The sequence below is a fragment of the Desulfothermus naphthae genome, assembly GCF_054657475.1.
Genome location: NZ_BAAHYQ010000001.1, coordinates 1 through 115343 on the forward strand (window position 1 = coordinate 1; position 115343 = coordinate 115343).

105 protein-coding genes, 2 tRNA genes, 1 other RNA gene, 1 pseudogene and 1 riboswitch are annotated in these 115343 nt (G+C 35.3%); of the genes and pseudogenes, 32 read left to right on the plus strand and 77 right to left on the minus strand.

From position 1 onward, the window contains the following. The 9 genes and pseudogenes from ACYQ1E_RS00005 to ACYQ1E_RS00035 form a co-directional block, all read right to left on the minus strand. A partial coding sequence (locus ACYQ1E_RS00005) for a 4Fe-4S dicluster domain-containing protein (RefSeq protein ID WP_459874604.1) occupies positions 1–832 on the minus strand: 832 nt, incomplete at its 3' end. A gap of 14 nt (positions 833–846) precedes the next feature. Further along, positions 847–1803, minus strand: a complete 957-nt coding sequence (locus ACYQ1E_RS00010; RefSeq protein ID WP_459874606.1) for a (Fe-S)-binding protein — start codon at positions 1801–1803, stop codon at positions 847–849. Between the two features lie 28 nt (positions 1804–1831). Next, the gene (locus ACYQ1E_RS00015) at positions 1832–2281 is read right to left on the minus strand and encodes a hydrogenase iron-sulfur subunit (protein ID WP_459874609.1); all 450 of its coding nucleotides are present in this window, start codon (positions 2279–2281) and stop codon (positions 1832–1834) included. 94 nt (positions 2282–2375) lie between these two features. Further along, positions 2376–6437: an NAD(P)-binding protein gene (locus ACYQ1E_RS00020; RefSeq protein ID WP_488193111.1), complete on the minus strand. Its 4062-nt coding sequence runs from the start codon at positions 6435–6437 to the stop codon at positions 2376–2378. A gap of 27 nt (positions 6438–6464) precedes the next feature. Then, positions 6465–6647, minus strand: a pseudogene (locus tag ACYQ1E_RS16270) (4Fe-4S binding protein); the annotation flags it as partial. Beyond that, positions 6648–6842 (minus strand): FAD-dependent oxidoreductase, encoded by a 195-nt coding sequence (locus ACYQ1E_RS16275; protein ID WP_488193112.1) that lies wholly within the window; start codon positions 6840–6842, stop codon positions 6648–6650. 507 nt (positions 6843–7349) lie between these two features. After that, positions 7350–8522, minus strand: coding sequence for a tetratricopeptide repeat protein (locus ACYQ1E_RS00025; protein ID WP_459874612.1), 1173 nt, complete (start codon positions 8520–8522; stop codon positions 7350–7352). Next, entirely contained in the window at positions 8491–9813 is a 1323-nt protein-coding gene (locus ACYQ1E_RS00030) for a GAF domain-containing sensor histidine kinase (protein WP_459874613.1), read from the minus strand. Before ACYQ1E_RS00030 ends, ACYQ1E_RS00025 begins: the two co-directional genes overlap by 32 nt. Before the next feature lie 194 nt (positions 9814–10007). Continuing rightward, on the minus strand, positions 10008–10481 hold the full coding sequence (locus tag ACYQ1E_RS00035; RefSeq protein WP_459874614.1) for an NUDIX hydrolase: 474 nt from the start codon (positions 10479–10481) through the stop codon (positions 10008–10010). Positions 10482–10643: 162 nt separating this feature from the next. Here ACYQ1E_RS00035 and ACYQ1E_RS00040 point away from each other — a divergent pair, with 162 nt between their 5' ends. The 6 genes from ACYQ1E_RS00040 (at position 10644) to ACYQ1E_RS00065 (ending at position 16896) form a co-directional block, all read left to right on the plus strand. Beyond that, positions 10644–12692: a peptide-binding protein gene (locus ACYQ1E_RS00040; protein WP_459874615.1), complete on the plus strand. Its 2049-nt coding sequence runs from the start codon at positions 10644–10646 to the stop codon at positions 12690–12692. A 39-nt stretch (positions 12693–12731) separates the two neighbouring features. Next, the gene (locus ACYQ1E_RS00045; RefSeq protein WP_459874616.1) at positions 12732–13556 is read left to right on the plus strand and encodes an electron transfer flavoprotein subunit beta/FixA family protein; all 825 of its coding nucleotides are present in this window, start codon (positions 12732–12734) and stop codon (positions 13554–13556) included. A gap of 9 nt (positions 13557–13565) precedes the next feature. Further along, positions 13566–14579 carry an electron transfer flavoprotein subunit alpha/FixB family protein gene (locus ACYQ1E_RS00050; protein WP_459874617.1) on the plus strand — a complete coding sequence of 338 codons (1014 nt, stop codon included), beginning with the start codon at positions 13566–13568 and terminating at the stop codon, positions 14577–14579. A gap of 22 nt (positions 14580–14601) precedes the next feature. Beyond that, a complete protein-coding gene (locus ACYQ1E_RS00055; RefSeq protein ID WP_459874618.1) occupies positions 14602–16302 on the plus strand; it encodes an acyl-CoA dehydrogenase family protein in 1701 nt (566 codons plus the stop codon). A 40-nt stretch (positions 16303–16342) separates the two neighbouring features. Then, positions 16343–16672: a phasin family protein gene (locus tag ACYQ1E_RS00060; protein ID WP_459874619.1), complete on the plus strand. Its 330-nt coding sequence runs from the start codon at positions 16343–16345 to the stop codon at positions 16670–16672. Positions 16673–16804: 132 nt separating this feature from the next. Beyond that, positions 16805–16896: transfer RNA gene (locus tag ACYQ1E_RS00065), tRNA-Ser, on the plus strand. A 99-nt stretch (positions 16897–16995) separates the two neighbouring features. Here the strand turns inward: ACYQ1E_RS00065 and ACYQ1E_RS00070 are convergent. Then, positions 16996–17397, minus strand: coding sequence for a Ros/MucR family transcriptional regulator (locus ACYQ1E_RS00070; protein ID WP_459874620.1), 402 nt, complete (start codon positions 17395–17397; stop codon positions 16996–16998). Positions 17398–17732: 335 nt separating this feature from the next. Further along, on the minus strand, positions 17733–18728 hold the full coding sequence (galE, locus tag ACYQ1E_RS00075; RefSeq protein ID WP_459874621.1) for a UDP-glucose 4-epimerase GalE: 996 nt from the start codon (positions 18726–18728) through the stop codon (positions 17733–17735). 181 nt (positions 18729–18909) lie between these two features. Between galE and pyrR the strand changes: the two genes are divergently transcribed. The 6 genes from pyrR (at position 18910) to ACYQ1E_RS00105 (ending at position 26495) form a co-directional block, all read left to right on the plus strand. Next, positions 18910–19446: a bifunctional pyr operon transcriptional regulator/uracil phosphoribosyltransferase PyrR gene (pyrR, locus tag ACYQ1E_RS00080; protein ID WP_459874623.1), complete on the plus strand. Its 537-nt coding sequence runs from the start codon at positions 18910–18912 to the stop codon at positions 19444–19446. Positions 19447–19466: 20 nt separating this feature from the next. Then, positions 19467–20900: an acetyl-CoA carboxylase biotin carboxylase subunit gene (locus ACYQ1E_RS00085; protein ID WP_459874624.1), complete on the plus strand. Its 1434-nt coding sequence runs from the start codon at positions 19467–19469 to the stop codon at positions 20898–20900. Positions 20901–20927: 27 nt separating this feature from the next. Then, the gene (locus ACYQ1E_RS00090; RefSeq protein ID WP_459874625.1) at positions 20928–22550 is read left to right on the plus strand and encodes a hypothetical protein; all 1623 of its coding nucleotides are present in this window, start codon (positions 20928–20930) and stop codon (positions 22548–22550) included. 60 nt (positions 22551–22610) lie between these two features. After that, on the plus strand, positions 22611–23492 hold the full coding sequence (gene dapA / locus ACYQ1E_RS00095; RefSeq protein ID WP_459874626.1) for a 4-hydroxy-tetrahydrodipicolinate synthase: 882 nt from the start codon (positions 22611–22613) through the stop codon (positions 23490–23492). A gap of 98 nt (positions 23493–23590) precedes the next feature. Then, positions 23591–24832, plus strand: a complete 1242-nt coding sequence (gene fabF / locus ACYQ1E_RS00100; protein WP_459874627.1) for a beta-ketoacyl-ACP synthase II — start codon at positions 23591–23593, stop codon at positions 24830–24832. Between the two features lie 10 nt (positions 24833–24842). Then, on the plus strand, positions 24843–26495 hold the full coding sequence (locus tag ACYQ1E_RS00105; RefSeq protein ID WP_459874628.1) for a class I adenylate-forming enzyme family protein: 1653 nt from the start codon (positions 24843–24845) through the stop codon (positions 26493–26495). Between the two features lie 92 nt (positions 26496–26587). Here the strand turns inward: ACYQ1E_RS00105 and ACYQ1E_RS00110 are convergent, their stop codons facing one another. From ACYQ1E_RS00110 to ACYQ1E_RS00205, 20 genes are all read right to left on the minus strand, one after another. Further along, a complete protein-coding gene (locus tag ACYQ1E_RS00110; protein WP_459874629.1) occupies positions 26588–26779 on the minus strand; it encodes a CooT family nickel-binding protein in 192 nt (63 codons plus the stop codon). Between the two features lie 10 nt (positions 26780–26789). Beyond that, positions 26790–26987 (minus strand): DUF8180 domain-containing protein, encoded by a 198-nt coding sequence (locus tag ACYQ1E_RS00115; protein WP_459874630.1) that lies wholly within the window; start codon positions 26985–26987, stop codon positions 26790–26792. Between the two features lie 19 nt (positions 26988–27006). Continuing rightward, entirely contained in the window at positions 27007–28200 is a 1194-nt protein-coding gene (larC, locus tag ACYQ1E_RS00120; protein ID WP_459874631.1) for a nickel pincer cofactor biosynthesis protein LarC, read from the minus strand. Positions 28201–28215: 15 nt separating this feature from the next. Beyond that, the gene (gene cobO / locus ACYQ1E_RS00125; protein WP_459874632.1) at positions 28216–28731 is read right to left on the minus strand and encodes a cob(I)yrinic acid a,c-diamide adenosyltransferase; all 516 of its coding nucleotides are present in this window, start codon (positions 28729–28731) and stop codon (positions 28216–28218) included. A 236-nt stretch (positions 28732–28967) separates the two neighbouring features. After that, positions 28968–29723 carry a precorrin-3B C(17)-methyltransferase gene (gene cobJ / locus ACYQ1E_RS00130; RefSeq protein WP_459874633.1) on the minus strand — a complete coding sequence of 252 codons (756 nt, stop codon included), beginning with the start codon at positions 29721–29723 and terminating at the stop codon, positions 28968–28970. A 13-nt stretch (positions 29724–29736) separates the two neighbouring features. Then, positions 29737–30795 (minus strand): cobalt-precorrin 5A hydrolase, encoded by a 1059-nt coding sequence (locus ACYQ1E_RS00135; RefSeq protein WP_459874634.1) that lies wholly within the window; start codon positions 30793–30795, stop codon positions 29737–29739. Beyond that, positions 30779–31534 (minus strand): precorrin-4 C(11)-methyltransferase, encoded by a 756-nt coding sequence (cobM, locus tag ACYQ1E_RS00140; RefSeq protein ID WP_459874635.1) that lies wholly within the window; start codon positions 31532–31534, stop codon positions 30779–30781. Before cobM ends, ACYQ1E_RS00135 begins: the two co-directional genes overlap by 17 nt. Next, entirely contained in the window at positions 31535–32776 is a 1242-nt protein-coding gene (cbiE, locus tag ACYQ1E_RS00145; protein ID WP_459874636.1) for a precorrin-6y C5,15-methyltransferase (decarboxylating) subunit CbiE, read from the minus strand. After that, on the minus strand, positions 32752–33066 hold the full coding sequence (locus ACYQ1E_RS00150) for a J domain-containing protein (RefSeq protein ID WP_459874637.1): 315 nt from the start codon (positions 33064–33066) through the stop codon (positions 32752–32754). Before ACYQ1E_RS00150 ends, cbiE begins: the two co-directional genes overlap by 25 nt. Positions 33067–33071: 5 nt before the next feature. After that, the gene (locus ACYQ1E_RS00155; protein WP_459874638.1) at positions 33072–34166 is read right to left on the minus strand and encodes a cobalt-precorrin-5B (C(1))-methyltransferase; all 1095 of its coding nucleotides are present in this window, start codon (positions 34164–34166) and stop codon (positions 33072–33074) included. Positions 34167–34173: 7 nt separating this feature from the next. Further along, entirely contained in the window at positions 34174–35109 is a 936-nt protein-coding gene (locus tag ACYQ1E_RS00160; protein WP_459874639.1) for a zinc ribbon domain-containing protein, read from the minus strand. 93 nt (positions 35110–35202) lie between these two features. Continuing rightward, positions 35203–35835: a precorrin-8X methylmutase gene (locus ACYQ1E_RS00165; RefSeq protein ID WP_459874640.1), complete on the minus strand. Its 633-nt coding sequence runs from the start codon at positions 35833–35835 to the stop codon at positions 35203–35205. A gap of 48 nt (positions 35836–35883) precedes the next feature. Beyond that, positions 35884–36597 (minus strand): precorrin-2 C(20)-methyltransferase, encoded by a 714-nt coding sequence (gene cobI / locus ACYQ1E_RS00170; protein WP_459874641.1) that lies wholly within the window; start codon positions 36595–36597, stop codon positions 35884–35886. A gap of 25 nt (positions 36598–36622) precedes the next feature. Beyond that, positions 36623–37609 (minus strand): ABC transporter substrate-binding protein, encoded by a 987-nt coding sequence (locus ACYQ1E_RS00175; RefSeq protein WP_459874642.1) that lies wholly within the window; start codon positions 37607–37609, stop codon positions 36623–36625. Beyond that, the gene (locus ACYQ1E_RS00180) at positions 37596–38402 is read right to left on the minus strand and encodes an ABC transporter ATP-binding protein (protein ID WP_459874643.1); all 807 of its coding nucleotides are present in this window, start codon (positions 38400–38402) and stop codon (positions 37596–37598) included. Before ACYQ1E_RS00180 ends, ACYQ1E_RS00175 begins: the two co-directional genes overlap by 14 nt. 2 nt (positions 38403–38404) lie before the next feature. Then, positions 38405–39418: a FecCD family ABC transporter permease gene (locus ACYQ1E_RS00185; RefSeq protein ID WP_459874644.1), complete on the minus strand. Its 1014-nt coding sequence runs from the start codon at positions 39416–39418 to the stop codon at positions 38405–38407. Between the two features lie 85 nt (positions 39419–39503). Continuing rightward, positions 39504–39740, minus strand: a riboswitch (cobalamin riboswitch). A gap of 298 nt (positions 39741–40038) precedes the next feature. Continuing rightward, positions 40039–40509, minus strand: a complete 471-nt coding sequence (locus ACYQ1E_RS00190) for an ATP-binding protein (RefSeq protein ID WP_459874645.1) — start codon at positions 40507–40509, stop codon at positions 40039–40041. Beyond that, positions 40502–41821, minus strand: a complete 1320-nt coding sequence (locus tag ACYQ1E_RS00195; RefSeq protein ID WP_459874646.1) for an ATP-dependent 6-phosphofructokinase — start codon at positions 41819–41821, stop codon at positions 40502–40504. Before ACYQ1E_RS00195 ends, ACYQ1E_RS00190 begins: the two co-directional genes overlap by 8 nt. Positions 41822–42094: 273 nt before the next feature. Then, positions 42095–42994: a hypothetical protein gene (locus ACYQ1E_RS00200; RefSeq protein WP_459874647.1), complete on the minus strand. Its 900-nt coding sequence runs from the start codon at positions 42992–42994 to the stop codon at positions 42095–42097. A gap of 68 nt (positions 42995–43062) precedes the next feature. Continuing rightward, positions 43063–44931, minus strand: coding sequence for a GNAT family N-acetyltransferase (locus ACYQ1E_RS00205; RefSeq protein ID WP_459874648.1), 1869 nt, complete (start codon positions 44929–44931; stop codon positions 43063–43065). Between the two features lie 130 nt (positions 44932–45061). On the opposite strand from ACYQ1E_RS00205, the gene ACYQ1E_RS00210 reads away from it, so the two are divergent. The 13 genes from ACYQ1E_RS00210 (at position 45062) to rny (ending at position 55939) form a co-directional block, all read left to right on the plus strand. Beyond that, a complete protein-coding gene (locus ACYQ1E_RS00210; RefSeq protein ID WP_459874649.1) occupies positions 45062–45955 on the plus strand; it encodes a radical SAM protein in 894 nt (297 codons plus the stop codon). Between the two features lie 250 nt (positions 45956–46205). Further along, positions 46206–46622, plus strand: coding sequence for a F0F1 ATP synthase subunit B (locus ACYQ1E_RS00215; protein ID WP_459874650.1), 417 nt, complete (start codon positions 46206–46208; stop codon positions 46620–46622). A 42-nt stretch (positions 46623–46664) separates the two neighbouring features. Beyond that, positions 46665–47243: a F0F1 ATP synthase subunit B gene (atpF, locus tag ACYQ1E_RS00220; protein WP_459874651.1), complete on the plus strand. Its 579-nt coding sequence runs from the start codon at positions 46665–46667 to the stop codon at positions 47241–47243. Beyond that, positions 47240–47791, plus strand: coding sequence for an ATP synthase F1 subunit delta (gene atpH / locus ACYQ1E_RS00225; RefSeq protein ID WP_459874652.1), 552 nt, complete (start codon positions 47240–47242; stop codon positions 47789–47791). The genes atpF and atpH overlap by 4 nt, the downstream gene beginning before the upstream one ends. Before the next feature lie 5 nt (positions 47792–47796). Beyond that, positions 47797–49305, plus strand: a complete 1509-nt coding sequence (gene atpA / locus ACYQ1E_RS00230) for a F0F1 ATP synthase subunit alpha (RefSeq protein ID WP_459874653.1) — start codon at positions 47797–47799, stop codon at positions 49303–49305. 28 nt (positions 49306–49333) lie between these two features. Then, complete coding sequence (locus tag ACYQ1E_RS00235; RefSeq protein WP_459874654.1) at positions 49334–50215, plus strand: F0F1 ATP synthase subunit gamma; 882 nt, start codon at positions 49334–49336, stop codon at positions 50213–50215. Between the two features lie 14 nt (positions 50216–50229). Further along, complete coding sequence (atpD, locus tag ACYQ1E_RS00240; protein ID WP_459874655.1) at positions 50230–51633, plus strand: F0F1 ATP synthase subunit beta; 1404 nt, start codon at positions 50230–50232, stop codon at positions 51631–51633. An 18-nt stretch (positions 51634–51651) separates the two neighbouring features. Continuing rightward, on the plus strand, positions 51652–52062 hold the full coding sequence (locus tag ACYQ1E_RS00245) for a F0F1 ATP synthase subunit epsilon (RefSeq protein WP_459874656.1): 411 nt from the start codon (positions 51652–51654) through the stop codon (positions 52060–52062). A 154-nt stretch (positions 52063–52216) separates the two neighbouring features. Further along, complete coding sequence (gene glmU / locus ACYQ1E_RS00250; protein ID WP_459874657.1) at positions 52217–53602, plus strand: bifunctional UDP-N-acetylglucosamine diphosphorylase/glucosamine-1-phosphate N-acetyltransferase GlmU; 1386 nt, start codon at positions 52217–52219, stop codon at positions 53600–53602. A 1-nt stretch (position 53603) separates the two neighbouring features. Beyond that, on the plus strand, positions 53604–53783 hold the full coding sequence (locus ACYQ1E_RS00255; protein WP_459874658.1) for a hypothetical protein: 180 nt from the start codon (positions 53604–53606) through the stop codon (positions 53781–53783). A gap of 4 nt (positions 53784–53787) precedes the next feature. Beyond that, complete coding sequence (locus ACYQ1E_RS00260; RefSeq protein ID WP_459874659.1) at positions 53788–54054, plus strand: cell division protein ZapA; 267 nt, start codon at positions 53788–53790, stop codon at positions 54052–54054. An 8-nt stretch (positions 54055–54062) separates the two neighbouring features. Then, positions 54063–54258: non-coding RNA, 6S RNA (gene ssrS, locus ACYQ1E_RS00265), on the plus strand. 124 nt (positions 54259–54382) lie between these two features. Continuing rightward, complete coding sequence (gene rny, locus ACYQ1E_RS00270; RefSeq protein ID WP_459874660.1) at positions 54383–55939, plus strand: ribonuclease Y; 1557 nt, start codon at positions 54383–54385, stop codon at positions 55937–55939. Between the two features lie 220 nt (positions 55940–56159). On the opposite strand, the gene ACYQ1E_RS00275 is transcribed toward rny, so the two are convergent. From ACYQ1E_RS00275 to ACYQ1E_RS00315, 9 genes are all read right to left on the minus strand, one after another. After that, positions 56160–56705 carry a pyruvoyl-dependent arginine decarboxylase gene (locus tag ACYQ1E_RS00275; RefSeq protein ID WP_459874661.1) on the minus strand — a complete coding sequence of 182 codons (546 nt, stop codon included), beginning with the start codon at positions 56703–56705 and terminating at the stop codon, positions 56160–56162. A gap of 18 nt (positions 56706–56723) precedes the next feature. Further along, positions 56724–57344, minus strand: a complete 621-nt coding sequence (locus tag ACYQ1E_RS00280) for an SPOR domain-containing protein (protein ID WP_459874662.1) — start codon at positions 57342–57344, stop codon at positions 56724–56726. A gap of 3 nt (positions 57345–57347) precedes the next feature. After that, a complete protein-coding gene (gene argS / locus ACYQ1E_RS00285; RefSeq protein ID WP_459874663.1) occupies positions 57348–59006 on the minus strand; it encodes an arginine--tRNA ligase in 1659 nt (552 codons plus the stop codon). Positions 59007–59080: 74 nt separating this feature from the next. Then, positions 59081–59281 carry a hypothetical protein gene (locus ACYQ1E_RS00290; RefSeq protein WP_459874664.1) on the minus strand — a complete coding sequence of 67 codons (201 nt, stop codon included), beginning with the start codon at positions 59279–59281 and terminating at the stop codon, positions 59081–59083. Between the two features lie 66 nt (positions 59282–59347). Further along, complete coding sequence (gene fabD, locus ACYQ1E_RS00295; RefSeq protein ID WP_459874665.1) at positions 59348–60280, minus strand: ACP S-malonyltransferase; 933 nt, start codon at positions 60278–60280, stop codon at positions 59348–59350. A gap of 83 nt (positions 60281–60363) precedes the next feature. Further along, positions 60364–63222 (minus strand): DEAD/DEAH box helicase, encoded by a 2859-nt coding sequence (locus ACYQ1E_RS00300; protein WP_459874666.1) that lies wholly within the window; start codon positions 63220–63222, stop codon positions 60364–60366. Next, the gene (locus tag ACYQ1E_RS00305; protein WP_459874667.1) at positions 63219–64598 is read right to left on the minus strand and encodes a sigma-54-dependent transcriptional regulator; all 1380 of its coding nucleotides are present in this window, start codon (positions 64596–64598) and stop codon (positions 63219–63221) included. Before ACYQ1E_RS00305 ends, ACYQ1E_RS00300 begins: the two co-directional genes overlap by 4 nt. Positions 64599–64602: 4 nt before the next feature. Further along, positions 64603–66009 carry a sensor histidine kinase gene (locus ACYQ1E_RS00310; RefSeq protein ID WP_459874668.1) on the minus strand — a complete coding sequence of 469 codons (1407 nt, stop codon included), beginning with the start codon at positions 66007–66009 and terminating at the stop codon, positions 64603–64605. Beyond that, positions 66006–67184 (minus strand): pyridoxal phosphate-dependent aminotransferase, encoded by a 1179-nt coding sequence (locus ACYQ1E_RS00315; protein WP_459874669.1) that lies wholly within the window; start codon positions 67182–67184, stop codon positions 66006–66008. Before ACYQ1E_RS00315 ends, ACYQ1E_RS00310 begins: the two co-directional genes overlap by 4 nt. Before the next feature lie 181 nt (positions 67185–67365). On the opposite strand from ACYQ1E_RS00315, the gene ACYQ1E_RS00320 reads away from it, so the two are divergent. Continuing rightward, positions 67366–68100 carry a tRNA1(Val) (adenine(37)-N6)-methyltransferase gene (locus tag ACYQ1E_RS00320; protein WP_459874670.1) on the plus strand — a complete coding sequence of 245 codons (735 nt, stop codon included), beginning with the start codon at positions 67366–67368 and terminating at the stop codon, positions 68098–68100. Positions 68101–68127: 27 nt separating this feature from the next. Further along, positions 68128–68739 (plus strand): DedA family protein, encoded by a 612-nt coding sequence (locus tag ACYQ1E_RS00325; protein WP_459874671.1) that lies wholly within the window; start codon positions 68128–68130, stop codon positions 68737–68739. Here the strand turns inward: ACYQ1E_RS00325 and ACYQ1E_RS00330 are convergent. From ACYQ1E_RS00330 to ACYQ1E_RS00490, 33 genes are all read right to left on the minus strand, one after another. After that, the gene (locus tag ACYQ1E_RS00330; protein ID WP_459874672.1) at positions 68729–70660 is read right to left on the minus strand and encodes a peptidase U32 family protein; all 1932 of its coding nucleotides are present in this window, start codon (positions 70658–70660) and stop codon (positions 68729–68731) included. The genes ACYQ1E_RS00325 and ACYQ1E_RS00330 overlap by 11 nt on opposite strands. A 45-nt stretch (positions 70661–70705) precedes the next feature. Continuing rightward, positions 70706–71776, minus strand: coding sequence for a protein translocase subunit SecF (gene secF / locus ACYQ1E_RS00335; protein WP_459874673.1), 1071 nt, complete (start codon positions 71774–71776; stop codon positions 70706–70708). A 20-nt stretch (positions 71777–71796) separates the two neighbouring features. Continuing rightward, positions 71797–73395: a protein translocase subunit SecD gene (gene secD, locus ACYQ1E_RS00340; RefSeq protein WP_459874674.1), complete on the minus strand. Its 1599-nt coding sequence runs from the start codon at positions 73393–73395 to the stop codon at positions 71797–71799. 19 nt (positions 73396–73414) lie between these two features. Beyond that, on the minus strand, positions 73415–73759 hold the full coding sequence (gene yajC, locus ACYQ1E_RS00345; RefSeq protein ID WP_459874675.1) for a preprotein translocase subunit YajC: 345 nt from the start codon (positions 73757–73759) through the stop codon (positions 73415–73417). Between the two features lie 89 nt (positions 73760–73848). Continuing rightward, entirely contained in the window at positions 73849–75216 is a 1368-nt protein-coding gene (locus ACYQ1E_RS00350) for a M48 family metalloprotease (protein WP_459874676.1), read from the minus strand. 21 nt (positions 75217–75237) lie between these two features. Next, positions 75238–76485: a transcription termination factor Rho gene (rho, locus tag ACYQ1E_RS00355; RefSeq protein WP_459878406.1), complete on the minus strand. Its 1248-nt coding sequence runs from the start codon at positions 76483–76485 to the stop codon at positions 75238–75240. Between the two features lie 124 nt (positions 76486–76609). Then, positions 76610–77113 carry a CarD family transcriptional regulator gene (locus ACYQ1E_RS00360; RefSeq protein ID WP_459874678.1) on the minus strand — a complete coding sequence of 168 codons (504 nt, stop codon included), beginning with the start codon at positions 77111–77113 and terminating at the stop codon, positions 76610–76612. Between the two features lie 64 nt (positions 77114–77177). Then, complete coding sequence (gene pth, locus ACYQ1E_RS00365; protein ID WP_459874679.1) at positions 77178–77816, minus strand: aminoacyl-tRNA hydrolase; 639 nt, start codon at positions 77814–77816, stop codon at positions 77178–77180. 55 nt (positions 77817–77871) lie between these two features. After that, positions 77872–78492 (minus strand): 50S ribosomal protein L25, encoded by a 621-nt coding sequence (locus ACYQ1E_RS00370; RefSeq protein ID WP_459874680.1) that lies wholly within the window; start codon positions 78490–78492, stop codon positions 77872–77874. 30 nt (positions 78493–78522) lie between these two features. After that, positions 78523–79467, minus strand: a complete 945-nt coding sequence (locus ACYQ1E_RS00375) for a ribose-phosphate diphosphokinase (protein WP_459874681.1) — start codon at positions 79465–79467, stop codon at positions 78523–78525. 114 nt (positions 79468–79581) lie between these two features. Next, positions 79582–79653 (minus strand) — tRNA-Gln (locus ACYQ1E_RS00380). Beyond that, positions 79644–80492 (minus strand): 4-(cytidine 5'-diphospho)-2-C-methyl-D-erythritol kinase, encoded by an 849-nt coding sequence (gene ispE / locus ACYQ1E_RS00385; RefSeq protein ID WP_459874682.1) that lies wholly within the window; start codon positions 80490–80492, stop codon positions 79644–79646. The genes ACYQ1E_RS00380 and ispE overlap by 10 nt, the downstream gene beginning before the upstream one ends. Before the next feature lie 7 nt (positions 80493–80499). Continuing rightward, positions 80500–81909 carry a DegQ family serine endoprotease gene (locus tag ACYQ1E_RS00390; protein WP_459874683.1) on the minus strand — a complete coding sequence of 470 codons (1410 nt, stop codon included), beginning with the start codon at positions 81907–81909 and terminating at the stop codon, positions 80500–80502. Positions 81910–81940: 31 nt separating this feature from the next. Next, complete coding sequence (locus ACYQ1E_RS00395) at positions 81941–82177, minus strand: hypothetical protein (RefSeq protein WP_459874684.1); 237 nt, start codon at positions 82175–82177, stop codon at positions 81941–81943. 245 nt (positions 82178–82422) lie between these two features. Further along, positions 82423–83100 (minus strand): HAD family hydrolase, encoded by a 678-nt coding sequence (locus tag ACYQ1E_RS00400; RefSeq protein WP_459874685.1) that lies wholly within the window; start codon positions 83098–83100, stop codon positions 82423–82425. A 163-nt stretch (positions 83101–83263) separates the two neighbouring features. Beyond that, positions 83264–86020 carry a formate dehydrogenase subunit alpha gene (fdhF, locus tag ACYQ1E_RS00405; protein ID WP_459874686.1) on the minus strand — a complete coding sequence of 919 codons (2757 nt, stop codon included), beginning with the start codon at positions 86018–86020 and terminating at the stop codon, positions 83264–83266. A gap of 24 nt (positions 86021–86044) precedes the next feature. Then, the gene (locus ACYQ1E_RS00410; RefSeq protein ID WP_459874687.1) at positions 86045–87505 is read right to left on the minus strand and encodes an NADH-quinone oxidoreductase subunit N; all 1461 of its coding nucleotides are present in this window, start codon (positions 87503–87505) and stop codon (positions 86045–86047) included. Next, entirely contained in the window at positions 87502–89058 is a 1557-nt protein-coding gene (locus ACYQ1E_RS00415; RefSeq protein ID WP_459874688.1) for an NADH-quinone oxidoreductase subunit M, read from the minus strand. The genes ACYQ1E_RS00410 and ACYQ1E_RS00415 overlap by 4 nt, the downstream gene beginning before the upstream one ends. A 21-nt stretch (positions 89059–89079) precedes the next feature. Continuing rightward, positions 89080–90999, minus strand: a complete 1920-nt coding sequence (gene nuoL, locus ACYQ1E_RS00420; RefSeq protein ID WP_459874689.1) for an NADH-quinone oxidoreductase subunit L — start codon at positions 90997–90999, stop codon at positions 89080–89082. Positions 91000–91011: 12 nt separating this feature from the next. Beyond that, positions 91012–91314: an NADH-quinone oxidoreductase subunit NuoK gene (gene nuoK, locus ACYQ1E_RS00425; protein WP_459874690.1), complete on the minus strand. Its 303-nt coding sequence runs from the start codon at positions 91312–91314 to the stop codon at positions 91012–91014. 12 nt (positions 91315–91326) lie between these two features. Next, positions 91327–91845: an NADH-quinone oxidoreductase subunit J gene (locus ACYQ1E_RS00430; RefSeq protein ID WP_459874691.1), complete on the minus strand. Its 519-nt coding sequence runs from the start codon at positions 91843–91845 to the stop codon at positions 91327–91329. Positions 91846–91857: 12 nt separating this feature from the next. Next, positions 91858–92268 (minus strand): NuoI/complex I 23 kDa subunit family protein, encoded by a 411-nt coding sequence (locus ACYQ1E_RS00435; RefSeq protein ID WP_459874692.1) that lies wholly within the window; start codon positions 92266–92268, stop codon positions 91858–91860. Positions 92269–92283: 15 nt separating this feature from the next. Continuing rightward, entirely contained in the window at positions 92284–93312 is a 1029-nt protein-coding gene (gene nuoH, locus ACYQ1E_RS00440; protein ID WP_459874694.1) for an NADH-quinone oxidoreductase subunit NuoH, read from the minus strand. Positions 93313–93345: 33 nt separating this feature from the next. Further along, positions 93346–94515: an NADH dehydrogenase (quinone) subunit D gene (gene nuoD / locus ACYQ1E_RS00445; protein WP_459874695.1), complete on the minus strand. Its 1170-nt coding sequence runs from the start codon at positions 94513–94515 to the stop codon at positions 93346–93348. Then, positions 94496–94969, minus strand: coding sequence for an NADH-quinone oxidoreductase subunit C (locus ACYQ1E_RS00450; RefSeq protein WP_459874696.1), 474 nt, complete (start codon positions 94967–94969; stop codon positions 94496–94498). Before ACYQ1E_RS00450 ends, nuoD begins: the two co-directional genes overlap by 20 nt. 2 nt (positions 94970–94971) lie before the next feature. After that, positions 94972–95481 (minus strand): NADH-quinone oxidoreductase subunit B, encoded by a 510-nt coding sequence (locus ACYQ1E_RS00455; protein ID WP_459874697.1) that lies wholly within the window; start codon positions 95479–95481, stop codon positions 94972–94974. Continuing rightward, positions 95472–95828: an NADH-quinone oxidoreductase subunit A gene (locus ACYQ1E_RS00460; protein ID WP_459874698.1), complete on the minus strand. Its 357-nt coding sequence runs from the start codon at positions 95826–95828 to the stop codon at positions 95472–95474. Before ACYQ1E_RS00460 ends, ACYQ1E_RS00455 begins: the two co-directional genes overlap by 10 nt. A gap of 277 nt (positions 95829–96105) precedes the next feature. After that, a complete protein-coding gene (locus tag ACYQ1E_RS00465; RefSeq protein WP_459874699.1) occupies positions 96106–99087 on the minus strand; it encodes a UvrD-helicase domain-containing protein in 2982 nt (993 codons plus the stop codon). A gap of 1 nt (position 99088) precedes the next feature. Continuing rightward, positions 99089–100732: a sensor histidine kinase gene (locus ACYQ1E_RS00470; protein WP_459874700.1), complete on the minus strand. Its 1644-nt coding sequence runs from the start codon at positions 100730–100732 to the stop codon at positions 99089–99091. Continuing rightward, positions 100707–101507: a MogA/MoaB family molybdenum cofactor biosynthesis protein gene (locus ACYQ1E_RS00475; protein ID WP_459874701.1), complete on the minus strand. Its 801-nt coding sequence runs from the start codon at positions 101505–101507 to the stop codon at positions 100707–100709. Before ACYQ1E_RS00475 ends, ACYQ1E_RS00470 begins: the two co-directional genes overlap by 26 nt. Continuing rightward, positions 101489–102088, minus strand: coding sequence for a glycerol-3-phosphate 1-O-acyltransferase PlsY (plsY, locus tag ACYQ1E_RS00480; protein ID WP_459874703.1), 600 nt, complete (start codon positions 102086–102088; stop codon positions 101489–101491). The genes ACYQ1E_RS00475 and plsY overlap by 19 nt, the downstream gene beginning before the upstream one ends. Continuing rightward, positions 102076–104163, minus strand: a complete 2088-nt coding sequence (locus ACYQ1E_RS00485) for a ribonuclease catalytic domain-containing protein (protein WP_459874704.1) — start codon at positions 104161–104163, stop codon at positions 102076–102078. The genes plsY and ACYQ1E_RS00485 overlap by 13 nt, the downstream gene beginning before the upstream one ends. A 32-nt stretch (positions 104164–104195) precedes the next feature. Then, the gene (locus ACYQ1E_RS00490) at positions 104196–105476 is read right to left on the minus strand and encodes an IMP cyclohydrolase (protein WP_459874705.1); all 1281 of its coding nucleotides are present in this window, start codon (positions 105474–105476) and stop codon (positions 104196–104198) included. A gap of 458 nt (positions 105477–105934) precedes the next feature. Here ACYQ1E_RS00490 and ACYQ1E_RS00495 point away from each other — a divergent pair, with 458 nt between their 5' ends. From ACYQ1E_RS00495 to ACYQ1E_RS00505, 3 genes are read left to right on the plus strand one after another with little or no spacing between them, the layout of a single operon-like run. Then, a complete protein-coding gene (locus tag ACYQ1E_RS00495; RefSeq protein WP_459874706.1) occupies positions 105935–106285 on the plus strand; it encodes a hypothetical protein in 351 nt (116 codons plus the stop codon). Positions 106286–106295: 10 nt separating this feature from the next. Further along, complete coding sequence (locus tag ACYQ1E_RS00500) at positions 106296–107579, plus strand: adenylosuccinate synthase (protein ID WP_459874707.1); 1284 nt, start codon at positions 106296–106298, stop codon at positions 107577–107579. Between the two features lie 10 nt (positions 107580–107589). Continuing rightward, positions 107590–108426: a hypothetical protein gene (locus ACYQ1E_RS00505; protein WP_459874708.1), complete on the plus strand. Its 837-nt coding sequence runs from the start codon at positions 107590–107592 to the stop codon at positions 108424–108426. A 69-nt stretch (positions 108427–108495) separates the two neighbouring features. Here ACYQ1E_RS00505 and ACYQ1E_RS00510 read toward each other — a convergent pair whose 3' ends face one another. Beyond that, positions 108496–108855 (minus strand): flagellar basal body protein, encoded by a 360-nt coding sequence (locus ACYQ1E_RS00510; protein ID WP_459874709.1) that lies wholly within the window; start codon positions 108853–108855, stop codon positions 108496–108498. 625 nt (positions 108856–109480) lie between these two features. Between ACYQ1E_RS00510 and ACYQ1E_RS00515 the strand changes: the two genes are divergently transcribed. Beyond that, positions 109481–110272, plus strand: a complete 792-nt coding sequence (locus ACYQ1E_RS00515) for an IS1634 family transposase (RefSeq protein ID WP_459874710.1) — start codon at positions 109481–109483, stop codon at positions 110270–110272. Positions 110273–110453: 181 nt separating this feature from the next. Beyond that, a complete protein-coding gene (locus tag ACYQ1E_RS00520; protein WP_459874711.1) occupies positions 110454–111572 on the plus strand; it encodes a transposase in 1119 nt (372 codons plus the stop codon). A 599-nt stretch (positions 111573–112171) separates the two neighbouring features. Here the strand turns inward: ACYQ1E_RS00520 and ACYQ1E_RS00525 are convergent. From ACYQ1E_RS00525 to ACYQ1E_RS00535, 3 genes are all read right to left on the minus strand, one after another. Further along, positions 112172–112315 (minus strand): hypothetical protein, encoded by a 144-nt coding sequence (locus ACYQ1E_RS00525; RefSeq protein ID WP_459874712.1) that lies wholly within the window; start codon positions 112313–112315, stop codon positions 112172–112174. A 300-nt stretch (positions 112316–112615) separates the two neighbouring features. Further along, positions 112616–113755, minus strand: a complete 1140-nt coding sequence (locus tag ACYQ1E_RS00530) for a hypothetical protein (RefSeq protein WP_459874713.1) — start codon at positions 113753–113755, stop codon at positions 112616–112618. A 97-nt stretch (positions 113756–113852) separates the two neighbouring features. After that, positions 113853–114911, minus strand: a complete 1059-nt coding sequence (locus ACYQ1E_RS00535; RefSeq protein ID WP_459874714.1) for a CsgG/HfaB family protein — start codon at positions 114909–114911, stop codon at positions 113853–113855. Between the last annotated feature and the right edge of the window lie 432 nt (positions 114912–115343).

Below are 115343 nucleotides of genomic sequence, written 5' to 3' on the forward strand. Positions count from 1 at the left end.
GCCAGCTCATGCATGTGTCCCAAATCCTGACTCGCCTTCCATATTCTCCCTTTGTCTCATCCTGAATATCAAAACAATGGCAGGTTGGACAATAAAAAGTACATGCACCACAATTTAAACAGGTCTCATGCAACCTATCCCAATATGGATTTTCATATACCTCTAATATCTCTCTAGACAAAATATTATCCATTGAGAGTTTAGTTTTTATTTTGTTTTCTGCATTTTCTTTTAACTCATCTATCTTTTTTACATCCTCATCTGATGCATCATTAAATCCATCTAAGATATCTTTTCCCTTATCAGTAATGGGCTTTAGCAGAAACTTATCCCCAAGGTCTATCATAAGGACATCCAGGCCTTGTTCTCCAAAGGGAGAAGAACCTACCTGAGTACAAAAACAGGTTGAAGCAGGATTATTACAGGCAAGTCCAATTAATGTGGTCTTGTCCCTTTTATCCTTCCAGTACACATCCAATGAATCTTCATCTTTCATAAATACCTTATCCAAGATAGCAAATGCCCTTGCATCACAGGGTCGGATATTAAAAATCACTCTATTTTTTTCCAGAGGGGGCACTTCTTTTAAAATAAGCCCATCCTCTGCCCTTGGGTTGTTCTTGAATTCAAACATACATTCTGTTTGAGGGAAAAATAAACCCTTGGGAGACAGGGATGTATTTTTAAAATCAAATAATACATTAGATACATCTTGAACTTCTGACCAAACTACTTCTATACCCTTTTTTACAGGGGCAAAAACATCCCCTAATTTGGATACCTTATCAAAGAGCTCTTTTATGTCTTGTTTTGCCAAATATTTATATCCCATAGCTAATTTCCTTTTTATGGGGTTATAAATTCTTCTGGGTCATCGGGCCTATACACACTAAGAGGTGGAGTTGCGCCTATCTCCAATCCTGGTACATAGTTATACATCTGCCTTATGTCTTTTTCTATCTTAGAGGTGAGCACTCTCATCTTTATGCCCATTGGACAGGCAGACTCACAGGCTCCACAATCTACGCATCTTCCAGCACAGTGAAATGCCCGCAAGATATGGAATGTATAAACATCTGCCTCATCATGGGTCTTACCACACCACTGGGGTCTGGACTCATCTACAAAACACTCTGCACAATAACATAGGGGGCATGCATTCCTGCATGCATAACATCTGATACATTCCTTAAATGTATCTTTAAACTTCTCCCACCTCTCATCAATAGAGAGTTTTTCCCAGGGAGCAGCAACTTGATCTATATCACCACCACCTGTGTCTTCGCCTTTTTCTCCTATAAACTCATCATATAAAACCGCATTTCTATGAATACAGGTAAGACAATTTTGTCTTAATACCTCTTTTTTATTTATGGCCTCTTCAAATCCATCACCTCTGACAATGATCTTATCCCCTTGTTCCTCAGCTTCCACAATTTCCTTACCACCTATTTTTTCATAAACTTTCATTCTATCCACCATTCCAGGAGACCATATACCTAAGATATACACATTTTCTCTTTTTACCTGATTCTCATTTATAAGCCCCACAATAGATCTGCTAACACATCCTTGCGCAACTACTGCTACTTTATCCTGTCTTTTAATTAGAAACTTTGCCAGATTTTTGGTACAAAAGCTAGACCAGATCAAATTATCACAATCTTCCTCTGTATAAGCAAAATATGGGGCGTCCACCAAAGGAATTGTGCCTTTTCTGTAACCAAGGACACAATCTACCTTCTTGTCCTTTAAAAGACGTTTTGCCGTGTCTCTTAATTGTTTTGTATATTCAGCTAACATATATCCTCCTACAACCTTGCCCTCAAGTTTATAAATTTATGGCAATGGGACTTAAATTCTTTATTAGTTTATTTTTCTTCATTGCAGGACCAACTTTCTTAACAGTTTCCACTATTTGCTTGGCCTTTTCTTGAAATCTCCCTGCCTCTGCTGATGATATCCAGGTAAAATGTAATCTCTCAGGTTCAATCCCAATATACTCAAGCAGGTTCTTCAAGACAGCGAACCGCCGTCTGGCGAACAGATTGCCACTAATATAGTGGCAGTCGCCCGGGTGTCAGCCAGATACCCATACACCATCTACACCCTGTCTAAAGGCCTGTAGAATAAATTTTGGGCTCATACTTCCAGAGCAGGGCACCCTTATTATTCTGATATTTGCAGGATATTCCATCCTGCTAACACCAGCTAAATCAGCTGCCCCATAACTACACCAGTTACATAAAAATGCAACTATCTTTGGTTCAAAGTTTGTCATCTTGGCTTCTCCTGGTAATTAAGTTTTTTATTTTAACAGGACCTTAAAAAGAAACATATTACCTCTTTTTAAGGCCCTGATATTTAGTTCAAGCTTAAACAGCAATGGCCTCTATCATTGCATAAACATGCTGGTTTTCCATACCCTTTAAGGAAATCGCTCCAGACCTGCACGATGCCATACACAGGCCACAACCCTTACACAAAGCTGGATTTATCTCTGCCTTGCCCTGATTTGGTCCTTCCTCTTCCACTATCCTCGGTGCTGAATAGGGACAAATCGTTACGCAAACACCACAACCAACGCACTTTCTTGGATCAACCACAGAGACTTCACCACTGGAGAATATCTTTTTCTTGGCAAGTAAGGTAATTGCCCTTGCTGAAGCAGCTAGTCCCTGGGCAATAGACTCGTCTATTGATTTTGGATAGTGTGCAAGACCACACAAGTATACTCCATCTGTGGCAAATTCTGCAGGACCAAGTTTTGCGTGCTTTTCAACAAAAAATCCATCTTCATTTAATGGGAGTTTATAAAATTGGGCAAGTTTTTCATCCTTATAGGGAACTATAGCTGTTGCAAGTGTTAAAAGATCGGTCTCTATTTCAAGGGGCAAGCCTGTAATATGATCTTTTACTTTTACAATTAGGTTATCTCCATCTTTCGTCACTACAGGCTTTTCATCCACATTGTATCTTATAAAGATAACCCCTTTTCTTCTTGCCTCTTCATATAAATACTCCCTCTCACCATAGGTCCTTATATCCCTGTATAAGATAAATACCTTTGCATCTGGATTTCTCTTCTTAATCTCAAGTGCACTCTCAATTGAGTGGGAACAACATACCCTGGAACAATAGGGCCTATCCTTTTCCCTTGAGCCAACACATTGGATAAATACTGCTGTATTTACATCTTTTAATTTAGGCTCATCATCCATAAACATCTTATCAAGCTCAAGGTGGGTCTTTATCCTATCATCTTGTCCATACAAATACTCATCTGGCTGATATTCTGCCCCACCTGTTGCAATTACAGTAACACCGTGTTCTAAGGTCTTTTCTCCTGAACTATTTTTTATTGTTGTCTTAAAATTACCAACAAAACCATCAACATCTATTATCTCACTATTTAAATGAATATGGAGATTATCTAATGACTTTGCCTCATTAATTAACCAATCCAGTCCTTCTTTTACAGACTCTCCTGTCCAAGTCTTAAAGAGCTTTAGGGCATTTCCACCAAGCTTGTCTGTTCTTTCCACAATATGGGTCTCATATCCCTGTTTAGCGAGATTTATTGCAGCACTAAGCCCTGCAACACCACCGCCTATAACCAGGGCCCTTTGATCTATATTTAGCTCAATTTCCTCAAGAGGTTCTTTGTAAACTACCTTATTTACTGCCATTCTCACCAATTCTTTGGCCTTTTCTGTGGCAATTTCTGGATTATATCTATGTACCCAGGAATCCTGATTTCTGATATTTACCATCTCAAACATATATTTATTAAGGCCTGCTTTTATCAAGGTCTCCTGGAACAAGGGCTCGTGTGTCTTGGGAGTACATGCAGCTACAATCACTCTGGTTAATCCCTTCTCCTTTATCACTTCAGTAATCCTGTCCTGGGTATCCTGAGAACAGGTATACATATTGTCTTCTACGTGAACAACATAAGGCAAAGTGGCTGCATAATCCCTCACAGCCTCAACATCTATAACTCCCGCAATGTTTGTTCCACACCTGCACACAAACACGCCTATACGTGGAGGTTCCCCAATTATATTCCTTTCTGGAGGTATCTCGACTTCTGTTGTCTGGGTAAATCTTACATCGCTTAAAATTTCACCCACAGCTGCAGCTGCTGCTGATGATTCCACAACTGCTGTTGGAATATCCTTTGGTCCTTGAAAGGCACCACAAACAAATATTCCCTCTTTGGATGTGGAAACAGGTTTAAAACTGGAGGTTTGACAGAATTTACCCTTGGTTAATTCCACTCCTAAGACCAAGGCAAGCTCAATAGAGTCTTTTGCTGTCTCAAGACCAACAGATAGCACTATCATATCATATTGTTCTTCTTTCATCTCTCCAGATTCATCAAAATATCTCACAATAAGGTCATCACTTCCAGGTACCGGGTCTATGGTGTGGATTCTGGATCTGATAAACTTTACTCCATGTTTTTCTTTGGCCTGTTCATAATATCTTTCAAAGTCTTTTCCATAGGTGCGCATATCCATGTAAAAGATTGCGCATTCAAGGTCTGAGCCTGCATGTTCTTTGGCAATTACTGCCTCTTTTATGGCGTACATACAACATACTGAAGAACAATATCCATGCTCACATCTATTTATATCTCTGGATCCCACACACTGAAGCCATGCAATCTTTTTGGGCTCTTTGTGGTCTGATGGTCTAACTAGATGGCCACCTGTTGGACCAGATGCAGAAAGGATCCTTTCAAACTGCATTGCTGTAACCACATTTGGAAGCAATCCATATCCATAGTTATCCAATCCCTTGGGATTATAAGGATTGAAACCAGGGGCCAGAACTACTGCTCCTACCTCTAAAATCTCCTCTTCTTTTTGCTGTGCATGGGTCTCTAAGGTTACAGCACCTGCTCCACAGGCCTTTACACACTGAAAACATTCACAACAATAACTACAATTAATACATCTTTCTGCTTCTTTGCGTCCCTCTTCTTCTGTTAATCCAAGTTCCACTTCCTTAAAATTGCCCTTTCTCTCTTCAACTGGAAGCTCCCTTTCTTTGGCCCTTTCCTTAGGAGATTCTGTCTCTGGAATTGGTCTATATTCAAAATTCTCATCTATCTTTTTGGGTTCTCTGCCTGCTTCCAAATCTTCTCCATTTAAATACCTCTCTATTGAAATAGCTACTTCTTTTCCTGCTGCCACAGCACCAATCACTATCCAGGGACCACTTTGACAATCACCACCAGCAAATACGCCTTCCCTGTTAGTTGCATAGGAAATAGAATTGGTCTCTATTGTAGACCATCTGGTAAAATCTATCCCAGTTACATCTTCTAAACATGATATATCTGGCCTCTGACCAATTGCAGCTGCTATCTGATCTACCTCTAAATCAAATTCACTATCTGGTATTGGAATTGGACGCCTTCTTCCAGATGAATCAGGCTCACCTAATTCCATCTTAATGCATCTCAAACCAACAACTTTTCCATTTTCATGTAAAACTTCCTGAGGTGCAGCTAGAAATAGAAATTTAACTCCTTCTTCCTTTGCTGCCTTTACTTCTTCTGGCAAGGCAGGCATCTCTTTTTCTGTCCTTCTATATACAATTGTGACTTCCTCAGCACCAAGTCTGATTGCTGCCCTGGCAACGTCTATTGCCACATTTCCACCACCAATAACAGCAACCTTTTTCCCTGTCTTGGCGCTTCCTTTTAAATTTACCTCCCTTAGATAATCTACTCCCTGAACAACTCCATCCGCCTTTTCTCCAGGGATGCCAAGCTCAATCCCTTTATGGGCACCTATTGCTAAAAATACTGCTTTATATCCCTGATTAAAGAGATCATCTAATTGAAAATCCTTTCCCAATCTCATATTGGTCTTTATTTCAACGCCGAGATTGGTGATAACTTCAATTTCCCTATCCAGCACATCCCTGGGCAACCTGTGTTCAGGAATCCCAACACGAAGCATTCCACCAGGCTTTGGCAATGCCTCAAATATTGTGGATTTAATACCTCTTCTTGCAAGGTGATAGGCACAACTAAGACCTGCTGGACCAGAACCAATAATTGCAACCCTCTCCTCTCTCTCAGGAGCACATTCGATTTCAACTTTCCTTGGGTCATACATATCAGCTGCCAGTCTCTTTAGGGCACGAATCGCAACTGGTGCATCTATTTCCTGTCTCCTACATGCCTTTTCACATCCAGCAGGGCACACCCTTCCCAAGACACCAGGTAAGGGAAGCTGCTCCATTATGATCTCCAGGGCCTCTTTATATTTGCCCTGTTTTACCATCTGCACATAACCCTGCACATTTATCCCGGCAGGACAGGTAAGCCTACAAGGTGGTTTTTGCTCTAATTTTAAGATTGCATAAGCACTTGGAACTGTCTGAGCATATTTTTTGGATGTGGCCTTCTTGGTACTCATTCCCTGATTATATTCATCAGGTAATTCAACTGGACATACAGCCTCACATTCACCACAAGAGGTACACTTAGTTACATCAATGTACCTGGGTAATTTTTCTACTTTTACCTTGAAATTTCCTGCAGAACCTTCAATTTCTTTGATCGTGGCTTTCGTGATGATGTTAATATTTGGATGGCGGCCGAACTCGACCAGCTTAGGAGAGATAATTCACATTGCACAGTCATTGGTGGGAAATGTCTTATCAAGCTCAGACATTACTCCACCAACACCTGTACTCTTCTCTACCAAATGGACCTTAAAACCAGAATCAGCTAAATCAAGGGCTGCCTGCATACCGGCAATACCCCCTCCAGCTACCAATACGGATCCATTTTTGTTGGATGGATTCACTTTAGTTTCCATATTAATCTCCTTGTACCTTAATCATCGATTTATATAGCTTTTTACCATATCGGGTAAAAAACCCTCTTTCAACCCAACCTGCCTTAGTGTGGTAAAAAAATGATACTAAACTTTTACAAAAGGATATTGACCTTCTAATTAATTAACAACCCATTGTCAACTCTTCTGAAAAAACAAAAAAGAAAAATTGCATGCTCAGACTATTTTTTACTGTTGTTTATTTCTATTTGGATAAAAAAGGAATCCAAATCACATCCAGAACCAGTTATAGCCACTATTTATACAAAAAACGTAACCAGTTGAAAAATTGCATTTTTTATAAACATGTTTGAGAAATTTTTAAGAAAGTATAGCAGCGAGAATATCATGTAATAGGGAAAAGAGGAACAGCAATAACAGAAAGAGATAATAGCAATACAAGTAGCAATCCAAGACATCATGTTGGTCGATTGAGAGTTAGAAGTAAAGTTTTATCTAAAAAGGAAGAAATGATTCATGTATTATTGACTAATCACTTTTTGTTAATTTTTTTTCTTTTAGTAACTTATCCAAGAGTTTTTTCGCATCCTCAAATTCTGGATCTATTTGTATAGCCTCATTTAAATGAATTAATGAATTTTTCTTTTTCCCGGCCTTCAAATATGCCACTGCCAGATTATAATGGATTCTAGAATTTTTGGGTTCTTTTTTTAGTGCCTGACGATAAGCAATTATTGCTTGCTCTACAGAGCCTTTTTTACTCAAGCAGACTGCTAAATTATTTAATGTCTCCACGGTTAATTTTTCAAATAATATATGACTAAAATCCCTTAAAACTTCCTCCACAAAGTCCTTTTCAAGATATGAATTCCATATATTTTGGACCAATTTTTCATTTTTTGGGTCTACTTTTATAGCCATCAAAAAAAAATTTTTGGCCTTGTCTAAATTCTCTTTTGCAAGATAAATCTTCCCAATATTATAGAGAATTTTTGATGAATTTGGATTTAATTCATATAGTTTCTTTAAAGCAGAAAGCGCACTATTGGGGTCGTTTTTTTTGAGAGCTATCTCACTTTTAAGCCACCATCCTTTGGTATACAGGGGATTATTTGAAAGAGCAATGTCAACTATCCTCTCTGCTTCATCCAGACAACCTTTTTCCATATACATAGTTGCAATTTCTATAAGAAGTCTGGGTTTATCATTTGGATATTCTTTTAAAAGATTTTCCATTTTTGCCTTTATTTCCTTCTCCTTGCCACAGTCAATTGACTTTTTTATTGATTTCAATTTCTTTTTTAGTTTATTAAATTTTGCTAATTTGTTCTCTATATTTTCCATTTTTGATATAAGAGCATCAATAGTCACAGGTTTAACAAGATATTCAGTCACATCCTCTTCAGCCGCCAATGCTATATCTTCCTTTTCTCCCTTTGATGTCACCATGATAAAAGGAATATTTTTAAATTCTTTGTGAGAGCGCACCCATTTTAATAATTCAATACCATCCATTTTCGGCATTTTCCAATCACTTATAATCAACTGAATATCTGGATTATTTTTCAATAATTCTATTGCCTCTTCACCATTTGAGGCATTTAAAAAATTTTTATACCCTATAACTTTTAATATATTTATAAGAGTCTCCCTGGCTGGCTGAATATCATCAACCAGCAAGATTGGTCTTTGCTTGTCCATTATATTCCCCCTCATAAACATAACAAATAAAACAAAATTTACTACCCTGAGGTTCTACATCTTCTATCCAAATCCTTCCTCCTAATAAACTCACGATACGTTTGCAAATAAAAAGACCTAAACCTGTGCCTTGAACTCCTTTATCTTTGTGAAGCCTCTCAAATTTGTTAAAAATTATTTTTTTATAATCATCTGGTATGCCAGGACCTGTATCTTGTATGCAAATTTTAGCAATTTTTTTAAACTTATCTTCTATCCTTTTTGAATCTAAAACATCCCATGAAATCTTTACCAAACCATTCTCTGGAGTATATTTTATTGCATTGGATATCAGATTCTGAATTAAGTGGACAAAAAGAGAATGAGTACCCCACAGTAAGACATCTTCGTGGGATTCTTGTATTATTTTTATTGATTTAATGTCTGCCTGAGGTTTTATTTGCTCCAAAACTTCGTCTAAAACAGACAAAAAAGATACTGGTTCAAACTTGATCTTATGTTTTTGAAATTGATCTACTTTGGCAACCTGAAGGAATTCGTTTATCATATCCAGGAGCTTTTTGGCACCATTTAATGCAGTATCTACAATTTGTTTTTGTTGATCATTAAGACCTACATATTTTAATAGATCCAGGTTTGATATAATAGCTGAAAGGGGGCTTTTAAAATCATGAACCACCATTTCTACTAATTGTTGTCTCTCTGTATAGGTCATGAGCAATTCTTGTTTACTTATTTCTAACTCTTCTGATAATTTTTTATATCTTTCCTTTTCTTCCCTTAATATCTGAAATAAACGAGAATTTTCTATAAGTGGTGATAATATCGAGGCATAGTCTTTTAAAAAAGCAAAATCATTTTCTGTAAAGGCTTTATTTTTTTGGTGATCTGATACATTAATTACACCTAAAATTCGTCCTTTCATTTTAAGAGGCACACATATTAGAGATGGAGTATCATAGTTTTTACCTATAGCAAAGGATTTAAATTTTTTTGATTTTCTGATGTCCTTTAAAAATACAGGTTCCCCATTGGTAAGCACATAACCAGAAATAGATTCTGGATTAACTGGGATTTCCTTATTCAATATTTTTTTGTTTGTAGCAGCCACAATCTGAAATTTTCCTGTTTCTTTTGAATACAACATAATAGAACCTTTTAAAGCCTGAATTCTATTTAAAATTAACCTGAGGCTTTTATCCATTTTCTCACTTAAATTAAGACTATCTGATGATAGAATATTTATAATTGATCTTAGAAATTCAAGTTCATTTTTTGGACCTTTTTTCATAGAGAGTATCCTTTGAATATTATTAAACAAATTTAAGTATTAAATCTTTAAAAAAAAATAAAAGAAAAAGACAAGTACCTACCAATTTTCAGTAAAAACCTAGAAAAATTCTCATAATTTGACCAAGACCTTTGTGCTATTTATCCCCAAAAAGGAGGACTGGCCTTTTTATTTGATAAAGGGTTTCCAAAATATCAGGACAGTCCTGAAAAAGTAACTCCAATTGAGTATGTCCAGTGTACATACTCTGAAAAAATTTCTGGATATTTTCTTAAGGCAAAATCAAATTCCCTTCTCTGTAAATAAATCAGATTAAGGTTAAACTCATCCATTTCAAACTTGTTGCTTTTTATAAAATAAATAGAGATAAATTCATTTTTCTCTCTATAAAAATGATTTTGTCTATATGATTTTACGAGCCTTTTTTTAAGCTCCAGTTCCTCCAATTTTTTTTCTATTAATTCTTCTTGAGATGAATCAATTGGAAGGTGAATATTTACTGGAAAATCATAAATGTCATTCCCATCTTGATGTTTTTTAAAACAAATCATTTTCTCCACATATATAAGTAAGATTAATCTTTTGTGTAAGAGATTTTGTTCATGCACCAACTCTTCCTTCATTGCCCCAATAGACTTTCCTTGATTATCTAATATGTGAATGATCATGGACACCAACTCCTTCTTTAAGGTTGTCAACTCTAAAACCTTTATGTAAAAAACTCTTGTTTTGTTCAAATAAAAACAGGGAGACTCTTAAGGTTAACATAAAACTGAAATTTCCGTAAATTAAAGTAAGTATTTCCTGTAACAGAGTAATGAGGGTTGTCAATGAAAATAAAAAAAATTTTATTATTTGCTCCTCTTTTTTTGATGCTTCTTTTGTTCCAGTCATATTTTTGGGTGCCCACATACGAAGAACAGACCAAGGGAAATCCAAACAGACTGGTTGAATTTATCTCTGGCTCGACAGGAGATGCTGCCATATTAAACCCAATTCTATCAGCCGATAGTGCCTCTTCTGAGATTGAATCCAAGGTCTTTGAAGGATTAGTGGATAGAGACGAGCACTTAAATTTTAGAGGACGTATTGCAAAATCCTGGGAGATCTATGAGGAGGCTTATTTTTATGTAAATAAAAAGAAAAATATATCAATTGACCAAATAATAAAAAGGCTATCCTCTATTTCTGGAATAAAAAAAATTGAGATACTCCCTGAACAAAAAAACACAGTTCACTTCAAAGATAAGGACAGGGTTGTGGAAATCCAGCTTAATCTGCCTAAAAAGATAAAAATAACTTTAAATAATGTTGAACCAGATTTTTTTGACAAAGTAAAAAAAGTTCTAGGAGCTAAATATTTTGAAGATATAGATAGAGCCAAGATCGTTGAAGTTAAAAACAGAGATTTGTCTGGCGATCTAATAGAAAAATTAAGAAAAAAACTTTTTACTCCCTATGAACACAATCCAGTCATAGTTTTTCACTTAAGAAAAAACATTTTTTTTCACGATGGCCATAAGCTCACTGCTGAAGATATTAAATTCACTTATGAGGCCATTATGAATCCAAAAAATTTGTCTCCAAGGATCTCTGATTTTGAACCCATTAAGGAAGTAAAAATATTAGATCCATATACAGTAAAGGTGGTGTATAAGCGACTCTATTCACCTGCTTTATCTGCGTGGTCAATAGGGATTTTGCCAAAACATCTATTGGATAAAGCTGCTTTAAGAAAAGAGGCCATTAAAAGGGGGATTGATCCAAAAAACTTTACCTTAAGGGATTCTATTTTTAATAGGCACCCTATTGGGTGTGGACCATTTAAATTCAAAGAATGGAAGTCTGGCCAATATATTATATTGGAACGGTTTAATAGATATTTCGAAGGTCCACCAAATTATAAAAAATTTATCTTTAGAATTATCCCAGATAAGTTAACTCAAGAAATGGAATTTTATGCAGGTACCCTGGATATTTATGGGGCATCTCCCCACGAGGTAAATAGACTGAAAAATGATCCAAGATTCCAGGTCTTTTCAGGAACTTCCTATGGATATACCTATATTGGATACAATTTAAGGAGAGAAATATTTAAGGACCTACGTGTTAGACGGGCACTGTCAATGGCAATTGACGTGGACAAAATAATAAAATATGTCCTCTACAACCAGGGAGAAAGAATAACAGGTCCATTTGTAAAACAATCTCCATATTATGATAAATCCATAAAACCCATCCCCTATGATCCAGATGGTGCTATCAAATTATTGAAAAAGGCTGGATGGCACAAAGGAAAAGATGGTTGGTTATATAAAAATGGGAAAAAACTCGAATTTACTTTAATTACCAATTCAGGAAATGAAATAAGAAGGGCTATTTTGGCAATTGTTCAGGATTCATGGAAAAAGATAGGAGTAGATGTATCAACTGATGTACTGGAATGGTCGGTCTTTATCCAGGAGAGGATCAATAAATTGGATTTTGATGCTGTAATTCTTGGTTGGGTTATGTCCATTGAACCTGATCTCTATCAAATCTGGCACTCTTCTCAAACCCATCCATACCAATTAAATTTTATTGGATTTAAAAATAAAAAAGCAGATGAGTTAATTGAAAAGATCAGAAAAGAATACAATAGAAAAAAACAGATAAAGTATTGTCATGAACTTCACAAACTAATTGCAAAAGAATGTCCTTATACCTTTCTTTTTGTAAGAAAATGGACAGTGGCTTTAGATAGTAGAATAGTTATAAAAGAAAGAGACACTCAAGGTAAAATCGTTTATAAAAAAATTACACCAACACCTACAGGAGATTTTTCTTTTTATTTTAACAAATGGATTAAGCTTCCTCAAAAGATTAATTTTAAAAACTAAGGTTATTGAAAAAATTTTTTTATGTATACGGAGGTGATAATGAGTTTTAATATGGTAGTTTTGGTAAAACAGGTGCCAGATACATCAAATATAGTTGAAGATGCAATGAAGCCTGATGGTACTGTCAATAGAGAAGCCCTTCCTGCTATAATAAATCCAGAGGATTTGTGTGCTTTGGAAGAGGCCTTAAAAATTAAAGAAAATGCAGGAGGTTCTATAACAGTTATATCCATGGGACCTCCAAAGGCTGAAGATGTTTTGAGATATTGTTTATGCATGGGAGCAGATAAAGCTATACTCTTGAGTGATAGAAGATTTGCTGCTTCAGATACACTTGCTACTTCCTACACCCTGACCAAGGCAATAGAAAAATTGCCCAGTTTTGATATAATTTTTTGCGGTAGACAGGCAATAGATGGGGATACTGCTCAAGTAGGTCCTCAGGTTGCTGAAAAATTAAATATTAATCAGCTCACTTATGTATTCAATATTGTAGAGTTGACAAAAGAATATATAGTGGTGAAGAGAGATATAGGTGATGGATACGAGATTTGTAAATCTCCCCTTCCAGTTCTTTTAACAATCTCCTCTAAGGCAAATACCCCACGACCACCTTCTGTAAAAAGGGCTATGGCATATAAGAAGCTAAAGGCCCAAAAAAATGATAATGCTCTAATTTTGTTGTGGGACCTTGAGTCAATTGGGGCAGATCCAAACCGCTGTGGCCTCAAAGGATCTAAGACCAGGGTAAAAAAAGTGGAAAATGTTGTGTTAAAAACCTTTGATAAAAAGGAGATTCAGCCTACTTTAGACTCTATATCTGAACTTTTAAAAGAATTGAAAGAAGATCACATAATCGGTTAGGAGGAATTAATGGAAAAAAATATAATGGTCTTTCTGGAATATAAAAAGGGAAAGCTTCAGGATGTAAGCAAAGAACTTTTAAGTAAAGCAAGATCTTTGGCTAAAAAATTGGGTTCCAAGGTTTTAGGCCTGGCAGTTGGATATAATCTTAAAAATCTTGCTGAACTTGGGGAATATGGTGCAGACAGGATAATTTATGTCTCTAATAAAGAGTTATCTTTATATAGAAGTATTCCATTTGCAAAAACAGTTGTTTCTGCCATTTTGCATTATAGACCCTATATTGTACTTTTTGGGGCAACCCATATTGGCAGGGATTTAGCACCAAGAGTTGCTTCTTGTTTACAGGCCGGTCTTACTGCTGATTGTACAGAACTAAAAATAGGCGATTACAAGACAGGAAAAATTTTGTATAAAGACCAGCTACTTCAAATAAGACCTGCATGGGGAGGAAACATTATAGCCACTATAGTGTCTCCAGAATCTAATCCTTCTATTGCAACTGTGAGGGAAGGTGTTATTGCTATTGATAAAATAATTTCTGGAAAAAAGGCCGAGGTGGAAGATTTTTCTGTAGAATTTTCAAAACAAGACTTGGTCACTGAGATAATTGAACAGAGTATAGAGGAAAGGGATGGAGATTTAAAGGGAGCCAAAATAGTTATAGGCGCTGGGATGGGAGCTGCCGAGGATTACATAATGGATTTGATTTTTCAGCTGGCAAAGCTGCTTAAGGCAGAGGTTGGTGGCTCAAGACCCCTTATTGATGCTGGCTTTCTTAGTCCTCATAGACAAATTGGCCAGACTGGAGTTACAATTAGACCAAATTTATACATTGCATTGGGAATTTCTGGACAGGTCCAACACCTTGTTGGAATCATGAATTCAAAGAGGATTTTAGCTATAAACAAAGATCCTGAAGCACCTATATTTGATGTGGCCCATTACAAAATTGTAGGAGATCTAAAAGATGTATTGCCCATAATGATTAAAGCATATAAAGATATGTTAAAAAAGATATAATATTAGCGGAGGAGGTTTAGTTGTGCCAAATTTTTTTAAGGATAACAAAGATATTTTGTTTCTAATTGATAATATTGATATTTCAAGAATAGTTTTATTAAAAGAAAAAGATTTTGAGGAAAAACATAGTTATGAATACGCACCATCCAGTGTAGAAGATGCAATTGAAAATTACAAAATAGCTCTGGATATATTAGGTGATATATGTGGAAATACAATAGCTCCCATGGCAAAGGAGGTAGATATTGAAGGGGCAAGATTTGAAAATGGTGTTGTTCATTATGCAAAATCCACTAAAGAGGCATTAAAAAGATTAAGACAAGCAGATTTCATGGGATTTACTATTCCAAGACAATATGGCGGATTAAATTTTCCCAAAACAATATATTCTTTGGCAATTGAAATGGTCTCAAGGGCAGATGCTTCTTTAATGAATTTGTTTGGGTTGCAGGAAATATCAGAAACAATATATAGATTTGGAACAGAGGAACAAAGAAAAAAATATTTACCCAAATTTTGTTCTGGGGAATATACTGGAGCAATGGCCTTGACTGAGCCTGATGCTGGCTCTGATTTGCAGGCAGTTTCATTAAAGGCTACTTTAGGTAATGATGGCACATGGTATTTAGATGGGGTAAAGAGATTTATCACCAATGGATGTGGAGATATAATTTTGGTACTCGCAAGATCAGATCCAAATATTAAAGGGGCTAGGGGACTTTCTCTTTTTATTTATAAAAAAGATGAACATTTAAAAATTAGAAGAATAGAGGAAAAATTGGGTATTCATGGTTCTCCTACCTGTGAGATCATGTTTACAAATGCTCCGGCTGAACTCCTTGGAGAGAGGAAATTAGGATTGGTAAAATATACTTTTTCTCTGATGAATGGTGCAAGGCTAGGTGTTGCAGCACAGGCAGTGGGCATTGCAGAAGCTGCATATAGAGAGGCATATGATTATGCTAATAATAGAAAACAGTTTGGTTCGTCTATTATTGAATTTCCCCAGATCTATGAGATGCTAACCAACATGAAGGTAGATATAGAAGCTGCAAGAAGACTTGTTTATTTCACATCTAATATAGTTGACTTAAAGGAATCTTTAGAAGAAAGTCTGGAAAGCACAAAGGATAAAAGTAAAAAAAGGGAATTTAAACAATATTCAAGGTATGCTTCTTTTCTTACTCCCATGTCAAAGATATTTGCCACAGAAATGGCAAATAGAGTTGTTTATGACGCCCTCCAGATCCATGGTGGAGTAGGATATACCAAAGATTTTGAAGTGGAAAGATTGTATAGAGACGTTAGGATTACAAATATTTATGAAGGCACTACTCAGCTGCAGGTGCATGCTGCTATTGGAGGTGTTATAACTGGGGGAGTTATGAACCTTACAGATGAACTCCTTTCCCAGATTTCTGATTCCAATCTAAAACAGGGAATTTTAGAATTAAGGGAATGTTTAGATAGTTGCATAAGACACATCAAAAAGGTTGGTGATTCTCAATTCCAGCAATTTCATGCGAGGAGGTTAGTAGAACTTGGGATATTTTTGATAACATCCTGTTTGCTTTCTATTGATGCTCAAAAAGAACCAAGAAAACAAAAGGTTGCGAATATGTTTTTAAACAGGGTTATGGCAAAATCTTGGGAATATAAAAAGTATATCTTGTCAAATTCTTCAATAATAATTAACTTTAAAGATAATATTTTGGCAGGTTAGATTAGGAGATTAAATGGTAAACTATTTATAGGGGGTAAAGATGCTTGATTTGTTTAAAAAAGCTATGTTTGCTGGGTTGGGAAGTGTGGTTGTAACCAAAAAAAAGGTCTCTGAAGTAATGAAAAGATTGGAGAAACAGGGTAAAATAAGTGCTAAAGAGGCGGAAAATCTTACAAAAGAGATAATAGAGGTGGGAGAAGAGGAATTTGAAACTTATAAAGAAGAGATTAACAATGTCTTAAAAAAATCTATTAGTTCCCTTGATCTTGTGACACGAGAAGAGTATATAGAAGTTTTAAACAGGATGGAGGAGCTGGAAAATAGGATTTCTATGCTGGAACAGAAAGTAGATGGAAATAAGGAAGATTAGGGCTCTTGGCTAATTTTTCAATAAAGGAGCAAAGTTTGTGACAAGCAGAGAAAAGAGGTGTTTCTGATCCCTAAAAATTGTTGACACCCACGAGTGAATTATATAGAATAAAAAAACTTCTATTTGAGAGAAGGAGAGGTGGCCGAGCTGGCTGAAGGCGCTCGCCTGCTAAGCGAGTATAGAGGCTAAAACCTCTATCGAGGGTTCAAATCCCTCCCTCTCCGTTTATTATGGATAAAGAAGTTTCTCTTTTTTAATAATTTCAAGCCCTCTCGTTGAGAGGGCTTTATTTTTTGCGGTGCATACAAGGTATAATTTTTTAATTATGCTGTTTTTCTTTTTTTCCAGAGTTGTATTTCTTGCATTTTCTTTCTTCTTTCCCGTGCAAGGGACTTGGCAATTAAAGACTGTGTTTTTTTGTATCCCCATTTCTTTTTGTATTCTTCTGGTGTTAAACCATGACTTTTGAGATGTCTTTTAGTCAGTATTCTAAAGGATTTTCCACATTCAAGACATACCACAGATTTTTCTTTAATTGCCTTTTTGGGATCAATTGGTGGTTCTTGTTGTTTTTCTTCTACTCCCTCTGCTTCCTTTCCTTCCATTAATCCCTTTAATTGATTAGCCAAAGATTTTACCATTGAAGTAATTTCTTCTTCAGTCATGTTTCTGACACCTGCCTGGGCTTTAACAATTTCTAAAGCTTCTTTAATGTATTCTTCCATTTTACTACCTCCTTATTATTAAAATTTTTATGTCTTTTATAGATAAAAAAACAAGATGTACCTATAAAGTAAAATTAGAGATAAATCAATATAAAATTAATATAAAAAATCAATGTAAAAACATATAAAGGTAAAAGGTAATTTAGTCAAGACCATATTCTTTTTTTTGTAAAAGAAAAATTATTAAAATTTGAAGAAGATATATAACTTAATCTATACAGAAAAGTATAGTTTTTATTTCTTTCAAGTTTTTATGGCATCTACAAATTATTGTTTTTCAAGATAGAACATCTTTTAACAAATGCAAAAAAACATTTTTAAAAATTCCTTTATATTTAGGTCTCAGATTTTATTTTTGGTGTGTATTTTTTCTCCCAATCCCATGCTGTTTTTATTATAAACTCAAGATTGTCATATTTAGGTGTCCAGTTGAGTATATTTTTTATTTTTGAACTGTCTGCTATTAGCTCAGGAGGATCGCCTTCTCTTCTTTCTGTTTCTTCCACAAAAAAGTCTATTTGTGTAACCTTTTTAACAGCATCGACTACCTCTCTAACTGTGAAACCATGGCCATAGCCACAGTTAAACACATCACTAATATTTTGATTTAACAAATAATCCATCGCCAATATATGTGCTTCTGCAAGGTCTACAACATGAATATAATCCCTCACACAGGTGCCGTCTTTTGTGGGGTAGTCAGTCCCAAAAATCTGGAGTTTTTTATATTCTCCTTTAGCAGTTTTAAGGGCCCTTGTAATTAAATGGGTGGACTCTCTATAGGCCTGACCTATTTTCCCATCTGGATCTGCCCCCGCTACATTAAAATACCTGAGGGATATATAGTTAAAGTTTGACGAATAAGATACATCCTTTAAGATTTTTTCAACAAAGGTCTTAGACTGTCCATATGGATTAATAGGTTTTAGAGGATGGTCTTCTGTTACAGGAATTCTGGATGGAATTCCATATACAGCTGCAGTAGAGGAAAATATAAATTTATTTATATTATTGTTTATCATGGCCTTAATCAAAGTAAGGGTATTTGATGTATTGTTTTGATAATATTTTACGGGTTTTTTTACAGATTCATTGACCTGAATAAAGGCAGCAAAATGCATAACAATATCAGGTTTAAATTGTTTAAAAACTCTGTTTAATAATTCTTCATCTCCTACATCACCCTTTATTAAATCTCCATACAATACTGCCCACTCATTTCCATTGGACAAGTCATCATAAACGATTAACTCATGTCCATATTCACCAAGGAGTTTAACTACGTGAGAACCTATATAACCAGCGCCTCCAGTTACCATTATTTTTGCCATGGATTTATCTCCTCTGTTTAAAATATCATTAATTCAAAAAAATAGAAAAAATAGTTATTTAGAAGCTGTTGTTCAAACTATAGTTGACAATATTTTTAAAATCAATAATGATTTTTTAATTACATAAGGCAATTCCACTAATTATATTTGCAGTTTCCTCTTTATAAAGGAGTTTAATAATATGGCCAATATAGTGGTAATTTTGGACAAAAATCAAATAAAAAGAGTTATTCAGAGACTAGCCTTTGAGGTTATGGAAAAACACGATGATTGCCAAGACATTGCCTTAATTGGCATACATAGAAGAGGGGTATTTCTTGCTCAGAGGATAAAGGATATACTAGAGGAAAATTTAAAAACACAAATTCCTTTGGGAAAGCTAGACATCAATTTTTACAGAGACGATTGGACATCGTTAAAAAAACACCCAATAATTAACAAAACTGAAATTCCATTTGATATAAAGGATAAAAGTCTCTTACTTGTAGATGACGTAATTTTCACAGGAAGGACAGTGAGAGCTGCTCTTGATGCAATATTAGATTTTGGGAGACCCGCCAAAGTGGAGTTACTTACCCTGGTGGATAGAGGACATCGAGAATTGCCGATACATCCTGATTATTGCGGAAAAAAGCTTGATACTTCAAGACGGGAACATGTAAATGTACTGCTGGAAGAAATAGATGGAAAGGACATTGTGGAATTGCGAAAAATATAGAAAATAAAAGAGGGAAGAGGATGATAAAAAAGTTGCTTGTTGCAAATAGGGGCGAGATAGCTATACGTATCATGAGGTCGGCCCAGGAATTAGGTATAAAAACAGTAGCTATTTACGAAGAGACCGATAGATTTTCTCATCATGTAATGATGTCTGATGAGGCAGTTTGTATTGGCCCTGGGCCAAGAAAAGATTATTTAAATATTGAAAAAATTATCCATGCAGCAAAAGAAGTAGGGGCTGATGCTATTCATCCAGGATATGGTTTTTTGTCGGAAGATCCTGATTTTCCTGAAAAATGCAGAAAGGCTGGCCTTATTTTTGTTGGTCCACCTTCTGATATAATTCACAAAATGAGCAGCAAGGTAATTGCAAGAGAAATTGCGGAAGGTGTTGGAATCCCATTAATTCCTGGAACAAAGACCTTGCCTCAAGGAGAAGAAGGAGAAAAAATGGCCATTGATTTTGCTAAAAAATACGGTTTTCCAATAATGATAAAGGCTGTCTCAGGTGGTGGTGGCAGAGGTATTAGGGTTGTAAACACAGAAAAACAATTATTATCGGAGCTTAAGCTCGCTAAATCAGAGGCAAGGACCTCCTTTGGGAAAGAAGATATTTATCTTGAAAAGGGGATAGTTAAGCCGCGGCATGTTGAGGTCCAGATACTAGCAGATAATTTTGGTAATGTAATACACCTGGGATCAAGGAATTGTTCTATTCAGAGAAGACATCAAAAACTGGTTGAAATAGCCCCATCTTTTTTACCCAAGGAAGTGGATAATGAGATATGTGAAGCAGCAGTAAGAGCAGCTAAATTGGCAGGATACAAGAGTGCAGGCACAGTAGAATTTTTAGTAGATGGTGATAACAACTACTATTTTTTGGAAGTAAACACTAGGATTCAAGTAGAACATACAGTTACTGAAATGGTAACTGGAATTGATATTGTGAGAGAACAACTGAGAATAGCTTCTGGTGAACAGTTATCTATAAAACAAGAAGATGTAAGTGTTAGGGGCTGCGCAATTGAGCTACGAATCAATGCCGAGGACCCAAAACAGGGATTTTTACCAAGCCCAGGTATAATAGAGGTCTATCAATCTCCAGGTGGTCATGGGATTAGATTAGATGGAGCTGTTTATCAGGGATATGAAATTACTCAATTTTATGATTCTCTTATAGTAAAATTAACGGTCTATGGTTTTACATGGGATGAAGCAGTGGATAGATTAAGACGGGCACTTGAAGGATTTAATATTATTGGTGTGAAGACCACTATACCTTTTTATAGGGCAATTATCAAAGAACCTGATTTTAGAAACAGAAATTTTGATACCACCTATATTGATAATCATCCTGAGCTATTAAATTATAGGGAAAAGGAAGATGAAATGGATAAATTGGCAAGATTTATTGCTGAATTAAATGCCTATGGATATAATCCCTACATATAAATTTAAGGAAAGCCAGGGGAAAATTTTATGTTAAAAGATAAGACAAATAAAGAAATAATCGAATATGTTAAAAATTTTGATGGATACCTTCTAACCAATAATGAAAGAGATGTATCTCAGTCAGATTTTAAAGCTCGTATCATGCCCTGGACTACACTTCGGGCAGCTGCAACCAGGGATATGGTAGGTTATTTTGCCTTTGAAGCAACAGGTGGGGCATCAGTGCACGTAGATCTCATGAAAAAACAAATAAATCCATTCGAAAAATTAAGACTTATTAGAAAATCAATGCCAAATACACTTATTCAAGCTGGTGTAAGAAGTCAAAATCTCTTTGGTTACCGGCCCTATTCTGAAAATGTCATCAGAAAGGTGATTTCTCAATTTGCGAAATATGTAGATGTATTCAGGGTATATGATTTTATGAATCATATTCCAAATATGAAGGTAGTAGGAGAAGAAGTATTAAAGGCTGGAAAGGTTTTCATGCCCTCTCTGTGTTTTGGCATTGGTGTTGACCACACCAATGAATTTTATCTATCAAAGGTTCAGGAAATTGTGAATCTCTTTGGTTCGGACCTAATTTTAAGTATTAAAAATTTTTCAGCAGTAGGTACACCAGAGAGAATTTCTGATTTAATTAAAGTAATCAGGTCAGAGTTTCCTGAAATTCCCCTTGCATATCATGGTCATAATACTGATGGAAATGACCTGGCAAGAATGGTGGCAGCAATCAAAGCTGGAGTTAAAATAGTTGAAGTATGTGATCATGGATACGGTTGCTGGTATTCCCAGGCTCCTGCTCTGTCTTTAATCCAGTTGCTGGAAGAATACAATATAAAACCAAAAAAATTAAATATTGATGCTATAATTGAAAGTTCTGAGATTATTAAACTTGAAAGAAGATACTATGCAGAATTTGAAAGTCCTTTTAGAGGCATTGATCCCCTTGCTCATGCACATAGGCTCTCAGGTGGTGTCCTGTCCATGGCATATGAACAGGCTGAAAAATTGGGACTTTTATCCAGAATAAACGAGATATTTAAGGAATTATCAATGGTGATTATGGAACTTGGGGATATCTGGCCAATAACTCCAGGAAGTCAAATCCTCTGGTCAACAGCGGTTAGCAATATTTTGTACGGAAGATATGAACAACCTTCTGATGATTTAAAGAGACTTTTAGTGGGGGGCTATGGTCCATTTCCTTTTTATGATCCCCCTGAATGGATCTATGAAAAGGTATTTAAAAAAGAGTTAAAAAGCAAAAGTTCTCTAAAAAAAGATTTAAAATCTGAAGATATCAAAAAAAGAGAAAAGGAATTTGAAAATCAGCTAAATTACCAGCCAAGTGATGAAGATTTGGCCCTATATCTATTATTTCCAAGAGATTTTGTCGAGTTTGTAAAATTCGAAGAGAAGTTTGGAAGGACCTGGTTACTTCCACCTGATATCTGGTTTCACAAAGGAAGGTTTGAAAATGGAACAAGGATTTCTTTTTTAGATGATAGGGGTAAACTCCATTGGATAGATATTATATCGACTCAACGTTTTGAAAATACAGTAAAAACCTCGTGTCTGGTAGACCACCATTTTAAGACTTATACCATAACAATAAAGAATAAACAAAAGACTGAAGCCAAATATTAGGTTTGTAAAAATAAAATATGTAATCTTAAAAGGGGAGTTAAAAAATCAGGAGGAAGAGTTATGAATTTTTTTAAAGGAGCATTTACCGCTTTAGTAACACCTTTTAAAAAGGGACAAATAGATGAGGAGAAGTACAGGGAACATATAGAATGGCAAATAGAAAAAGGTATCCATGGGCTTGTCCCCTGTGGAACAACTGGAGAATCTGCTACAATGTCACATGAGGAGCATAAGAGGGTAATAAAAATATGTGTTGAGCAAGTAAATGGTCGTGTGCCTGTAATTGCAGGAACAGGTTCAAATAATACTAAAGAGGCAATTGAACTCACAACCTTTGCCAAAGAAGCTGGTGCTGACGCAGCTCTGGTAATAACCCCATATTACAATAAACCAACACCTAATGGTCTAATACTACACTATAAAGAAATTGCAAAAGCAGCTCCTATGCCAATTATAGTGTATAATGTCCCTAGCAGAACTGGCACAAACCTTTTGCCTCAAACCTTATATGATATAAAGAAAAATATCCCTGAAGTTGTTGGCGTCAAAGAAGCAAGTGGAAACATAAGACAGGCATCTGATATATTAGAACTTTGTGGAGAGGATTTTATAGTACTTTCAGGTGATGACTTTATTACTTTTCCCATGCTTGCGATAGGGGGAAGAGGTGTAATCTCAGTGGTAAGTAATATAGTGCCTGATAAAATGGCAAAGATGTGTAATGCATTTTTTGATGGCAATATAGAAGATGCTAAAAAAATCCATTATGAACTTGCTCCCTTATGTAGGGCCATGTTTTTTGAAACCAACCCAATACCAGTAAAAACATCTTTGCATCTAATGGGCAGGATGGAGTTGGAATTTCGCCTCCCACTCTGTGAAATAAAGCCAGAAAATAGAGAAAGACTTGAAAAGGTATTGAAAGAAACAGGTATTCTTTAAAAAATTTTTAATTAACTCTACAAAATATTTGACAAAGTTTCAGTAGAAGAGATATAAAAATAACATTTTCATGCAGGTAAGAAAGGTGGGAGCATATAATGGAGAGGCAAGTCGCTGTTATCACTGGAATGGAAGTCATTACACCCCTTGGAGTAGGAGTAGAAAAATCGTGGCAGGAGCTCATTCAAGGCAAGTCAGGTATTAGGCGTATTACTCTATTTGACCCATCTAATCACCGTTGTCAAATTGCTGGAGAGTGCAGAGATTTTTCACCAGAACAATTTTTGGATAAAAAGAGTGTAAGCCGTTTTGATCGCATGTTTCATCTTTTTATATCTTCAGCCATACTTACTATTGAAAAATGGAAGTTTTCGTATACACAGGATCCCTATCGTCTTTCAGTTATAGGCGCTAGTGCTATTGGTAGTTCCTCAACATTTGAGCGAAACTGTAAAGAATTGAATGCAGGAGGCCCACGCAAAGTCTCTCCATTGTGTGTAGTAGCTATAGCGTCAAATACCGCTGCTTCTGAAGTAGCAAGACGAATAAATGCAAGGGGACCTCAATATTTTTTACAGGAAGCCTGTGCAGCTGGAACAAAGGCTATTGCTACAGCTACTTTATTGATACGGCAGGATATAATTGACGCTGCTATTGTTATAGGTGCAGATGCCGGTATTACTCCAACTCTCATTGCAAGTCTGGGTAATCTTGGGGCAGTTGCTACAGGAAAGTGGAATGAATGTCCTGAAAAGGCTTCTAGACCTTTTGATGCTAAGAGGAATGGATTTGTCCCGTCAGAAGGAGCTGGATGTGTGATTATTGAGTCATTAGAACATGCAGAAAAACGAGGGGCAGAGCCTCTTGCACAAATAGCCGGCATTGGAGCCACCTGTGATGCCTATCACCCAACAGCTCCTGAGCCTTCAGGAGAGAGTATAGTTAGGTGTATGGAGCTCGCTATAAAAGATGCAGGTATTAGTCCAGATGAGGTGGATTATATCAATGCGCACGGAACCTCGACCCCCCTTAATGATATGATTGAAACCAAAGCAATTAAACAGGTATTTGGAAAACACGCATACAATATTCCAATTTCTTCAAACAAGTCTATGATTGGTCATATTTGGGGAGCTGCTGGGGTGGTAGAAACAATCTTTTCCATAAAATCTATTCTAGAAGGTATTATTCCTCCCACAATAAACTTTGAACACCCTGATCCAGAATGTGACCTTGACTATGTGCCAAACAGGGCCAGAAACTCAAAGGTTAACATAGTTCTTTCCAATTCTTTTGGCTTTGGAGGAATTAATGCTTCAATTATTTTAAAACAGGTGTAGGGAGTAAAAAATGGCTACTTACAATGAAGAGTTTTTTCGCAAGCTTTTTGAGAAAAATTTTGTTTATATTAGAGGTTTTTTACGGAATGTCCAACGCCATGGAGAGAGGGTAGCACTTATTGACGCGTCCTCAGGAAAGAGGTGGAGTTATGTGCAATTAAACGCAGAAGCAAATAGATTTGCCAACGCCCTTTTATCCTCTCAAATATCTCCCCAGGATGTAGTAACATATCAACTGTTCAACTGTCCTGAATTTGCCTTTATTTACCTCGGATGTCAAAAAATTGGTGCTATTAACAATCCTATTAACTTTCGGTTTTCCCCTCAAGAAATAGCTCACATCCTCGAGGATTCTCGCAGCAAAGTTTACATATTTGATGCTTCAATCAAAGATAATGTTAAAAAAGCATTAACCCTTTCATCCCATAAACCCAAAAAAATGATTGTGGTTGGAGCAGATGAAAATAAAGAGGATAGTTTTGCAATCAGCTACAACGAATTTGTGAGTAATGCTTCTGAAAATGATCCACAAGATCCAGATTCTTTTGGAGTAAATGCTTATAAAGAATCAACCCGGCTCTACACATCAGGTACCACTGGACTGCCTAAAGGGGTACCTCTTAACAATATCAACGAAATTATGGCTATCTATGATTTAATGATGGCTCTTCACTTAAATTTGGATGATGTTATGTTAAATATTTCTCCATGGTTTCATCGCGGAGGTATACATATAGGGGGGCCTTGTCCTGCACTTTACGCAGGTGCATCAATAGTTGCTATGAAATTTTTTTATCCCAGGACTACCCTTGATGTGATTAGTAAATATAATGTGACATTTGTTGTTGGGGTTCCCACAATGTATAAACTCTTAGTAGAAGAACAGAAAAAACGTAAAAAGGATCTTTCAAAACTTAAGGGAGTAATTGCCATGGGATCCCCCTTAAATAAGGAACTTTGTCTGGAAATGCAGAAAATATTAACACCTAATATTTATAATGGCTATGGTACATCTGAAACATTCTGGAACACCCTATTATTACCTTATGATCTGCCTCAACATGCTGGGAAAATTGGAAGGGCACGTATGGAGGACGAAGTGAGAGTTGTAAAAACATATGAAGACAGACTGGCAGAACCTGATGAGATAGTGGCTCAGAATGGACAAGAAGTGGGCGAGATTATAATAAAAACCTTAAAAGGTTCATACGATTATCTCCACAGACCTGAGGAAGTTAAAAACAAGGTTTATAGGGATTGGTTTTATACAGGAGATATGGGGGTGTGGGATGAAGATGGATATATAACTGTAGTTTCACGTAAAGATGATATGATTATTGTAGGTGGAGAAAATATTTATCCCACAATTATTGAAGGAGTAATTGAGAAACATCCCAAGGTTATGAGTTGTGCAGTTGTTGGAGTGCCAGATCCCCAGCGAGGAGAAGCCCTTGCAGCTTATGTGGTAAAAAAAGATGAGACACTCACTGTTGAAGAACTTAAAGCTTTTATACAAAAGGATCCAGCACTTTCCCAATATTATCGTCCTAGATATTATTGTTTTGTAGAAGAATTACCCATGACAGCCACAGGTAAAAAACAGCATTATATTTTACGTCAACAGGCAGAAAAGGATCTCAAAGAAAAACGTTTAATAAGGTAATAATATCTTTATCTCCTTCCCCCCGAAACATATAAGAGAGCACCCTCTTTTACCTTTACCTCAAGTGGAGGGGGAGGTAATAAAGCCTTTCTTTATTCTTCTTGAAACAGGATTTCGTTTTTTGAACCATCAAAACAGACAAAATGCCCTCTTATTTCTTTCTTTTCTCCAAATATATTCTGGGCAATATAGCTTTTATCATTCTTTGTAATCAAATCAACGGATTCCATTATTTTTTCTTTAGAACCTTGTTTCTTTAATAAAATCAAACTATAATCACACATAAACGTCTCCTTATATATTTTTTAAGGCCTCTTGTATTTCTCTATTCATATTTTGTGTATGTTCTACTAAATTTAAAATGTATTTTGATGCAGATTCAAGCCCATTTGATTTTAACTCATCTGCAAGTTTTTTGTATTCTTGTATATGCTTATTGTTATGTTCCATCCAATGCTCTAATCTTTTTTTTATTTTTTCAGTATATTCCATCTTTACCTCCTTTGACATATTAATCTAAATCTTTTTCCCCTATATTAAGACCATATTCCATTAATTTTAGTCTAACTTCCACAGGAGACATCCCTTTTTTTTCACAGAGTATCTTTAAAGATTCAAATTCAGGCCTTTTATAAGATCTATCTTGAAATTTGAATTCCTTTAGAGCAATATTTCCCAAGTTAGTATTAACAGAAGTTGTAAATCTATCTAATTTGACCCTCTTTGTTTTGTTTACTCTCACTCCCAAGCTCATAGTGTTTTTAAAAATAAAAGATAAGACATCATCTAAACTATCTTCAGAACAAATTACCTTTAATATCCCTGCTGGCCTATTTTTTTTCATAACTCCAGTAATAAAAAATACATCCAAGGCACCAGCTTCTAATATGGTATCAAAAATATATCCTATTTCTTCTCCTGTCATGTGGTCTATATTTGTCTCCAAAACATAGACCTCATCTTCTAAAAATCCCTTTTTTTTCTCCTCTATTTCTTCAAATAAAATACCCCTTAAAATATTTGGGATATTAAGCTCCATGTGCCCTATGCCTATCCCATCTAAAATGAGTTTTCCTTCTGGTTTTTTATTGTAGGAATCCACTACCTGATCTAAGATTAAGGCCCCGGTAGGAGTTATAAGCTCCTTATTTTCAGAGGTAAAAAATATGGGTTTGTTCTTTAATAATTTTAAAGTAGCTGGAGCTGGTAAAAAAATTGTCCCATGTTCACACAAGATATGTCCTTCAAATAAAGGTATTTTTGATGAATAAACTTTTAAAACTCCAAGTTTCTCAAGACAAAAAAAACATCCAACTATGTCAACTAAGGTATCAACAGCTCCAATTTCGTGGAAATGTACATCGTAAGTTGATATTCCATGTACCTCTGCCTCCACCTGTGCCAATTTTCTAAAAGCCTTAATAGACTTTTGTTTTATATTGCTACTTATATTTAATCTATCAACAATTTCTTCTAGATCAGATAAATTTCTAAATCTCTGTTTTTTGTTAAAATAAATATCAACTCTGGTTCCAGAAAAGCCCTTTGTTCTTCTTTTTTGGTAAGCTATTTTAACAGGTATGACTTCTGATATAATGGATTCAAGCTCTTTTAGATCCACTCCAAGATCGGCCATAAGGGCAAGAAACATATCGCCGCTAATTCCACCTATTAGCTGGAGATACAATGTATTAGTTTTACTCATGATCTTTATTTGTACCTACTTTTCTATACCTTCTCTAGCCACAACACCCTTTACATAATAATGTTTTATTTCTCTCATCTCAGTTACCAAATCAGCAATATCTATAATTTCTTGTGGAGCATATCTACCAGTCAATATCAATTCAACATTTTCTGGTTTATTTTTAATTATATCAACTACTTCATCAATAGGAAAAAGATTATAATAAAGGGCAATATTAATTTCATCTAATATTACAACTTGATATTCACCGCTATTTATAATTTCTTTGGCCTCTTTAAGACCATCTCTGGCACATTTTATATCTTCTTCTGTTGGATCGTGGAATATAAAACACTCTCTTCCAAATTGTTTAATAGTGATTAAATCACTAAATCTTTTTAAACTTTCAAGTTCACTATAGTGCATTCCCTTAACGAACTGGCCAATAAATACCTTTAAATTGGCACCAGCTGCCCGCACAGCCAATCCTATGGCGGCGGTTGTTTTTCCCTTTCCATTTCCTGTATAAACCTGGACATAACCTTTCATAAATCCTCCTCCTTTAATTGGTAATCAGACTCTCCCAATGTTATATAAAGTATCTTTTCCTTTTTTTACCCTATCCAATAAAAAATGATAACCAAGGATAGTCTTTCCAGAACCTGGCCCACCTCATACCAGATAGGACCTTTTGCTAATAAATGCCCCCTTTGTCAAAAAACTTAATTCTACATTTAAGTCCCATGTTAGAAAAAGTCAATCAATACTAAAAATATAAAAATTAGTTATACTTCATACTTTTCAAGATATCCCCTGGGAGTTACCATAAATCTTCCAATGTTTTTGGTCTTTGAATTGCCTACAATTATCAAGGTAAACATATCTATCTCATCAAAATCTATATCTCTTAAATTTGTAATAATTATTTTTTCTCCATCCCTTGTTGCATTTTTTACAATCCCAACAGATGTTTTTTCATCTCTAAATTTTCTCAATATATTTATAGCCTCAATAATCTGCCAATTTCTCTTTTTTGATTTTGGATTATAGATTACAGTAACAAAATCCCCTTCTCCACATAAATGGATCCTTTTTTCAATAACATCCCAGGGAGTCATTAAATCACTTAAACTAATACACGCAAAATCATGCATTAGAGGTGCACCTAAAGATGCTGCACATGCAACAAAGGCAGGGATACCTGGTATTATTTCCACTTTAATCTGATTAATTAATCCTTTTTTGTCTAAGATTTCTAAAATAAGACCAGAAAGCCCATAAATACCAGCATCTCCACTACATACAACAGATGTATCTTTTCCATCTAATACATACTCAATAGCTGCCTCACACCTTTTTATCTCACCCATCATACCAGTTGAATATACCTCTTTTCCATTTATTAAATGTTCAATTAATTCTATATATTTTTTATAGCCAACAATTACATCAGAATTTAGAATTGCATCCTTTGCATAAAAACTTATGTGTTCATCTCCTCCAGGACCGATTCCTATAATGTTTAATTTACCATAGTTCATATCAATATATCTCCTATTTTGAATATGTTAAATCCTTTATAGCTACAGCAATTGTAACATTTTTTGATTTTCTTTTCTCAACTATTAATTTTCCTTTTGAAGCTATAATTGCACAAGCTTCACTGACACTATGTACTCCCATATGTCTTTTAACATTTTCAGATGGATTTGGAACTTTTATTTTGTCTAATTTGAAGTGATCAATAAAAATGAGCTCTTTTTTTAAAATTTTTGCAAAGTCTATTATACCCTGTTCATTGCTTTTTTTATCTGTAGTTACTATGGCACAGACTGAAGGAATAGCTAAATTTTCTTTAGAAAATACGCTGTTAAATAGATTTAAAATTTCTGAAAAATGGGTATTCTTATTACAACCTATGCCAACGTATAATACCTTTGGATATAAAATTATTTTATTCTTATCTACTTTATTTTTTTTATAATCACATATAATTCCTATATCGCTTTTTTTTAAATTATTTAAATCACTTGTAATGACAAGAGGATAATCTGAAGGGAAGAAAGAGTGTATATTTAAGTAATTCAAAGGATCATATATAAAAATTGGTTTATAATTTAATATAGCTGAATTTATAATTTTAATCTTATTTATATCATCAATTGTTAAATTCAAAGTCCTTGCTATTTCATCAATTGCTGGCAAATTAAAAGAATCTGTAGCAGTAGTTATGACGGGAATTGCATTAATTTTTTTTGCAACATATCTAGTAAGGGAATTTGCACCGCCTAAGTGGCCAGATAAAAGACTTATTACATACTTGCCTGCTGGATCTATAACCAGTATGGCAGGGTCTATTTCTTTGGAACATATAAAAGGACATATAATTCTTACTACTATACCTGTTGCACAAATAAATATATGTGATTTGTATTTAAAAAAATTTTCTTTCACAATATTTTTTATATTATTAAACTCATGGCTGTTTATATTCTTTGTAACCCCCTTTTTTACAAATAGTTCTGCACTATCTATATATTTTAAAATCTTTTGTGCTACTCTAAGACCAAATTTATTTAAAACATAAATTGCTATTTTATTTTCTGTAACCATGGGAAAACTCGGGGTCATATAGCTTTGAAAAATATATCTGGTCTTTATAGGGTAATATCAAAAACACTGCCTGTCTTGTTATATTATTTTCTTTAACACTATCTATCAAATTTTCTAAATCAGTTATAATTATTTTTTCATCTTCCCATCCAACACGATATCCAATTACAACAGTAGTATTTTTTTTATATCCCGCTTTAAGACACTTTTTCTGAAGTTCATCTACCTTTGAGGCGGATAGATAAATGGCCATAGGACATAGAGTTGCTGCAAGATTTTCAAAGCTTTCTCTCTCTGGCACCTTGGTCTTTCCTTCTAATCTGGTAATTATTAGAGTCTGGGCCATTTCTGGAATTGTAAAACAAACCTTGGCCTTTGCTGCAGTTGCAAATGCAGCAGAAATTCCTGGAATTATTTCATAAGCAATATTGTCTTTTTCTAAAAGATATACCTGCTCATGGATAGCACCATATATGGAAGGATCTCCTGTATGCACCCTTGCAACTAAAAGGCCTTTTTTTATGGAATCCCTTATGATTGAATGTATTTCATCTAAGTTTAAGGGAGCAGAGTTTATTATTTTACATTCTTTTTTGGCAAATTTCTTAACTAAGTCTTCAGGGACTAATGAGCCAGCAAAGATTATCACATCTGCCTTTTGAAGTATTTCTGCTGCCTTAATTGTCAAAATATCTGGATCACCAGGTCCAGCCCCAATAAAATATACCTTTGCTTCCATCTAATCTACCTCTCTTTTAAAAATAGTTATAATTATTACAGGATTTATGGGCACAAAATAAAAACTCTCAGATAGTTCTTTTGCCCTATTTATATTCATCTGAATTACCTCAAAGTGAACTTTATTTTTCTTACAAAAACTTATACACCTATAAAAGCTATTAAAAAGAACAGTATTTACCACTATTATTCCACCAGATTTTAATCTTTCATATGATAAATTAAGTAACTCGGGATTATTTATAAGGCCACCACCAATGAAGATTCTATCAGGACGAGGCAGGGACTCTATTATATCTTCTGCATTATTTTCTATTACTTCTAGTGCATAGACTCCAAACCTCTTTCTATTTAATCTAATTATCTCAGCACGTCTTGGATCTTTTTCTATAGCATATACTCTGCCTTTTTTTGCTAATGTAAGTGCTTCAATAGAAACAGTTCCAGATCCAGCTCCAATGTCTAAAATAATACTGTCTTCTCTAATCTGCATGTTAGACAATGAAATCACCCTTACCTCTTTTTTAGTAAGTTGTTTTTTATCTGTAAAAAATAGACTATCATCCATTCCAAGATAAGGACTTATTTCTGGATCCTTTTCTCTTTCTAAGATCAAAAAGTTCAAAGAAGAATAATCTAAGTTTAATACATCCTTTATACTTAAACTCAAAACCCTTTCTGAACTAAGACATAGATCTTCAAAGATATGAAATTTAAAATTCAATATATCTCTATCTAATAATATCTTTGCTATTTTTGCAGGTGTATGTGATTTATCAGTAAATACACCCACATATCTATTCCAGGAAATAGCACTAAACAGATCAAACATATTATCTCTACCGTGCAAGGAAACAACATAGATGTCTTTAAGAGATAATCCAAGCCTTGCTCCTGCCCTTTGAACAACCGATACATTGGGATAAATTTCAACAATATCTCTTCCAAGTTCTCTTATGAGTCTTTCACCAATTCCGAAAAAAAGGGGATCACCATCAGCCAATACAACTACATTTTTGTCTTTCAAAGTCTTAATCTTAGCTATTAATTTATCTATAGGTGGGACTATTTTTAATTTTTGACAGTTAATATAATTAAAGGGGCTTAATTGTCTAGCTCCTCCAATTAATATATCTGCATTTTCAATTATTTTTACGTATGATGGAGGGATATCTAAAAAATTTTGTCCAAGTCCAATAATTTTTATCATATTTTTCTTTATTTTTCTTTTGTCCTTCCCCACAAAGGGTCTTCACCAAACCTATAAAACCACCATTCATCGTCTTTTAAAAATCTTTCAATATCTTGTTTTTTAAATGAAATTTCATAAGTGTAACAATAATCCATGAGTAAATTATATGCATCAATTATCTTTTTTGTCATTTTTTGTAAGTATTCCACATCACCTTCTCCAGCATCTGGATGATATTTTTTTAATAGATTTAGATAATTTTCTCTAATTTCCTTTATAGATGTTTTTTCTCCAATATTTAACAATTCTCTGGCCTTTTTTATTTTTAAAAAGGTATCCATAAGTGCTATCCTTGATAGGACATGATAAAATCTTCTGTATAATCAAACACGTAGTAAATTATTTTCAATCTGTAGCTAGAAAAATTCTTTGCCACTAAAACAGCCTTATTACATAAAAATTCTATAAATTTCATTTTTTTTTCTTTTTCTGTATCCACTATTTCCATGACATGTCTACCAGTATTGGCTTTTTTTATCTCAAGACATATTTCCTTTGAATAGCCAATTTCTTTTGCCCATTTTGAAAGTAGATCAAAATCTATTTTTGTGTCCCTTGCATGGGTGTATTCATACCCTTGTGCCATTTTAATTAATTTTCCAGGAAAAACACCAAAACTAATGGTGTTAAATCCCTTTTTGCTTGCACATTTAAGAGAAAATTTAAAAAAATCTGCAATTTGTATAAATGCTTCTTTTGGAAGGGAATTTAAAATATTCATTAAAAGCCGCTCGCTCCTGCCACCAGTTGTAAGGGCTATGTGATCCAGACCCATTGTTTTTGCAACATCCATTGCCAGAAAAATAGTTTTTTTATAGGCCTCGGCAGAATAAGGAATAACTGTTCCCCTTGTCCCTAAAATAGATACCCCTCCAATGATCCCAAGCCTTGGATTTAAAGTCTTTTTAGCAATTTTTTCCCCTTCTAACACCTCTATTATTACACATACCTTTGCCTTAACTTTGAACCTATTTAATATCTCTAAAACCCCATTTTTAATTTGTTCTCTGGGAACAGGATTTATGGCGGCATGACCAATCTTAACAGGTAAACCTGGTTTTGTTACAATTCCAACCCCTTTTCCACCGAAAATCTCAACATTGGATTCATCATCTTGTTGTTGCAATGATACCCTTGCGCAAATAAGGGCTCCATGGGTGACGTCAGGATCATCTCCTGCATCCTTTTGTACCCATACTCTGGCAAAATTTCCTTTTTTAAAGATTTTCAGTAGAGGAATTCTTAATCTTTTTCCAGATGGAGTTGGAATGTCCATTTCTCTTTTTTGCTCACCTAAAATTGCCATAACTGCCGCCATTGCAGCAGCAGTAGCACATGATCCAGTAGTGTAACCTATTCTTAGGCCTGTTTTTTTGCCCATTTTTTATTTAAGATTCACCATAAACATCAGAAAAATTTAATATATCCATATATTCCCATTCTCTGTACGCCATACCAAGAATTTTCTGTTTTGTAAGTAGATTTAAAATATCTTCTTCTAAACGAAGAGATGCAAAGATTAACACAAGCTCTTTATCTTTGTGTTCAGAAAAGAGCTTTAAAAAATTTTCCTTCTTTTTATTCTTAAAATCAAAAACATATTCAGGACGTGGTGTACTTTTTACTTCAAATAAAAACACCTTATCTTTACATACACAGATTGCGTCAAATTCATCTTTTAATCCATTTTTCTTTCTCTTAATCCTAATAGCTATTTCTTGGGGATCACAATTAAAATATTTTCTAACAACAGGCCCAATGGCAGGAGCAACTATATCTTCAACAATAGTTCCCATTTTATTTGCCAGTTCTCCCCACTGTTTATTCATTCTCTTTCTGTCTTCATTTACTTCAATCTTAAACTCTCTCATCTCATCCTTGAACTCCTTCATCTCATCCTTAAATTCTTTCATTTCATCTTTGAAGGCCTTCATCTCGTCCTTAAACTCCAGCATCTCATCTTTAAAGGCCTTCATCTCGTCCTTAAACTCCAGCATCTCATCTTTAAAGGCCTTCATCTCATCTTGAAATACTACTACTCCATCCTTGAACTCCTTCATCTCATCCTTAAATTCTTTCATTTCATCTTTGAAGGCCTTCATCTCGTCCTTAAACTCCAGCATCTCATCCTTGAAATCTTTCATTTCATTCTTAAATTCCAGCATCTCATCTTTAAAATCCTTCATTTCGTCCTTGAAATCTCTCATCTCGTCGCTCAATCTAGCTATCTTCATCTCAGTTATTCTTGACTGACGTGCAAGCTGGATGAGTGCATCTTCAAGTATATTTACTTTTTCCTTAAGGGCTAATTCTTCCATCTCCATATCCTCTCCAATCCTCCGAATAGTTGATAGTTTAATGGCAAGTATCCACTATCCTCATTACCTCTTCAAGTCGTTATTATAAAAAAATTCAAGCTAACACAAATCGAAAAATGCGTTAATTGTGGCAGCAACAATTGGGGACCCACCTTTTCGGCCTTTGAGCACAATATAGGGAACGATTGAGCGAGAAATTAATTCTTCCTTTGACTTAGCAGCACCCACAAAGCCAACCACCATTCCAAGGATAAGGGCTGGTTTCACCTCTCCTTTTTCCATTAAATCAATCAAATGAAATATAGCAGTTGGGGCATTACCAATTCCAAAAATAATATCTTTTCCAAGTCTGACAGCCTTTTCAATAGCAACCATAGACCTTGTGCAATTTCTAATCCTTGCCTCTTTAACAACATCTTCATCTGATACAAAACATTTAACCTCTACATTAAATTTTTTTAGCCTGGCCTTGCTAATTCCAGCTTTTGCCATATTGGTATCTGTGACAATTATACATCCATTTTTTATTGTCTTTTTTCCCATCTCTATGGCATCAGGATGAAAAACTATATTATCTAACACATCAAAATCTGCAGTAGTATGGATAATCCTCCTTACGATCTGCCACTTTTCATTGGAAAATGGAATACTCCCCTTAATTTTTTTTGTCTCTTCCTCTATTATTTCAAAAGACCTTTTTTCAATCTCTTCAGGACGAATTATATTTAACATAGTTAACTCCTATAATTAAGCAAAAAATAAAAAATATCCCATCGCAGCTTATTTACCTTTTTTTGAAATTATCAATGTCCAATATAATGCCTTTTTATTTAATAGATCTTCAATGTTATGTATAATTTCCTGATCAGCAAATCCACATCTTTTAACAGCTACGCTAGATTTTAACCTCCCTGTCTCTTTTAAAGCAGCGTATATATCTTTAATATTTTTATAGGCCTTTAAAAAAATAATATTGTCAGATATAGTTGAAAGTCTTCTTAAATGATCACCACCTTTAACTCCTGATACTACAGTTAGTACCTCCTCACCTTCCGCAAGTACTGTCTTAGTAACTGCTGCAGATGCCTGATAAGATGTAATACCAGGAATTATTATTATTTCAACATCTGGAGCAATCTCTTTAAAACATCTCAACAAATATCCAAATGTGGAATATGTTAAAGGATCTCCTACTGTCAAAAAAGCTACATCCTTACCATTATATACATCTTCTTTAACCCTTTCAGCATGTGAGCGCCAGTATTTCTCTGCCTCTTGTGTGTCTAAAACCATAGGAAAGGCTAAACAAATGCATTTAGTAGTATTTGGAATATATTTTGATGCAATATCAAATGCAATTGAATGGTCATTTTTGGTAGATGATGCAGAATATATCACATCTACCTGCTTTAGAATTTTTATAGCCTTTACTGTTATTAAGTCTGGGTCTCCAGGACCTACACCTATCCCGTATAATTTCCCTTTTTTCTCCATAATGACCTCTCCATCAAAATTAAGCTTATTTTTTATAATATTTTTTTAGTATATTTTGAATACGTTGTTTAACCTTATTATCATAATAATTTGGATATAAAATATGGCCTATTTTATATATTCCCATCAATAGCCTAATGGTAGGTCTAGATGTAATTTCCTCAAGTACAAGATGTATCTCATTATTTTTCACTGCTTTGATTATATTAAAACCTGGCTCATTTTTTATATCTTTTATTCTTATCCTATTCATACGGCCTTGTTGAGACAAAAAAACATCTATCTCACTAGCATGAGACAATATTTTCTCTTTGCCGTAATCTGCTATATTTGAATTTCTTACTTCATATGCATCCTGGGCTATATTTATCCCTCCAGCAGATTTCAAAACAAAGATTGGTATGGAATGTGGGGCAAATGTCTTAAATTTTCTGTGTATAGACTCAAAATAAACCCTTTTTTTGTGTTTTATTTTTTTATTTATTGAATGAAAAAATTCTATAGTATCTCTAAAATCTGCAATCATTTGTTCTGCATTTTGTGTTTTTCCAATAATTAAACCTAATGTTTTCCAGTAGCTATATAGAGAAGATATATTATTTGGCTGTATTGAAATAACAGCTATATTTTGTTTTTTAAATTTTTTAATTAAATTGGGATATCCAAATTCTATCATTGGCCTGATTAATATTAAATCTGGTTTAACTACTAAAAATCTTTCAATCCCAAAATGATAAGAAAATTTTGGTTTATTTAATATATAAGGTGGATATGTATCACTTATAGATATGCCCACTATGCTTTTATAACCATTTAATGCACATAGATTTTCTGTATGTGCTGGATATAAAGAAATTATTCTATTAAATGGCTTAATTATTTTTATATGCCTTCCTCCATCGTCAATTAAACTATCATTTTTTATTTTAAAGCCATAGCCCAATGTTGAACTAACTACAAATAAAAATAAGATAATGATTAGAGATTTTTTTAGATTATTATTTTTTCTCATACTCATACCTCCCATTTGTAAATATTACTTGATAACAATTTAATTTTTCTTCAAAACGAAGCAGTACTTCAACTTCAAATATCTGTTCTAAGATATCTTCACTTATAACTTCAGCTGTAGGACCACCTATTATAATCTTACCCTCTTTTAAAAATATTAATTCATCACAAAAAAATAAGGCCTCATTTATATTGTGAAACACGCATATTACAGTTCTATTGTTATTAATTACTCTTTTTTTGAAACTCTCTAAAATCCTTAAACTGTGTTTTATATCCAGATTAGATGTTGGTTCGTCCAACAAAAAAATTGGTGTATCCTGGACTAGGGCCCGTGCTATCATAACCCTTTGCCTTTCCCCTCCACTTAATTCAGTTATCAATCTGTGTTTAAACTTAAATATATCAATTTCTCTTTGTATTTGTTCTACAATTTCAAGATCTCTTTGTGTTGGTAAAGAAAATCTTTTGATATATGGATACCTACCCATGGTCACTATTTCATCAACACTAAAGGGGAAATTAAAAGTAAAACTTTGGGGCACATAGGATATTTTCTTTCCAATTTCTGATTTTTTTATTTGTTTTATATGTTTTTTAAATAAAAATACATTGCCTTTCTCTGGACTCTTAAAACCAAGCAATATATCAAGCAATGTAGATTTTCCACTTCCATTTGGGCCCAAAATACCGTAAAATCTCCCGGGATAAAACTTAAAACAAATGTCCTTTAAAACAGGAAGATCTTGGTAGGAAAAGGAAACATGATCTACTTTTAAGATTTCACTAACCACTTTTAAAAACCCACCTGTTTTTTTCTAAAAATATAACAGAAAAATGGTCCGCCTATTAGGGCAGTAAGCACTCCTATTGGAACTTCTGTAGGTAAAACAGCCCTGGTGAGTGTATCAGCCATAGTGAGCATAATAGCCCCGCATATCAGAGATATAGGCAAAAGTTTTAAATGATTTGGACCTACTATTGATCTCATCATATGAGGAACAAGCAAGCCCACAAAACCAATAATTCCTGAAAAGGACACGCAAACTCCAGTTAGAAGAGAACCAAATACAAGCAATAATATACGCACCTTATTTGGATCTACACCCATTGATAGAGCTGTTTTTCCCCCAAGGCTGAGCAAATTAAGTTCTCTATAATAAAAGATAAATACCCCAAAGGATATGACGAGAGAGAGCATAATTAAGAGTGCACTTGCCCATGTAGATGATGCAAAACTCCCTAAAAGCCAGAATACAATAACTGAGACCCTCTCTTGGGCAAGGTATTTACAAAAGCTAATACCGGCAGAAAGTATTGCTGAAACAATAACACCTGATAAGATCAAATTGTTTGAAGAAATTCCCCCACTGGAAGTAGAAGAGAGATACACAACTACAAGAAGGGTTATAAGCCCAAAGACAAACGCGAAAAAAGGTACACTATAGATCCCTAAGAAGTTGAACCCAAAAAGCAAGGCAACTGATGCTCCAAAGGCAGCGCCTGCAGAAATTCCCAGGGTGTATGGGTCTGCTAAGGGATTCAGAAGAATGCCCTGAAACACAACTCCACAAACAGATAGGGCTGCGCCAACTAAAGCGGCACAAATTATACGGGGCAGTCTAACCTCCCACACAATAGAATAGTGAATACTGGAAATATCATGGTATCTTATGCCAGTGATCTTAGATAAAAGGATCTTAATAACTTCAAAAATAGGGATCTTTACAAATCCAAGACTAAGGGAGGTAAATATGGTGAATAAGAAAAAAATACATGCAAAAATAAGTTGAAAATAAAATTTTTTCATAAAAAATCCCAGTTTGTCTTTTTTATGACAAACCAGGATGTCCCATTTTCATCCAGGTTCAAAAATATCTTACCCTTAAAGGGCAAGATATGCATCCATTCAGGCAGGTCTTCTGACTCTAGGGATCATCCTACTCACTGCGCCTTCCCACCAAGCACGTAAAAGAGTTCTAAGTTCTATGTTTAAGGTTCAAGATTAAAATCTAGGTGCTTTGGCAGTGGCCTTTGCAGCTTTCGTCCCCCTATCACAGCGATGGGTTCGTTCCCGATTTTCACGGGATTCCCTTTTAAGCCCCCATGGGCACCTGAAGGACATATTAAATCCCCAAAGAACTTTTTTAAAAGTAAATGTTGAATTTAAAATAGTTGATAATAAATAAAAAAAAATTCTTCAAGCAAAACTTAAATCATTCAGCAATTCTCAGTGAAAAATACAAAGGATGTAAAAAGTGAGAAAAAAACAATGTTGTGAAAAAGCTTATTTTTCCTAAATCTTATAGAAGGGAGCATAGATTTTGAGAAGGCGTGTAAATTTTGTAATGGAATCAACTTTATGCTTAGAATTTACCAGAAAAGCCGGACAAGAACTTATACATAGACTTCTAAAAATAACGGGAATTCTTAAACCTTTTTTTTAAGGGGTATTTCAAGGTGAAGGACATTTCCATTTTCCTCTTTGGAAAAAAAGTAAGAAAACCTTTGAGCTATTTTTTTTATCAAAAAAACTCCCATGCCACCTTCGCCAGGGGAAGCAGGGTCTGGTTCAGGTAAGTTATTGGGATCAAATCCTTTACCATTGTCTATTACATCTAAAATAACTTTTTGAGGATCCATCCATATTTTTACTTTTAATTTTCCTATAATTCCTTCTGGATATGCGTGCTTAATAACATTGGCTGCTGATTCATAGATTATCAGTTCAAGGGAATAGAGTACTTCTTCAGAACATTTTTCAAAATAAGGGTGTTTTGTGAAAATTGCCTTTGCAAAATGACCAATTGCTGGAAGAAAGTAAACTTGAGCCGGGACCTCTAGTAATATGTCTGGTTCTCTATTATTTAAATTCATCTTTTCTGTCTTAAAATTATCCAAATTGAGGAGGTTGTCCTGTGGAAGCAAGTACTGCCTTCCAATACGGAGAATTTACGTTTAATTTTCTTCTCTTTTTGGTCACCAATGAGAGTGGTAGGTATACAAATTTTTCCATTAACTTAGTTACAACCATATTTGTCTTGCCTGCCATGGCCGCATGCACTGCATGCTGTCCTAAAAATGCGCAGTATACTCCATCATTTGCATTTGCAGGTACTGACCTGATTATATAACTGGGATCAATAAATTTCAAAGTAATAGGTATCTTTTGCTCTTCAAAATATTTTTTTATCCTTTCTCTGAGCAGTCCACATATATCGCCTAGAATTGGATTTCCTGAAGCATCAACTGGAATTTTCTCGTTGTTTTTCTTCATCTCCCTCCGCCATAGGTCTTGTCCAGCACCTTCTGCAACAACGATTACTGCATGACCTCTTTCCTGAATCCTCTTTTTCAAGTATGCCAGAAGACCATTTTCTCCCTCAAGTTCAAAGGGTTGTTCTGGAATCAAGACCACATTTACGTCTTTTTGAGCTAAGGTGGCTTCACTTGCAATAAACCCAGATTCTCTGCCCATAAGTTTTACCATGCCGATTCCATTAGGTGCACCAGTAGCCTCTGTATGGGCACATCTAATGGCCTCAATGGCCTTTGTTACGGCTGTATCAAAGCCAAATGAGCGTGGAACAAAGTAGATATCATTGTCAATGGTCTTAGGAATGCCCACAACTGATATCTTCATCTTACGTTTTTTTATCTCCCGCCAAACAGCAGAAGCGGCCTTCATTGTCCCATCGCCCCCTATCATGAAGAGGATATTTATGTTCATCCTCTCTAGTGAATCTACTATCTCTTCTGGGGGTTGGTGACCTCTGGAGGAACCTAAAATAGTTCCTCCAAATTCGTGGATTTGAGATACATTTTCAGGAGTTAGCTCCCATACGCTGTGTCCATATTGGGGTAAAAAGCCCTGGAGTCCATATCTAATACCAAGTGTAGCGGCAACATTGTATTGATGATGGGCCTCCATTACAATGGATCTAATAACGTCATTTATTCCAGGACAAAGCCCCCCACAAGTCACTATGGCACATTTTGTCTTTGATGGATCAAAATATATTTTTTCCTTGGGACCAGCCTCTTCAAAAATAAAATATCTTTGATTTGGATCTTCTGTATCAATTACTTCTTCTGACACATATAAATTCACCTCTCCAATCTCAGATAAGAATGGCCTTAACTGTTCTGGCACTGGAATTTTTGGCTCTCCCAGGATATCTACCTTTATTCTTTTGGGTTTTATCATTGGCATTGAATCCTCCTTTTTTCTTTGTTTTGCTGACAAAAGAAAAATAAAAGAAAATTTATTTTTTGACAAGATTATTTATTTGATTAAAAGATATTAGGGAATAAAAAAGTTGGTTGAATTCAGAAAAATTAAAAGGTTATTTCATCCTGACAAAGGAGAGACTTGTATTTGGTCACAATAACTTATAATAAGTTATCCTTACTTTATAGGAGAGTGTTTCAATGTATCTTCCAATAAAGTACCATTGAAACTAGAGTTTAAATATCTCGTACCATGTTAATTAACAAATTTAGTTACCGGTGATAGATATATTTTTTCTTGTGTTAATAGTCCAAATGCAAGTAAAAATTTTTCTTCTTTATTTTTAGACCAGATATTAAAGAAATTAAATATATAATTTAAATATTGTTGATTAACACTACCTTTTTCACTATCATCCATATCTTCTATATTTTTTATTTCATTATCAGAAAGTACATCTTTTAGTTGGTCAATTCCATCAACTTTTTTTACCGAATTTTCGTATTTTTCTATTTCCTTACCGTCAATAATTACTTGTTCAGAGGCTGGTACTATATCTATTTCAAAGTGAAGATTAGATTTAAATATTGTTTCATCCTTACTTGTTATGTTTAATACACTTATATTTGATTTGTTTTTAGATTTCATAGCAAAGTTGCTCTTTTGTATAAATTCTTGAGATAAATCTAATTCAATATTTACATCTAATTCCTTACCTTCAGCAGTTTTAACAGTCATTTCTAAATCCATTTTTATCTTCTCAGCATCTTTGAATATCTTATTATAATCAGTATTCAATTTGTTTTTAAGGGGAGAAAATTTACCGGTATATGCCAAATTTTCCTTTAATGAGGTATAACTTTTGTGCAAAAAATAAAATTTGTCGATATCTATAATCTCAACATCTTTACCAGTAAAATTTTCAATTAATGATTCTATTATGTTTAATTGGTCAGAAGACAAATTTTTCAAATTTTGTTGGGATATGTTTGATTTTGAAATATTTACAGGATTAAATTTTTCAGTTAAAAATGGGTTACCGATTTCTTGAGATTTTTTGTTGATTGGCCTGTCAATCTTATCAATTTGAAGGGGCCTGTGATTTAATTTGTCATAAGTGTTTAATAAGGATATTGAGAAGGTATTTATTTTCATGATTTTTCCCCTCCTTCTTTTTTCTTTGCTAATCGGCAAAGGAGGGAAAAAGTTTAGAAAAAAAATTTTTATTCCCCAGGAAAATCCATAAAAATTTCCACCTCTCCTCTGTACCCCCGTTTTAATCTGGCATTTGGGTATTTTTTTTTAAATACATGAATCATCTTGGTATTATCTATTAAAACTGTAGCATAAAATCCTTTATATCCATTTTCTCTGGCGATTTTTTCCAGAATTTTTAACAAAAATGAGCTAATGCCCATGTTTTGAAGGTCATCTCTAACCACAAAGGCTACTTCTGCATAGTTTTCATCAATGTCTGAACGCACGTATGAACCAATTGCCACAATGGTCTTTCTTCTTCCTTTTTGTAGAATGCCAACCATAGTCATATTTTTTCGATAATCCACCCTTGCCCATTCGTTTTGCAGCATTTGTCTGGTAAATACCTTTTTAGGCTGGAAAAATCTGTAATAAACTGTAGTTTCTTTTAAAGAGTAAAAGAAATTTCTAGATGCAAATTCATCTGATGGAAGGAGTGGTCTAAATTCAATGTTTCTTCCATCGGGGAGTGTATAATTGTATTTATATTTTTCAATGAAGATAAGGTCCTCTTTTTTGGGAGGGAGTTGGTCAGGAAAGATATAGTGTTTTTTCTTGGCTTCATTTATTAATTCTTCTCTAAATTTTGGATGGGCAATCTGAGCAAGTTCCATAACCCTTTGATATATAGATTTTCCATAAAGTTCAGCTATCCCATATTCAGTTACTACAATGTCAACGTCTGCCCTGGTTGTTGCAACACCAGCACCCTCACTTAAGTGTGGCACAATTCTGGAGACTTTTCCACCCTGGGCCGTTGAAGGGAGAGCTATTATTGAAAATCCATTTTTTGACATTTTAGATCCCCTGATAAAATCCACCTGGTCACCAATGCCACTATAAAACAAATATCCCTTTGAATCTGTACAGATTTGGCCAGTTAGATCTACTTCTAGTGCTGAACTAAGGGAAATAAAGTGATCATTTTTTGCTATTATGTTAGGATCGTTTACAAAGTCAGATGATTTAAAATAAAACATAGGGTTGTTGTTTACAAAATTATATAATTTTTCTGACCCCATACATAGAGAGGCAACCGCCCTGTCCGGGAGGTAGGACTTTTTTCTATTGGTGATTACTTTGTTTTCAAAGAGTGGTAAAAAGCCATCAGTTATGACCTGAGTATGTATTCCCAGATCCTTTTTATTCATAAGATAAGGCAAAATTGCATCAGGTAAGTGGCCAAATCCTACTTGGAGAGTTGCTCCATCCTCTATTAGCTGATTTACATAGAAGGCTATTCGATCTATTATTTCTTTGTTCTTTTTTCTGGGAATAGCTTCTACCAGGGGCTCTTCATATAGCACAAAATAATCAATATCATCCACATGGACGAGACTATCTCCCCATGTCCTTGGCATATTAGGGTTTATTTGAGCAATCACTAAATCTGCATTCTTCAAACCCGAATAGGTTATATCAACAGAGATTCCTAAACTGCAATAACCAAATTGATCTGGGGGAGACACCTGAACTAAAGCCACATCTAATCCTATGGTTTTGGAATCAAATAAATGGGGAATTTCAGATAAGTAAGCAGGAATATAGTCTATTTTTCCTTCAAAGGCAGCCTGGCGCATATCTAGACTAATAAAAAATAGTTTAAGGGAAAACCGCCTTAAAAAATTTTTATCATTTACATACCTTGCAAAGGTAGAGGAAAGCATTTGATATACTATGATATCCTGCAAATCTTCTGCTTCCACCATCTTTCTTATAAGGTGTTGGGGTTCACCACATCCTGTGCCAACAAATACCCTGCTCCCATTCTTTATCTTATTTATTGCTTGGTCAGCGCTTACAAGTTTTTTTGAACAAATTTCAGGAATATCCATAATTTTTTATTTCTCCAAGTTATTGATTTTTGTTTTGAGTAAATGTACCAAAGACCTAACAAGTTAATCAATAGAAATATATCTTTTATTTTAATAGGTCAAGAAACTGAACTCTAGGAGGAGAATGCTTATGAACATAAATGTGAGTGAAGGCATGCACTATGAAGGATTTTGTATAAGACCGCCCAGTGAGGCCTTTAGTATATTGCTTCAGGTAACCGTGGGATGTTCCCACAACAAATGTACTTTTTGCGGTACCTACAAACAAAAAAGATTCAGGATAAAGGAATGGGATATTGTGTATAGTGATATATTGTTTGCTTCCAAGTATATGAGGAATCAAAACAGGCTCTTTTTAATGGATGGGGATGCCCTTATAATACCGCAGAGAAAATTGGTTCCTCTGATTGATACCATAAATAAACACCTTCCCTGGCTTGAAAGGATTGGATCATACGCTAATGCCAAGAGTCTAAGAAAAAAGACCTTGGATAATTTAATTGAACTAAAGCAAAAAAAATTGGGAATACTCTATTTAGGTGTAGAAAGTGGAGATGATGAAGTTTTGCGAGAAATTAATAAAGGTGCCACAGCTTCTGAATATGTTGAGTTGGCCAAAAAGGTAAAACAGGCAGGGATAAAACTTTCTGTAACAGTCCTTTTGGGGATAGCTGGTAGAATGAGGTCCCTTGAACATGCAAGGGCAACAGGAGAGTTACTTACAAAGATGGACCCTGACTATGTGGGTGCCCTTACCCTTATGCTAATTCCAGGAACACCTTTATATGAGAAGTATGAAAATGGAGAATTTGAACTTCCTGATAAATATGGAATGTTGTTGGAATTAAGGGAAATGATAAGGTTTACTGACTTGTCCAATGGCCTTTTTACTTCAAATCATGCATCAAATTATTTGCCACTTAAGATTAAATACCCTGAAGGTAAAGAGAGTGCATTGAAATTAATAGACAAGGCATTACGTGGCGAAATTGGTTTAAAACCTGAATGGATGCGCGCACTTTGACAAAGATTGGTCACTTGTTGATTAAGTTTGGCGGTGGATTGTTCGCTGAGATTTAAGCATGACAGGCAATATTTCTTTCCTAATTAAGCCCATTATTTAGTTGTGATTAAGAGAACAAAGTGAATGTTTTTAAGCCTTGTCTAAAAAAAGCTTTGACAGAAAGTTTGAAATGGGATAAACAGTCTCAAATTTGTAACAATTTTCACAAAGTCATCTTAACACACAAAAAACAGGGTTGGAGGGCAAGTCTATGATAGAGTTAAACATTACCTTTTTCATTCAACTTGTAAATTTTTTGATTTTGTTGGCTGTTTTGAATCTTATTTTGTATCGCCCAATTAGGGGGATAATAAAACAGAGGCAGGAGAGGCTTTCTGGATATTTGTCTGACATCGAACAATTCAATGAACAGGCAGAGGAAAAATTAAAAAATTATGAAGAGCAACTAAATCAAACCAGGGTTGAAGCCTCTAAACTCAAAAATGATTTTAAGGCTCAAGGTGTAAAAGAAGAACAGGTAGTGTTGTCTAAGGCCAAACAAGAGGCCCAGACAAAGTTGCAGAGGGCGAGAAAAGACCTTGAAAAGCAGGTAAGCTCAGTAAAAAATGAGCTTTTGGCCAAAGTGGATGAGTATGCAAATATGGTGGCAGAAAGGGTTATGGCTTAATAACTTTGAATAATAGAAAAAAGAGGCTTAAGGAGGGTTGTTTTGAAAAAAATAATAAAAGGGACATCATTATTTTTGGTGCTCCTATTGTGGGGGAGCATAGTTTGTGCCTCAGGGCATGGTTCAGAAGAGGCCTCGTCAGCTGCTGCATGGAAGGATTTTTTTTGGCGTTGTGTAAACTTTGCTCTTTTTCTTGGTATTATTTATAAACTGGCTGGCGATAAAATAAAGGATTTTTTTGGTGGAAGGACCAAAGAAATTGAAAGTAATTTTCAATCTCTAGAAAAGAGACGGAGTGAAGCTGAAGAAAAGTTAAAACAGGTTGAAGCTCGCATTGCAAATCTGGAGCAAGAGAGACAGGAAATTTTGTCTGAGGCAAAACGTCAGGGAGAAGCGATAAAAAATGCAATAATTGAAAAAGCTTATAAGGAAGCTGAGGAAATCAAAAAGCAGGCAGAGATTAAAGCTCAGCAGGAATTTGAACAAGCAATTGAGATGCTCAGGGCTGAAATGGCAGACAAAATCATTGAGTCTGCTGAGAAGATAATTATAAATAGGCTAGGGGTCAAAGAACAAGAACAATTAATTGATAAATATCTAACAAAGGTGGTGCTCCATTGAAACAGGAAATTATAGCAAAAAGGTACTCCAGGGCATTATTTGCAATAGGCCAGGAGAAAGGTGCAAAGGCCTTAAAACAATATGGAAAAGAACTTGGGGTCTTTTGCGATCTTGTGGAGGAAGAGCCTATTTTGCTCAGGATTTTTAAAAATCCTGTTATTAGGGTTGAAGACAAAAAACTCCTTATTGAAAAGATCCTGGACAAAATAGGCGCATCAAAGGTTATGAAAAACTTCTTATTGCTCCTGGCTGAAAAAAAACGTCTTCCTTATATTTTGGATATCAGAAACTATTACCAAAAATTACTTGATCAATTTGAAGGGATTGTACGTGGCCATCTGATTACTGCAATAGAGTTGAAAAATAAAAAGAAAGAAAGCATCAGAAAGAGTTTAGAAGAAAAGATGGCCAAGAAGTTTGTATTAGATTTTCATGTAGACAAAAATATTTTAGGTGGTGTGGTATTAAAGGTTGGGGACAAGGTGTATGATGCCAGTTTAAGGGCCCAATTAAATATATTGAAAGAAAAAATAAAAAGGGGTGAGTAGTGGCCATGCAAATTAGATCAGAAGAAATTACCAAAATTATTCAAGATCAGATAAAAAGTTATGAGGAAAAGATGGAAATGGCAGAGACCGGCGTGGTCCTGTCAGTGGGTGACGGAATTGCCAGGGTATATGGACTTGAAAATTGTATGTCCATGGAACTTTTGGAATTTCCTGGCGAGATATATGGTGTTGCCCTCAATCTGGAAGAAGATAATGTGGGTGTTGCTCTTTTAGGTGAAGATACTCACATAAAGGAAGGTGATACTGTAAAGAGAACAGGAAGGGTTTTTTCTGTTCCTGTTGGTGATGCAGTAGTTGGAAGAGTTATAGATCCTGTTGGTAATCCATTAGATGGTCTTGGACCTGTTTCAATGAAGGAAACCAGGTTGGTTGAGATCAAGGCACCTGGAATTATTGTAAGAAGGCCTGTTCATGAGCCAATGTATACAGGACTTAAGGCAATCGACGCCATGACACCAATTGGTAGAGGGCAGCGTGAGCTCATCATTGGTGATAGGCAGGTTGGAAAAACTGCAATCTGTATTGATGCTATATTAGCGCAAAAGGAAAGTGATGTATATTGTTTTTATGTGGCCATTGGTCAAAAAAAGTCAACAGTAGCATTGGTTGCTGAAACACTTAGAAAATACGGAGCAATGGACTACACAACAATAATTTCAGCAACTGCATCTGAACCAGCAGCCCTGCAATATATCGCTCCTTATAGTGGATGTACAATGGCTGAATATTTCAGGGATAATGGAAAACATGCATTAATTATTTATGATGACTTGTCAAAGCAGGCAGTTGCATATAGACAGATGTCTCTGCTCTTAAGACGTCCTCCAGGTCGTGAGGCCTTTCCAGGTGATATTTTTTATTTACATTCCAGATTACTTGAGCGTGCTGCAAAATTGGATGATAAACATGGAGGAGGATCACTTACAGCTCTTCCAATAATTGAAACCCAGGCTGGAGACGTTTCAGCATACATTCCAACAAACGTTATTTCAATCACCGACGGTCAGGTATATCTTGAACCAGACCTGTTTAATGCTGGTTTTAGACCTGCAATTAACGTTGGTCTTTCAGTATCCAGGGTTGGTGGAGCTGCCCAGGTTAAGGCTATGAAAAAGGTTGCAGGTACTCTTCGTCTTGACCTTGCCCAGTATAGAGAACTTGCAGCATTTGCCCAGTTTGGATCTGATTTAGATAAGGCCACTATGCAGAGGTTGGAGCGTGGTAAGAGGATGATGGAGCTTCTAAAGCAACCTCAATACCAACCTTTGCCAGTTCAAGAGCAAGTGGTGGTTCTGTATGCAGGTACTAGAGGATATTTAGATGATGTACCTATTGAAGCAATTTCCAAATTTGAAAAGGAATTTCTTGAGTTTATGAGGAATTCAAAGGCAGATATATTAAACGCCATTAAGGAATCCAATGATTTAGACGAAGCAACTGAGGAAAAATTGAAAGCTGCGTTGGAGGAGTTTAAAAAGAGTTTTCAGGCCTAATATAACCTAAGGACAAAGGGGAAAATCCATGCCTTCATTGAAGGACGTTAAAAAGAAAATAGAATCTGTTCAGAAGACCCAGCAGATCACAAGGGCCATGAACATGGTTGCATCAGCAAAGCTGAGACGAGCCCAGGAGAGGATTGAAAAGTTCAGGCCCTATGCTGATAAATATTATGAGATGTTAAAGGACTTATCTAAGGGAGTGGATGTGACTGTTCATCCACTTTTAGAGCCCAGGGAGGAGATAAAGGCAACAGGCATAGTCTTAATTACTTCAGAGAGGGGACTATGTGGTGCCTTTAATGCAAATTTGATAACCAAGGCAGAAAAATTGATAAAAGAAAAATCATCAGAAGGAAAGGCCATTAAGTTACTGCCAGTGGCTAGAAAGGCTACACAAGCAGCAAGAAAAGTAGATGGCGCTGAAATATTAAATTCTTATGTTGGGGTGATGGACAATTTTGATTTCACCCTGGCCAATAAAATTGGGCTTGAGATTATCAAGGCCTATGAAGACCATGTAGTTGATGAGGTTTATCTCATTTATGGCCAATTTGTAAGTATATTAAGACAAGAGCCTGTGGCCTTAAAAATATTGCCTGTTACTCAACCAGAGGCAGAGGAAGAGGAAAGCCAGGGACCAAAGGCCCTTTATATGTATGAACCATCTGTTGAAGGTTTGCTTGCAGAGCTGTTGCCAAGGTTCATTAAGGTCCAGGTGTATAGAGGTCTTTTGGATACCTCTGCAAGTGAGCATGCAGCCAGGATGACAGCAATGGATACTGCATCTAAAAACTGTGATGAGATGATCCATAAGCTAACCCTGGCTTATAATAAGGCAAGGCAAGCAGCCATCACCGCCGAACTCTTAGACATTGTTGGCGGTGCAGAGGCATTAAAAGGATAAATAAGGGGGAAGTAATGAGTGAGAATATAGGAAAAATAGTTCAAGTTTTAGGAGCTGTTGTAGACGTTGAGTTTGAAGAGGGCAAATTGCCCAATATCTTGAATGCTATTAAGGTATTAGATCCAAGTAGACCTGAAGAGGAATCATTAATACTGGAAGTTGCTCAACAGCTCGGAGACAATGTAGTTAGATGTGTTGCCATGGACACAACAGATGGTTTGGTCCGTGGGATGAAGTGTCTGGACACAGGACAACCCATTGCCACACCTGTTGGAAAGCCTGCGTTGGGCAGGATCTTAAATGTTGTTGGTCGTCCTGTGGACGAAATGGGTCCAATTGAAGCTAAAGAATATTGGCCAATCCACAGACCAGCACCTACTTTTACAGAGCAGTCCACAAAGGTTGAACTTTTAGAAACAGGAATCAAGGTTGTTGATTTAATGATTCCCTTTCCAAAAGGTGGTAAAATGGGACTCTTTGGCGGTGCTGGTGTGGGTAAGACAGTTATCTTAATGGAAATGATCAACAACATTGCAAAACAGCATGGTGGTAAGTCAGTTTTCGCAGGTGTTGGAGAGAGGACAAGGGAAGGAAATGACTTGTACCTGGAAATGAAAGAGGCGGGTGTACTTCCTAATGCAGCGCTGGTTTATGGTCAGATGAACGAGCCTCCAGGAGCCAGGGCGAGAGTAGCTCTTACAGCACTTACTGTTGCCGAATATTTCAGGGATGTAGATGGTGAAGACGTACTTTTATTTATTGACAACATCTTTAGATTCACTCAGGCAAACATGGAGGTATCAGCACTCCTTGGTCGTATGCCTTCTGCAGTTGGTTATCAGCCAACTCTAGCAACAGACCTTGGTGAGCTAGAAGAAAGGATTACCTCTACAAATAAGGGATCAATTACTTCTGTTCAGGCAATCTATGTTCCTGCAGACGACTTAACTGACCCAGCACCAGCTACAACTTTTTCACACTTAGACGGAACACTAGTTCTCTCAAGACAAATAGCAGAGCTCGGTATTTATCCAGCAGTTGATCCTTTAGATTCCACTTCAAGAATTCTGGATCCAAATATTTTAGGAGAAGAACACTACAGGACAGCTCGTGATGTTCAGCAGATATTACAGAGATATAAAGATTTACAGGATATCATTGCAATCCTGGGTATGGAAGAGCTTTCAGATGAAGACAAATTAATTGTTGCAAGGGCAAGAAAAATTCAAAGGTTTTTGTCTCAGCCATTCCACGTTGCTGAACAATTCACTGGCAGGCCAGGAGTATATGTAAAGACAGAGGACACTATTAGAGGATTTAGAGAGATCATTGACGGTAAACACGATGATCTGCCTGAAAATGCATTCTATATGGTGGGAACAATAGAGGACGCAATAGAGAAGGCAAAATCAATGTAAAAAAAGTGGGTATAAGCCATGGCAAGTACAATAAAATTAGAAATAGTCACCCCAGATAGGGTAGTTTTAAGTGAAGAAGTAGAATATGTGGGTGTTCCAGGAGTAATGGGACAATTTGGTGTGCTTAAAAACCACATACCATATTTATCTGCCCTCTCTATTGGTTCTTTGTATTATAAAAAAGGTGCGGAAACAAAATACGTATTTGTGTCTGGTGGGTTTGCAGAGGTGGACGGTGAGTCAATCACTATTCTGGCAGAATCGGCAGAAAAGGCTGAAGAGATAGATGTTGAGAGGGCAAAAAAGGCCAAGGAAAGGGCAGAGAGAAGGCTTAAGGAACAAAGCGAAGAAATAGATTATGCAAGGGCAAGGGCAGCCCTTATGAGGGCAATTGAGCGTATCAAGACAAAAGAAAGGGTGGGTATGTGAATATTTAAATTGAATTATATGATTAAAGGGACTCCTCCTAAAAAAGAGGGGTCCTTTTTTTTTTCTAATCAATAAAGGGGGGCCAATTTCGGCTTGCCTAATTTTCTGTATAGGTCTATACTATATAATAATTATTTTTCTGAGAGGTTTTAATATGAGAACTATGAGAAAGGGAATTTGTGCCTTAGTGCTTGCAGCGGGAAAAGGCACAAGAATGAAATCTGAACTTCCTAAAGTGTTGCATTCACTTTTAGGTGAACCAATGTTGTGGTATGTGGATCAGTCTTTAAAGAAATATTTTGATCGTCAAGACATTTTTTATGTTCTGGGTTATAAATCTCACATGATAGAACAGGCTCTGAATTTTGTAAGACAAAATAAAATTTATCAAAAAGAACAGCTTGGCACTGGCCACGCCCTTCAGTGCGCCTATGACCAACTGGTAAAAAAGGGTTATGAATGGGTATTGGTTGTTAATGGTGATGTCCCTCTTTTGGACATGGATAAAATATGGCCTATGATGGATAGGGCTCTTCAGCAGAAAATACACCTGTCTTTTTTGACCATAAATCTGGACGATCCAACTGGATATGGGAGGGTGTTAAGGAATAAAAGTGGTGAAGTTGTTGGAATTATAGAACAAAAGGATATTCAAAGTTCAGAGATTGAAAAAATCACCGAGGTCAATTGCGGGATATATTTTATTAACTTAAAGGAGATAAAGGACAAATTATTTAAGCTAAATTGTAATAACAAGCAAGGAGAATATTACCTAACTGATCTTGTTGAATTTTTTGTTAAAGACAAAAGATTTGTTTTTGCGTATAATTTAGGTAAACAAAAAGAGTTTTTAGGTGTAAATTCATGTAAGGAGCTTGCTCTGTGTGATGAGATTTTACAAAGAAAAATAGTAGAAGAATTGTTAGGTAAGGGTGTTTTGATTTATAGACCTGACTTAGTCAGAATTGGACCAAGGGTTCAAGTGGATTCAGGAATTCAGATAACCGGACCAACAGAGATATATGGCAAGTCTTTTGTTTCAAAGGGTACAATAATAAATTCCCATGTCTGGATTAGAGATAGTGTTATAGCTGAAGATTGTAAAATTTTAAATTTTTCGCATATTGAAGGGGCTCAAATTGGAATAGGATGCACTATTGGTCCTTTTGCCAGGTTAAGACCAGGGACCAAACTGGTTTCTGATATTAAGGTGGGGAATTTTGTTGAAATTAAGAAGTCAGTTTTACAAAAAGGGGTGAAGGCTTCTCATTTGACTTATCTTGGAGACAGTTTTATAGGGGAGGGAACGAATATAGGCGCAGGGACTATCACCTGTAATTATGATGGGAAAAATAAACATCAAACATATATTGGTAAGGATGTATTTGTGGGGAGTAATACATCTTTAGTGGCCCCTCTTAATATAGGAGACAGGACCATTATAGGAGCTGGTTCTACTATAACAAAAGATGTACCTGACGGTTGTCTTGCCGTTGCCAGAGAGAGGCAAAAGAATATAACCAGGAAGATGAAAAAGTAAAATGGAAGTTCTAGATTTACTGGAAAAAAAGATAGATTCTCTTTTAAAAAGGGTGAAAGAATTGGAAGAGGAGAATAAAAGATTGAACGAGGAACTCCTTAGAGAGAAGGAGATAAAAGAGCAGGTATCAAAAAAAATAGATAATTTATTGCAAAAGATGGAAGATATAGATATAGCATAAATTAATGCCAACTTATCGATTATCAATTTTGGGACAAGAGGTCTCATTTAGGGCAAATGTGGATGAGACCCGCATCCTGGAAGCAAAAAAGGTAATTTTAGATAGATTTAATAAATTAAACACCTTTGGTTCCAGGCTCAGTAATGAAAAGTTGTTAATTTTAGTGGCTTTGGGCCTGGCCGATGACTATTTGCAGACCAAACAGAAGTTGCAAAAGACAGAAGAGAAATTAAAGCAACTTCTGGAAAAGATAGAAAACACAAAGAAGTAATTAAATTTATCTCCCTGGGGGATAGCGTGATTGGAGGTACCATTTTTGAGCCAACAGCAAAATAACGGGAGCCGCTTCTTGTAGCCTGTTGTGCATGCCCAACACCTTTTTAAGGGCCAGTGGGAAGCCTGATGGCTACTAGTGGCGCCCACCTGGCTATGCCAGGTTCAAAATGGCCTCCCACACGTATCCCTCGGGGGTCTTGTGGGTGACTTTTCCATTTTGCTTCCATATATCGGTCTTGTCTTCAATTTGCCCAATCATATTTTTCACAATTTTTAATCAGACCTAATTTATTTGGTCTGAAAAAATATAAAGGAGATATATTATGGATTATGTTTTATTGATTAGTGTTATTGTCTTTTTAATTGGTTTAGGTGTTGGTTTTGTGATAAAGAAATACAATGTGGAAAAAGAGCTCGAAGAGGCCAAAAAAGAGGCTGAAAAAATCATTAAGAATGCAGAAAAAGAAGCTAAAGCCAAACACAAGGAATATTTGATTCAAGCTAAGGATGAAATTTTTCAACAAAAAAGAGAGCTAGAAAAAGAGGTCAGGGAAAGGGAAAAAAATCTTAAAAAACAGGAAATCAGATTACATGAAAAAGAAGAGCGATTAGAAGCCAAACAGGAAAAACTGGCCAAAAAAGAGGCCGAGCTGGTAGAAATTGAAAAAAATCTGTCCAAGTTAGAACAGGATATATTAAAACGAAAGGAGGAAATAGATTCCATTGTACAAAAACAACAAAGGAAATTGGAAGAAATTTCAGGACTTACCAAGGAGGAAGCAAGGGAAAAGCTTTTGGAAGAAATCAAATCTAGTACAAAACATGAAGCAGCTAGGATGATAAGGCAAATAGAGGCTGAAGCAAAAGAAATTGCAGATAAGAAAGCTCAGGAAATCTTAGCAACAGCTATACAAAAATACGCTGGTGAATATGTTATCGATAATACAGTTACAGTTGTAGAACTCCCAAATGAAGAGATGAAAGGTAGAATAATAGGGAGAGAGGGCAGAAATATTAGGGCCTTTGAAGCTGCTACAGGGGTTGATTTAATTATAGATGACACTCCAGAGACCGTTGTTTTATCTGCCTTTAATCCTCTTAGGCGGGAAAAGGCAAAGATAGTACTTGAGAGGCTTATTACAGACGGCCGTATCCATCCTGCGAGAATAGAAGATATTGTGCAAAAAGTGGACAGGGAAATGGAGGTAAGACTAAGGGAGATTGGTGAACAAGCAACATTTGATGTGGGTGTTCATGGGATACATCCAGAACTTATTCGTCTTTTGGGACACCTCTATTATAGGACCAGTTTTACCCAGAATGTACTTAGTCACTCATTAGAAGTTGCGTTCTTGTGTGGGATCATGGCTGCTGAGCTAAAATTAGATGTTAAAATGGCAAAAAGGGCTGGGCTCTTGCATGATATAGGCAAGGCCGTTGACCATGAAATAGAAGGGCCTCACGCTCTTATAGGAGCTGAATTAGCAAAAAAATACGGGGAATCCGACGAAGTTGTCCATGCAATCGCAGCTCACCATGAAGATATACAACCAGAAACTGTGCTTGCTGTGTTGGTGCAGGCAGCAGATAGTCTCTCAGGAGCAAGGCCTGGAGCAAGAAAAGAACTACTGGAACATTATGTGAAGAGATTGGAAGAGCTTGAAAATGTTGCCCTTTCCTTTGAAGGGGTTATAAAGGCATACGCTATACAGGCTGGAAGGGAGCTCAGGGTTATGGTGGATTGCGAAACAGTTGACGAAAACGAGACCTATTTGCTTTGCAAAGAGATTGCAAAGAAAATTGAGGAGCAGCTCACATATCCAGGACAGATAAAAGTTACCTGTATCAGAGAAAAGCGCGCAGTGGAGTATGCAAGATAATAATTTGTGCAAATGCTTAGCGATAATGTATATTACGTGTCCATCTTTAGACTAAATGTCCCCTCAGGGCCGCGGGAGTTGCGATGTATTTGATCGGATAAAGTAAGTTGCATTGATCGGCTGAGGCGGCTGCTTTGCCCTATTAAATATACAATCATTCTTCTTGCTGGAATTAGTTCCTTATTCACCTTGCATTTATCACAAGTCACTGCCCACGCCCTTAGGGCAAAAAAACTACTGCTGAGATAGTAGTTGTCCACATACCACCAACACCTCTGGTAACACAGGGAGCAGACATGGAATCTATTATCTTTCCACTCATTAGATAAATCTCTCGTCTTTCATCATAATCCTTTTCTGGATCAAAATCTATTCCAAGGGTAGTTGCAAGCATTGTTGATGCCAAATCTTCTGCAAAATCGCCTATTTCCTTTTCATCTGCCCCAAAGGCATGGTGTTCTGAAATGTATCCATAGTGGGACTCATCTGCTGGAAAGGCGATACCCACCGCAGCCCCTACCAATCTGCCTTTTTCATTTGTTGCATTTTTCGCCATTACACAATAAGTTATCTGGCCAGGTTTTAACTCTTTTATGCCCTCATCTAGCGGTATAACCTGACATTTTGGTGGAAATATACTCGAGACATAGACCAGATTTTGTTTTTCAATTCTAGCATCTCTTAAGGCCAATTCAAATGACTGAAGTTTATTTTTATGCCTTCCAATTCCCTTTGTAAAAAAGGCCTTCTTAGGAACAAATGTCATTTTATTGCCTCCGTGAAGTTACAACTTCTTCCTCATTTTCACAATATAATCTTTAAATCCCATCTTACTTAACAACTCCATCTTGTCTTGTATGTAATCACTTGAACCTTGAATTACTACTAATACTCTATAAAAGCTGCTACCATTGATAGTTACCTCTTCTACTTTTGCTGAAAATTTTTTTTGGTGTAACCTTTTTACCAAAGACAGGGCATCTTTTTTATTTCTAAATGAACTTATTTGTATTATGTACTGGTAACGATGCTCCTTTTTAGATGCGTGAGAATATGATTCTTTAATATTGCTTTTTTTAGGAGAAACTATTTTACTTTCAATATCATTTTGCCTGACTTTGTTTAAAAAAGTTAGCTCAGTTGGGCTGAGGACCTTTTTATGGACATTTGGGGTTGGGTGTTGGGCAGAGGATTTTGAATTTATTGAAGAAGGTAATACCCTTTTTTTTAGAGGTGATATAATGTCAATAGGACCATATCCCCGTCCTACAATAACTCCGAGGATAAATGCCCACACTATTCCAAGAAAAAAAACAGAGCCAGCTAAAAAACATCCTTTAATACTGAGGGTTATATGAAAACCATTCTTTAGAGCTTTCTTTTTTGTATTTTTCGACTTTGCCAATTTCTACATCCTTTCAGGAGCACTTACTCCAAGCAAACAAAGTGATGTCTGTAAAACCTGTCTTACAGCCTTTAGAAGATACAATCTTGCCTTTATTACCATATCATCCTTTGCACCAAGTATTGGATATTTATTGTAGTATTTGTGAAATAGACCTGCTAAATCTATGACATAAAATGTAAGTATATGTGGTGAAAGAAGCCTTGCACATGTCATAATGATATCTTGAAATTCATTTAGTTTTTTAAGGATTTCTATTTCTTCTTCTTGATTTAATTTAGCTATTATTTTTTCAGGTGCAATATTAAGTTGTATATTCCTTTCTTTTGCCTTGGAAAAAACAGAACATATTCTTGCATGTGCATATTGACAATAATATACTGGATTTTCCATTGTCTTTTGCTTTGCCAAATCCAGATCAAAGTCAAGATGAGAGTCGCTTTTTCTTGACAAAAAAATAAATCTTGCTGCATCAACACCCACTTCATCTATTACCTGAGCAAGTGTTACAAATTCACCTGCCCTTGTTGACATTGATACTTGTTTTCCTCCTCTAACTAAATTGACAAGCTGAATTAATATTACCTGTAAATCCTCTCTATCTCTAGCCAATGCCTCAATTGCTGCCTTCATTCTAGGGATGTAACCATGATGATCTGCACCCCAAATATCTATTAATAATTCAAAACCCCTATCTAATTTATTTTTGTGATATGCAATATCTGATGCAAAATATGTAAGATCACCATTGGATTTTTTCAGCACCCTATCTTTATCATCACCAAATTTAGTGGAGGAAAACCACAAGGCACCATCTTTTTCATAAATAAGTTCCTTATCTTTTAGGGCTGAAAACGCATTTTCAACAGCACCATCCATTATCAAAGATTTTTCAGAAAACCATAAATCATGAGAAACCCTAAACTTTTTGAGGTCTTCTTTAATCTGTTGCAATATTATATCTTTACCAAAATCTGAACATATATTCATCGCCTCATCTTCTGGCAAATTTAGAAGGTCTTTTCCATATTTTTCCATAAGTAGCTTTGCAATATCTATTATGTATTCACCTTTGTAAGAATCCTCATCAAGCTGATCATCAAATCCCAGCAATTGTTTATATCTTACATAAATACTCTTTCCTAAGATCTTAATCTGTCTTCCTGCATCATTAATATAATATTCTGTGGAAACGTCAAATCCAGCAAATTTCAAAATACGGGACAAACTATCTCCCACTGCTGCACCTCTACCATGTCCAACATGTAGAGGGCCTGTTGGATTTGCAGAAACATATTCAATAAGGACCTTTTTCCCTTTGCCAAAATCGCACTGCCCATATTTTTCCTCTTTATTTAGGATCTCCAGTATCTCTTTTTGCCAGAAGGATTTAGACAAGGTAAAATTTAAGAACCCAGGACCAGCTATGTCTATTTTTTCAATAAATTCAGAATGATTATTTAAAATAAAATCCTTTATTTTTTCTGCAATGTTTCTGGGAGAATCCTTTAATTCCTTACTAAGGAGCATGGCAATATTTGTGGCAATATCCCCGAATTTCTTTTCTCTTGGTGGCTCAATTTGCACCCTCTCAGGAACAGATGCACCAAAACTCTCTACTGCTTTGTGTAACAATTTTTCCACAAAAAAAGACGCATTCACAATTCGTCCTCCTATAATCTCCTATTTTTATACGCCAAAAATTTGGATTACTTCTCATTTGTTTGATATTAACTTCATCTATTTAGTATTTCCATTATTTTTTCTTGCGAAACAAATTCATTTTTTCTTCCATCTTCTATGGCTTTACATAAAGCTATATCTTCTATTACTTCTTCAACAATATCTCTAAAAATTTCCTTTTTTTCTTGGAATAATTTAAAAACAATGTCTTCTAACATAGATTTTATCTCATCTTCTTTTATAATTATTTCCATTTTATCTCCTATAATTTCATAGTGATTTATTTTTTTAGCATCTAACAGATATTTTATCACTAACCTTTAGCTATAGGCCTTTACACCTTCTAAATCTTCAATTACCTTACATTCCCATTTATCTTCTTTATCTTTTAATATCCTCTTAATCAATCCACACAAAACACCCTTTGGGCCAAGTTCTAACCACTTTCTAACTCCATTGTCCCACTGGTTTTCTATAAGTTGCGTAAAATATACAGGGGATATCATCTGTTTTTTCATTATTTGCTTTATTTTTTCTCCTTTAGTTTCTGATAATGCAGTTGCATTAAAGAATATAGGAATAGCAGCATTATTAAACTTAAATTTATCCATGTAACTTGCTAGCTCTTTAGCTGCTTCTTCCATCAAAGGAGAGTGAAAGGCGCCTGATACAGGTAAAATAACAGAACGTGCCTTTTTTTTCTTTGCCACTTCACAGGCCATTTCAACAGCGTCTCCATCTCCACTTATGACCAATTGTTTTGGGCTATTGTAATTAGCAATGCACAGGACCTTACCTGTATTATCTTTTATTTCTGATACTATTTTTTCAACCTCTTCTTGTTTGAGCTTTAATATTGCTGCCATTTTACCTGGGGAACTTAAGCCCACTTCATACATGAGTTTTCCCCTAAGTGCCACGAGCTTTAATCCGTCATCTAGATCTAAAACCTTTGATACAATTAAGGCTGGATACTCACCAATGCTATGTCCTGCCAAAAAATCAGGATTTGGACCAAGTTTTGTCCACAAACTTATGCCAACCACGCAAAGTGCTGGCTGCTGATATTTTGTCTTTTTCATTTCTGACTCATCGCCATCCCAAAATATTTCCCTTAAAGGTGCCCCTGTTATCTTTTCAGCCTTTTTCCAGAGCTCCATAATGTCTTTATCACTGTCTGCTAAATCCCTTCCCATTCCCTTTTGTTGAGAACCTTGACCAGGAAATAATACGCACAATTTTTTATCTTGCATAAGCCCTACTCCTTGATTTTGTTGTGCTGCACCAGCTTCTTAAACCGGGGGAAAAGATAGGTCAACAAAATAATATTTATAAACTACCAAGTAATCTGCAATCTTACTCTCTTTCCTGCTTTATTGGAAAAATATATAAAACCATTATTTTTCCCAAACAAATACACATCCTTTGTAACTTCTACATCTCTTATGCAATATTCAACTATCTTGTCTATGTTTCCCTCTTTCCACCACTTAAGGGCCAAAAGCCCGTTTGCATTTTTTCCTACATTCAAAGTAGCCTTTGCCACATTGTCTAAAGAGATCCTATATCCAAGTCTTTTATGTATTTCAATTAATAGATCCAGGGTTGGCAATGAAGTTAAGTCATAAGAGGTATATGGTGCTAGGACACTATAGTCAAATTTTTTGATATTATAACCAATTATCAAATCAAGTGTCTTTAATTCTTCAAATAATTTATCTATATTTTCTTCATAAAAAACCAGATAATCATTTTTCTTCCTATGGTATAAAACAGCACAACTAACCCTCATGGCATGAGCATTTTTCCATCCACCTACTTCTTTTGCAGACTTTTGAGTCTCTATATCTAACACTCCAAAATTAATATGTTCATTTTTCTGCCTCATTTCATTTTTAATAGAATGTGATTTTTTACGTCTATCTGGATATTTATTATCACCATAAATAAGGTGCAAAATATATTTTGTGCATTCTTTATCAAGAGGTCTGTTTCCAGAACCACATTTTGGAGAGTAGATACATTTAAAACATCCCATACTACAATCACAACTATTTAATATATCCTTTGCAATTGAAAATAAAACATCTATTTTTTCATAGCCCTCTTTTGATATGCCTATCCCACCTTCTACACCATCATAGATAAAAACAACTGGTGACTTTAACTTGTCAAAAAAATCAATGGAAATTCCGCCTATATCATTTCTGTCCATAAGAACAACATATGGCATTACACCAATTAATAGGTGCTCTAAACCATGTATTCCTCCCATAAAGTGCATAAATTTTTTTTCTGAATATTCCTTAAATTCAACTGGCAATTGAATCCACATCCCTTGGGTTTCAAATTCAATTGGATCCAGATCCAGTTCATTGAAATTTATAAGGGTTTGATCCTTTGTCCCTCTTTTTTCAAATCCCAAAAAATTTTCTTTTATCTTCAATTTTCCATAACCAATCTTTAGGTTTTTAAAATACTTTTCATTATACCATTCTAAAATTGAAGTAGATTTTTTTACAATGAGTTTTGTAAAGTATTTTACATCTACTCTTTTGCATACAACCTGTTTTTCATGTATGTCTAATTTTTCCACTTTATAGGTCTTTGTATTGTGCAGGTATATTGCTCCAGGATATGTCTCATGATGTGCCCTGTATTTATCAATTGTACCAATTATATTTCCATTATTGTCTAAGATGATAAAATTATTTGAGCTTGACCTTATATGTACTTTTCTATGTATATCTGTATCTGTTGAATATATTTCTCTTGTGTTTTTATCTTCAATAAGAATTCCATCTTCTATTAATTTTCTTACATAATCTTTTTCCTTTTGACCATTAAATTCCGTTAATTTTATAGGCAACTCTGTTGCTGCACACATAAGGTGTTTGGTCATAATCTGTTCATTATAGGGATTTATAGCAATATTCTCAGGACTTAGTCTAAAAAAGTTTTCTGGATGGGATAGGATATATTGATCGAGATTGTCCTCTCCGCCAATTAAAATTACTCCACTTTTTTGCATCTTCCTTCCAACCCTGCCTGCTCTTTGAAAAAAAGACATAACTGAACCTGGATATCCAACAAGAATACAAAGATTCAATCCACCAATGTTGATACCTGCCTCTAAAGCTGAAGTTGAGACAACACCAATTATCTCTCCCTTTGTTAATTTTGCCTCAATTTCCCTTCTATCTTCGGGCAAAAGTCCTGCCCTATAAACACTTACCCTATCTCCAAGATAACCTAACTTACTTTTTGTCCATGCACCAATTAGTTCTGTCAGTTTTCTTGAGTTTGTATAAACAATGGTTCTAAGTCCTCTTAGCACTGCGGATTTTAATAGCAAAAAACCTGTTTTTGCTGGCCCATATAACATTGGATTTATAAAAATAAATTCCTGCTCACCCTTTGGAGAACCGGTTTTTGATATGTGCACTGGTGTTCTTCCAGTTAATTTTTCCACAAGTTCCAGTGGATTTCCAATTGTTGCTGAGCAAAATATAAAAATTGGATATGCGCCATAAAAATTACATATTCTAATGAGCCTCCTAAACACCCATGCCATGTGAGAACCCATAACCCCCTTATAGGTGTGCACTTCATCAACAACGATGAATTTGAGATTCATAAAAAAATCTTTCCATGCCATGTAATTTGGCAATATACCAATGTGTAACATATCAGGATTTGACATAAGGATATTTGGGGGCCTTTGTCTTAGCTTATATCTTTTAAAATATGACGCATCTCCATCATATACATCCAAAGAAGGCTTTTTAATATTTGAAGAAAGATTTTTAAGAAAATTATTTAATTGTTGAAGTTGATCCTGGGCAAGGGCCTTTAAAGGAAAGAGGTATAGAGCAGTTGATGAGGGATTTTTTAAAAAATAATTTAATACTGCCAGATTATAAATAAGAGATTTACCACTTGCAGTGGGTGTTGAAACCACTACATCTATGTCTTGACTCAACAATTTTAGGGCCTCGGTCTGATGGGTATATAATTTTTGAATAGAATTTTTTTTCAAGAGCCTTTTAATATCTCCATTTAAAAATTCTAAGTCCTCTCCATATGTTGGGCTTGTTCCCTTTATCTTTTTTGTGTAAACTATCTGGTCTTTAAATAATTTGGAAGTCTTTAGATCAGATAAAAAGCCATCCAGCGCCTTTTTGTGGGTGTTCATGGTTTTACAGAAATATTGTATTTCTTCATTTTATATTGCAGCAAACTCTTTGAGATCCCGAGCATCTTTGCTGCCTTGACCTGGACAAAATTGCTTTTAACAAGGGCACGCCTAATTAAGGCTGCCTCAATTTTTTCGAGTGCTTCACTTAAATTTATATTATCAGGGAGCATATCCACTGCACTTTTAAACTGCCTGGACTCATCCTTTAGTTCTGCTGGAAGGTCAGCCACTCCAATCATATCAGATTGCGTCAAAACTACTGCACTCTCTATGATATTTTCAAGTTGCCTCACATTCCCAGGCCAATTATATGCTGTTAAAAGCTGCATTGCCTCAGGGGTAAATCCTTTTATGTCTTTATTATTCTCCCTACTATATTTTTTCAAAAAATGGCCAGCTAAAAGAGGGATATCTTCTGGTCTCTCCCTTAAGGGAGGTAGTTCAATATTCACCACATCTAATCTATAATAGAGATCTTCTCTGAATCTGCCTTGTTCTACTTCTTTTTTTAGATCTTTATTTGTAGCAGCTATGACTCTAAAATCAGATTTTAAGGTCTTGAGGCCCCCAACACGCTCAAAGGCATGCTCCTGTATCACCCTGAGCAGCTTTGGCTGTAGTTCAAGGGGAAATTCGCCTATTTCATCTAAAAAAATAGTGCCGCCATGTGCGAGTTCAAACTTCCCCCTTTTTTGTGCTATTGCCCCAGTAAAAGAGCCCTTTTCGTGTCCAAAAAGCTCACTTTCCAAAACCCCTGGATTTAGGGCTGTACAATTTATTGCAACAAAAGGCTGATCTTTCCGCTTGGATAAGTAATGTATTGCCTTTGCCACCAATTCCTTTCCTGTGCCAGATTCTCCAGTTATCAATACATTGGCATTTGTCAAAGCAACCCTTTTTATCAAGAGGTGAAGCTGTTTTATTGCTGGACTAACTCCTATTATTTTCTTTATCGAATGGTTTTGTTCCATTGATTCCACAAGGAGCTTATTCTTTCTATAGGCATCTGCAATCTTTACAGCCTTAGACACAGAAAGCAAAAGGTCATCATTGGAAAATGGTTTATTTATATAGTCAAATGCCCCGCACTTCATTGCCTCAACAGCACCATCCACTGAACCATAGGCAGTCATTATAATAACAGGCATCTGAGGATGAATTTCTTTTATTCTTTCAAGGAGTTCCTGACCATTTATGCCAGGCATCTTAAAATCAGTAATAACCACATCTACTTCTGACTCTTTTAAATACATAAGGGCCATCTCAGGATCCTGCATAATTGTAACATCATAACCTTCTTCAGAAAGAAGCGCATCCAATAAAACTAAATAGTTCTTCTCATCATCTACCACTAATATGTGAGGCAAAGACATAAAACTAATCTCCTATTTTGGGAAATTTTAATTCAACCACTCCCCCTTGATCATTTTTTAATTCCATCTTTATTCCATGTTTTTTAAAAATATTATAAGCAATGGGAAGGCCCAGTCCAGTACCAAAATCTTTTGTTGTAAAAAAAGGCTCTAAGTATTTATCCATTAAGGATGCATCAAATCCAGAACCTGTATCCCTTATAATAAGAGAGTTTCCTTCCCATCTGATTTCCACTTTTCCACCTTGCTTTACTGCCTCAATTGCATTGTTGATAATATTGTATATAGCCCTATATAAAAGATTTTTATCTCCTTTAATAATTATTGACTCTGGAAGTTCCCTCTTAAGCTCAATATCCCTCTTGTTTGCCTCTTGTGTGAAAAAGTATATACACTCATTAATTATATTCACAAGATCAATTTCTTCTAATCTTGGCTCCTTTGGTCTTGCATAGTCGAGAAAATCATTTACAATGCATGATAGTCTCTTCGATTCTTCAAAAATGGCCTTAGAGAGCTTTGCTTCCACTCCCTGATTATTTACAAACTTTTTTGAAAGTATTTCAGCGCTGCTTAAGATTATACCTAAAGGATTTTTTATTTCATGGGATATAGTTGCAACCATCCTGCCCATTGCTGCAAGTTTTTCATTTTGATACATAGCCCTCTCTAATTCCTCTTTTTCTTTTATCCTTTCCTGGAGTATTTTATCAGCCCTTAAAATAACTACATATAACAAGATAAAAAGGATTAAAGAAGAAAAAAATACGGCAATTGTTATTAAAAATTGAAAATAGTAAATAGTTTCATAATCCTCGGATATGTCCTGAGAAAATTCTAAAATTCCAATAATCTGGCCTGCATTTTTGGGAAAAAGTTCCCTTTCAATGCGTAGAGGAAACAAGGTATAAAGGACTACTGATCTTTCTTTTAATTTAAATGGCCAGAGATTAAGTCTCTTATTTTTTTCAACCTTAAACTTGAGCTTACCGCCCAAGACTTCTTTAAAAAAAGACATGGGCCTTTTTGTTCCAACAAATTCTTTGTTTGTAGAATAGGAAACCCTGCCTTTTAAATCGTATATCTTAATGTCCAGGACCTTAAACCCATGAATAGTGGATCTGACCACCAGATCAAGCCTTTCATATTGCTCCCTTCTCTTTAATTCCACCCTTCCAAAACCCAGCACAGTAGGTAACAAAAACCTCTGATAAATTTGATGATTTAAATTTTCTCCAAGGAGTTTGGCATATTGCTTGTCTTTTTTTAGCACTGTTTTTTTTGCATAATTGCTGATTATAACAGTTAAGAAAAATCCTGAACCTATAATCAAAATTAAAGAGGTCCAGGACAGAAATTTGGCCACTTGAAAAGGATGTGCGGGATCCGGTGTGAGTCTTGGTAAAATCATAATTCTCTTAAGGCCTTTTCTACCTGGTCCATTGCCCTTTCTAATACTGATATATCTACTGCATAGGAGAATCTAATGCATCTGTCATCTCCAAATGCAGCACCTGGAACCAGGGCAACGTGTGCTTTATCCAACAAATACTCACACAACTTGGTGGAATTGTTAATTTCGTCTGTGTATAACCCATCTACCTTGGGAAATACATAAAATGCACCCATCGGCTCTGGACAACTAATTCCATTAATTGAATTTATCCTCTTTAAGATATAGTTTCTTCTCTCTAAAAATTTCTTCCTATTTTCTTCTAAAAAGGACAAATCTCCCAAAAGGCCTTTTAATGCAGCCATCTGGGCTATTGAACACACATTTGATGTGGATTGTCCCTGAAGCTTTGATAAATTCTTTATAACTGTGCTATCAGAAATTACATACCCAATCCTCCACCCTGGTACAGCAAAGCTCTTGGCAAGGCCATTTACTATTGCAACTTTATCTGGATATTTTTTAAACCACTTTGAGGTAGAAGTGGGTTCTGCAGGAGGATAAATTAACTGATCATATATCTCATCTGAAATAATAAAGATCCCTTTTTTAATGGCAAACTCACATATCTCATCAAATTGTTTTTGTGCATAATGGCACCCTGTTGGATTTGATGGAGTATTTAAAATAAGTATCTTTGTCTTTTCTGTGATATGTTTTTCAAGCTCAGATGGTGATGTCATAAAGTTATTTTCTGGATCTGTTGGAACTATCTTTGGAACTCCTCCTGCCAAAATAACCATAGCAGGATAACTTAGCCAATATGGAGCAGGAATTAGGACCTCATCACCTGGATCAACCAAAATCTGCATTAGATTAAATAAACCTTGCTTACCTCCATTTGTAATTATTACATTTTCTCTCTTTGCCCCTGCATCATAAAATCTATTGTAATATTCACACACAGCATCTAATACCTCTGGAAGACCTGCAGCAGGGGTGTATTTTGTCATAACCCTATCAATTGCCTCCCTTGCTCCATCCAAAACACTTTTAGGTGGTGGAAGGTCTGGTTGGCCAACTGCCAGACTGATTACCTCTACTCCCTGGCTTTTAAGTTCACTGGCCCTTGCATTAATGGTAAGAGTAGCTGATGGCTTTACCATTGAAATCCTTTTGGAAAAAGCTACCATTTTAGTCTCCTTATGTTAAAATTTGTTTGAACTTTTTAAAATTTCCCTTTAGGTTTTAGGGGTGCATGGAATGGTTACCTAGCAAAAATATATGTGCCTGTAAACTTGCTAAAGACTAAAATGTAACCTATTAGCAATCTTCATCACAACAAAGAGCAAAAAAGAGATTTAACATTATCTAATGGGCAAAAATGATTTTCCAAAGGGCCTTGTGCAACCTGATAGAGGCCACAAATTTTCAATTGATTCAGTCTTTCTCTCCTGTTTTGTAAATCCCCAAAAAGGACAAAAAATCATTGACTTAGGATGTGGATGTGGGGTGATTTCCATAGGCATTTTACTAAAAAATCAAGAAGCAAAGCTAAAAATTGTGGGCATAGATATAGATCCATCCATGATTGAATGTGCAAAGGAAAACGCCAAAAAATTTGGTGTTGAAAAAGAATTTACCCTAATTTTGGGTGATGTGAAAAAAATAAAACAAATAAAGGAAATCAAATCAGGGGAGTTTGATATTGGAGTGATAAATCCCCCATATCGAGATAGACAAATGGGAAGACTGTCTTTTTATAGTGGGAAAAATAGGGCAAGATTTGAAGAGCAGGCCACCTTAGATGACTTTATTTGTGCAGCCCATCTTTTAATAAAAAACAGGGGACGTGTTTTTATTGTATATTTATCTGAGAGGATTGTGTATTTATTTTCAGTGCTCAAAAAATACAATTTTGAGCCCAAGAGGATAAGATTTATCCATGGACACAAGGACAAACCATCAAAAATATTTTTGCTAGAAGCAATAAAAAATGGAAACCCCTCACTAACTGTTGAACCACCCATTATCCAGTATAAAAATAGTTCTGGAAAAAACCAATACACCGATGATACGCTAAAATTTTGTCCTTTTTTAATACCATAACTACCTGGGTTTAAGGTGAATAAATCTATGATCATTGAACTAGTTGATTTAGCCAGATCACTTGCCCAGACCCATGCTTTTTTATGTTACACTTTTGTATTTCTCATATCCTATCTGGAATCCTTTGCATTTGTAGGACTTATTATGCCTGGGGCTGGATTTGCATTTTCTGTGGGACTCATGGCATATCACAATATTTTAAATATCTTTTTTTGTATTCTATCAGGGGCAATTGGAGCAATTTTAGCTGATCTCTCAAGTTTTTTTCTGGCAAAGTATCTAAGGGACAAAAGGGCCTTTTTTAAAATTAAACAAAAATATTCTGAGCAAATAGAAAAGGGAGAAGATTTTTTTGATAAATATGGCGCTGTAAGTGTGTTTATTGGAAGATTTATTGGTATTTTTAGACCTGTTATTCCCTTTATTGCAGGGCTGTTAAACATGAACCCTCTTCTTTTTATATTTTTTTCCTCTCTAAGTGGAATACTCTGGGGAATATCTTATTTTGGATCAGGATATCTCTTTGGCATGGGAATAACCTATGTGGACTTTACAGATCCCAAAATAATAGCTCTCTTTATTTTAATTTTGATCTTAATTTATCTCCTTTCAAAAAGAATAAAAAAAACTAAAAGTTAAATGGTTTTTCTTTCAAAGAAGCTTCAACTGCAAATTCCAAAAACAACTTAAAACCAGCGCTCTTTAATTGTTCCATTTTGGAAGTTAAGTTGATTTCCTTTTTTGGGAATAAATAATAATTTTTATACAACCTATCCATCCACATGGGTTCATTTCTTGGACTATATATAATTGCTTTAAGGGGAATTTCTTCATGCTTTGTCCTGGATATTGTATAAGGCCAAAGACCTTTTACAAATACTCCTAATGGAATAGGAGATGCCTTTACTATATCTGCAAGTAAATTAATATCTTTTAATTCTGGAGATAAAACTGCTCCCTTAAATCCCATATCAAATGCCAGATTTAAACCTTCACTATTTGTTATATTTGAAAATGGTCCAAGCCAAGCACATATAGCATCCAAAGGGGTAAGAGATGCATGGAATAGAGAATTAAATACAAAAAATTTAATGCCCTTTGACACTAAATTATTAATACATCTTTTCCATCTATCTTCATCTTCTGGCCAGAGAACTGGATCTAAAAATATCCACGTATCCCTTGGCAAAAAGCCAGGCTTGAAATCTGGATCATAGACCCATATACCAGTTAATCCTTTTTTTCTCCTTCTAACCTTAGAAACATCTCTGTACACAGTGAGATAGACAATAGAATGTTTGGACTTCTTAAGATTGATCCTTGGTTTTCTGGGTTCTAACTCCTCTGTATAATATTTATATTTGTTCTTATTATTGGCTATCTTCAACCACTCCCCTTTTAGTTTGTTTACCCCTTCTACGAGTTTAGATTCTTTTCTATCGATTAAAAACACAGGCTGACCTGCTTCTGTTTTGATATTTAAAGTATGTTTTTTTCCTTTTTTAATAAATCTATTAATTTTTATAATATTGTGGCCTTTTTTGTCTTCATAGGAAATTCTTATTCTATCACCTGCCATTAGATCTATCTTGGGCCTTATATAAACCTTTCCTTTTGTCACAAAAGTCTTCCCAATCTCATATCCTGATGCAGATTCGCTGTAAGGATCAACAGGAATATATCTACGGTGGGAGAGAAAAAAATAATGGGTTGTTGGCCTTCCAAGGCTCATTTCAATTAGTTCCATTGCAAATTTCTTTGCTTTAGAATCATTTATATTGTCTCTCAAAATCTTGTATGCCTTTGTTATATAATAGACATAATGTGGACTTTTTTTCCTGCCTTCAATCTTAAAACTCACAACCTGAGGAATCTTCATAAGTATTTTTATTAATACATCCAGGCTCAAATCCCTGCATGAAAAATACTTACCCTTCACATCGTTAAATGTGTATATACGCCGACATGGCTGAACACACTCTCCCCTAAGTCCCATCTTTCCGCCAAGCATGCCAGACCAATAACACCTACCAGACACACCATAACAAAGTGCTCCATGAACAAATACTTCTAACCCAACACTACCACAATTTTGAGATAAATATTTTATTTCATCAATGGTGAGTTCCCTTGGGAGTACTACACGCTGAACACCAAGTTTTTTTAAAAAATTAAAGGAACAAGCCAGAGAGACATTGGCAAGAGTGGAAATATGAATTTCAAAATCAAAATTTTTATGGATTAGATTTAAAAGGCCTGGGTCTTGAATAATCAATGCATCAGGCTTTACAAACTTTGCCAAGTCTTCTAAATAAAAAAAAATTTTGGTGAGTTCGTCCTCGTATATAATGGAATTTAATGCTACATAAACTTTAACACCTTTTAAATTTGCAAATTCACTCAGGCTAATAAGTTCTTTTATGTCAAAATTTGTTGCCTTGGCTCTAGCAGAGAATTCTTTTAATCCTATATAAACTGCATCTGCACCTGCTAAAATAGCAGCAAAAAAACACTCCTTATCACCTGCTGGTGACAAAATTTCAGGTAATTTTTGACTCATAATTTATGCCAATAAAATAAAAGGGGGAATTTATTCCCCCTCTCCTCATGCTGGTTGATGGACCTTTTCAGATCTTTTCTCAGGGGTAGGGCCTATGCCCAAAAGGATTGAACTTGCTATATAAATTGAAGAATAAGTACCAACTATTATTCCAATAAAAAGAGAAAGGGCAAAATTAAATATTACTCCTCCACCTAAAAGCAACATGGCTAGAACAACTAGCAAAGTTGTTCCAGAAGTAAGGAGCGTCCTGCTAAGAGTTTGATTTATTGATTCATTAATAATATCAAATAGGGGTTTTTTCTTTTTAGGTCCCCTTAAATTTTCTCTTATCCTATCAAATATAACTATTGTATCGTTTAAAGAATATCCAATAATAGTCAAAAGTCCTGCAACAACTGTTAGATCGAACTCTCTGTTAAATAAGGAAAAGAACCCAACAGTAATCATCACATCGTGAATAAGGGCAACAACAGCTCCAAGTGCATAATTTAGTTTCAGATACCAGCATAAGACCAAGGTAATAATAATTGCCGCCATTATTAAAATTGAGTCAGGCATATGAAGGAGCTTTAAAATATATACCCCTGTTGATAGGGCTATTGCCACAATGGCTGCGGTTCCCCACTTTTGTTCAAACCTTCCTGAGATATATATGGAAATCAGCAAAACAGCGTAAAATAAGGCTTCAAGGGCCTTATTTTTTAGCTCAGAACCAATTTTTGGTCCAACCATCTCAAGGCGTTGTATTTCAAAAGGAACTTTTAATTTTTTTAAACAGTCCGCTACTCGATGTCTTATAATTTCTGGTTGTTCCTCTGAAACCCCTGCTCTAAGTAAATATTGATTTAGGTTCTTTTGTCCAAATCTCTGGACTCTTAATCCTTTTAGATGGGCATCCTTTAAAGCCTTTTTTATCTCTTTTACCTCTAATGGTTGTGCAAATTTGACCTGAATATTGATTCCACCGGCAAAATCAATCCCGTAATTTAATCCACCCTTAACAATTATGCTTATTATTCCAATCAAAATTAATGTAATGGACAAAAATGCAGCTACCTTCCTCTTGCCCATAAAATTGATATTTGTCTCCGGCTTAATCAACTCTATACCCATGGTTTAATTCTCCTAAGGAATTATAATTTAAAACTTGCACCCTTTTTTACTTTTTTTAACCAAAGGGCAAAGAATATTTTTGAGACATAAATAGCAGTAAACATAGAAGCAAATGTACCCACAGACAAGGTTACTGCAAATCCGCGAACAGGTCCACTACCAAATTGATATAAAATTATTGCAGCGAGTATAGTTGTTAAATTGGCATCTACAATAGTTAGTGTAGACCTAGAAAAACCTATTTCCACAGCCTTTTGAGGAGGAAAACCTTTTCTTAATTCTTCTCTAATCCTCTCAAATATGAGTACACTAGCATCCACTGCAGTACCAATTAATAATATAAGTCCTGCAATACCTGGCATAGTCAATGTTGCGCCAAAACCAGCTAACACTGCAATGACCAATATGAGGTTCAAAACAAGAAGCGTATCAATTATAAGCCCACCAACTCCATAGTAAATTATGGTAAAAATAAAGACCAGTGCGCCACCTACCAATATTGAAGTAAGTCCCTGTTTAATAGATTGTTCTCCAAGAGATGGTCCAACAGATGACTCATGAAGCACCTCTACTGGCGCAGGCAGAGATCCAGCCCTTAAAACAATAGCTAAGTCATGGGCCTCTTCCAAAGTAAATCTCCCAGTTATTGAAGCCCTTCCTCCACTTATTTTTTCCCTGATAACCGGTGCAGAATATACTTTATTATCAAGGATAATAGCCAGCCTTTTATTTACATTCTCGCCTGTTACCCGCTCAAATATCCTTGCCCCTCGTCTGTTAAAACTCAAGGTAACATATGGTTGATTAAATTGATCAAAGATAACAGAGGCATCTGTAATATAATCCCCAGTTAGTACAGCAGCCTTTTTCACAACAATAAGTTCTTTTGTATAAGATCCATCTGGTCTCTTTTTATAAAGATATAAAACCTCATCATCTATGGGGATATCTCCTTTTTCTATTTGTTCTTTGCTAACCCCATCATCCACAAGTTTAAATTCAAGGTGCGCAGTTTTCTTGATAATATTTATGGCACGTTCGGCGTCTTCAATACCTGGAAGTTGTACCTGTATCCTGTAATTTTCTAACTTTCTAATATCTGGCTCAACTACCCCAAACTGGTCTATCCTGTTTCTAATAACCTTTAAGACCTGATCAATGGTCAAATCTTTAAGCTTTTTTTTGTATTCCTCTTTGAGGGTAATTAAATATTTTTTCCTGGTTTTTATATCCTCAATTTTGAGGACCTTAATTTGTGAATTGAAATATCTTTTAATTATATCATCTACTACTTGAGCCTTATTACCCTCTACCAAATAAAATGAGAGTTGATCTTTCCCTATTAAACGAGGACGAATAATTAGAGCACCTTTTTTTCTTGCCTCTGCCCTTATATCTTCACCTATCTGCTCAAGACCATTTGATATGGCCTTATCCATATCAACTCCCAGGACCAGGTTGATACCGCCCTGGAGATCTAATCCCAATTTAACCCTGTTCTTAGGCAAAAATTTAGCCAGTGTAGAATCTTTAGATATAAAAGAAGGTAAACCAAATAAAACACCAAAGCCCAAGACTATGCATGCAACTATAACTCGCACCCTTAGGTTACCAAACATTTTCTCTATCCTCTAAGTTTTATTTAGAACCTTTTTCCGTTCTCTTGCGATTGGAAGCAAGGGCAGAAATGAAATTTCTATTTACCTTTACTATTACTTTATTTGCTATTTCTAAAGACAATTTATCTCCATTTATATCCACTATCCGACCATAAAGTCCACCACTTGTTATGACCACATCCCCTTTTCTTAAACTCTCCAACATCTCCCTGTGTTCTTTTGCCTTTTTTTGTTGTGGACGAATAAGTAAAAAATAAAAAATTGCGAATAAAATAATCAAAGGCATAAATGCCATAATAGGATTCTGAGAATGAGTTCCACCCTGTGATTGTGCCATTGCAAAGGCTATAGTTTCAAAAAACATAACAACTCCCTTATGTTAAAAATTAATTGCCATTAATTTTAATAAAACATCACACCAGATATCCTAAAAAAATAAAAGGTGTCAAGTTTTTACCAATATTTCTTCCATTTATTGTACTCCTGCTCAAATTTTTTTAAAATTCTTTTTTCTTGGTTTGACTTAGCAAGAGACTTTGCCCTACACCAATATTTATTCATCAAATCTTTATCTCCCTTATAAAGTGCAGCATAGGCATAATGGATATATCCATAAAAGGGAGATACATATCTTCCCATAATTCGACCTAAAAGTGTATGTATTTCGCTATCAAAAGGTACAAATTTTAAGATTTTATTTAAATCATCAATAGCCAGCTTAGGTTGTTGCTTATCTCCATAAATCCTTGCTCTAAAATAAAGGGCAAAATAATCCTTCTCATTTATTGTTATTGCCCTATTTAAATATTTCAGGGCATAGTCCATTTTCCCCAGTCTAAAATAAAACCTGCCCTTTTCTCGATCCCAGAACTCAAGTTTCTTTTCACAATAATCATCTCTCATTAATTGTTCGGCTTCTTTTATCTTGTTTTTTTTAAGTAATGCAAATGAGTTAACTAATCTTCTACAGCACTGATCTTTTAATCTATGAGCAAGATCCAGGGCAAGGTCTGGATCTATATAGTGTGCTAACACCAGGGCCTTAACTTTTTCAAACTCGTTATTTGATCTTTTTTTTCCTTTTGATGGAAAAAACTTTTGCATCTGCTCTAAATAGGATATCCTCTCCTCAATTCCTGGATGGGTCAAAAAATATGGAGGCACGTTATTTTCACCAGATAAGACCTTTTGTTTTTTTAATTTTAAAAAAGCTTTAACCATTGCAGAGGAAGGATATCCAGCCTTAACAAGATATTGAATTCCTACCTGATCTGCTTCCCTTTCCTGTTTCCTTGTATATTTTAGCATTGCACTCTGAACCCCTGCAACAGAACCAACTGCAACAGCCTGTCCCACAGAACTTCCAACAAGTGCACCAGCCAATACCCCTACCAGGGATCCTATGGAAAACAACTTTTGTCTCTTTATACTTGCTGCAATATGTCTCTGCGTCACATGGGCAAATTCATGGGACAAAACAGAGGCAAGTTCTGCCTCTGTATCCATAAGGGCAATTATGCCAGTGTATACAAATACATGTCCACCTGGTCCAGCAAAGGCATTTATTTGAGAGCTGTATATAACATCCACTGTAATATCAAATGGCTGGGGAGGGAGAGCAGATTTGAGTCTACTTGCAATCCCTCTTATATAATTTACAATGTATGGATCATATACTATAGGGAAATGAGTAGTTATATAAACATAAAATTTTTTACCCAGTTTTGCTTCATCAGATATGGTAAAATCGGCCACTGAGGCAAAAGATATTTTAGTTATCCATACCAAAACAATTAAAAAGACAATTATTTTCCTTTTCAATAAAAACCTTCTCCCTTATGTCTATTTGTTCATCATGTCCAGAAATTCTCTATTACTTTTTGTGCCCTTCATCTTATCCAACAGAAATTCCATACTATCTAAAGGACTCATAGTAGCCAATACCTTTCTCAGTATCCAGACCCTATTTAATACATCCTTATCTAAAAGGAGTTCCTCTTTTCTGGTACCAGATCTATTTACATCAATTGCTGGAAATACCCTCTTTTCCGCAAGATAACGGTCCAAATAAATTTCCATATTTCCTGTTCCTTTAAATTCTTCAAATATTACCTCATCCATCCTAGAACCAGTATCTATAAGGGCGGTTGCAATAATAGTTAAACTTCCTCCCTGTTCTATATTTCTGGCAGCTCCAAAGAAACGCTTTGGTCTCTGAAGCGCATTGGCATCCAAACCACCAGATAAAACCCTACCTGAAGATGGAGTAATGGCATTATATGCTCTGCCAAGTCTAGTAATACTGTCAAGCAATATCACAACATCATATTTTCTCTCAACCAACCTCTTTGCCTTCTCTAATACCATCTCAGCTACCTGGACATGTCTGTTAGGTGGTTCATCAAATGTGGAGCTTATAACCTCGCCTTTTACTGTTCGCTCCATATCAGTTACTTCTTCTGGTCTCTCGTCTATTAGCAGGACAATCAAAAATACCTCTGGATGATTTACCATAATGGAATTAGCAATTGTCTGGAGTAAAACAGTCTTTCCTGTCCTGGGTGGAGCAACTATGAGTCCCCTTTGGCCCTTGCCAATAGGTGTTAGGAGATCTACTATACGCGCAGAATAATTTTCAGCACCATTTTCTATTTTAAATTTTTCATTCGGATAAACAGGTGTTAAATTATCAAATAAAACCAAATTCTTAGAATTTTCAGGAGGTGCATATCCCACCTGTTCCACTCTAAGTAGGGCAAAATATCTCTCTCCTTCTTTTGGGGGTCTGATCTGGCCCGATATAACATCTCCCTTTCTCAAGCCAAATTTTCTAATTTGAGAAGGAGATACATAAATATCATCTGGACCAGGCATATAGTTGTAGAGGGGTGATCTCAAAAAACCAAAACCATCAGGGAGTATTTCCAATACCCCTTCTCCATAAATATTACCATATTTTTGAGAATAAGCCTGAAGAATTGCAAAAATCAGTTCCTGTTTTCTGAGGCTACTTGGATTTTCTACATTGTACTGGGATGCAAGTCTCATCAACTCATCCATGCTTTTTTTCTTCATCTCAGAGAGATTCATCACTTTTGGATTCATACACCTTTCCTCTTAAGATTTTTTTACTTGAATAAAAGTTACCTACTGCCACAAATTATTTTTATTAAAAGAACTTTTTTAGCTATTTGGATGGTTATTTTCGAAGGAATTATTTACTTTGAATGATGTCTTTGAATATCCTATTGATCTCGTCTTTGATGTCTTCTTTATCTCTATTTAACGAATATGACAACTCTGTAGTTATTAGAGACATCGCATGTTCCATTAGCCGTCTTTCCCCAAAGGACAATTCTTTATCCTGAGATATTAGGATGAGTTCCTTTAAAACATATGCCACATCAACCAAATCACCACTTTTTAATTTCTCTGCATATTCCCTATATCGTCTATTCCAATTCTGTCCAGCGTAACCCTTAAAATCACTCCAATCTGCCAGATATTTCAAAACATTTTGTCCGTATTGAGGATCACAAACACATCTAAGCCCAACATTTTTTGCATTATTCACCGGAATCATCACAGTACCATTGTTACTTAAGATACGAATAATATAAAAATTAGTTTTAATACCACCAACTTCCTTTTCCATTATACTCTCTACTATACCAACCCCTTGAGCTGGGTAAACTACTAATTGATTTTTTTTAAACACTTGTTTAAGCCCCCTTTAAATCAGCCTTTAAAATGTTCTCACAAGCATAATTAAAAATACTTAATTAGTCTACTATCTGTCTCCTATTTTGAATTCTCCCATTTAAATTTGTGACTCTGAAACTATTAATGAAATTAACTGCCTTATTCTCACCTTCTAAAAAAAACAAATAAATGCCCTCAATTGCTGCGTCCAAAACTTTCTCTATAATTACTAACTCAAAACTCTTAAAAGGGGACAACACCCAATCTTTAATGGAGGATTTATCTTCTGAACTTGGTCTTCCAATCCCTATTCTAAGTCTGTAAAAATTCCTGGTTTCAAGGCTATTTATAATTGATTTAATACCATTGTGACCTGCATCTGATCCCCCAAATTTGAGTTTCATTCGTCCCAATAAGATATCAAGGTCATCATGAATCACAATTATATTTTTTGGGGGAATATTAAATTGTCTCACCAACTGCGCAACAGCTATACCACTTCTGTTCATAAAAGTAAATGGCTTGGCAATTATACATTCAGGAAGTAAAGGATCTGTAAACTCATAGGATTCACAAATTCTGTTATTGAAAAGTTTCCGTATAAAACCTTTTTTTTTAACCTTAAGAAGATCAATAAATAGGAATCCAATATTATGTCTTGTAGTTTCATATTCTGGGTCTGGATTTCCCAGACCCACCAACAAGTATCTTTCTTTCACTTTTTTAACAAAAATTACTTTTAAAATGAAGGAAGTAAGAGAGGGGAGATAAATTCTAGGCCTCTTCAGCTTGTTTAGCTTCTTCGGATTCTTCTTCAGTTGTTTCCTTTTCTGGTGGCTCCACACCTAAGATAGCAAAATTATCCTCAACATCATCTAATCTAACACCCTCAGGTAGTTTGATATCCTTCACGTGAATAATATCATTAATATCCAGACTTGATACATCCACTTCAATCTTTTCAGGTATTGCAGTTGGTAAACAGACAACTGGTATAATCTCCCTATAAACATTTAATACTCCACCCCTTTCTTCCCCTTTGGCTTTACCAACTGGCATCACTGAAACTTCTACATAGACTTCCTCTGTCAGATCCACACCTAAAAAGTCCACATGCACTGCAAAATTCTTCACTGGATCCCGCTGAACATCCCAGATCAATGCATGTTTGGTCTCTACCTTTTCCCCATTTTTTAATTTTAAATCCACAACCTTAGTTTTATGAACCTTTGAATATAATTTTTCAAAGTGAGAGGTTTTAACTGTTAATGGAATATTTTCCCCTTTCTTATTATAAAATATTGCAGGAACATATCCCTTTGCTCTAAGCTTTCTAGTTACAGACTTTCCTTTTCCTTCTCTTTTTTCAACTTCCAGAACAAATTCCCCTACCATTTGTACATCTCCTTAAATAATTTCACAAAATTATGTAAACAATACACTTACAGAGGACTCATTGTGTATGTTCTTAATGGCCTGAGCAATGAGTCCAGCAACAGAAACTACCTCTATTTTACCACATTCTTTTGCTTCTTTAGTGAGTGGTATTGTATCTGTTACAATTAATTTTTCAATATTGGACTTTGTTATCCTCTCAATTGCAGGGCCTGAAAGAACTGGATGTGAGGCACAAGCTATCACGCCTTTTGCGCCATTTTCAATTAAGGCATCAACAGCTGTCATAAGTGTACCTGCTGTATCCACCATATCGTCAACAATTATGGCCAACTTAGATTTTACATTTCCAATAACATGCATGGCCTTAGCCTGATTGGGGTTGTCCCTGCGTTTGTCTATAATGGCCAGTCCGCAGTCAAGCCTTTTGGCAAAAGCCCTTGCCCTCTCCATGCCCCCGGCATCTGGAGATACAACCACCTTATCCCCTTCTAACTCCTTTAAATATTCAAGGAGCACCTTGGATGCATATAAATTATCAACCGGAATATCGAAAAAACCCTGAATCTGACCTGCATGTAGATCTATTGTAAGTAACCTGCTCGCTCCAGCAACTGAAATAAAATCAGCAACCATCTTTGCACTGATTGGCACTCTAGGAATAACCTTTCTGTCCTGCCTGGCATATCCATAATATGGCACCACAGCAGTTATTCTTTTAGCACTCGCCCTTTTTAAGGCATCTAACATAAGACACAACTCAATAAGATTGTCATTCACAGGCCGGCACGTGGACTGAATAACAAATACATCGCTACCCCTGACATTATCACCTATCTCTATACGAATCTCCCCATCACTAAAGGGTTTGGCAACTCGTGGTGTGAGGGGACATCCCAAATTCTCTGCTATTGCCTCTGCTAAAGGTAAATTAGAGTTTCCTGTAATTAATTTCAATGTTCCATTCCTACCCATTGTTTAAAATCTTCCTGGTTTTTTTGTTAACAATCAACTCTCTGGGAAGTATTTATTGTGCGGGCGTGGATTAGAAAAAAATCTTCCCCTTCCCTTGTTTTAAATTTATTATGACAGGGGTGAGAGGATTCGAACCTCCGAATCACGGGGCCAAAACCCGTTGCCTTACCACTTGGCTACACCCCTTCATTGACAAAAATTTTAATTTTTTTCAACTCAAACAAAGTCTTTATCTTTTTAACAGAGTCATCTCCAGGAAGCAATGCCACAAAAGATGCTCCACTCCCGCTCATTACACAAGCTCTTGCACCTAATTTGTAGCACTGAGATTTAATTCTTAAGAGTTCAGGATATCTCTTAAAGACCACCCCTTCGAAATCATTCACCCACACTCTCCATCCATAGGGATTTATTTTTTTAATCTCATAGGCGTCAATTGTCAAGGAATTGAAAGGTACAGTTTCTCTTTTTTTATCCAATTCTCTGTATGCCCATTTTGTTGAGATACAAACAGGTGGACACAGAACTATTAATTGATGCCCATGAAAATTAAGACTTATTTCTTTAATTTTATCTCCTATCCCCTCCACAATTGCTGGTTTTGATTTTAAAAAAAATGGAACATCTGCTCCACACCTTTTGGCTATATCCAATAAAACTTTCTCTTTATGCTCACGATTTAAATAATTTCCCAAAAACTTTAAAAGGGAAGCAGCATCAGAACTTCCTCCTCCAAGACCGCTTCCTATAGGTATATTTTTTTCAAGTCTTACATTTATACCTGGCCAAAGCCCTGTGCTTTGTCCAAATTCTTGATAGACCCTATAAATGATATTATTATGTTCTAATTCTTTTATATTACACTTTAACTTAAGTCCCTTCTTATCTACCTTTTCAATATAGAGTCTATCATGGGGATTTTTTAAGGGAACAAAGATACTTAAAAGATTGTGATATCCATCTTCCCTTTTATTTAAAACTTTAAGCACAATATTTACCTTACAGGGACAAAGTAACTCTACCATGGTCTTTTTATTTTAAAGGGATTGTTCTAAAGATTGTCTGTCCCTTTCTCTTTATAAGGAGTAAAAGCGCACCTTTTTTCTTGGCATCTTTTTCAATCACTTCTTTGAGATCATTCATAGTATTTAATTCTTTAAAATTGCCTTTTAACAAAATATCATAAACCCTGATATCTGATTCATCTGCCTTTGAGCCAGGTTTTACCTCTAGGACTATCAAACCCTTGTCACTATCCAGATTATATTTATCAACATCTTCCTGAGTTACTTCTCTAAGTCTCATTCCCAGGATATAGCCTCCCAAGCTGCCTGGAATCTCGGCCTCACCCATTGCCACATTTATCTTTCTTTCTCCCAACCTGACCCACAATTCTTTGATCTCTCCATTTCTCCACACAGTGATCTTGGCCTTAGAATGAGGTTTCAAAAGCCCTATTTTTCTTGTTAGGTCGTGAGAATCTGAAACAGGTTTATCATTAACAGCAATTATAACATCCCCCACTTTAATTCCTGCCTTATCAGCAGGCTCACCCTTTAATACAGATGCAACCAGGGCACCTTTTGGTTCTTTAAGACCAAGGGCCTTAGCAGTATTTATGTCCACATCCTGAATGGTCACACCAAGCCATCCCCGTTTGACCTTTTTATATTTTTTTAATTGCTCAATAACTTGCTTGGCCATATTACTTGGAATGGCAAAACCAATTCCCTGTCCACTGGCAACTATTGCCGTGTTTATACCAATAACTTCGCCCTTTAGATTTAAAAGGGGACCGCCGCTATTGCCAGGATTTATAGAAGCATCTGTTTGCAAAAAATTATCATATGGTCCTGCACCTATAACCCTGCCTTTGGCACTTATTATACCCGCTGTAACTGTGTGATCCAGACCAAAGGGATTACCTATGGCTATAACCCAATCACCTGGGCGCATCTTATCAGAATCTCCAAAAGTCAAATAGGGGAGAGCTTCCTTGGCATCTATTTTTAACAAGGCCAGATCCGTTTCTGGATCGGTCCCTATAATTTTAGCTTTATAAGATTCTTTCCCTCCTTTTAGAATAACCGTTATCTCATCTGCCTTTGACACAACATGATTATTTGTAACAATATAGCCATCTGGTGATATAATAAAACCAGAACCAAGAGCATGTTCTTTTCTCTTTGACTGAGGGATGTCTCCAAAAAATCTTTTAAAAAACTCATTAAATGGATCATTTTCTCCAAATGGAGAAAAAAATCTCTTGAGTCTTTTTGAAATCTGAACCACCTTTATGGTACTAATATTTACAACTGCTGGACTCACCTTTTCAGCAAGCTCACTAAAGTTGGGTAATCTATTACTATCAAAAAAAGCATTAGAGGTGTGTGGAATTGCCAAAAAACTTACAAAAATGAAAAAACAGATCATTTTTTTCATAAGACATTACCTCCGAAAATTTTTTGTAAATTTATTCTGAAATAATAAAAAAACGATTTATTATCTCAGCATCCTCATCCCGTGCGCTAATGTTTAATTCTTTGACCCTTCCTTTACATACAAATTTTCCATCTTTTAAAAATACGTATCCCCCGGCGACCACTTTAGAATAGGGTATCTGTTCTCTTATCTCTTCATGGAGAATCCTTTCTGGAAATAAAATTGGAATAACATCTCCTGCAAAATCTTCACAAATTAGATACTTCATGCCCCCTCCTAACCATATAAGTTTTTTTATTTTATTACAACGATTTATAATCTAAAGTCTATTTTACATCCTCTTTTTCCAACTCTCTAACACCAAAACCTGCAAATAAAAAAATAAGTAATCCTCCACTTTTATTTCTTCATCCCTCAAAACCAAAATAACCTAAATTGTTCTATCTCCAAGCTTACAATAAAAAAACTCATCCCAGATCTTTTAAACCCTCAAAGGTACAGCTATCTATGTCCTTATCCTGGATTTGTATTCTCTTCTAATTTAGCAAATAATTCAGGTAAATCCTTTGCAACAAAATCAGGGTGTTCCTTTTTTAGGACCTCTATAGGAGTATTCCCCGTTGCCACTGCTCCACTAAAGACACCAGCATTTTTTGCACATATAATATCTATTGGATGATCTCCTATCATAATAGAATCTTGCTTTTTTATTCCAAGTTTTTTTAAGGCAATTTGAATATGATGTGGATCAGGTTTTACTCGTAAAACATCTTCCCTTGGCAAAAACACGTCAATTATATCTTCAATATCAGGAAACACCATCTTAACTGCTGGGGTACAATTTCTGGTGACCACAGCTACTTTAACGCCCTTTTTCTTGCACTTATCCAGTATTTCATAGGTGTAATCAAAGAGCCTCCCTCGTCTAGCAGCCCTCATTTCCATATCAACAAGTATTAACCTACATCTAGTATTAAATTCTTTGGCCAAATCCAAATCAAATTTTTTAATATCATCTGTTAATCTTTCAATACACTCAAGCAGAGGCAAATCAGGGACGTCTATCTCTATCCCCCTATCCTCTACAAAAATATCCTTAAGTAATAAGATCTTACGTTTTATCTTATCAAAGTCAATTGTCAAATTTGCCAGAGTTCCGTCAAAATCAAAAATTATTCCCTTAAATCTCATAAGCTAATACCTTACCCTCAATTTGTAATACAATTAGGGTAAGTTTCTCCTAAACTTAGATATAAATGAATAGAAAAAAATACTCAATCTTCTCTGGGAAAGATATTAAGACACATTGAGAAAAAACACAATACAAAAAGGCGGCCTAGGGAGTGATATGTGCCTAAGCCACCTTTGCTATCTTCACTGCACAGACCTTGTATTCTGGAATACCAGCCACTGGATCCAAAGCTGGATTGGTAAGCATATTGGCAGGAGCTTCACTATAGTGAAATGGCATGAATATAACACCTTTTCTTGCCATATCAGAGACCTTCACCTTTGCAACAACCTTTCCCCTTCTGGATGTTACTTCAACCATGTCACCATCTGATAATCCATATTTTGCAGCGTCCTTTGGAGATATTTCAACAAAACACTCTGGTGCTATTTTATTTAATCCCTCAACCCTTCGGGTCATGGTTCCAGTATGGTATTGATACAAGATCCTTCCAGTTGTCAACCACAGCGGATATTCTTCATCTATTTGCTCAGCAGGTGGGACATATTCAATGGCATGGAATTTACCTTTTCCAATGGGAAATTTTTCTCTATGAAGTATTGGTGTGCCTGGATGATTTTCATCTGGACATGGCCAAAATAGACCTTCATTTTCAATTCTCGCATAGGTTATGCCCGCATAAGAAGGAGTAACCTTTCTTATTTCATCAAAAATCTCTTCAACACTACTATATTCCATTTTATATCCCATACGAGTGGAAAGTTCGCATATTATCTCGTGATCCGCTTTGGCCTCTCCTGGAGGATCTATAGCCTTACGCACCCGGGATACGCGCCTCTCAGTGTTAGTAAAGGTGCCCTCTTTTTCCGCAAATGCAGCAGCTGGAAGGACAACATCTGCGAACCTTGCTGTATCTGTCAAAAATATATCTTGCACCACTAAAAATTCCACACTCTCTAAAGCCTTTTTCACATGGCTAACGTCAGCATCAGAGACAATTGGATTTTCACCAACAATATATAAAGCCCTAATTGATTTATCTAAAGCCTTTGGAACCATCTCTGTGACTTTCAAACCCACTTTATCAGGCAAATCGCTAACACCCCATACCTTGGCCATCTTTTCTCTAATTTCTGGATTGGTAACAGGCTGATAGCCACTGTATACATTAGGTAATCCGCCCATATCACAGGCGCCTTGAACATTATTCTGTCCCCTTAAAGGATTGACACCGCCACCTGGTATGCCTAAATTCCCACACAACATTGCAAGATTAGCAAGGGATTTTACGTTGTCTGTACCTGTTATGTGCTGAGTAATCCCCATTGTGTAGCAAATAGCAGCTGATTTTGCCTTTGCGTACATCCTGGCGGCTTCAATGAGTTTTTCCTTTGGAATAGAAGTTATTTTCTCCACGTATTCTGGCGTATATTTCTCCACAACCTTTTTTAATTCCTCAAATCCTTCGGTCCTCTTAGCCACAAATTCTTTATCCAACAGATCTTCCTTAATGATCACATGCATCATCCCATTGATCCATGCTATATCAGTACCAAGATTCTGCCTGAGCCAGATATCAGCAAACTCGGTCAATTTGATTTTTCGTGGATCAACAACAATTAATTTTGCCCCTTTATGTTTTACTGCCCTCTTTATAAAGGCTGAGATCACTGGATGATTCTCAGTTGTGTTAGACCCTGTCACTAAAATTACTTCTGCATTTTCAAGATCGCCAATATTATTGGTCATTGCACCACTTCCAAATGCTGCGGCCAACCCGGCCACTGTAGAGGAGTGTCAGAGACGGGCGCAATGGTCAATGTTATTAGTGCCTAAAACCGCTCTTGTAAATTTTTGAAGAATATAATTCTCTTCATTTGTAATCCTGGCAGAGGCAAAAACTCCTATACTATCAGGACCATAATTTGTTTTAATTTCATTGAGTCTATTGGCAACAAAATCCAATGCCTCATCCCAGGAAACCTCTTTAAACCTACCATTTTCTTTTATCAAAGGTTTCTTTAACCTATCATCAGCACTGATAAATCTAAATCCAAACCTTCCCTTTACGCATAAAGAGCCATAGTTGGGAGGTCTATCAGCACCATTTACCAGAAATACTTTATTATCCTTTACATACAATTCCAGCTGACAGCCCACTCCACAATATGAACAAGTAGTTACCACCTTTTTCATTTCCCACTTTTTTGGACCAAGCCACTCATAGGAGGATTTCAATGCTCCAACTGGACAGGCCTGAACACACTCACCACAACTTACACAAAAATCTTCATCAGGTGCAGGTAAAATTGGTTCTTTAAAATCTGTCTTTAATCTTTCAATAATTTTTTTACTTTCCACCTTTGAATTTTCAAATCCTCCCTCTTCAACCTTTTTTGTCTCTCCATCTACTTCAAAGACCCTGATAGCGTTGTTGACCTGGACATCAAAACAGGCCTGAATACAACGTCCACATTGAACACACTTTGATGAATCCCACCTAATAAAAGGAGTAATATATTTTACAACATATTCCTTTTTCGCCTTTGTAAGGTCAACACCTTTTGCACCATATCTATAAACCAAATCCTGAAGTTCACAACTTCCTGGAATAGGACAAGTGGGACAATCATGATACCCCATTGCAAGTAACTTCTCTAAGATTTCCCTTCTATGAGTAATACACTTATCACTTTCAGTTAAAACTTCCATTCCCTCTTCTGCTTCTGTAACACAGGCCCTAACAAGCTCGTCTTTACCTGCAATTTCAACAGCGCATATATTACATTTACCGGTTGGAGTGGCACTCTTTTTAAGATAACATAAAGTGGGTATGTATATGTTATTTCTTGTGGCAATTTCTAATATTGTTTCTCCAGCTTTAAATTCGCACTCTATCCCATTTATTGTGCACTTCATATAAAGCTCCTTTTAATCGCTAATTTAGAGAGACGCAGCCTTTATGGCAATTTCTAAAAGCTTATGTGGGAGAATGCCCATGATTAATGTTCCAGCCAAAGAAATGAGTAAGCCTATGCCATTATATATACTCCCTTTTGGAGACATAACCTCTACTGCAGTTTCTGACCTTGTATACATAACTATTATCACCCTTAAATAGTAATAAGCGGCCACTGCACTATTTAAAACCCCTATAACCACCAACCAGACATATCCGGCCTTTATAGCAGAACTAAAAACTGCGAATTTTGCAACAAATCCTCCAGTAGGTGGGAGTCCCATAAGTGAACATAAAAATACTGCCATGAACAAACCTATAACTGGTCTCCGAAAACCAAACCCCTTAAAGGATTCAATATTATCTCTTTGTCCAAGCAAATACTCAACATATATTACAACTCCAAATGCTCCAAGATTCATAAATGTATATACCAATAGATAATATAGTATTGCTCCATAACCATAGTGAGTTCCTGCAACCACAGCCACAAATATATAACCTGCGTGTGCTATTGATGAATACGCCAACATCCTTTTTATACTATCCTGCAATAGGGCACATATGTTCCCAACTGTCATAGTCAAAACAGCCAATATCCAAAGCAAGGTATTCCACTCTATATTAAATTTTGGCAATGCATGTCCAAAAATCCTGATAAATACAGCAAATGCAGCCGCTTTGACTCCAACAGCCATATAGGCTGTAATTGGAGTCGGCGCGCCTTCATACACATCTGGAGTCCACATATGAAATGGTACTAAGGCTATTTTAAATCCAAGTCCGCAAAGCACTAAAGACGCTCCCAATACTAAATAAGTTGTAGATGTGACCTTTCCTTCACTTACTATTTTTGCGATTTTTAGGAGATCAAGGGTACCTGTTGCGCCGTAGATATACGTTAACCCATACAAAAAGAATGCTGCTGCAAAAGCGCCCAAAAGAAGATATTTTAAAGACGCTTCTGTGGAAACCTTTTTCTGTTTTGTAATACCTACCAGAACGTATATACCAAGTGAGAATATCTCTAAAGCAAGAAACACCATAATGAGATTTATAGACTGTATCATAAGGATCATACCCGCAGAGCTAAATAAAAGCAACATATAATATTCATTTATCTCAACTCCATCCTTTGCAACAGCCTTCCTAGAGATGAGTATTACTACTAAAGTGGCTATTAAAATAGTACCAGTCAAAAATAATGAGAAATTATCGATTATGAGCATATCATTAAATAACGCGCGTTTTTTAAAACTATAGAGTAGATACAAGCTGAGCATAGCCAGCAACGTGCCAACAATCGCAACACCACTTCCATAGCGGCCACTTTCCCGTTTAGCTGTTTCTGCAGAGCCAAGTAAAACAATTAAACCTGAAAACACCAAAATCAAAAACGGTAAAAATCCTAAGCTATCTTTAAGATACTGGATTCCTGATATCATGATCTTTCGCCCTTTATAATTTTCAAGATGTTTATGCCAGCCATATCCACATGCTTTTTATTTATTTTCTCATACTTTAATACTATTTCCTTTATAGAAGGCTCCATCTTTGATAAAAAAGTATTGGGATGTACGCCTATCCAAACAATAAATACAATTAGGGGAACCAACAGGTATATCTCCCTTGGGACCAAGTCCTTTATCTTCAAATTCTCCTTCTTTGTCACCTTTCCGAACATTACTCTCTGATACATCCATAGCATATACCAAGCAGCCAATATTACACCAGTAGCCGCCAAAACGCCCCACCACCATTTGGTCCTGAAGGCTCCAACCATTATCAAAAATTCCCCTATAAATCCATTTAATCCTGGAAGTCCAATAGAAGATAAGGTGACTATCATAAATAAAGTAGCAAATATAGGAAGTGGTTTAGCCAACCCTCCAAATTCAGCTATCAGCCTTGTATGTCTTCGCTCATAAATCATACCGACTAACAAAAAGAGTGCCCCTGTTGAAAGGCCGTGGTTTATCATCTGAATCATTCCACCACTAAGACCCTGCATATTTAGGGCAAAAACACCTAACATCACAAAGCCCAAATGGCTCACACTTGAGTATGCAATCAGCCTTTTTAAATCTTTTTGCACAAGGCACATAAAAGCACCATATATAATTCCTATAATAGCTAATATGGCCATAAGTTCCATAAAATATACGCACGCATTGGGAAATAATGTCAGATTAAACCTCACAAAACCATAAGTTCCCATCTTCAGCAATACACCTGCAAGAATCACACTACCTATTGTTGGGGCCTCAGTATGTGCATCTGGAAGCCATGTATGAAATGGAAACATGGGAACCTTTACCGCAAATGCTATTCCAAAAGCCAAAAATAACCAGTATTGTAGATGAAAAGGCAAATCTATTTTCATGAGTTTTAAAAGATCAAAGGTATATTCCCCAGTGACCTTTGCATTGTAAAAATAAAGAACTAGAATCCCAACCAGCATCATCATTGAACCAGCCATAGTATATAGGAAAAATTTAATTGCAGCATACCTTCTCCTGGCTGGTGCACCCCAACATAAAATGAGCAAAAACATAGGTATTAACATAAGCTCCCAAAAGATATAAAAAAGAAACATATCCATAGCACAAAATACGCCAATCATGGAAATTTCTAAGAAGAGAAAACAAATAAGAAATTCCTTTACCTTATCCTTTATGTCACTCCAACAAGCAGCAATACATATAGGACATAAAAAAGTAGTGAGCAAAACTAAAAAAAGACTTATACCATCTATACCCATATGATAACTTATTCCAAAAGAAGGTATCCAATTAATCTTTTCAACAAACTGAAATTTAGCACTATCTTTAAAATAGAAGAACAAAGGTAATGAGATAATAAAATTTATTAAGGTGGTCCAAAAGGCTATCCATTTTTGAAGATATTCGTCTTCTCTCTCTGTAAAGGCTATTAATATTATTCCCACTAAGGGAAAGAAGGTTATTAATGATAATATGGGAAAGTTCAATTCATGCATAACTTTAAACCTTTCCTGTTTTTAAAATATATTTACGAGCATTACCACAACTGCCCCAATAAACATTATCAAACCATAAAATTGTACATATCCAGTGTTAACACGCCTTAGTAAAGACGAACCATATACCATACTCTTGCCAGTGCCATTCACTGTAGCATCAATAATATGTTGATCAACTATATATGAGAGGCCGAGACTCAAATTATATAAAGGTCTTACAACAATTTTTTGATATATTTCATCTACATAGTATTTATTAAACAGTAATCTGTATAGCCCGGCAAACTTCTCACCCAATCTTTTAGGAAGCTCTGGATTTTTAATATAAAAATTATAGGCTATGTATATACCAATAAGAGCTACAATTAGTGACAGGGCCATTAAGGCTCCTTCCAGCCATATTCCAACTTCTTTACCATGTTCTATACCACCAATTTCATGGGCCTGATGAAAAACAGGTTCCAAAAATCCACCTAAAATCTTCAAATTATGGAAAAATGGTAACTGAATCCAACCACCAATAAGAGACAAAATCCCCAATATTGACAGCACAACACCCATTCTCCATGATGGCTCATGGATGTGTTTTTCAACCTCTGGGTCTACCCTGGACTCTCCATGAAATGCTATAAAATAAAGCCTGAACATATAAAAAGCTGTCATAAGTGCACCTACAATCCCTAGCAAATAGAGAATATTATGGTGTCCAATAAAGGTCTCAAATAGTATTTCATCTTTACTAAAAAAACCCGCAAATGGTATTATACCTGATATAGCCAAGGTAGCAGAAAGAAATGTTATATGGGTAATTGGCAACTTTTTATATAACCCACCCATCTTTCTAATATCTAGCTCACCAGCAAGTGCATGGGAGACACTTCCAGCGCCCAAAAATAACAAGGCCTTAAAAAAAGCATGGGTCATGAGGTGAAAAATACCCGCTGCAAAGGCACCTACTCCACAACCCAAAACCATATAACCAATCTGACTAATAGTTGAATAGGCCAACACCCTCTTCATATCCACCTGCACCAAAGCCATTGATGCTGCAAACACAGCAGTCAATGCCCCGATTGTTCCTGCAACTTCGAGGGAAAATGGTGCCAGGGCGTATAATACACTGCATCTTGCCATCATATAAACACCCGCTGTAACCATGGTTGCAGCATGAATTAATGCAGATACTGGTGTTGGACCTTCCATTGCATCAGGTAGCCACACATACAAAGGTATTTGAGCTGACTTTCCAGTAGCTCCTAAGAACAGGCATAGGGTAGCCAACGTGATGGTAGCACTCCCAATACTAAACATCTCCGGAGCTTTTTCAAATACTTCTCTAAAATTAAGGGTATGAAAGGTAGAAAAAATTATAAACATTCCAACTAAAAAGCCAAAATCCCCCACTCTATTAACAATAAAAGCCTTTTTTCCAGCATTTGATGCAGAGTCCTTTTCAAACCAAAATCCTATTAATAGGTAAGAACAAAGGCCTACTCCCTCCCAACCAACAAACATTAGAAGGAAGTTATTTGCCATAACAAGAATAAGCATCATAGAAACAAAAAGATTTAAATACACAAAAAATCGAACATACCCAGGATCTTCCTCCATATACTCACCCGCATAGATATGAATCAAAAAGCTAACTCCACTCACAACTAAGACCATTACCATGGTCAATGGGTCAATTAAGAATCCCGCAGATACATTTAATATACCAGCTTTTATCCAGTCAAAATAAACTACCTCAACTACTCGTGAGTGTGGTGGCAATTTCAAGAGATCAAAAAGCGTGTATATACCGCATACAAATGAAAGACCTATTGCCGATGCAGCAATGAAGGCCACTACCTCTCTTTTAAAATACCTTCCAAAAAAACCATTTATTAAAAATCCTAAAAATGGGAAAAAAACAATGAGCCAAACGTATTTCATCATTAGCCTATCCCTTTACCATTTTAAAAGATTTGCTCTGTCTGCTGATATGGACTTAAAGTTTTTATACATATTTACAATTATTGCGAGACCTATTGCAACCTCTGCTGCAGCAACAACCATTACAAAAAATACATATATCTGACCATTCAAATTACCCAAATACCTTGAAAAAGCAACAAAACTTAAATTTGCTGAATTCAACATAAGCTCAATCGACATAAATATAACTATTGTATTTCTTTTAAATAGAACGCCTAAAACTCCTATGGTAAACAAAATACCACTTAGCATAAGTAAATAACTTAAGGGTATCATAATATAATCCTCTTATGTATTTTTTTTCTTACCTAACACTATTATTCCAATAACTGCAACTAAAAGTAAAAGTGAGGTCACTTCAAATGGAAGTAAATATTTAGTAAAGAGAACTTTTCCAATTGCCTTTGTATTACTATTATCTAAGAACATCCAGTCAAGACCTTTTATACCTTTCATTAATCCAGCATTATATAACGATGTAGCCACTGAAAAGATTATTGCCAGAAAAATAAAACAAAAACATAAAACTATTGATAAGTTATTCTTAAAATAGATTATTTCTTTGGTTGTGTGTTTTACATCTAATAACATAATAATAAACAAAAATAAGACCATAATGGCACCAGCATAAACTAAAACCTGCATCAAACCAATAAACTCCGCATTTAAAATAATATAAATAGCACCCATTGAAAAGAAATTAACAATAAGACTTATAGCACTCTTGACTGGATTTTTGAAAAACACAACACCTAATGAGGAAATAATACAAACAATTGCAAAAAAGAAAAATAAAAGCATCTCCATTTTCATTACCCTTTACTTTATTAGCTTTGGTAAATCATATATTAATTTTGACCTCTCATACTGAGCCAATTCGTATTCCTTGCTCAATTTTATAGCCTCTTTGGGGCAAACTTGTTCACAATAACCACAATATATGCACCTACCCAAATCAATTATATATTTTTTAGGATATCTAATGGATGGATCCGCTCCCTCATCTGCTTCAATATATATGGCCTGTGGCGGACACACTGCCACACATAGGGAACAGACAACACATTTTATCTTTCCCTTCTCATCAAGAACTAATCTTGGCCTTCCCCTAAATCGCTCTGGTATTTCTCTCTTTTCTTCAGGATATTGAACAGTTATTTTTTTACTAAAAGCCTTTTCAAAGGTCTTTTTTAGTCCCTGCACCAATGGAGAAATTATAGTTCTAACCATGCTCAAACAACTCCTCTATGAGATAAGGACACACACCCCAGTTACAATTAGATTGGCCATAGCTATAGGAAATAAATATTTCCACCCAAGACTCATAAGTTGATCAAACCTGACTCTTGGATAGGTTCCTCTCACCCAAATAAAAAATAAAAATAAACATGCTACCTTTAATATAAACCATAAGCCTGATGGAAGCCATGGTCCTTGCCAACCACCTAAAAACAAAGTTACAGCAATTGCACTAATAGTTATAATGTGAATGTATTCAGCAAGATAAAACAAGGCAAATTTCATAGAACTATATTCTGTATTAAAACCTGATCCCAACTCATTTTCACACTCAATCAAGTCAAATGGGGTCCTACACGCTTCAGCAAAACCTGCTATCATATATAAAATAAAACCAACTGGCTGATATACAATGTTCCACATATGTTTTTGTGCTTCTACGATTTCCGTCATACGGATTGACCCAGTAACCAATAAAACTCCCATTATTGAGACACCTAAAAATAGCTCATAACTGAGCATTTGCGAAGTAACTCTCACGCCCCCTAAAAAGGAGTATTTATTGTCAGAAGACCATCCAGCCAAAAGAACTCCATATACACATAGAGAAGAGACCGCTAGAATAAACAACACTCCTCCAGGTAAATCAGCAATAACCCCCCTATTCATACTGTATTGCGTTAAATCTAAGGTCCTGCCGAATAAATTAATTGCATCTGGCAATACTTTATCTGCAAAGGGAATTGCCACAAAGGGAAATAGGGCAGTAACTCCCGCAATTATGGGAGCAAGTACATAAAGGGTTCTTTCTGTAACAGGCATAGTTATATCTTGTTTACAAAAAAGCTTAATGCCGTCTGCAATGGATTGTAAGATCCCAAAAGGTCCACACCTATTTGGTCCATAACGTAGTTGTATAAAACCTAAAATTCTCCTCTCTAAATACACACCAATCATTACACCTAGCATTACACAGGTAATAACTACCAAACTCTTAATTAGCGATATAATCAAGAAAATTAAGGTGTCAGACATATACCATTTCCTTTTTTAGGCCGTTAAAACCTATTACCTATCCACATCTGCCAATACAATATCTATTGTTCCTATAAGGGCTATCAAATCAGATAGGAGCCTTCCCTTTGCAAGCTTTGATATAACCTGCAAGTTCACAAAGGAAGGAGTCCTTATCTTAACTCTATATGGATGTTCTGATCCATCACTTACAATATAAAACCCAAGCTCACCTTTTGGCGCCTCTGTGTGGTGAAAGACCTCACCCTTTGGAGTTTTAAATCCCTTAACAACCAAAAGATAATGGGGAATTAAATATTCACCATTAACCACCTTTTCTTTTGGAGGAAATGCTACTTTATAATCATCTATCATTATGTCACCTTTTGGTATCCTATCCAGGGCCTGAAGGATTATCTTGCAGCTCTGTCGCATCTCTTCAAGTCGTATCAAATACCTGTCATATGTATCACCATTTTCTCCAAGGGGCACTATAAAATCAAACTCATCATAACCTAAATATGGATCCACCTTTCTGATATCAAAATCCAGTCCAGATCCCCTCGCCATTGGGCCACTTAGACCCCAATCTAAAACTTCCTCTTTTGTGAGAACCCCTATGCCCTTTGTCCTCTTTATCCATATTGGATTTTTTGTAAGTAGGGTCTCACAATCTTTCAGCCTCTCTGGAAATTCTTCAACGAATTTTCTTATCTCTTGCTCCATCCCCTCAGGAAAATCCTTTGCAACTCCGCCCACACGAAACATGTTTGGAAACAACCGTTTTCCAGCCCATTTTTCAAAAAAATCCATTATCACTTCTCTATCTCTTAGGGCATAAAAAAGAGGAGTCATAGCCCCAAGGTCATGGCCATGTGTAGCCAACCAAAATAGGTGACTGGCAATCCTTGTGAGCTCCGCCACAATTACCCTAATATATCTTGCACGGGGAGGAATCTCTTCAATTCCAAGCAACCTTTCTACTGCCAAAATATATCCTAGACTATTAGCAGCACCTGCCAAATAATCAATTCTCTCTGTCAAGGGGATAGACCTATGATAGGTCCTATTCTCCATAAGCTTTTCAATTCCCCTGTGCAAATACCCAATATCAGGGTCACAACTTACAACTACTTCTCCTTCAAGCTCCACTACTAACCTCAGTACTCCATGAGTACTTGGGTGCTGAGGCCCAACATTTAATTTAATTATTTCTTTTCTCATCTCTTCCTTCTACTGGATAATCCTTTCTAAGTGGATGACCATCAAACCCTTCCCAAAGCAAAATCCTTCTTAAATCAGGATGTCCGTCAAAAATTATACCAAACATATCATAACATTCTCTTTCATGCCAATTGGCCGTTGACCAAAGGCCAACAACAGAGGATATGTGAGGAGGATCTCCCTCTGCATAACTCTTTACCCTTATAAGCCTTTTTTCTGCATGGCACCACAGATGATAAACCACCTCAAAACGTGGTTCATTAGGGAGGTGATCTACTGCTGTTAAATCTATCAAATATCTATACCCAAATCGATTTCTGAGTAGCTTAAGTACGTCTATGATGCATTCTGGTTCAACACTCAATGAAATCTGTCCGCGAAATTCCTGAACAGATTTTATTGCTCCTTTTGGTAAGGCAGACAAAACTTTCTCAGTGTACCCTTTTATATCCATAACTAACTCTTCACTTTTTCAGGAAACTTTATATGTTCATATTTCTTGGTGAGCCACTTATCCTGCATTATTTTTTCGTGAATCTTGGTAACTCCATATAGCAAGGCATCAGGAGTTGGAGGGCAGCCTGGGACATACACATCTACCGGCAAATATTTATCAATACCCTGTACTACCGCATAAGACCTAAAAATACCACCACTAGTAGCACAGGAACCCATCACCATTACCCACTTTGGATCCACCATCTGCTCATAAAGCCTAAGTACTGCTGGCAACATCTTCTTGGTCACTGTCCCGGCTACTATCATCATGTCAGCTTGACGAGGAGATGGCCTATAGGCCTCCATGCCAAACCTTGCAATGTCAAACCTCGAGGCTGCAGTACAAATCATCTCAATGGCACAACAAGCTAGGCCAAAGGTAAGAGGCCACACAGAATACTTCCTCGCCCAATTAACCACCTTCTCAAGTGTAGTTACTAAAATTCCACCAGATTCTTCTATTCCCATCTTAAAGCACCCTTTTTTATTACATAAAACAGTCCAATTAAAAGAATAGCAAAAAATATTAACATTTCTACAAAACCAACAACACCTAAATTCCTATAAACAATTAACCAAGGATAAAAAAATACCACTTCAATATCAAACACAATAAAAAGCATGGCAATGACATAGAATTTAATAGGCACATAAGCCTCTTTTGGTCCCGCAGGATCCAGACCACATTCGTACGGGATTTTCTGAATGTTAGTAAGTGGCTTTTTGCCTATTAAGGAGGACAAAAAAACAACCGCGGCCATTATTAAAATGATAAGTATCAAATATAAAAAAACAGGTACGTAATACACATTCATCGCACTTACCTTTAATTTTTTAGGAATTATTTCTTTTGAAAATTGCTTAAATCAAGAGAAAATCATTTGTCAAGAAAAAAAAGTATTATTCAGAGATTCTCGGTTAGGGACAAATTAGATTATTTGAGAATGTTTATCTAAAGATATATATAAATCTTTGCTTATTAGCTTTAATCCATCAAGGCTTAACCCTCATTACGCAAAAACTTCCAATAATTTAAGTTTCTCTAAAAAACGTAACTTTTTTCAAGTTGTTAAATAGAGAAGTATATCAAAATTATGTAAGAGAGCTATCCACAATTTTTTTTCTTTTTTTTAGCTTCGCCTTTATCATTACGGCCTTATCAAGCCTGAGTTTTTTTAGTATTGGAGATACCGCTGAAGTTATTTTTTTACCAAAAATAGTCCTTTTTTCAGCATAGCTAAGATATAATTTTGACCTTGCCCTGGTTATTCCAACAAACAAGAGTCGTTCTTCTTCCTCTATATTTGCATCTGATAAGGAACTCTTATCCGTTGAAAATGCTTCTTTGCAAAAAGGGATTATATTTTGCTCTAGGGCTGGCAAAAATACTGCTTCAAATTCAAGTCCTTTTGATGCGTGGATTGTGGTTAAACATACTTTTTCTGCCTTTTTTGATATTGTATCATACTCTTTTTGTAAGGCTATCCAATTGAGTAATTTGTTTATATCTCCAAGCTCCTTAAGTTTTGATTTAAATTTTTTATAGGCAGGAGCTGTAAAAAATAGTGGATCAAATATATTCATCTCTCCTGCTATTTTTTCAAGTTCTTTTAAATTTGATACATCTGTTTCTTTAAAAGGTCCACTTTTATTTAAAAGAGAAGTGATAATCAGTTGTAAAAATTTTTCCATATTCGGATCTTCGTAGAAATTCATCTCTTCTGGTGTGGAACATGGGATACCCATTTTATCAAGAGTTTTTTTTATGGGTGGAATGAGGGCTTTAAACCTCAAAAGTACTGCTATTTCTGATGGGGAAATCTGCCCTGTTTTGCCTAAATCCGCCTCTATATGAGAAGTAGCGCCTATTAATCCTTTGATTTGTTTTGCAATCCATGATGCTTCTATAGAAGAGGTAGGTGCCTTGTATAAATAAATCTCTGCCTTGTCATTGCTAGCTGAAAGAGTGCCACTGCCAAATTGAATTAAAGGGGCCGAGAGTTCAATAATTTCTTGTTTTGAGCGATAATTTTCTTTAAGGGATAAAATTTCTAGCCTGGGATAGATCTTTTTATATGTAGATATAATATCTCTTACCCCTCCTCTAAAAGAGTATATCGCCTGATTTGGATCACCGATTCCAAAAAATCCCCTTCCATCAGGAGGAAGTAATAGTTTTATTGCCTCAATTTGAATTGGAGATAGATCCTGTATCTCATCCACTAATAGATGTTCAAAATACAGGTCTTTATTTTTTTGCTTGTTTTTTAAATAAGTTAATAAAAATTCAACAAGGTCAGTATAGTCAAAAATTCCCTTTTCTTTTTTGAGCTGTCTATATTTTTCATGGAGTTCCTTTGAAGTTATTGGGAGCATTCTTTCCCTTTCAAATAGATATCTATCCCACAACCCTTGTTTAGCCCCTTGTAAAAATAGGATTTTTGCCTCTGTTTCACTTAGGATAATAGGATCATGACCTAATTCTTTTTTTAGTAATTCGTAACCAAGACTGTGTATTGTTGATATTTTGGGAATAGAACGTTCTCTATAATTACCAAGTCTATTTTGCAGTTCTAAAGATGCAGCGGTGGTAAAGGTGAGTATCAAGATTTTTTCTGGTAATACCTTTTTTTCTTTTATTAAGTGTATAGTCCTTCCAATTATTGTCCTGGTTTTTCCAGTTCCTGGACCTGCAATTACAAGGCAGGGAGTTTTTTCTGTACAAATTGCCTCAAGTTGTTCTTTATTAAATTTTATTTTTGATTTTTTAAGGGAGCTTTGATTTTTTTTAAGCGGGAGTTCTACCTTTTTGAAAGACTCTTTTTCTTTGATATCTAAAAAGATAGAAATCCTGCCATACTGACCATCAAATCCAGGTTCTTTATGGACCTCTCCTTTTCTCATCTTGTCTATGCCAATGGCAAGCTTGGGAGAAAATTTTCTCAACTCCTCAATTGGTACATGCATAAGGATATTTATCTCTGATCTAAATTCTTTAATAAGTGATGAATATATATTATAGACCGCCTTTGTGTTTGGCCCTTTTCTTGTGATTTCAGAAATGATCTCAGGAAGAGGAATAAGTGAGTGAAAATCAGGTGCATGGGGAGGTTTTTTAGGAGTTTGTCTATCAGATAAAGATATGATTCTGTGCATCACCCCAATGGTGAGAGGTTGTTTGCACACTGGACAAATATTATTAAGTTCAATTGACTTAAGAGGATCAAGTACCACTCCACATTTTCTATGCCCATCAAGGTGATATTTACCTTCTTCTGGAAAAAATTCTATTGTCCCCAGAAAATTCCCTGTCCTGTATTTTAGTGCATTATAAATGTTGTAATAAGATATTTCCCCCTTAAACAGATTTGCCTCTCTGCCCAATTTTGGTCCTGAATGTGCGTCAGAGTTTGATACAAGGTAAAATCTATCCAGCTCACTCCAAAGCCAATTCATTGGTGGATCTGATGATAGACCTGTCTCCAGTGCAAAGATTTCCTCAGTAAGGGAACCAAAGCACTCAGATATTGTGTCAAAGCCCGATTTTGAGCCGAACAAAGAAAACCAGGGAGTCCATATGTGAGCAGGGATCAAATAGGCCTTATCGTGGGTCTCCAATACCATCTCAAGCAGATGTTCACAATCAAGACCCAAAATAGGCCTGCCATCAGATTCTAGATTGCCTATTTGAGCAAGTTTTTTGTTGAATTTTTTTGCTGCTTCAATACTTGGCATTACAACCAAATTATGAATTTTTCGAACCTTCCCACCCTTTTTGTATATTGAGCTAATCTCTGTAGTAAGGATAAAAGATAGTTTTGGCTCTATTTTTGATTCTAATGGAATTTCTAACTCTTTCTCTAGGCTTGAGCTATCCTTAAGATATAGGAGTCCATCTTCCTTTTGGTATAGATATTCTTCTATTTCTTTCATCCATCCAGGATGAGTAAAATCACCTGTCCCAATCACATCAATTCCCTTTATTACACCCCATGCTGCTAGTTTTCTTATAGTAAGGTTTTTGCTGGTTGCACGGGAGTATTTTGAATGTATATGTAGATCTGCTACAAACAACTTATCCTCCAATGTGTTTATTTAAATATATCTTTGCAATGGTTCCTTTGCTTCGCCTGTTTTTTATATCTAATACACAATTGTTTTGTCTACATAGGCGTACAGCAATGGATAGTCCGAGTCCAGATCCTTGGGACTTTGTTGTGAAAAAGGGGTTGAATATTTTCTTTATGTTATTTTTATCTATCCCTTTTCCCATATCTTGAACAAAGATCATAAAGTTGTTTAATCTGTCCTTTCCAAATCCTATAATAATTTGTTTTTTTTCTGTTTTTTCCATTGCTTGAATACTATTTAAAATAAGATTATACATAACCTGCTTTAATTGGTCCTGATCCCATATTATTTTCTTTCCTTTGATAGAAGGTGTGAGTTTTATTTCTACATTTGGATTTGTGAGTTTTATTTGAAATATTAGCTGGGTCAAAAAATTTTCTAAATCTATCTCTTCACTCACTGGATCCTTTGGCCTTGCAAAGTATAAAAAGTCCTTAAGCAGGTTGTCTAGCCTCTGTATGTCCCTAAATATCACCTTTTTTAGTCTTTCTTTTTGTTTTGTGGTTAGTTTACTATTATTTAAAAGCTGCAATGATCCCTTTATGCCTGATAGAGGATTTTTTATTTCATGGGCCAGTCCTGCAGCGAGTTCACCAAGAGCAGCTAATTTTTCCATTTGAACAACCCTTTGCTCTAGTTCCTTTATTCTGGTTATGTCAGAAAAAATAATTAAATAACCTCCATTGTTCGGTGTTTTTGAAAGCGTCACTCCAAGAATACGTCCTTTATCTTTTATTTCATCTCTGATCAAATCCTCTTTATTCCATTTATTCCATATTTCATAAAAAGGATAAAAAACTTCTCTTAATGGTTTTGTTAAAATATAGGAATCATTAAGATTTAATATTTTTGCACCCATTTTATTTATACTCTCAATATTACCATTTTTATCTAAAACTATAATTCCACTATTTATCCAATCAAATACTTTTGTTTTTAATATATTAGCCTTAGTCAGTGCATCTTTTTGTTTAGCGATTTCTTTCAATAAAATTTCTTCTCTTGACTCTCCCATTCTTGCAAGAAGAAAAATTAGACATAAAGCTAATAGCTGTAATGAGTTATAGTAAAGAGCTGTATGTGCATTTAATGTTTTTAAATTAAATATATTTACACCTTTTAATTGGAAAACAGTCACTGCAATAAGTATTAATAAAATAGAAGTAAAGGTAAATATCAATGTTTTTTTTCCTAGTGTTTTCCCATATAAAAAAACAATTGCCAAAAATAAAAAACTTCCATTAGAGGATATTCCTCCAGTTATAAGTAAAAAATAAGTGGCGAGTATTATATCTGTTATAAGTTGAAGTCTAAAAAATAAAAGAATATTAGAAAAAAAGCGCCATGTTATTATAAAAAAGAGGGTAAAAAAGAGTCCACTAAAAATAAAACCCAAAATATCTTTATGTTCAAAAAATCCACCAAGAGAATGGGTAAACTCAAAATTTTCAATGTTTATTATTAAAATTGGTAAAGATAATACTATAAATACAATAAGACGAAATAAACATATCTTTACAACAATCTTCTCAAGATGTTCCTCGAAATTTTTGGAAAAGATTTTAGTTTCCACATTCTGTTGGGTCATTTTTTATCTTATCAAGGATATGTCTAAGGGCTGGTAAGATGGAAGATAGATTTTCTAATACAGCCTTTTTACTCCCAGGTAGATTAATGATTAATGATTGTTTAGCTATTCCACAGATTGCCCTAGATATTATTGCATGTTTTGTCTTTTTCAATCCTTCAGAGAATATTGCGTGTTCAAAACCCCATAGCCGTCTTTCTATTATTTTTTCTGTTGCATCTGGTGTTATATCTCTCTCAGTCACCCCAGTACCACCTGTAGTAATTATCAAATCGAACTTTTTCAAATAGGCCATTTCGGTCAAAATATTCAATAGCAAGTGATAATTATCAGGAATGGTGATTGAAAGGCATTGACATAGAGGCAAATGGCTTTTTATTAAACTTTCTATAAGTGGTCCACTCAGATCCTCTCTTTTTCCTATAAATCCTTTATCACTAAGGGTTATCCTTGCCAAAGAAAAGGAGTTTTTCCATAAAATAAATATGTTTTTTTCTTCTAAAGAAATATCATCTAAAACCATTAACTCTATATCAATTACTAAACTTGAGGAAATATTAGTCCAGAGAATATCTACTATTTTAAATTTTGGATGATTTATGTCTTCCCCTAAAAAGGATCCAATGGATATTTTTTCAATATCCCCTATGAATTTTGCAGGACAATCATAATTAGAAAAAGGGGCCAATATAGCCTTAAAAGGCTGCCCTTTTTTTAATAAAATTGGCCCCTTATTTATAGCAATTTCTACATAAGTTAAATTTTCTTTTTCCATGTATTTTCTTGACCTTTTAAGACTCTAACAACATTATCTTTATGTTTGTTTATTACAAGTAACATGATTATAAGTGAGAGTATAAAGTATATAAATCCTTTTTGAAATAGCATGAAAATAACCATTACCATCACAAGGATTATTGACCCAAGGGATACATATCCTGTTAAATAAATTATTAAAAGGGATATTATAGCAGAAATAATTAAAGCACATGGATTTAATATAAGATAGATTCCTATAGTAGTTGCAACTCCTTTTCCTCCATTATAATTTAGAAAAACAGAATACATGTGTCCTACTATAACAGAAATAGCTGCTAAAGAGATAAATATAGGATTTGCAGACAATTTAAATGCAATAGCAACAGAGATTATTCCTTTTAACATATCTAACAAAAAGGTGCACAGGCCGTAGAAAAATCCACATGTCCTTGCTACATTTGTAGCTCCTATGTTTCCACTCCCTACTTGTCTTAAATCTATTCCCTGTTTAGATTTTGCGATAATCAAACCAAATGGTATTGCCCCGATAAGGTAAGAGATGCCTAGCCAGATTAGTTGAGCAATTAATTGTTCCATGTTTCTTCCTCCACTTTTTTTATTTTTATTATGTTGTTTAAAGGATCAATTTTATTAAACCTCAGCCAAAATTTTTTCCCTAAAAATACTTCTCCTCTGAACAGACTCTGAGGGACTTTAACTAATAGTTGCTCAATTGGTAGTATCATTGTGTAATTTTGAGGATCCCTATCTACCACTATTGCCTGCCAGTTTTTCTTTTTACTATATCTTTTTAGGTATAGCAACTTCCAGTATCTAGTTCTAAACTTTTGTATTTTTGTGGCTTCTTGTAACCTGACGCTTAAATAAGGCAGCATAGATTCCAATTTTTCTTTTGACCAAGGGGCGTTACCCCCCAAAGCTCTATCTATTTGTGCTATATTTAAAAAATCAATGTATCTTCTTAAAGGAGAAGTTATTGGAGCATATCCCTCTGTTCCCAATGAAGCATGGGGTCTTGGTATTGTTTCAATGGTAGTTGCACTCAGAAGTTTAATTACGCCATAAATCTTAACAGGATCTCTCCATACACCGCTGCTTTCCCTGGGAAGGGTTATGTCCTGGTTGCGAAATATAAGTGGGATATCCTGTGTCTGAGCCCACTTTGCAGCAATTGAATTTGCAAGGATCATAAATTCTGATACTATTAATTGTGCCTTGTTATAGGGTTCTGGCTGTATTAAATCTATTTCATAATCATCCTGCATTGGAGTTAACACTATTATGGGCTCGAGCCTTTCAATTATTACTGCACCCTTTTCTAATCTTTGTTCTCTAAGCCTCTCAGCTATCTTGTGAGCTCTTATTAACTGGGGATCCTTTTTTTGTTCTATTAATGACTCAACCTCCTTGTAGGTTAAGTTAGATGCCACCTTAATCCACGATTTTTTTAGTTCATAAGATTTAATTGTGCCAGAAGGGGATAGATCAATTTTGATTATTAAACCAGGTTTTATCTTTTTGGCATGTAGACTAAATAGATCTGTACCTAACTCTTCTGGCAACATATGAGTTGTACCTTCTGGTAAGTACAAACTGGAAGTCCTTTTAGCAACTTCTTTATCTAGCTCTGTTTCAAATTGCCATCCTAAAATAGGGTATGCAAAGGCAAGATACAGTGTATATCCTGTTTCTTCTGTTCCTTCTATGTAAAAAGCATCATCGATATCTTTAGTTGAAGCAGAATCAATAGAAATAAAAGGTATTTGTTCTGGATTTCCCTGTGTCCTATAAAAATTGTCTTTTATTTTTTGAATCTCTTGTTTGAATTTTTCACTCCACTCATCACCCCATTTATAATCAGCCTGATCTAAGAGATAGTTATAGTGTTTTGGTACGAGATTCCAGATTTGTGCCAGTATAAGAGGTAGATGAGGTTGATCTGGAATATCCTGGGTGAGTTTTTTCCACTTGCTTTGAAAACCTTTATTATCTGGATTTGCAATACCCTTTTTTAAAAAAAGTACCAATTCATTTCTGATATTTTCTTCCAGATGTGGTAGTTCCACTTTTGGATTTTGTCTTTTTTCCCAGAGGATGCTGAAAAATCGTCTCCCCGCATCAATTATTTTTCTTTCTATTTCAGCCTGTTTTAATTGATTTAATTTATTTTCAACTATATCAGGAGAAAATATTTTAAAGTTAGGATTTACAAACTTAAAATGGATTTTGTCTTCAACCAATGCCCTGCCCAATCCTGCCACATGATTGGCGTCAGGAGTTTCCCACAAAAGTTCTGCCAGCCAATGAACAGTACATTCTTCAACTTCCTCATGGACCAATTGCCAGATTTCCTCGGTATTTATTTTTGATTTTATTTTTTCCCTCTCTGCATGAATAATTTGCATTTTGTCAAGGATATCTTGACGAAGTAGGTCTTGCTTAAGATATGGACCAATCCAGGGTAATATACGACTTTTAGTGATCTTTATTGTCCTGTTCTGTTGTGTTATTAGGGTCAAATTTTTTTCTGTGGATAAAATACTTCCTATATTCAATTGATTTGAATGTAGGTATTCAACTATACACCCTGGTTTTAGATTTAATTGGTTGTTCACAATTCTTAAAACCTTATTATTATGTACAGGGAACATCAATTGATATTCCCTGTTTTTTAAGATTTATATTAATGTTTAAATGATCTCTGTCCTGTGAATACCATTGCAACCTGTGGAGTTGCTTCATTAACTGCCTTAATGACTTCATAATCATTTAATGATCCACCAGGCTGAGCTATGGCCACGACTCCTTGGTCAATTGCTAAATCCACTCCGTCTCTGAAGGGGAAAAATCCATCAGAGACCATTACTGAGCCAGGTAATCCTCCCTTGTCCTGTTGCACCTGATGGTTTATTTCTTCTAAAAGATCTCTTTGTTTGGTGTCAGACCGGGCCTTTTGTCTAAGTTCGTAAAAAGATAACCCAGTCTTTTCATAGGTCAACTTATCAGCATATTTTACATATGCCTTGTGTATGGTCAAGTCAACGCAGCCAACTCTATCCTGTTCACCTGTGCCTATGGCCACAGTGGCTCCATCTTTGGCAAAGAGAACAGAGTTTGAGGTAACACCTGCTTCAACGGCCCAGGCAAATACTAGGTCATCAAATTCCTTTTTAGTAGGTTGTCGGGCAATAATGGTCTCTCCATCTTTAGATGCCTGGGCTGGCAAAAAGTCTTTAGGTTCAAGTATTTTGTTCCTAAAAGAAAATTGCAGAATCATACCGCCATCAACCAAGGATTTTATATCTAAAAAGGGCTCATTTATCAGTTTTTCCAGATTTGCAAGACCTTCAATTTTCAGTATTCTCAAATTTTTTCTCTGTTTTAAAATCTCTAGGGTTCCTTGTTCATATTCTGGAGCCGCAATTACTTCAAAATAATATTTATTAATAAATTCTGCAGCATCCCTATTAATAGGGCTATTTGTGACAACTGTGCCTCCAAAGGCAGCAATCCTATCGCTGAAATAAGCCTTGCTTAAAGCATCTAAAATTCCTTTATTTGACCAAGCAGCACCACAGGGGTTATTATGTTTTAATATCACACAGGCAGGCTTTTTTGTGAGATATTGAAGAACATTTATTCCGTTGTCTACGTCTGTTAAATTTATCTTCCCAGGGTGTTTTCCAGCTTGAAGCATATTTTCTTCATTTATAGTGGAGAGCAATTGATAATTTTTTGATGGCACCCTGAATTTTACATCTCCCAATTCTAAAGTTCCTTGATATAGTTCATAAAGAGCTGCAGGCTGATCAGGATTTTCTCCATATCTCAAGCCTTTTTCTTCACCACCTATTACCCAAGTACGTTTTTTATAAACCAGCTCCTGGTCGCCGACAGTTATGTGGAGTTCTCTTGGAAAAGGGTCCTTTAAAATAGAATAGTACATTTTTTTTATTTCCTTCATTTTACAAACTCCTTAATGTTAATTTTTTACTTTCTCTTTAATTGATCTTCCAAATTTATTTAAAACTAAAATATAATTTCTGACTTTAAACAAAAAGAGTATCAATGGATTTTAATGAATCATTAAAACTAGTTAGCAAATTTTAATTTAGAAAGTTTGGTGATTCTCCTTTATTTCGAATTGATTTGTGAAGTTTCTTAATAAACAACGGCAAATAAATCAATTAATTGTTTAATAAAAAAATTTTTAGTTTGACAAAGGGAATGCCTGTTCTTTTATCAATTATTTTACTTTAATCAACACTTGAAGGATTGTTTATAAAAGGTTATCCTAGTTATGTGTCAGGAATTTGGGGTTATTAATTTTGCCTATTTAAGCTATAAGCATTTGATATTATTAAACATTAATATTTTTCCATAATTTAAAGTTTGATAACGTAAAGTGAAGAGAGGTGGGGTTTGGAAAGGATACTAGAAAAATTAGCGGACAAACTTTTGTCACTTGATGAGGCATCACTTGTTGGATTGTGGGATAAATATTATCAACAGGTACAGCGGTTTGAGCCCTCCAAAAAATGGGAGCAATCTGTAATTATTCTGTCGATGATCCAGGCTGTTAGGTGGAAAAATCAATTATTTAATGTAAGATGGTTACATCTTACCCGTCTAGAAAAAAGATTTAATAGAAAATTTCCTATGGAGGTCAAAGAAAAAAAAGAACTTGCAGGTCCTGTGTCAGGAGAAAAACAACAAAAACAAAAAGGGAAGGTCATTTTTTTAAAAACCAAAAAAGACGATAAGGGTGAGTAGGGGTAATATTATGAAAAAAAATAGGGTAATTATAGGAAGCCAATGGGGAGATGAAGGTAAGGGAAAAATTGTTGATCTACTTAGTCAGGAAGCTGATGTGATAGTCAGGTTTCAGGGAGGGGCAAATGCAGGTCATACACTTGTTGTTGGAGATAAAAAGATTATTTTACATCTTGTCCCATCTGGAATCTTGCATGAGAGCAAACTTTGTTTAATTGGTAATGGAGTTGTTCTGGATCCAGAAATCTTTTGTGAAGAAATAGATGAATTAGAAAGGTCAGGAATTGTTGTATCTCCTCAGCGCCTTAAGATCAGTTATAAAACCCATCTTATTATGCCTTATCATAAGATGTTGGATAATTTAAGGGAATCAAAAAAGAGTGGAAGTAATAAAATTGGAACTACTGGACGGGGTATTGGCCCAGCTTACGAAGATAAGGTCTCAAGGGTAGGAATTAGGGCCTGTGATGTGTTAGATGAAAAAAGATTGAGAGAAAAAATTGAAAGGGCATTGGCGGAAAAAAATGTATTATTTAAACATTATTTTGATTCTAAAGAAATATCTTTAGATGAGATTTTAGAAAAAATAGGAGATAATCTTAAAAAATTGAGGCCCTATCTTGCTGATATATCAACTGAGATCTACAACGCTATGAATAAAGGAAAGGCTATTTTGTTCGAAGGCGCGCAGGGGACTTTTTTAGATATAGATCATGGCACTTATCCCTATGTAACATCTTCTAATACAGTTGCTTCCAATGTATGTGCTGGTGCAGGTTGTGGAATCAAAGTAATTGATGAAATTTTGGGAGTAGTTAAAAGCTACACAACAAGAGTTGGAGGAGGGCCATTTCCAACTGAACTCAACAACGAAACAGGCGAATATCTCAGGAGCAAGGGAGGTGAATTTGGGGCCACTACTGGACGACCTAGAAGATGTGGTTGGCTTGATCTAGTTGTACTCAGAGAGTCCGTGAGGCTAAATAATATAACATCCATAGTGCTGACCAAATTGGATGTGTTATCAGGTTTAGACCCTTTGAAAATATGTACCAAATATCAATTTAATGGCAAGGAAATTTTATATCCTCCTCAGATAGAAAATGGTCTCGCAAAAGTAACACCGATTTATGAGACAATGAAAGGGTGGAATGAAGATATTTCACAAATAAGGAATTTTGATGAACTGCCCCCTGCAGCACTGGATTATATACGATTTATAGAGGATTCACTTGAGGTTAAGGTAAAAATTATCTCAGTCGGGCCTGAGAGATCCCAAACAATCTTTAGGTAGATTAATCTTTGTGAATAGAGAATTTTTACTTGAACATAAAAGGTCAATCAAAATATTAAATGTGCTTAAAAATAGTCCGCCCAGGGTACTTATAATCGAGGGCGGACTATGTGATGATAGGGTTGAAATAGGAAAATATTGGAGTGCCCTTGTAAATTGTCCCTTTGATCAATCACCCCCCTGCCTTGAGTGCGATTTGTGTAAAGGTATTCTGGAACAAAGGTCGCCTGATTTTTATATATTAGATGGTAGGCATGAATCTATAAAAATTGACCAGGTTAGGATAATACAAAGAGACAGGGATATACCTCCCAGAGAAGCCAATTATAGAATTTTTTTATTTAATGAAGCCCAAAATTTGTCTGTTCAGGCAGCAAATTCTCTTTTAAAGGTACTAGAAGAGCCAGAAGATAAAAATCTCTTTGTTTTATTGGTGCCTCAAAAAACACTCCTTCTTCCCACTATAATTTCTAGGAGTTTTTTACTTACTTTGAGGTGGAAAATAAGGGAGTTTGAAGAGGAAAACATAAAGAAGATAATTAAGGGCCTTTTAAATTTTTGGGTTAGTGGAAAAGGACTTTTTAATATTTTAAAAGGTAAAAAAACAGATAAGAATCTAGTTAAAGAGATAATATTTTCTCTTCAAAGGTCTATCCTTAATACCCTTTCTAAGGACCCATTAAATGATGTGACCGAATTTTTTAAAAAAAATATTACTCCTTATAATTTCTGGAATGTGAACTATGTCTTGAACCAGGCTTATTTGATGTTAGAGACAAATTTATCTGCTGAAGATATATTGTACTGGCTAGCATTTAATTTGTACACAATTTTTAATTTAAATTAACTGGTAGCTTCTAAAACTCTCGGTGGAAAAAGTTAATATCTATTTTTTAATGTTCTAGTTCCGTTAGTTTTAAACTAATTTATTAACAACTTCACCATTCATTTGATCATTTACCCTGATTACCTGAGCATTTGCATTATATGCATTTTTATTTTCCAGCAATTCAGTAAATTCAGTGACAAGGTCTGTTTTACTGGGCTCATTTTTTCTTTCTGTCTCCATCTGCTCTTGTGGTTGCCCTTGGGTCCTTAGCTCTTCATCTTGCCTGGAGATATCTTGAATTCGAACCCCTTGTCTATTAGGGGCCTCTTCCATACTTACCCTTGACGGTTTAAAACCAGGAGTGTTTACATTGGCTACATTATTTGCATTTACCTGTTGTCTGATTCCATAAGCATGTAAAGCACTTATGCTTGGAATATTATTCATACTCCTCCTCCTATATTTAGAACTATTTATAAATATTATTCAAGAATTTCCAATATGTCAATAAAAAAACAGCAATTCCAGCAATTCTCGGTGAGTTTTGTAAACGTAGGATTTATAAGGAAATACGAGAAAAATTATAATTTTTTTTTCGTAAAATATATTAAAAAATATACAAAAAAAAACTCTATAACTATTTCTTATAACAAAATAAATCCGTAAGATCAAATTTTTTCTCACCGAGAATTGCTGCAGCAATTCTCGATGAGGGACAAATTAGATCATTTTAGATGTTTTATCTCCTTCTTTCAGATTCAAAAAACTACCCTCTATTAAAAATTTAAGAAAATTTGATATAAAATACCACTTCTCTTCGGTAAAATATCCTCTTATAATCTCTTTTTGGACGCACTACTCCCTCAAACTTATTTCCATAAATTCAAAAAATATTCTCTCACAGGAGTTTCAGAGTTAATTTAGAAAGTTTTGCTAAAACCCGCATCAATTAAGGGATTGGAGCACTTCTTTAAGTAGAACCTATCATATTTTATTAATCTTTCATTATTTATTACAGTATCTTTATGGCACATTTATACAAAAAGAAATTAAAGGTAGAACCTATTGGTATTTGAGAGAAACTGTCAGAGAAGGTAAAAAGGTTAAAGTAAAATGGCAAAAGTACCTCGGCACACCTGATAGTATTCTTAAAAGACTCAAAAAAGCTGAATCATCTGGTGTGCCTCTGAGGATCCAAAGTGAGGAATTTGGATCAGTGTTCATCGTTAATGAGTTAGAAAATATCATTAACACCATTGGCATTGTTGACTCTATTGTCAAACCAAATCCTCGTGAAAAAGGCCCATCTTTAGGAGAATATTTTTTTTATGCCTGGGCTAGTCGTTTGATAGAGCCTAAAAGCAAAAATGCTATTGGCCAATGGTACAGAAAAACCGCCATAAGTTCTATTCGCAAAATTTGTATTTCAGACCTTACTTCTGCCAAGTACTGGGAAAAATGGAATAGGGTTTCCCCACAACAGATAGATGCTATTCAAAGGGCCTTTTTTGAAAAAGTTTGGGCTACCAAAAAAAGGTCACCGAAATGCTTACTATTTGACACAACCAATTATTACAGCTACATGGCCTCAAGCACACAGTCAGAGTTATTTGAACGTGGCCACAACAAGGACAGCAAACATCACCTTCGCCAAATAGGTCTTGCTCTTGTTGTAGATTCGGACACTAAATTACCTTTATTCTACCGAGAATATAAAGGAAATGAGCATGATTCAAAAGTCTTTAACAGCATTATAGATGAGATGTTTGGGGTCCTTTGCGAATTTAATCAGGAAAATACACACATGACCGTTGTATTTGATAAAGGGATGAACAGTGAAGATAATATCAGCAATTCTCGGTGAGTTTGTGGAGTTAGTATTTAAGGGGTAATACAAGAAAAATGATATTTATTTTTCGCAAAGTATGGGGAAAAGGAGGATATTGAAGGTTTGGGGAAAAATTGTACTAATGTTTAAATAATTCCTTGTAATTATTATACAAAGAAGTTATAGTAGAAAAAAATTAAGAGAGAGGAATTATTTTATGCATATAAAAAAACATTTAAGTTTTACAGCATTAAGGGAAAAATTGTCTAGTCGGGTGTTAGAGATAGAAGATAAGCGTGATCAAAGTAAGGTGAAACATAGTCTCCATGATTGTTTTATGAGTGGTTTTGCCATGATGTTTTTTCAGGATCCTTCTTTATTATCTTTTCAACGCAGGATGAAAGAGAAGCAAAATAGGAGTAATTTAGAAACAGTTTTTAAAGTAAAATCAATTCCTAAGGATAGCCAGATTAGGGAAGTTTTAGATAATAGTGATATTGATAAGTTAGAGGAAGTATTTTTAGATTATTTTAAGGCATTGCAACGAGGTAAACATTTGGAGAATTATCGATTTTGGGGAGGGAAGTATTTGATTACATTAGATGGGTCAGAGTATTTTAGTTCAGAAAAGATATGCTGTCCTGGGTGTCTTGTAAAGAGATCTAAGAGAGGTAAAGTTCGTTATTACCATCAGATTTTACAAGCAGCTTTAGTGCATCCAGACCATAGACAGGTAATTGTTTTAGCACCTGAACAAGTAAGGAATACAGATGGAACAGAGAAGCAGGATTGTGAAATAAATGCAGGGAAAAGGATATTAAATAAGATTAGACGAGCTCATCCGAAATTAGGGATTATAATAGTGGGAGATAGTCTTTATTCAAAACAGCCATTTATTCAAGAACTAAAAGATAAAAATATGAGTTATATTCTAGTAGCCAAGCCTAAGGATCATAAGTTGATGATGGAGTGGGTATCAGAACAAAAGAGGATGGGAAATGTATCGAGAATGGAATACAAGGATAAGAAAGGCCGTAAACATGTATATGAATGGATAAATGAAGTACCATTAAATGGATATGATGATACAATTTGGGTAAATTATTTTGAATATAAGATTATAGGAGAAGAGAAAGTTAATTATCAGAATAGTTGGATAACAGATATAACCCTTAGTAGAGACAATATAGAACATTTAGTAAGAGGTGGCCGATCGAGATGGAAGATAGAGAATGAGACGTTTAATACATTAAAGAATCAAGGTTATCACTTAGAACATAATTTTGGTCATGGTAAGAAGAATTTATCAATAATTTTTTTTCTTTTAAATTTATGAGCATTTTTTGTACATCAGATATTAGAATTAACGGACCTATTATATCAGAAATGTCGAGCGAAATTTAGTTCTCGGAAAGAATACTGGAATCATTTGCGAGTGACATTTCGGATTTTGTTATTTGAGAGTTTGGAGGAATATCTGAAGTTTTTTTACTCTCCTCCATAGTAAAAAGTGTTTTGAGAGAATATTTTTTGAATTTATGGAAATAAGTTTGAGGGAGTAGTGCGTCCAAAAAGAGATTATAAGAGGATATTTTACCGAAGAGAAGTGGTATTTTATATCAAATTTTCTTAAATTTTTAATAGAGGGTAGTTTTTTGAATCTGAAAGAAGGAGATAAAACATCTAAAATGATCTAATTTGTCCCTCACCGAGAATTGCTGAAGATGTGTAGGAAAACTTGATATTTTTTGAAAATTGAGCGATAAAGTTGTTGTTCACAGGTAATTTTCCTCCTTATGGAGTGTTGACTAATCACCTATTTAGGAAATTACCTGTGAACATTCAATTTTTTTTTTCAGGCAAAGTTATGGGACTTATCAATAACTAAGAAATTCATAACACAAATCAACATGCAGTTTTCGGAACTTTAGTTTGTTAATTATTTGCAAATGCTTTATCAAATTCTTCCCATGGAATTTTTTTAGATAAAATTACCAATGGATGTTTAGGATTAATTTGATCTAATAAATCAGTACATAACAAACTAGGTACTCTATATTTTGGCGAACGCGTTTGCATATAACTCACCTATCATTTTTTTAACTTTTTCGACCAGTTTTTTACAGATTTTTAGCCTTTTCTGGTAGATTATATTACATTAATTAAGACAGATTAGCAAGTATTTTCAGTGAATTATATACTTTTTAAGCATCGACTACGATAACGATCTGACAATGTGAAAAATTCTTCTCTTTTTTTTTCTTTGGTAGCTGCTTTATTATCCTTTCTCTTCGTGAGTTTATTAGTTCTACATACTAAGTGCATCAACTGAATCTCCAATTTTAGAGACAAAATATTTTTCAAACCATATAGGAAAGTCTATTTCACACTGACGTTAATGGACAACCTGTTTGCAGAGAAATCTGTAACATCTACGTTAAAACCATTAATTTTCTTTAATATTAATTCCTGGGATAAAAATTGAGTATTACCCTTCAAATCAATTTCAACAACAGCACGACCATTGGTAAATGATCTTTGATGTATTGCTTTTATGCCTCTTATATTTTGTATAAGTACATGCTTGAATTTAATAAACTGTTCATAATTCAATCCATTGATTATCATGTTGACGCTTGTTAGATTCGTAACATCACTGCTCCACTTGCTAAGAATTTGATCGATGAAATATGTGGCAAGTTCAGAGCCTGCTTTTTGGCAAGCTTTTTTCCCTGCTATAACTTCAGCTATATCAAGGTCTGTTGCGTGTTTACCGTCAGCCACTAAAATTTCTGCTGTATCAGTTCTAATAGCCCTTGCTTCAACTCTTGCACGGCAAGTTGTAAAACCACTGACAACTCTACCAGCCGATTCGCTAAATGCTTCACCAATTATTATTATTTCTGCACCATATTCTAATCCAATCTTAGCGGCAAGTTTAGCATCGCCTTCTATTCCCGCTTTTATTTGTTCGTTATATCTAATTTTCGATACTTGTGATTGATCAACCACTTTAAATCCCTTTTCCAGCAATTTCTTAATAATTTCTGTTTCACAGGCGGGATCATGAATTGTTCTATGAATATGGTATTCTGGAATTATAACCATAATTCTTGGTTTATGTTTTCTGGCTATTAATAGCCCTAAGGCTTCTAAATCATCTTGTATTTTTATTTTAGAAACATGCGATTCTATTGAAACCCTGTATAAATTTCCATCAGAAACTTCATTGAGAATTGTATATTCTTTAATATAGCCCCTAGCTTGAGTGTATATTGAGTCACTAATAAGCACTGAATTCTTAACAATAGTTTCAGAATTAATAAATGTACCTATTGCTTTTTCAACTGCTCTACGAAGTGCATCTTCAATAGCAACATCTCTTGCACGACTCTCGGCTTTTTCGATAATAATATCCCCAACACCTTCGGAATTCACAGTAATAAAATCTTGAGAATATGAAAAAATTGGGAAAAAAACTAGAGATAAAACTATAATGATTCTCAGTTGCTTATTCATAAAGATTAACTCCAACTTATCAAAAAAGATATCCACAGAATCTTTTATGTGAATAGATAAGCCCACAGTAAAACATGGGCTTATCTATTCACATTCACTATTTTTCAGGATTAATAACACCTTGCTCTTCTAATTTTTTTCTCTCTGCTTGTAAACGTTTAACATTACTTATTTCGGTAATGTATTTCTCTGATGGTTTTATTTTGTTAGCCTCTTTAAATGCTTCTATAGCTTGCCTATACATAAAATTATATTCATATGCGAGGCCTAAATTGTACCATGAAGCAGATTCTGTTGGGGCTTTGTCTTTGGCTAGTTTAAACTGTTCTAAGGCATCTTTCCATAACCCTTGCCTCGCAAAATTTACACCAGCTTCTGATTCAGGTAATTTAGACTTTTCAAACTTTACTTGGATATAAACAGTATACGGCACTATCATGTTCATAAATGTATCAATCATGCTATTTACAGCACTGGAAACAATTCTATCTTTATCAGGATTAGCGGGCCATTTGTTGTCTTCCCAATCTGAATCACTTGCCTCTTTTGATATTGATTTTACAGCCAAAATTTGGCCAGTAGTTAATCCGATAACCTTTAACGTGCTATTTACTTTCGCAATCCCTTTGACATTATATGACTGGTGCCATTTTCCTTCTTTATCCTGCCAAGCTTTACCTTTCCAGCGTTTTAATTCATACTTCATATTAGCATTTCCGGTAATTAAACAAGCGGCACCTATCAATTTCCCCAATTTTGCAGCTGTCTCGGTATCGACTGCCCCACTGAGATTTAAACGCTGTTCTCTCATTATTTTATCCAGATTTTGTCTATCAACGACGGTAAATTTGCCCGATTCAAATAACCTGCTTGTCAATAAATCAGCCACAGATGGTCCAATATTACCGTTAATATCTCCTACCGCAATGGTATCAATTCCACGCAAGTTAACTTCAGCTGGCTTTAAAACTGGAACACGTGCAGTGGGAGCACAACTGGCCAAGAAGGCCATAACAAAAATAAAAAGTAATCCAAAATAACAATAATTCTTAAACTTCATTTTCTCTTCATCACCTACCTGTACTTGAGCTTTTACTTCAAAACTTACTCCTCCCATCATGCCTTTGCTTTGATCTTTTGTAAGAATTAATTTCATTTTAAATCCTCCTCTTTGAGATTGTTAATGGGTTTCTACTTATTATAGACTTATTATAGCCCCACTTCTGCCTTATTCATTGCTTCATTTGCAGAAGAAGCTTTACCGACATGTGACAAACCGCCTCATGAAATATAAACATCTTTGCTGGATTGATCCCACTTAACTTCATAGCTTTTGCCATTACCAGACTCCATCCTTCCAATTACGGTTGCTGCCATAATTGATTTCCTCCTTTGTTTAGGTGTTCTTTTTTAACGTTAAGGTTAACAGGCTGCCAATGAAGCGCAGCGTAATTGGCAGTCCTTGTTCAACCCGTTGTTATACGTCGGGTCGATTCTAAAGATGCACTGAAATCAATCTCTTTCTCCTCAGGTACTGCAATATAATTTGTTGATGCTAAATCATTGACAACTTTAGGCTCGATTTTCG

Bases quoted from the DNA above. Each gene is read 5' to 3' on its own strand.
- glmU (WP_459874657.1), top strand. From the start codon at position 52,217: ATGAGAACTATGAGAAAGGGAATTTGTGCCTTAGTGCTTGCAGCGGGA.
- ACYQ1E_RS00375 (WP_459874681.1), bottom strand. From the start codon at position 79,467: ATGGGTAGGAATGGAACATTGAAATTAATTACAGGAAACTCTAATTTA.
- ACYQ1E_RS00215 (WP_459874650.1), top strand. From the start codon at position 46,206: ATGATAGAGTTAAACATTACCTTTTTCATTCAACTTGTAAATTTTTTG.
- ACYQ1E_RS00050 (WP_459874617.1), top strand. From the start codon at position 13,566: ATGGAAAAAAATATAATGGTCTTTCTGGAATATAAAAAGGGAAAGCTT.
- atpA (WP_459874653.1), top strand. From the start codon at position 47,797: ATGCAAATTAGATCAGAAGAAATTACCAAAATTATTCAAGATCAGATA.
- ACYQ1E_RS00290 (WP_459874664.1), bottom strand. From the start codon at position 59,281: ATGGAAATAATTATAAAAGAAGATGAGATAAAATCTATGTTAGAAGAC.
- ACYQ1E_RS00235 (WP_459874654.1), top strand. From the start codon at position 49,334: ATGCCTTCATTGAAGGACGTTAAAAAGAAAATAGAATCTGTTCAGAAG.
- ACYQ1E_RS00315 (WP_459874669.1), bottom strand. From the start codon at position 67,184: ATGGTAGCTTTTTCCAAAAGGATTTCAATGGTAAAGCCATCAGCTACT.
- nuoK (WP_459874690.1), bottom strand. From the start codon at position 91,314: ATGATACCCTTAAGTTATTTACTTATGCTAAGTGGTATTTTGTTTACC.
- ACYQ1E_RS00175 (WP_459874642.1), bottom strand. From the start codon at position 37,609: ATGAGAAAAAATAATAATCTAAAAAAATCTCTAATCATTATCTTATTT.
- cobJ (WP_459874633.1), bottom strand. From the start codon at position 29,723: ATGAACTATGGTAAATTAAACATTATAGGAATCGGTCCTGGAGGAGAT.
- galE (WP_459874621.1), bottom strand. From the start codon at position 18,728: ATGGCAAAAATAATGGTAACTGGAGGCGCTGGTTATATAGGTTCTCAC.
- ACYQ1E_RS00500 (WP_459874707.1), top strand. From the start codon at position 106,296: ATGAAAAAAAATAGGGTAATTATAGGAAGCCAATGGGGAGATGAAGGT.
- ACYQ1E_RS00105 (WP_459874628.1), top strand. From the start codon at position 24,843: ATGGCTACTTACAATGAAGAGTTTTTTCGCAAGCTTTTTGAGAAAAAT.
- ACYQ1E_RS00025 (WP_459874612.1), bottom strand. From the start codon at position 8,522: ATGGACAAGCAAAGACCAATCTTGCTGGTTGATGATATTCAGCCAGCC.
- plsY (WP_459874703.1), bottom strand. From the start codon at position 102,088: ATGGAACAATTAATTGCTCAACTAATCTGGCTAGGCATCTCTTACCTT.
- ACYQ1E_RS00260 (WP_459874659.1), top strand. From the start codon at position 53,788: ATGCCAACTTATCGATTATCAATTTTGGGACAAGAGGTCTCATTTAGG.
- pyrR (WP_459874623.1), top strand. From the start codon at position 18,910: ATGGCCAATATAGTGGTAATTTTGGACAAAAATCAAATAAAAAGAGTT.
- ACYQ1E_RS00400 (WP_459874685.1), bottom strand. From the start codon at position 83,100: ATGAGATTTAAGGGAATAATTTTTGATTTTGACGGAACTCTGGCAAAT.
- ACYQ1E_RS00460 (WP_459874698.1), bottom strand. From the start codon at position 95,828: ATGAATGTGTATTACGTACCTGTTTTTTTATATTTGATACTTATCATT.
- ACYQ1E_RS00195 (WP_459874646.1), bottom strand. From the start codon at position 41,821: ATGCCAATGATAAAACCCAAAAGAATAAAGGTAGATATCCTGGGAGAG.
- ACYQ1E_RS00325 (WP_459874671.1), top strand. From the start codon at position 68,128: ATGATCATTGAACTAGTTGATTTAGCCAGATCACTTGCCCAGACCCAT.
- ACYQ1E_RS00085 (WP_459874624.1), top strand. From the start codon at position 19,467: ATGATAAAAAAGTTGCTTGTTGCAAATAGGGGCGAGATAGCTATACGT.
- dapA (WP_459874626.1), top strand. From the start codon at position 22,611: ATGAATTTTTTTAAAGGAGCATTTACCGCTTTAGTAACACCTTTTAAA.
- ACYQ1E_RS00455 (WP_459874697.1), bottom strand. From the start codon at position 95,481: ATGGGAATAGAAGAATCTGGTGGAATTTTAGTAACTACACTTGAGAAG.
- ACYQ1E_RS00470 (WP_459874700.1), bottom strand. From the start codon at position 100,732: ATGACCCAACAGAATGTGGAAACTAAAATCTTTTCCAAAAATTTCGAG.
- ACYQ1E_RS00040 (WP_459874615.1), top strand. From the start codon at position 10,644: ATGAAAATAAAAAAAATTTTATTATTTGCTCCTCTTTTTTTGATGCTT.
- ispE (WP_459874682.1), bottom strand. From the start codon at position 80,492: ATGGTAGAGTTACTTTGTCCCTGTAAGGTAAATATTGTGCTTAAAGTT.
- ACYQ1E_RS00185 (WP_459874644.1), bottom strand. From the start codon at position 39,418: ATGAAAAAATTTTATTTTCAACTTATTTTTGCATGTATTTTTTTCTTA.
- ACYQ1E_RS00160 (WP_459874639.1), bottom strand. From the start codon at position 35,109: ATGGAGATGGAAGAATTAGCCCTTAAGGAAAAAGTAAATATACTTGAA.
- ACYQ1E_RS00255 (WP_459874658.1), top strand. From the start codon at position 53,604: ATGGAAGTTCTAGATTTACTGGAAAAAAAGATAGATTCTCTTTTAAAA.
- yajC (WP_459874675.1), bottom strand. From the start codon at position 73,759: ATGTTTTTTGAAACTATAGCCTTTGCAATGGCACAATCACAGGGTGGA.
- ACYQ1E_RS00490 (WP_459874705.1), bottom strand. From the start codon at position 105,476: ATGAAGGAAATAAAAAAAATGTACTATTCTATTTTAAAGGACCCTTTT.
- ACYQ1E_RS00200 (WP_459874647.1), bottom strand. From the start codon at position 42,994: ATGAAAATAAATACCTTCTCAATATCCTTATTAAACACTTATGACAAA.
- ACYQ1E_RS00390 (WP_459874683.1), bottom strand. From the start codon at position 81,909: ATGAAAAAAATGATCTGTTTTTTCATTTTTGTAAGTTTTTTGGCAATT.
- ACYQ1E_RS00115 (WP_459874630.1), bottom strand. From the start codon at position 26,987: ATGGAATATACTGAAAAAATAAAAAAAAGATTAGAGCATTGGATGGAA.
- ACYQ1E_RS00205 (WP_459874648.1), bottom strand. From the start codon at position 44,931: ATGGATATTCCTGAAATTTGTTCAAAAAAACTTGTAAGCGCTGACCAA.
- ACYQ1E_RS00155 (WP_459874638.1), bottom strand. From the start codon at position 34,166: ATGGGCAAAAAAACAGGCCTAAGAATAGGTTACACTACTGGATCATGT.
- ACYQ1E_RS00275 (WP_459874661.1), bottom strand. From the start codon at position 56,705: ATGACATTTGTTCCTAAGAAGGCCTTTTTTACAAAGGGAATTGGAAGG.
- ACYQ1E_RS00370 (WP_459874680.1), bottom strand. From the start codon at position 78,492: ATGGTAGGGGAATTTGTTCTGGAAGTTGAAAAAAGAGAAGGAAAAGGA.
- ACYQ1E_RS00135 (WP_459874634.1), bottom strand. From the start codon at position 30,795: ATGGTTACAGAAAATAAAATAGCAATTTATGTTTTAAATAAATTTGGT.
- ACYQ1E_RS00535 (WP_459874714.1), bottom strand. From the start codon at position 114,911: ATGAAATTAATTCTTACAAAAGATCAAAGCAAAGGCATGATGGGAGGA.
- nuoH (WP_459874694.1), bottom strand. From the start codon at position 93,312: ATGTCTGACACCTTAATTTTCTTGATTATATCGCTAATTAAGAGTTTG.
- ACYQ1E_RS00010 (WP_459874606.1), bottom strand. From the start codon at position 1,803: ATGTTAGCTGAATATACAAAACAATTAAGAGACACGGCAAAACGTCTT.
- ACYQ1E_RS00410 (WP_459874687.1), bottom strand. From the start codon at position 87,505: ATGATATCAGGAATCCAGTATCTTAAAGATAGCTTAGGATTTTTACCG.
- cobI (WP_459874641.1), bottom strand. From the start codon at position 36,597: ATGGAGAAAAAAGGGAAATTATACGGGATAGGTGTAGGTCCTGGAGAC.
- secF (WP_459874673.1), bottom strand. From the start codon at position 71,776: ATGGGTATAGAGTTGATTAAGCCGGAGACAAATATCAATTTTATGGGC.
- ACYQ1E_RS00320 (WP_459874670.1), top strand. From the start codon at position 67,366: ATGGGCAAAAATGATTTTCCAAAGGGCCTTGTGCAACCTGATAGAGGC.
- ACYQ1E_RS00450 (WP_459874696.1), bottom strand. From the start codon at position 94,969: ATGGATATAAAAGGGTACACTGAGAAAGTTTTGTCTGCCTTACCAAAA.
- rny (WP_459874660.1), top strand. From the start codon at position 54,383: ATGGATTATGTTTTATTGATTAGTGTTATTGTCTTTTTAATTGGTTTA.
- ACYQ1E_RS00300 (WP_459874666.1), bottom strand. From the start codon at position 63,222: ATGAACACCCACAAAAAGGCGCTGGATGGCTTTTTATCTGATCTAAAG.
- cobM (WP_459874635.1), bottom strand. From the start codon at position 31,534: ATGGAAGCAAAGGTATATTTTATTGGGGCTGGACCTGGTGATCCAGAT.
- ACYQ1E_RS00070 (WP_459874620.1), bottom strand. From the start codon at position 17,397: ATGGAAGAATACATTAAAGAAGCTTTAGAAATTGTTAAAGCCCAGGCA.
- ACYQ1E_RS00110 (WP_459874629.1), bottom strand. From the start codon at position 26,779: ATGTGTGATTATAGTTTGATTTTATTAAAGAAACAAGGTTCTAAAGAA.
- ACYQ1E_RS00530 (WP_459874713.1), bottom strand. From the start codon at position 113,755: ATGAATAAGCAACTGAGAATCATTATAGTTTTATCTCTAGTTTTTTTC.
- ACYQ1E_RS00310 (WP_459874668.1), bottom strand. From the start codon at position 66,009: ATGATTTTACCAAGACTCACACCGGATCCCGCACATCCTTTTCAAGTG.
- ACYQ1E_RS00525 (WP_459874712.1), bottom strand. From the start codon at position 112,315: ATGCAAACGCGTTCGCCAAAATATAGAGTACCTAGTTTGTTATGTACT.
- nuoD (WP_459874695.1), bottom strand. From the start codon at position 94,515: ATGAGAAAAGAAATAATTAAATTAAATGTTGGGCCTCAGCACCCAAGT.
- atpD (WP_459874655.1), top strand. From the start codon at position 50,230: ATGAGTGAGAATATAGGAAAAATAGTTCAAGTTTTAGGAGCTGTTGTA.
- ACYQ1E_RS00510 (WP_459874709.1), bottom strand. From the start codon at position 108,855: ATGAATAATATTCCAAGCATAAGTGCTTTACATGCTTATGGAATCAGA.
- ACYQ1E_RS00395 (WP_459874684.1), bottom strand. From the start codon at position 82,177: ATGAAGTATCTAATTTGTGAAGATTTTGCAGGAGATGTTATTCCAATT.
- ACYQ1E_RS00520 (WP_459874711.1), top strand. From the start codon at position 110,454: ATGCATATAAAAAAACATTTAAGTTTTACAGCATTAAGGGAAAAATTG.
- ACYQ1E_RS16275 (WP_488193112.1), bottom strand. From the start codon at position 6,842: ATGGAAACTAAAGTGAATCCATCCAACAAAAATGGATCCGTATTGGTA.
- ACYQ1E_RS00165 (WP_459874640.1), bottom strand. From the start codon at position 35,835: ATGTTAAATATAATTCGTCCTGAAGAGATTGAAAAAAGGTCTTTTGAA.
- larC (WP_459874631.1), bottom strand. From the start codon at position 28,200: ATGAGTAAAACTAATACATTGTATCTCCAGCTAATAGGTGGAATTAGC.
- secD (WP_459874674.1), bottom strand. From the start codon at position 73,395: ATGTTTGGTAACCTAAGGGTGCGAGTTATAGTTGCATGCATAGTCTTG.
- ACYQ1E_RS00475 (WP_459874701.1), bottom strand. From the start codon at position 101,507: ATGGAAAAAGAAAATTTAACTTATGTAGAAATTGCTATAAATAAGGGG.
- ACYQ1E_RS00415 (WP_459874688.1), bottom strand. From the start codon at position 89,058: ATGCATGAATTGAACTTTCCCATATTATCATTAATAACCTTCTTTCCC.
- ACYQ1E_RS00045 (WP_459874616.1), top strand. From the start codon at position 12,732: ATGAGTTTTAATATGGTAGTTTTGGTAAAACAGGTGCCAGATACATCA.
- nuoL (WP_459874689.1), bottom strand. From the start codon at position 90,999: ATGATGAAATACGTTTGGCTCATTGTTTTTTTCCCATTTTTAGGATTT.
- ACYQ1E_RS00020 (WP_488193111.1), bottom strand. From the start codon at position 6,437: ATGAGTACCAAGAAGGCCACATCCAAAAAATATGCTCAGACAGTTCCA.
- ACYQ1E_RS00150 (WP_459874637.1), bottom strand. From the start codon at position 33,066: ATGGATACCTTTTTAAAAATAAAAAAGGCCAGAGAATTGTTAAATATT.
- cobO (WP_459874632.1), bottom strand. From the start codon at position 28,731: ATGAAAGGTTATGTCCAGGTTTATACAGGAAATGGAAAGGGAAAAACA.
- ACYQ1E_RS00060 (WP_459874619.1), top strand. From the start codon at position 16,343: ATGCTTGATTTGTTTAAAAAAGCTATGTTTGCTGGGTTGGGAAGTGTG.
- ACYQ1E_RS00305 (WP_459874667.1), bottom strand. From the start codon at position 64,598: ATGTCTTTGCCTCACATATTAGTGGTAGATGATGAGAAGAACTATTTA.
- ACYQ1E_RS00210 (WP_459874649.1), top strand. From the start codon at position 45,062: ATGAACATAAATGTGAGTGAAGGCATGCACTATGAAGGATTTTGTATA.
- ACYQ1E_RS00035 (WP_459874614.1), bottom strand. From the start codon at position 10,481: ATGATCATTCACATATTAGATAATCAAGGAAAGTCTATTGGGGCAATG.
- ACYQ1E_RS00245 (WP_459874656.1), top strand. From the start codon at position 51,652: ATGGCAAGTACAATAAAATTAGAAATAGTCACCCCAGATAGGGTAGTT.
- ACYQ1E_RS00030 (WP_459874613.1), bottom strand. From the start codon at position 9,813: ATGAAAAAAGGTCCAAAAAATGAACTTGAATTTCTAAGATCAATTATA.
- fabF (WP_459874627.1), top strand. From the start codon at position 23,591: ATGGAGAGGCAAGTCGCTGTTATCACTGGAATGGAAGTCATTACACCC.
- ACYQ1E_RS00430 (WP_459874691.1), bottom strand. From the start codon at position 91,845: ATGGAGATGCTTTTATTTTTCTTTTTTGCAATTGTTTGTATTATTTCC.
- rho (WP_459878406.1), bottom strand. From the start codon at position 76,485: ATGAATCTCTCTGAGATGAAGAAAAAAAGCATGGATGAGTTGATGAGA.
- ACYQ1E_RS00330 (WP_459874672.1), bottom strand. From the start codon at position 70,660: ATGAGTCAAAAATTACCTGAAATTTTGTCACCAGCAGGTGATAAGGAG.
- ACYQ1E_RS00485 (WP_459874704.1), bottom strand. From the start codon at position 104,163: ATGTTCCCTGTACATAATAATAAGGTTTTAAGAATTGTGAACAACCAA.
- ACYQ1E_RS00090 (WP_459874625.1), top strand. From the start codon at position 20,928: ATGTTAAAAGATAAGACAAATAAAGAAATAATCGAATATGTTAAAAAT.
- ACYQ1E_RS00435 (WP_459874692.1), bottom strand. From the start codon at position 92,268: ATGGTTAGAACTATAATTTCTCCATTGGTGCAGGGACTAAAAAAGACC.
- fabD (WP_459874665.1), bottom strand. From the start codon at position 60,280: ATGCAAGATAAAAAATTGTGCGTATTATTTCCTGGTCAAGGTTCTCAA.